Annotated in this window: 94 protein-coding genes and 5 pseudogenes (2 of these 99 only partly in view); 37 read left to right on the top strand and 62 right to left on the bottom strand. The window is 64.0% G+C overall.

The genetic code is table 11. The features are described from left to right. From LGQ10_RS17045 to LGQ10_RS17000, 10 genes are all read left to right on the top strand, one after another. On the top strand, positions 1-187 hold the final stretch of the coding sequence (locus LGQ10_RS17045; protein ID WP_226522648.1) for an amino acid permease. The gene continues 1226 nt to the left of window position 1, outside the view; 187 of the gene's 1413 nt are visible here — the last part of the coding sequence; its start codon lies off the left edge, out of view; the stop codon is at positions 185-187. A gap of 12 nt (positions 188-199) precedes the next feature. Then, a complete protein-coding gene (hutI, locus tag LGQ10_RS17040; RefSeq protein ID WP_226522647.1) occupies positions 200-1405 on the top strand; it encodes an imidazolonepropionase in 1206 nt (401 codons plus the stop codon). Between the two features lie 10 nt (positions 1406-1415). Then, positions 1416-2219: an N-formylglutamate deformylase gene (hutG, locus tag LGQ10_RS17035; protein ID WP_058435656.1), complete on the top strand. Its 804-nt coding sequence runs from the start codon at positions 1416-1418 to the stop codon at positions 2217-2219. A 400-nt stretch (positions 2220-2619) separates the two neighbouring features. Further along, positions 2620-3591, top strand: coding sequence for a prolyl aminopeptidase (gene pip, locus LGQ10_RS17030; RefSeq protein WP_058435655.1), 972 nt, complete (start codon positions 2620-2622; stop codon positions 3589-3591). Then, positions 3588-4025 carry a D-aminoacyl-tRNA deacylase gene (gene dtd, locus LGQ10_RS17025; protein ID WP_226522646.1) on the top strand — a complete coding sequence of 146 codons (438 nt, stop codon included), beginning with the start codon at positions 3588-3590 and terminating at the stop codon, positions 4023-4025. The genes pip and dtd overlap by 4 nt, the downstream gene beginning before the upstream one ends. Before the next feature lie 276 nt (positions 4026-4301). Beyond that, positions 4302-6137, top strand: coding sequence for a glucan biosynthesis protein G (locus tag LGQ10_RS17020; protein ID WP_413247559.1), 1836 nt, complete (start codon positions 4302-4304; stop codon positions 6135-6137). Then, entirely contained in the window at positions 6130-8700 is a 2571-nt protein-coding gene (gene mdoH, locus LGQ10_RS17015; protein ID WP_226522644.1) for a glucans biosynthesis glucosyltransferase MdoH, read from the top strand. The genes LGQ10_RS17020 and mdoH overlap by 8 nt, the downstream gene beginning before the upstream one ends. Positions 8701-8926: 226 nt before the next feature. Then, positions 8927-9724, top strand: a complete 798-nt coding sequence (locus LGQ10_RS17010) for a transporter substrate-binding domain-containing protein (RefSeq protein ID WP_058436488.1) — start codon at positions 8927-8929, stop codon at positions 9722-9724. Between the two features lie 137 nt (positions 9725-9861). Continuing rightward, positions 9862-10821 (top strand): amino acid ABC transporter permease, encoded by a 960-nt coding sequence (locus LGQ10_RS17005; RefSeq protein WP_058436489.1) that lies wholly within the window; start codon positions 9862-9864, stop codon positions 10819-10821. Further along, on the top strand, positions 10814-11548 hold the full coding sequence (locus LGQ10_RS17000) for an amino acid ABC transporter ATP-binding protein (RefSeq protein WP_058436490.1): 735 nt from the start codon (positions 10814-10816) through the stop codon (positions 11546-11548). Before LGQ10_RS17005 ends, LGQ10_RS17000 begins: the two co-directional genes overlap by 8 nt. A gap of 130 nt (positions 11549-11678) precedes the next feature. Here LGQ10_RS17000 and LGQ10_RS31605 read toward each other — a convergent pair whose 3' ends face one another. The 11 genes and pseudogenes from LGQ10_RS31605 to ubiE form a co-directional block, all read right to left on the bottom strand. After that, complete coding sequence (locus LGQ10_RS31605) at positions 11679-12392, bottom strand: methyl-accepting chemotaxis protein (protein ID WP_413247630.1); 714 nt, start codon at positions 12390-12392, stop codon at positions 11679-11681. A gap of 144 nt (positions 12393-12536) precedes the next feature. Continuing rightward, positions 12537-13595: pseudogene (locus LGQ10_RS31600) on the bottom strand (methyl-accepting chemotaxis protein); the annotation flags it as partial. Between the two features lie 137 nt (positions 13596-13732). Then, on the bottom strand, positions 13733-14440 hold the full coding sequence (locus LGQ10_RS16990; RefSeq protein ID WP_226522642.1) for a 16S rRNA (uracil(1498)-N(3))-methyltransferase: 708 nt from the start codon (positions 14438-14440) through the stop codon (positions 13733-13735). Beyond that, positions 14437-15231 carry a twin-arginine translocase subunit TatC gene (gene tatC / locus LGQ10_RS16985; protein WP_058435587.1) on the bottom strand — a complete coding sequence of 265 codons (795 nt, stop codon included), beginning with the start codon at positions 15229-15231 and terminating at the stop codon, positions 14437-14439. The genes LGQ10_RS16990 and tatC overlap by 4 nt, the downstream gene beginning before the upstream one ends. Continuing rightward, complete coding sequence (gene tatB / locus LGQ10_RS16980) at positions 15228-15686, bottom strand: Sec-independent protein translocase protein TatB (protein ID WP_226522641.1); 459 nt, start codon at positions 15684-15686, stop codon at positions 15228-15230. The genes tatC and tatB overlap by 4 nt, the downstream gene beginning before the upstream one ends. Before the next feature lie 10 nt (positions 15687-15696). After that, complete coding sequence (locus LGQ10_RS16975) at positions 15697-15978, bottom strand: twin-arginine translocase TatA/TatE family subunit (RefSeq protein WP_011058797.1); 282 nt, start codon at positions 15976-15978, stop codon at positions 15697-15699. A gap of 25 nt (positions 15979-16003) precedes the next feature. Next, the gene (locus LGQ10_RS16970) at positions 16004-16336 is read right to left on the bottom strand and encodes a phosphoribosyl-ATP diphosphatase (RefSeq protein ID WP_058435589.1); all 333 of its coding nucleotides are present in this window, start codon (positions 16334-16336) and stop codon (positions 16004-16006) included. Position 16337: 1 nt separating this feature from the next. After that, positions 16338-16730 (bottom strand): phosphoribosyl-AMP cyclohydrolase, encoded by a 393-nt coding sequence (gene hisI / locus LGQ10_RS16965; RefSeq protein ID WP_058435590.1) that lies wholly within the window; start codon positions 16728-16730, stop codon positions 16338-16340. An 80-nt stretch (positions 16731-16810) separates the two neighbouring features. Next, a complete protein-coding gene (gene ubiB / locus LGQ10_RS16960) occupies positions 16811-18415 on the bottom strand; it encodes a ubiquinone biosynthesis regulatory protein kinase UbiB (protein WP_226522640.1) in 1605 nt (534 codons plus the stop codon). Then, positions 18412-19035: an SCP2 domain-containing protein gene (locus LGQ10_RS16955; RefSeq protein WP_226522639.1), complete on the bottom strand. Its 624-nt coding sequence runs from the start codon at positions 19033-19035 to the stop codon at positions 18412-18414. Before LGQ10_RS16955 ends, ubiB begins: the two co-directional genes overlap by 4 nt. Then, positions 19035-19805: a bifunctional demethylmenaquinone methyltransferase/2-methoxy-6-polyprenyl-1,4-benzoquinol methylase UbiE gene (ubiE, locus tag LGQ10_RS16950; protein ID WP_226522638.1), complete on the bottom strand. Its 771-nt coding sequence runs from the start codon at positions 19803-19805 to the stop codon at positions 19035-19037. The genes LGQ10_RS16955 and ubiE overlap by 1 nt, the downstream gene beginning before the upstream one ends. Positions 19806-19960: 155 nt before the next feature. Here ubiE and LGQ10_RS16945 point away from each other — a divergent pair, with 155 nt between their 5' ends. The 3 genes from LGQ10_RS16945 to LGQ10_RS16935 all read left to right on the top strand — a co-directional run bounded on the left by LGQ10_RS16945 (position 19961) and on the right by LGQ10_RS16935 (position 21735). Then, on the top strand, positions 19961-20236 hold the full coding sequence (locus LGQ10_RS16945) for a polyhydroxyalkanoic acid system family protein (RefSeq protein WP_226522637.1): 276 nt from the start codon (positions 19961-19963) through the stop codon (positions 20234-20236). Between the two features lie 190 nt (positions 20237-20426). Continuing rightward, positions 20427-20849, top strand: coding sequence for a phasin family protein (locus tag LGQ10_RS16940; protein WP_058435017.1), 423 nt, complete (start codon positions 20427-20429; stop codon positions 20847-20849). A gap of 10 nt (positions 20850-20859) precedes the next feature. Then, positions 20860-21735 (top strand): phasin family protein, encoded by an 876-nt coding sequence (locus LGQ10_RS16935; RefSeq protein ID WP_226522636.1) that lies wholly within the window; start codon positions 20860-20862, stop codon positions 21733-21735. 69 nt (positions 21736-21804) lie between these two features. Here the strand turns inward: LGQ10_RS16935 and LGQ10_RS16930 are convergent, their stop codons facing one another. The 10 genes from LGQ10_RS16930 to LGQ10_RS16885 form a co-directional block, all read right to left on the bottom strand. Then, positions 21805-22425 (bottom strand): TetR/AcrR family transcriptional regulator, encoded by a 621-nt coding sequence (locus LGQ10_RS16930; protein WP_058435015.1) that lies wholly within the window; start codon positions 22423-22425, stop codon positions 21805-21807. Between the two features lie 60 nt (positions 22426-22485). After that, positions 22486-24168, bottom strand: coding sequence for a class II poly(R)-hydroxyalkanoic acid synthase (phaC, locus tag LGQ10_RS16925; RefSeq protein ID WP_058435014.1), 1683 nt, complete (start codon positions 24166-24168; stop codon positions 22486-22488). A 108-nt stretch (positions 24169-24276) separates the two neighbouring features. Further along, positions 24277-25137, bottom strand: coding sequence for a poly(3-hydroxyalkanoate) depolymerase (phaZ, locus tag LGQ10_RS16920; protein ID WP_058435013.1), 861 nt, complete (start codon positions 25135-25137; stop codon positions 24277-24279). Positions 25138-25263: 126 nt separating this feature from the next. Beyond that, positions 25264-26943 (bottom strand): class II poly(R)-hydroxyalkanoic acid synthase, encoded by a 1680-nt coding sequence (phaC, locus tag LGQ10_RS16915; RefSeq protein ID WP_226522635.1) that lies wholly within the window; start codon positions 26941-26943, stop codon positions 25264-25266. 256 nt (positions 26944-27199) lie between these two features. Further along, positions 27200-27577: a gamma-butyrobetaine hydroxylase-like domain-containing protein gene (locus LGQ10_RS16910; protein ID WP_058437260.1), complete on the bottom strand. Its 378-nt coding sequence runs from the start codon at positions 27575-27577 to the stop codon at positions 27200-27202. Positions 27578-27709: 132 nt separating this feature from the next. Beyond that, entirely contained in the window at positions 27710-29053 is a 1344-nt protein-coding gene (gene hslU / locus LGQ10_RS16905) for an ATP-dependent protease ATPase subunit HslU (protein ID WP_226522634.1), read from the bottom strand. An 82-nt stretch (positions 29054-29135) separates the two neighbouring features. Then, positions 29136-29666 carry an ATP-dependent protease subunit HslV gene (gene hslV / locus LGQ10_RS16900; RefSeq protein ID WP_007968352.1) on the bottom strand — a complete coding sequence of 177 codons (531 nt, stop codon included), beginning with the start codon at positions 29664-29666 and terminating at the stop codon, positions 29136-29138. Between the two features lie 210 nt (positions 29667-29876). After that, the gene (locus LGQ10_RS16895; protein WP_022639727.1) at positions 29877-30584 is read right to left on the bottom strand and encodes an SPOR domain-containing protein; all 708 of its coding nucleotides are present in this window, start codon (positions 30582-30584) and stop codon (positions 29877-29879) included. A 1-nt stretch (position 30585) separates the two neighbouring features. Then, a complete protein-coding gene (gene argS, locus LGQ10_RS16890) occupies positions 30586-32322 on the bottom strand; it encodes an arginine--tRNA ligase (protein ID WP_226522633.1) in 1737 nt (578 codons plus the stop codon). 150 nt (positions 32323-32472) lie between these two features. After that, positions 32473-34692 (bottom strand): primosomal protein N', encoded by a 2220-nt coding sequence (locus tag LGQ10_RS16885; protein WP_226522632.1) that lies wholly within the window; start codon positions 34690-34692, stop codon positions 32473-32475. Positions 34693-34956: 264 nt separating this feature from the next. On the opposite strand from LGQ10_RS16885, the gene rpmE reads away from it, so the two are divergent. The 3 genes from rpmE (at position 34957) to LGQ10_RS16870 (ending at position 37460) form a co-directional block, all read left to right on the top strand. Further along, positions 34957-35178 carry a 50S ribosomal protein L31 gene (rpmE, locus tag LGQ10_RS16880; RefSeq protein ID WP_011058815.1) on the top strand — a complete coding sequence of 74 codons (222 nt, stop codon included), beginning with the start codon at positions 34957-34959 and terminating at the stop codon, positions 35176-35178. A gap of 41 nt (positions 35179-35219) precedes the next feature. After that, complete coding sequence (locus LGQ10_RS16875; protein ID WP_226522631.1) at positions 35220-36005, top strand: thermonuclease family protein; 786 nt, start codon at positions 35220-35222, stop codon at positions 36003-36005. Between the two features lie 186 nt (positions 36006-36191). Then, on the top strand, positions 36192-37460 hold the full coding sequence (locus LGQ10_RS16870) for a malic enzyme-like NAD(P)-binding protein (RefSeq protein ID WP_226522630.1): 1269 nt from the start codon (positions 36192-36194) through the stop codon (positions 37458-37460). A 126-nt stretch (positions 37461-37586) separates the two neighbouring features. Here the strand turns inward: LGQ10_RS16870 and LGQ10_RS16865 are convergent, their stop codons facing one another. Beyond that, positions 37587-40019, bottom strand: a complete 2433-nt coding sequence (locus LGQ10_RS16865; protein ID WP_413247629.1) for a penicillin-binding protein 1A — start codon at positions 40017-40019, stop codon at positions 37587-37589. A gap of 217 nt (positions 40020-40236) precedes the next feature. Between LGQ10_RS16865 and pilM the strand changes: the two genes are divergently transcribed. From pilM to LGQ10_RS16805, 12 genes and pseudogenes are all read left to right on the top strand, one after another. Next, entirely contained in the window at positions 40237-41280 is a 1044-nt protein-coding gene (pilM, locus tag LGQ10_RS16860) for a type IV pilus assembly protein PilM (protein WP_226522628.1), read from the top strand. Continuing rightward, positions 41280-41846, top strand: a complete 567-nt coding sequence (locus LGQ10_RS16855; protein ID WP_226522627.1) for a PilN domain-containing protein — start codon at positions 41280-41282, stop codon at positions 41844-41846. The genes pilM and LGQ10_RS16855 overlap by 1 nt, the downstream gene beginning before the upstream one ends. Continuing rightward, on the top strand, positions 41843-42466 hold the full coding sequence (locus LGQ10_RS16850; protein ID WP_226522626.1) for a type 4a pilus biogenesis protein PilO: 624 nt from the start codon (positions 41843-41845) through the stop codon (positions 42464-42466). The genes LGQ10_RS16855 and LGQ10_RS16850 overlap by 4 nt, the downstream gene beginning before the upstream one ends. Beyond that, positions 42463-42990 carry a pilus assembly protein PilP gene (locus LGQ10_RS16845; protein WP_226522625.1) on the top strand — a complete coding sequence of 176 codons (528 nt, stop codon included), beginning with the start codon at positions 42463-42465 and terminating at the stop codon, positions 42988-42990. Before LGQ10_RS16850 ends, LGQ10_RS16845 begins: the two co-directional genes overlap by 4 nt. 119 nt (positions 42991-43109) lie before the next feature. Further along, positions 43110-44354: pseudogene (locus LGQ10_RS16840) on the top strand (type IV pilus secretin PilQ); the annotation flags it as partial. A 4-nt stretch (positions 44355-44358) separates the two neighbouring features. Further along, the gene (gene aroK, locus LGQ10_RS16835; protein ID WP_058435791.1) at positions 44359-44877 is read left to right on the top strand and encodes a shikimate kinase AroK; all 519 of its coding nucleotides are present in this window, start codon (positions 44359-44361) and stop codon (positions 44875-44877) included. A 145-nt stretch (positions 44878-45022) separates the two neighbouring features. After that, entirely contained in the window at positions 45023-46123 is a 1101-nt protein-coding gene (gene aroB, locus LGQ10_RS16830) for a 3-dehydroquinate synthase (protein ID WP_058435790.1), read from the top strand. A 9-nt stretch (positions 46124-46132) separates the two neighbouring features. Beyond that, a complete protein-coding gene (locus LGQ10_RS16825) occupies positions 46133-47719 on the top strand; it encodes an AAA family ATPase (protein WP_058435789.1) in 1587 nt (528 codons plus the stop codon). 348 nt (positions 47720-48067) lie between these two features. Next, the gene (gene gltB, locus LGQ10_RS16820; RefSeq protein ID WP_226522624.1) at positions 48068-52516 is read left to right on the top strand and encodes a glutamate synthase large subunit; all 4449 of its coding nucleotides are present in this window, start codon (positions 48068-48070) and stop codon (positions 52514-52516) included. A 120-nt stretch (positions 52517-52636) separates the two neighbouring features. Next, a complete protein-coding gene (locus LGQ10_RS16815; protein WP_058435788.1) occupies positions 52637-54055 on the top strand; it encodes an FAD-dependent oxidoreductase in 1419 nt (472 codons plus the stop codon). 226 nt (positions 54056-54281) lie between these two features. Beyond that, entirely contained in the window at positions 54282-55349 is a 1068-nt protein-coding gene (gene hemE, locus LGQ10_RS16810) for a uroporphyrinogen decarboxylase (protein ID WP_226522623.1), read from the top strand. Positions 55350-55483: 134 nt separating this feature from the next. Continuing rightward, positions 55484-55831: a YgiW/YdeI family stress tolerance OB fold protein gene (locus tag LGQ10_RS16805; protein WP_226522622.1), complete on the top strand. Its 348-nt coding sequence runs from the start codon at positions 55484-55486 to the stop codon at positions 55829-55831. A 90-nt stretch (positions 55832-55921) separates the two neighbouring features. On the opposite strand, the gene LGQ10_RS16800 is transcribed toward LGQ10_RS16805, so the two are convergent. Beyond that, positions 55922-57196 (bottom strand): MFS transporter, encoded by a 1275-nt coding sequence (locus LGQ10_RS16800; RefSeq protein ID WP_226522621.1) that lies wholly within the window; start codon positions 57194-57196, stop codon positions 55922-55924. Positions 57197-57314: 118 nt separating this feature from the next. Here LGQ10_RS16800 and LGQ10_RS16795 point away from each other — a divergent pair, with 118 nt between their 5' ends. After that, positions 57315-58214: a LysR family transcriptional regulator gene (locus LGQ10_RS16795; protein WP_226522620.1), complete on the top strand. Its 900-nt coding sequence runs from the start codon at positions 57315-57317 to the stop codon at positions 58212-58214. Here LGQ10_RS16795 and LGQ10_RS16790 read toward each other — a convergent pair. From LGQ10_RS16790 to LGQ10_RS16695, 20 genes are all read right to left on the bottom strand, one after another. After that, entirely contained in the window at positions 58182-58673 is a 492-nt protein-coding gene (locus LGQ10_RS16790) for an excinuclease (protein WP_226522619.1), read from the bottom strand. The two genes, LGQ10_RS16795 and LGQ10_RS16790, sit on opposite strands and share 33 nt — an antisense overlap. Before the next feature lie 201 nt (positions 58674-58874). Next, entirely contained in the window at positions 58875-59321 is a 447-nt protein-coding gene (locus LGQ10_RS16785; protein WP_226522618.1) for a hypothetical protein, read from the bottom strand. A 17-nt stretch (positions 59322-59338) separates the two neighbouring features. Further along, complete coding sequence (locus LGQ10_RS16780) at positions 59339-60565, bottom strand: beta-ketoacyl-ACP synthase (protein ID WP_226522617.1); 1227 nt, start codon at positions 60563-60565, stop codon at positions 59339-59341. Further along, positions 60565-61293 (bottom strand): 3-oxoacyl-ACP reductase FabG, encoded by a 729-nt coding sequence (gene fabG, locus LGQ10_RS16775; RefSeq protein WP_058436868.1) that lies wholly within the window; start codon positions 61291-61293, stop codon positions 60565-60567. The genes LGQ10_RS16780 and fabG overlap by 1 nt, the downstream gene beginning before the upstream one ends. Further along, positions 61290-61763 (bottom strand): hotdog family protein, encoded by a 474-nt coding sequence (locus tag LGQ10_RS16770; RefSeq protein ID WP_058436869.1) that lies wholly within the window; start codon positions 61761-61763, stop codon positions 61290-61292. The genes fabG and LGQ10_RS16770 overlap by 4 nt, the downstream gene beginning before the upstream one ends. Continuing rightward, positions 61760-62953: a beta-ketoacyl-[acyl-carrier-protein] synthase family protein gene (locus LGQ10_RS16765; RefSeq protein ID WP_058436870.1), complete on the bottom strand. Its 1194-nt coding sequence runs from the start codon at positions 62951-62953 to the stop codon at positions 61760-61762. Before LGQ10_RS16765 ends, LGQ10_RS16770 begins: the two co-directional genes overlap by 4 nt. Then, a complete protein-coding gene (locus tag LGQ10_RS16760; RefSeq protein WP_226522616.1) occupies positions 62950-63435 on the bottom strand; it encodes a DUF3261 domain-containing protein in 486 nt (161 codons plus the stop codon). The genes LGQ10_RS16765 and LGQ10_RS16760 overlap by 4 nt, the downstream gene beginning before the upstream one ends. Continuing rightward, complete coding sequence (locus LGQ10_RS16755; RefSeq protein WP_226522615.1) at positions 63432-64193, bottom strand: class I SAM-dependent methyltransferase; 762 nt, start codon at positions 64191-64193, stop codon at positions 63432-63434. Before LGQ10_RS16755 ends, LGQ10_RS16760 begins: the two co-directional genes overlap by 4 nt. A 149-nt stretch (positions 64194-64342) precedes the next feature. Continuing rightward, complete coding sequence (locus tag LGQ10_RS16750) at positions 64343-66685, bottom strand: MMPL family transporter (RefSeq protein WP_226522614.1); 2343 nt, start codon at positions 66683-66685, stop codon at positions 64343-64345. Further along, positions 66669-67274, bottom strand: coding sequence for an outer membrane lipoprotein carrier protein LolA (locus LGQ10_RS16745; protein WP_226522613.1), 606 nt, complete (start codon positions 67272-67274; stop codon positions 66669-66671). Before LGQ10_RS16745 ends, LGQ10_RS16750 begins: the two co-directional genes overlap by 17 nt. Continuing rightward, entirely contained in the window at positions 67271-67696 is a 426-nt protein-coding gene (locus tag LGQ10_RS16740) for an acyl-CoA thioesterase (protein ID WP_226522612.1), read from the bottom strand. Before LGQ10_RS16740 ends, LGQ10_RS16745 begins: the two co-directional genes overlap by 4 nt. Further along, on the bottom strand, positions 67689-69233 hold the full coding sequence (locus LGQ10_RS16735; protein WP_226522611.1) for an HAL/PAL/TAL family ammonia-lyase: 1545 nt from the start codon (positions 69231-69233) through the stop codon (positions 67689-67691). Before LGQ10_RS16735 ends, LGQ10_RS16740 begins: the two co-directional genes overlap by 8 nt. Then, a complete protein-coding gene (locus LGQ10_RS16730; RefSeq protein WP_058434840.1) occupies positions 69214-70158 on the bottom strand; it encodes a glycosyl transferase in 945 nt (314 codons plus the stop codon). Before LGQ10_RS16730 ends, LGQ10_RS16735 begins: the two co-directional genes overlap by 20 nt. Beyond that, positions 70155-70889 carry a glycosyltransferase family 2 protein gene (locus LGQ10_RS16725; protein WP_226526149.1) on the bottom strand — a complete coding sequence of 245 codons (735 nt, stop codon included), beginning with the start codon at positions 70887-70889 and terminating at the stop codon, positions 70155-70157. Before LGQ10_RS16725 ends, LGQ10_RS16730 begins: the two co-directional genes overlap by 4 nt. Before the next feature lie 19 nt (positions 70890-70908). After that, the gene (locus LGQ10_RS16720) at positions 70909-72582 is read right to left on the bottom strand and encodes an AMP-binding protein (protein ID WP_226522610.1); all 1674 of its coding nucleotides are present in this window, start codon (positions 72580-72582) and stop codon (positions 70909-70911) included. Next, on the bottom strand, positions 72579-73124 hold the full coding sequence (locus tag LGQ10_RS16715; protein ID WP_058434838.1) for a hypothetical protein: 546 nt from the start codon (positions 73122-73124) through the stop codon (positions 72579-72581). The genes LGQ10_RS16720 and LGQ10_RS16715 overlap by 4 nt, the downstream gene beginning before the upstream one ends. Further along, positions 73121-73375: an acyl carrier protein gene (locus LGQ10_RS16710; protein WP_058434837.1), complete on the bottom strand. Its 255-nt coding sequence runs from the start codon at positions 73373-73375 to the stop codon at positions 73121-73123. The genes LGQ10_RS16715 and LGQ10_RS16710 overlap by 4 nt, the downstream gene beginning before the upstream one ends. 9 nt (positions 73376-73384) lie before the next feature. Next, positions 73385-73657 (bottom strand): phosphopantetheine-binding protein, encoded by a 273-nt coding sequence (locus LGQ10_RS16705; RefSeq protein ID WP_058434836.1) that lies wholly within the window; start codon positions 73655-73657, stop codon positions 73385-73387. Beyond that, positions 73626-74447, bottom strand: coding sequence for a lysophospholipid acyltransferase family protein (locus LGQ10_RS16700; RefSeq protein WP_058434835.1), 822 nt, complete (start codon positions 74445-74447; stop codon positions 73626-73628). The genes LGQ10_RS16705 and LGQ10_RS16700 overlap by 32 nt, the downstream gene beginning before the upstream one ends. Beyond that, positions 74423-75139 (bottom strand): beta-ketoacyl synthase chain length factor, encoded by a 717-nt coding sequence (locus LGQ10_RS16695; protein WP_058434834.1) that lies wholly within the window; start codon positions 75137-75139, stop codon positions 74423-74425. The genes LGQ10_RS16700 and LGQ10_RS16695 overlap by 25 nt, the downstream gene beginning before the upstream one ends. Before the next feature lie 346 nt (positions 75140-75485). On the opposite strand from LGQ10_RS16695, the gene LGQ10_RS16690 reads away from it, so the two are divergent. Continuing rightward, entirely contained in the window at positions 75486-76256 is a 771-nt protein-coding gene (locus LGQ10_RS16690; RefSeq protein WP_226522609.1) for a ParA family protein, read from the top strand. Between the two features lie 51 nt (positions 76257-76307). On the opposite strand, the gene trxC is transcribed toward LGQ10_RS16690, so the two are convergent. From trxC to LGQ10_RS31580, 11 genes and pseudogenes are all read right to left on the bottom strand, one after another. Further along, complete coding sequence (trxC, locus tag LGQ10_RS16685; RefSeq protein WP_226522608.1) at positions 76308-76742, bottom strand: thioredoxin TrxC; 435 nt, start codon at positions 76740-76742, stop codon at positions 76308-76310. Between the two features lie 87 nt (positions 76743-76829). After that, the gene (locus tag LGQ10_RS16680) at positions 76830-77777 is read right to left on the bottom strand and encodes a hypothetical protein (protein ID WP_226522607.1); all 948 of its coding nucleotides are present in this window, start codon (positions 77775-77777) and stop codon (positions 76830-76832) included. Between the two features lie 25 nt (positions 77778-77802). Next, positions 77803-78747 carry a hypothetical protein gene (locus LGQ10_RS16675; protein ID WP_226522606.1) on the bottom strand — a complete coding sequence of 315 codons (945 nt, stop codon included), beginning with the start codon at positions 78745-78747 and terminating at the stop codon, positions 77803-77805. A gap of 81 nt (positions 78748-78828) precedes the next feature. Further along, positions 78829-79269 carry an IgaA/UmoB family intracellular growth attenuator gene (locus LGQ10_RS16670; protein WP_058437193.1) on the bottom strand — a complete coding sequence of 147 codons (441 nt, stop codon included), beginning with the start codon at positions 79267-79269 and terminating at the stop codon, positions 78829-78831. Between the two features lie 175 nt (positions 79270-79444). Next, positions 79445-80908: a protein adenylyltransferase SelO gene (gene selO, locus LGQ10_RS16665; protein WP_226522605.1), complete on the bottom strand. Its 1464-nt coding sequence runs from the start codon at positions 80906-80908 to the stop codon at positions 79445-79447. A 70-nt stretch (positions 80909-80978) separates the two neighbouring features. Then, positions 80979-84305, bottom strand: coding sequence for a mechanosensitive channel MscK (gene mscK / locus LGQ10_RS16660; protein WP_058435744.1), 3327 nt, complete (start codon positions 84303-84305; stop codon positions 80979-80981). Between the two features lie 64 nt (positions 84306-84369). After that, positions 84370-86112, bottom strand: coding sequence for a potassium/proton antiporter (locus LGQ10_RS16655; protein ID WP_226522604.1), 1743 nt, complete (start codon positions 86110-86112; stop codon positions 84370-84372). Positions 86113-86278: 166 nt separating this feature from the next. After that, positions 86279-87142 (bottom strand): methyl-accepting chemotaxis protein, encoded by an 864-nt coding sequence (locus LGQ10_RS31595; protein WP_413247628.1) that lies wholly within the window; start codon positions 87140-87142, stop codon positions 86279-86281. Further along, positions 87134-87889 (bottom strand): annotated as a pseudogene (locus tag LGQ10_RS31590) (MCP four helix bundle domain-containing protein); the annotation flags it as partial. The pseudogene LGQ10_RS31590 and the gene LGQ10_RS31595, both read right to left, overlap by 9 nt. 203 nt (positions 87890-88092) lie before the next feature. Further along, on the bottom strand, positions 88093-88956 hold the full coding sequence (locus LGQ10_RS31585) for a methyl-accepting chemotaxis protein (protein WP_413247627.1): 864 nt from the start codon (positions 88954-88956) through the stop codon (positions 88093-88095). Then, positions 88948-89703: pseudogene (locus tag LGQ10_RS31580) on the bottom strand (MCP four helix bundle domain-containing protein); the annotation flags it as partial. The gene LGQ10_RS31585 and the pseudogene LGQ10_RS31580, both read right to left, overlap by 9 nt. A gap of 325 nt (positions 89704-90028) precedes the next feature. Between LGQ10_RS31580 and LGQ10_RS16640 the strand changes: the two are divergent. The 4 genes and pseudogenes from LGQ10_RS16640 to LGQ10_RS31570 all read left to right on the top strand — a co-directional run bounded on the left by LGQ10_RS16640 (position 90029) and on the right by LGQ10_RS31570 (position 92614). Next, a complete protein-coding gene (locus LGQ10_RS16640; RefSeq protein WP_058437158.1) occupies positions 90029-90259 on the top strand; it encodes a hypothetical protein in 231 nt (76 codons plus the stop codon). Beyond that, positions 90256-90558 (top strand): cell division protein ZapA, encoded by a 303-nt coding sequence (locus LGQ10_RS16635; protein ID WP_226522601.1) that lies wholly within the window; start codon positions 90256-90258, stop codon positions 90556-90558. The genes LGQ10_RS16640 and LGQ10_RS16635 overlap by 4 nt, the downstream gene beginning before the upstream one ends. A 118-nt stretch (positions 90559-90676) precedes the next feature. Beyond that, positions 90677-91747: pseudogene (locus LGQ10_RS31575) on the top strand (cache domain-containing protein); the annotation flags it as partial. 21 nt (positions 91748-91768) lie between these two features. Further along, on the top strand, positions 91769-92614 hold the full coding sequence (locus LGQ10_RS31570; protein WP_413247626.1) for a methyl-accepting chemotaxis protein: 846 nt from the start codon (positions 91769-91771) through the stop codon (positions 92612-92614). A gap of 24 nt (positions 92615-92638) precedes the next feature. On the opposite strand, the gene LGQ10_RS16625 is transcribed toward LGQ10_RS31570, so the two are convergent. Together LGQ10_RS16625 and putA are read right to left on the bottom strand one after the other, a co-directional pair. Then, positions 92639-94441 carry an acyl-CoA dehydrogenase gene (locus LGQ10_RS16625; RefSeq protein WP_226522599.1) on the bottom strand — a complete coding sequence of 601 codons (1803 nt, stop codon included), beginning with the start codon at positions 94439-94441 and terminating at the stop codon, positions 92639-92641. A 190-nt stretch (positions 94442-94631) separates the two neighbouring features. Continuing rightward, positions 94632-98585 (bottom strand): trifunctional transcriptional regulator/proline dehydrogenase/L-glutamate gamma-semialdehyde dehydrogenase, encoded by a 3954-nt coding sequence (gene putA / locus LGQ10_RS16620; RefSeq protein ID WP_226522598.1) that lies wholly within the window; start codon positions 98583-98585, stop codon positions 94632-94634. 461 nt (positions 98586-99046) lie between these two features. Here putA and putP point away from each other — a divergent pair, with 461 nt between their 5' ends. After that, positions 99047-100531 (top strand): sodium/proline symporter PutP, encoded by a 1485-nt coding sequence (gene putP / locus LGQ10_RS16615; protein ID WP_226522597.1) that lies wholly within the window; start codon positions 99047-99049, stop codon positions 100529-100531. 236 nt (positions 100532-100767) lie between these two features. Here putP and LGQ10_RS16610 read toward each other — a convergent pair whose 3' ends face one another. Both LGQ10_RS16610 and LGQ10_RS16605 read right to left on the bottom strand, forming a co-directional pair. Next, entirely contained in the window at positions 100768-101262 is a 495-nt protein-coding gene (locus LGQ10_RS16610; RefSeq protein ID WP_058437866.1) for a DUF2165 family protein, read from the bottom strand. Between the two features lie 131 nt (positions 101263-101393). Beyond that, positions 101394-102665, bottom strand: coding sequence for an O-acetylhomoserine aminocarboxypropyltransferase/cysteine synthase family protein (locus LGQ10_RS16605; protein WP_058437869.1), 1272 nt, complete (start codon positions 102663-102665; stop codon positions 101394-101396). 255 nt (positions 102666-102920) lie between these two features. On the opposite strand from LGQ10_RS16605, the gene LGQ10_RS16600 reads away from it, so the two are divergent. Next, positions 102921-103757 (top strand): 23S rRNA (adenine(2030)-N(6))-methyltransferase RlmJ, encoded by an 837-nt coding sequence (locus tag LGQ10_RS16600; protein WP_226522596.1) that lies wholly within the window; start codon positions 102921-102923, stop codon positions 103755-103757. Between the two features lie 90 nt (positions 103758-103847). Here the strand turns inward: LGQ10_RS16600 and msrA are convergent, their stop codons facing one another. From msrA to aceE, 4 genes are all read right to left on the bottom strand, one after another. Next, positions 103848-104495 carry a peptide-methionine (S)-S-oxide reductase MsrA gene (gene msrA, locus LGQ10_RS16595; RefSeq protein ID WP_058437773.1) on the bottom strand — a complete coding sequence of 216 codons (648 nt, stop codon included), beginning with the start codon at positions 104493-104495 and terminating at the stop codon, positions 103848-103850. 69 nt (positions 104496-104564) lie between these two features. Next, positions 104565-107258 (bottom strand): EAL domain-containing protein, encoded by a 2694-nt coding sequence (locus LGQ10_RS16590; protein WP_226522595.1) that lies wholly within the window; start codon positions 107256-107258, stop codon positions 104565-104567. A gap of 310 nt (positions 107259-107568) precedes the next feature. After that, positions 107569-109527, bottom strand: a complete 1959-nt coding sequence (aceF, locus tag LGQ10_RS16585; RefSeq protein WP_226522594.1) for a dihydrolipoyllysine-residue acetyltransferase — start codon at positions 109525-109527, stop codon at positions 107569-107571. 11 nt (positions 109528-109538) lie between these two features. Continuing rightward, positions 109539-112184 (bottom strand): pyruvate dehydrogenase (acetyl-transferring), homodimeric type, encoded by a 2646-nt coding sequence (gene aceE / locus LGQ10_RS16580; protein WP_226522593.1) that lies wholly within the window; start codon positions 112182-112184, stop codon positions 109539-109541. Between the two features lie 380 nt (positions 112185-112564). Between aceE and glnE the strand changes: the two genes are divergently transcribed. Further along, a protein-coding gene (gene glnE, locus LGQ10_RS16575) for a bifunctional [glutamate--ammonia ligase]-adenylyl-L-tyrosine phosphorylase/[glutamate--ammonia-ligase] adenylyltransferase (protein ID WP_226522592.1) crosses the window boundary here: on the top strand, positions 112565-115343 show its 5' portion. It continues 161 nt past the right edge of the window; only the first 2779 of its 2940 coding nucleotides appear in the window; the start codon lies at positions 112565-112567; its stop codon lies off the right edge, out of view.

Here is a 115343-nt window from a genome sequence, read left to right as displayed (position 1 = left end):
AGCGGCGATTGCCTTCATGCTGTTCATCTTCGGGGTCCTGGGCTACTTCCCGAAAACCCAGGGTGCGCTGCTGGTGGGGGTGGTGTGGATCGTCCTGCTGGTGGTGGCCTACAAGCTCTGGGTCAAACCGGTGGCCATACAGGCGCGGCCACTCGGTGGCGCTTCTTCTTTACCTATTGATCATTAATGGAGGCATTGGATGAAAACTCTTTGGCAACACTGCAACGTCGCCAGCATGGCCCAGGGTAGCTACTCGATCATCGAGGATGCGGCCATCGTGACGTCAGGGGCGCACATCGAGTGGATCGGCCGGCGTGAGCAACTGCCGGCCACCGACTTCCACCAGGTCCACGACCTGGCGGGCGCCTGGGTGACCCCGGGGCTGATCGACTGCCACACCCACACGGTGTTCGGTGGCAATCGCAGTGGCGAGTTCGAGCAGCGCCTGCAAGGGGTGAGCTACGCCGAGATCGCCGCGGCCGGTGGGGGGATCGCCAGTACCGTGCGGGCAACTCGGGCGGCCAGTGAGGACGAACTGTTCGCCAGCGCCCGCAAGCGCCTGCTGAGCCTGTTGCGCGACGGCGTCACCAGCGTCGAGATCAAGTCCGGCTATGGCCTGGACCTGGCCAGTGAACGCAAGATCCTGCGGGTGATCCGTCGGCTCGGCGAGGAGCTGCCGGTCAGCGTGCGCAGCACCTGCCTGGCGGCCCATGGCCTGCCACCGGAATACGCCGAGCGTGCCGACGACTACATCGAGCATATCTGCAGCGAGATGCTCCCGGCCCTGGCGGCCGAGGGGCTGGTGGACGCGGTGGACGCCTTCTGTGAATACCTGGCGTTCTCCCCGGCCCAGGTCGAGCGAGTGTTCATTGCCGCGCAGGCGCTTGGCCTGCCGGTCAAGCTGCACGCCGAGCAACTGTCGTCGTTGCACGGCTCGAGCCTGGCGGCCCGCTACCAGGCATTGTCCGCCGATCACCTGGAATTCATGACCGAGGGCGACGCCATCGCCATGGCTGCCTCCGGCACTGTGGCGGTCCTGTTGCCGGGCGCCTTCTACTTTCTGCGCGAGACCCAGCTGCCACCCATGGATGCCCTGCGCAAGCACGGGGTGAAGATTGCCGTGGCCAGCGACCTCAATCCCGGGACCTCGCCGGCCCTGTCGGTGCGCCTGATGCTGAACATGGCCTGCACCTGTTTTCGCATGACTCCCGAGGAGGCGCTGGCCGGGGTCACCCTGCACGCCGCCAAGGCCCTGGGGATGGACAAGACCCATGGCTCGCTGGAGGTGGGCAAGGTGGCGGACTTCGTCGCCTGGCAGATCGATCGTCCCGCCGACCTGGCCTACTGGCTGGGCGGCGACCTGGAAAAACGCGTCGTGCGCCACGGCGTCGAAGTGACTGTGTAGGAGAAGGCTTGTGGAAAAGGTTCTGAGTTTCAAACAAGGCCGGGTGCCGCTCTTGATCAGCATGCCCCATGCGGGCACCCGCCTGGCCCCGGCGGTGGCTGCCGGCCTGGTGCCCCAGGCGCAGAGCCTGCCGGACACCGACTGGCATATCCCGAGGTTGTACGAGTTTGCCCGGGAGCTGGGAGCCAGCGTGCTGGCGGCCGAATATTCGCGTTTCGTCATCGACCTGAATCGGCCCTCCGACGACAAGCCGCTGTACGTCGGTGCCACTACCGGCCTGTACCCGGCGACGCTGTTCGATGGCGAGCCGCTGTTTCTCGAGGGCCTGGCGCCGTCGAAGGAAGAACGTGACCAGTACCTGGAGCAGGTGTGGGGGCCCTACCACCGCACCCTGAACGAGGAGCTGGCGCGGCTCAAGGCCGAGTTCGGTTATGCGTTGCTGTTCGATGCCCACTCCATTCGTTCGCTGATCCCGCACCTGTTCGAGGGCAAGTTGCCGGACTTCAACCTGGGTACCTTCAACGGCGCCAGCTGCGATCCGCAACTGGCCGGGCGCCTGGAAGCCATCTGTGCCGGCCACGGCGACTACACCCACGTGCTCAACGGACGCTTCAAGGGCGGGCACATCACCCGCCATTACGGCAACCCGGCCGAGCATGTGCATGCGGTGCAGCTGGAGTTGGCGCAAAGCACCTACATGGAGGAGTTCGAACCCTTCCGTTACCGCGAAGACCTGGCGACGCCAACCCAGGTGGTGCTCAAGGCGCTGCTGCAGGGCCTGCTGACCTGGGGCCGGGAGCGCTACGGCCGCTGACCGGCGGGGTGCCCGATCGTCGCTCTTGCAGGCTCTCCACGGTCTGCCAAGGGCTTGGATCGGGCGTGGCCCAGGATGAAAAATGGGGCCATCAATCCCAATGCCGATCAGCTAAGCGCTAGAGCGAACGAAAAATAACCTGTAGCGAGGGAGCTTGCCCCCGCTGGCGCGCGCAGCATCCCCAAAAATGCGACCGCTACCCCCCCCCGGAGCCGCGGCCGGTCACACGGGAGCAAGCTCCCTCGCCACCAGTACAGTGCTTGCTCTTAAGGGACCGGCATTGGCCAACAACCCCATTTTTCTCAAGGACATGCTCATTGCGTAATTCGGGTTTATGATGCCGGACGGCAGCATGAATGAAGTCCCTTCAGGGATGACCCCGACCTCCACGGAGCGCGTAATGAAGACTTTGTACCCGCAGATCAAACCCTATGCCCGGCACGATCTGGCCGTCGACGAACCCCATGTGCTGTATGTCGACGAAAGCGGTTCACCGGAAGGATTGCCGGTGGTGTTCCTTCATGGCGGCCCGGGAGCTGGCTGCGACGGTGCGAGCCGTTGCTACTTCGACCCGACCCTGTATCGCATCGTCACCTTCGACCAGCGCGGTTGCGGACGTTCCAGCCCGCACGCCAGCCTGGACAACAACACCACCTGGGACCTGGTGGCTGACCTGGAGCGGATTCGCGAGCACCTGGGCATCGACAAATGGGTGCTGTTCGGCGGTTCCTGGGGCTCGACCCTGGCCCTGGCCTATGCACAGACCCACCCCGACCGCGTGCTTGGCCTGATCGTGCGCGGGATCTTCCTGGCCCGTCCCCAGGAGATCCAGTGGTACTACCAGTGCGGTGCCAGCCGCCTGTTCCCCGACTACTGGCAGGACTATGTGGCACCGATTCCCCTGGAGGAGCGCCATGACCTGGTCAGCGCCTTCCACAAGCGCCTGACCGGCAGCGACCAGATCGCCCAGATGCACGCGGCCAAGGCCTGGTCCGGCTGGGAAGGGCGCACCGCGACCCTGCGGCCCAACCCGCTGGTAGTGGACCGTTTCTCCGAGCCGCAACGGGCCTTGTCGATCGCCCGGATCGAGTGCCACTACTTCACCAACAATGCCTTCCTCGAACCCGACCAGCTGATTCGCGACATGGGCAAGATCGCCCATCTGCCGGGGGTCATCATCCATGGTCGCTACGATGTGATCTGTCCGCTGGACAACGCCTGGGAGCTGCATCAGGCCTGGCCCAACAGCGAGTTGCAGGTGATTCGCGATGCTGGCCATGCGGCGTCCGAGCCGGGCATTACCGACGCGCTGGTGCGAGCCACCGACCAGATGGCCCGGCGCCTGCTCGACCTGCCGCCCGAAGAAGCATGAAGGGGCTGTTGCAGCGCGTGGCCGGCGCGCGGGTGGAAGTGGCCGGCGAGATTGTCGGCGCGGTGGACCAGGGGTTGCTGGTGCTGGTGGCGGTGGAGCCGGGGGATACTCGGGCCAGCGCCGACAAACTCCTGCATAAGCTGCTTAACTATCGAGTGTTCAGTGACGCCGAAGGCAAGATGAACCTGTCCCTGGCCGATGTGCAGGGCGGTTTGCTGCTGGTCTCGCAGTTCACCCTGGCGGCAGACACCAAGAGCGGCCTGCGCCCGAGCTTTTCCACGGCGGCGCCACCGGCCCTCGGCGAGGAGCTTTTCAACTACTTGTTAGTGAAGGCGCAACAGTTGCATGGCAAAGTGGCATCAGGGCGCTTCGGTGCGGACATGCAGGTGCATCTGGTCAACGACGGGCCAGTCACCTTCCTGTTACAGACCTGAAAGTGCCTGAAACATCTTTTTCCGCCGATTTCGGCCGGAAACTGCTGTTTTTCACGATAAATACTTTGTTGCCCCTGATGCGTTGTAACGCGGCCTACTAGATAATCGCGCGCTACGGGGATCAGCGTTCGTTGGTCCATTTTGACTTAAGTAGAGACTTGTCCACGGCCGTTTGGGGAATCATTTAGCCCCTTCGGAGTCGGAACAATGCTCGCCAACCTGGCATGTAGATAGCTGGCCGTTGGTTTTTTGATCTGTTTTCGGCGAGGGTTGCTCGTGATTGTTAGTCCCTGTAATGCACCAAACTTGTTTGCCAAAAGGTTGCGAAACGCACTGGTGACGGGCTCTGCGCTGGTCTGCCTGTTTGGCGTTGGCCAACTCATGGCATTCAGCCTGGATGACGTATCGGCGAAGGCCAAGGACTTGGCCGGGCAGAAGTACGAGGCTCCGCGCAGTAACCTGCCAACCGAGTTCCGCGACATGAAGTTCGCGGATTACCAGAAAATCCGCTTCCTCACCGAAAAAGCCGAATGGGCCGATCAGAAGACCCCGTTCAAGCTGTCGTTCTATCACCAGGGCATGCACTTCGACACGCCGGTGAAGATCAACGAGATCAGCGCCAATACCGTTTCCGAGATCAAGTACGATCCCAACCGTTTCGATTTCGGTGACCTCAAGTTCGATCCAAAAGCCACCGAGAAGCTGGGTTATGCCGGTTTCCGCGTGCTGTACCCGATCAACAAGGCCGACAAGCAGGACGAGATCATGACCATGCTGGGCGCGAGCTACTTCCGCGTCGTCGGCAAGGGCCACGTCTATGGCCTGTCCGCCCGTGGCCTGGCAATCGACACCGCGTTGCCGTCCGGGGAAGAGTTCCCGCGTTTCAGCGAGTTCTGGATCCAGCAACCCAAGCCTACCGACAAGCACCTGGTGATCTATGCCCTGCTGGACTCCTCGCGAGCCACGGGCGCCTATCGCCTGACCTTGCGCCCGGGCGCCGACACCATCGTCGACGTCAAGGCCCGGGTGTTCCTGCGTGACAAGGTCGGCAAGCTGGGCCTGGCCCCGCTGACCAGCATGTACCTGTTCGGCGCCAACCAGCCGTCGAAAGTCCTCAACTATCGCCGCGAGCTGCACGACTCCAGCGGCCTGTCGATCCATGCCGGCAACGGCGAGTGGATCTGGCGTCCGCTGAACAACCCGAAACACCTGGCCGTGAGCAACTTCTCGGTGGAGAACCCGCGTGGTTTCGGCCTGCTGCAGCGCGGTCGTGACTTCAGTCACTACGAAGACCTCGACGACCGCTACGACAAGCGCCCAAGCGCCTGGATCGAGCCGAAGGGCGACTGGGGCAAGGGCACCGTCGACCTGGTGGAGATCCCTACCGCGGATGAAACCAACGACAACATCGTGGCGTTCTGGAACCCCGAGAAGCAGCCTGAGCCGGGCCAGCCACTGGACTTCGCCTACCGCCTGCACTGGACCATGGACGAAGCGGCCCTGCATTCCCCCGACAGCGCCTGGGTCCAGCAGACCCTGCGCTCTACCGGTGATGTCAAGCAATCGAACCTGATTCGCCAGCCCGATGGCAGCGTTGCCTACCTGGTGGACTTCGAAGGCCCGTCCCTGGCAGCCCTGCCCGAGAGCGCCGAGGTTCGCAGCCAGGTCAGCGTCGGTGACAACGCCGAGCTGGTGGAAAACAACGTTCGCTACAACCCGGAAACCAAAGGCTGGCGCCTGACCCTGCGCTTGAAGGTCAAGGACCCGAGCAAGGCCACCGAGCTGCGTGCGGCGCTGGTGCGCGACATTCCGGCAGCCGAGCCGGCCAAGGCTTCTACCGCAAACTCCAGCTCCTCCGTGGCCAAGGCCGACAAGATCGCCGCCAAGCAACAGGAGAAGAAGGAGAAGGAAGCCGCTGCTGCGGCGGCCAAGCAGGCTGAAGCCAAGCCAGCCAAGGACGCCAAGCCTGCCAAGGACAAGGACGCCAAGGACAAGGATCACAAAGACGCCAAGCAGCCTGCTGCCGACGCGGCCCCAGCCACACCGGAACCGGCCAAGACGGAACAAGTCCTGACCGAGACCTGGAGCTACCAGTTGCCTGCCGATGAGTAACTCTCAACTACAGCCAGAGTCTCTGGCCGAGTACCTGGCCCACTTGCCCCTGTCGGACCAGCAGCGCGCGGAACTCGCGAACTGCCAGTCCTTCAGCGAACTGCACCAGCGCCTGTCGTCCAAGGCTTTCGATGAGTCCGCCGATGCCGCCCAGGCGTCGGTGGGCGAACGCCTGGCCCTGAGCACCGCAGACGAGCTGAGTGATGCCCAGATGCTGGCCGTCGACGCCGAGGGCCGCATCTGCCTCAAGGCTGCACCGCCGATCCGGCGCACCCGGGTCGTGCCGGAGCCGTGGCGTACCAATATCCTGGTGCGTGGCTGGCGGCGCCTGACCGGGCGCACCAACCCGCCCGTACCACCGCAGGACGAGCGTGTGCTGCCGGCTGCCCGCTGGCGTACCGTCGGTTCGATCCGCCGCTACATCCTGCTGGTGCTGATGCTCGGCCAGACCATCGTCGCCGGCTGGTACATGAAAGGCATCATGCCGTACCAGGGCTGGTCCTTCGTCGACCTGGAAGAGGTGGCGCACCAGCCGCTGATGCAGACCGCGCAACAGGTACTGCCCTACGCCTTGCAGACCAGCATCCTGATTCTGTTCGGCATCCTGTTCTGCTGGGTTTCGGCAGGTTTCTGGACCGCCCTGATGGGCTTCCTGGAGCTGCTGACCGGCCGCGACAAGTACCGCATCTCCGGCGCCAGCGCCGGCAACGAGCCGATCGCCGAGAATGCGCGGACCGCGCTGGTGATGCCGATCTGCAACGAAGACGTGCCCCGGGTATTCGCCGGCTTGCGCGCGACCTTCGAGTCGGTGGCGGCCACCGGTGACCTGGACCGCTTCGATTTCTTCGTCCTCAGCGACAGTAACGACAGCGACATCTGCGTTGCCGAGCAGCAGGCCTGGCTGGATGTCTGCCGCGAGACCAAGGGTTTCGGCAAGATCTTCTACCGCCGCCGTCGCCGCCGCGTGAAGCGCAAGAGCGGCAACCTCGACGACTTCTGCCGTCGCTGGGGCGGCGACTACAAGTACATGGTGGTACTGGACGCCGACAGCGTGATGAGCGGCGAATGCCTGACCAGCCTGGTACGCCTGATGGAGGCCACGCCGGACGCGGGGATCATCCAGACCGCGCCCAGGGCTTCGGGCATGGACACCTTGTATGCGCGCATGCAGCAGTTCGCCACCCGTGTGTATGGCCCGCTGTTCACTGCCGGCCTGCATTTCTGGCAACTGGGTGAGTCCCACTACTGGGGCCACAACGCGATCATCCGCATGAAGCCGTTCATCGAGCACTGCGCCCTGGCGCCGTTGCCGGGCAAGGGGGCATTCGCCGGTGCGATCCTGTCCCACGACTTCGTCGAAGCCGCGTTGATGCGCCGCGCCGGCTGGGGCGTGTGGATCGCCTACGACCTGCCGGGCAGTTACGAAGAGCTGCCACCGAACCTGCTGGACGAGCTCAAGCGCGACCGTCGCTGGTGCCACGGCAACCTGATGAACTTCCGCCTGTTCCTGGTCAAGGGCATGCACCCGGTGCACCGCGCGGTGTTCCTCACCGGGGTGATGTCCTACTTGTCGGCGCCGTTGTGGTTCTTCTTCCTGGTCTTGTCCACGGCACTGCTGGCGGTCAATACGCTGATGGAGCCGCAGTATTTCCTCGAGCCCCGGCAGCTGTATCCGCTGTGGCCGCAGTGGCACCCGGACAAGGCCATCGCGCTGTTCTCCACCACGATCGTGCTGCTGTTCCTGCCCAAGCTGCTCAGCATCATCCTGATCTGGGCCAAGGGTGCCAAGGAGTTCGGCGGCAAGTTCAAGGTTACCGTGTCGATGCTTTTGGAGATGCTGTTCTCCATGCTGCTGGCGCCGGTGCGGATGATTTTCCACACCCGTTTCGTGCTGGCCGCGTTCCTCGGCTGGGCCGCGACCTGGAACTCGCCGCAGCGTGACGACGACTCCACCCCGTGGAGCGAAGCGGTGCGCCGCCACGGTCCACAGACCCTGCTGGGTTTCTGCTGGGCCCTGCTGGTGATCTGGCTGAACCCCAGCTTCCTGTGGTGGCTGGTGCCGATCGTCGGGTCGCTGATGCTGTCGATCCCGGTGTCGGTGATCTCCAGCCGGGTTGGCCTGGGCCTGAAGTCCCGTGATGAGAAGCTGTTCCTGATTCCCGAGGAATACTCTCCGCCCCAGGCGCTGCTGGCCACCGACCAGTACACCCACGAGAACCGCTGGCATGCGCTCAACGACGGCTTTATCCGGGCCGTGGTGGATCCGCAGCAGAATGCCCTGGCCTGTGCCCTGGCCACTTCCCGCCATGCCCAGGCCGAGCCGATCGAATGGCTGCGCCAGGAGCGGGTGCGTCATGCGCTCAAGGGCGGTCCAGGTGCATTGAACAACAGCGAGCGCCTGGCGCTGTTGAGCGATCCGGTGGCCCTGGGTCGCCTGCACCAGCTGGTCTGGAGCGAGGGCCATGCCGAGTGGCTGGGTGCCTGGCGCCAGTCGGTGACCGCCGATCCCCATGCCCCGCTGCTGCCGTTGCAGCCGTTGATCGCGGCACCGCAACCGGCCTGAAGCCAACGCCCTTGAGTCCATGCTCAAGGGCGTTTTGCTTTGTGCTCCGCGCTCATCCCCGCCGCCCTTGTCCTACAACAAAAACCTTGTGCAAATACCCGAGTGCGTTAGCATCGCACCCGCAAATTTCTGTGCGTGATCGACCACGACCTGGTATCCGAAGGTTTGCCAACAAGGGACTGCGACGCGCAGACACCACAATAAAATGGCTTTCAGGGGACTTGAGATGAAGAAGTATCTTTCGCTGTTGCTGGCTGGCGCCGCAGCCATGTTGGCGGTCAGCACGGCACAGGCCGGCGCCATCGACGACGCGGTCAAGCGTGGATCGTTGAAGGTGGGCATGGACCCGACCTACATGCCGTTCCAGATGACCAACAAGCGCGGCGAGATCATCGGTTTCGAAGTCGACCTGCTCAAGGCCATGGCCAAGTCCATGGGGGTCAAGCTGGAGATGGTTTCCACCGGCTATGACGGCATCATCCCGGCCCTGCTCACCAACAAGTTCGACATGATCGGCAGCGGCATGACCCTGACCCAGGAGCGCAACCTGCGCCTGAACTTCAGCGAGCCCTTCATCGTGGTCGGCCAGACCCTGCTGATTCGCAAGGAGCTGGAAGGCACCATCAAGTCCTACAAGGACTTGAACAGCGCCGACTATCGCATCACCTCCAAGCTGGGTACCACCGGGGAAATGGTCGCCAAGAAGCTGATTGCCAAGGCCAAGTACCACGGTTATGACAACGAGCAGGAAGCGGTGCTGGACGTGGTCAACGGCAAGGCCGATGCGTTCATCTACGACGCTCCGTACAACGTGGTGGCGGTGGGCAAGGTCGGCAACGGCAAGCTTACGTTCCTCGACAAGCCGTTCACCTATGAGCCGCTGGCCTTCGGCCTGAAGAAGGGTGACTACGACAGCATCAACTTCATCAACAACTTCCTGCACCAGATCCACGAAGACGGGACCTACGACCGGATCCACGACAAGTGGTTCAAGAGCACCGAGTGGCTCAAGGACATGGAATAACCCCCGTTCAGACAGACCGGGTTGCCCCATTCACGGGCACGCCTCGCTCCTACAGACTTGTGCAATCCATGTAGGAGCGACGCTTGCCCGCTGAGGCGGCGTCCCTGGCGACCCAGCATTCGGAATCCGCAAACCCAATGAAACAGAACAAAGCCCAATGGCCCTGGCACATGTTGACCGTGCTGGTGCTGGTCGGCCTGGCTGGCGCGCTGTATTACGCCACCTCGCTGATGTCCTACGAATGGCGCTGGAATCGCGTCCCGCAATACTTTGCCTATCAGGCCGAGGAGTCCCAGCGCGCGGCGGAGATTTCCACCGTCGCCGAGGTGGTGCGCAAGGGCGGCAAGGCTGAAGTCACCCTCAAGGGCGACTCTGGCGCCGAACAGCACCTGAGCGTCGATGAAAGCAGCCTGCAGGTGGCCAGCGGCGATGACGTGGCCGAGGGCGACGTCATCGGTGTGACTCGGCATTGGGCGGCAGGGCCGTTGCTGTGGGGGTTGTGGACCACCCTGTGGCTGTCGGTGGTATCTGGCGTGCTGGGCCTGTTGATCGGCCTGGGTACCGGTCTGTGCCGGCTGTCCAGCAACCCGACCCTGCGTGACCTGTCGACTCTGTATGTCGAGCTGGTGCGGGGTACACCACTGTTGGTGCAGATATTCATCTTCTACTTCTTCATTGGCACGGTGCTCAACCTGTCCCGGGAGTTCGCCGGGATCGCCGCGTTGTCGCTGTTCACCGGTGCCTACGTGGCGGAAATCGTGCGTGCCGGGGTGCAGTCCATCGCCCGCGGCCAGAACGAAGCCGCCCGCTCCCTGGGCTTGAGTGCCGGCCAGTCGATGCGCCATGTGGTGCTGCCACAGGCGTTCAAGCGGGTGTTGCCGCCCCTGGCCGGGCAGTTCATCAGCCTGGTCAAGGACACTTCGCTGGTGTCGGTGATCGCCATCACCGAGCTGCTCAAGAGCGGTCGGGAAGTCATCACCACGTCGTTTTCGCCATTCGAGATCCTGTTCTGCGTGGCGGCCCTGTATCTGTTGATCAACCTGCCGCTGTCGAAGATGGCCAGCCGGCTTGAGCGGAGGCTCGCGCAAAGTGATTGAAGTCCGCGATCTGGTAAAAGTATTCGATACCCGTGGCCAGGTGGTGCGCGCGGTGGACAACGTCACCACCCAGGTGGCCAAGGGCGAGGTGCTGGTGGTCATCGGCCCGTCCGGCTCCGGCAAGTCGACCTTCCTGCGCTGCCTCAATGGCCTGGAGGCCTTCGATTCCGGCTCGGTGAGCATCGATGGCTTGCAACTGGCCGATCCCAGGACCGATGTGAACGCCTATCGCCGTGAGGTGGGCATGGTGTTCCAGCACTTCAACCTGTTCCCCCATATGACTGTGCTGGAAAACCTTTGCCTGGCGCAGAAGGTAGTGCGCAAGCGCGGCAAGCAGGAACGTGAGGCCAAGGCCCTGGCATTGCTGGAAAAGGTCGGTATTGCGCAGAAGGCCAACGAGTTTCCCTCGCGGCTCTCCGGTGGCCAGCAGCAGCGGGTGGCGATTGCCCGGGCCCTGGCCATGGAACCCAAGGTGATGCTGTTCGATGAGCCGACTTCAGCCCTGGATCCGGAAATGGTCGGCGAGGTGCTGGACGTGATGAAGACCCTGGCCCTTGAAGGCATGACCATGGTCTGCGTGACCCACGAGATGGGTTTTGCCCGGGAAGTGGCGGATCGGGTGCTGTTCTTCGATCACGGCAAGTTGCTGGAGGATGCCGCGCCCGACGTGTTCTTCAGTGCGCCCCAGGACCCGCGAGCCCAGGCGTTCCTGCGCCAGGTGCTGTAAGACCCTGTGGCCGCTGCCGAGCTGGCGAGGCCGCGACAAGGCCCGCAGGGCCTTCCAGCGATTGCCCCGGCACTGCGTATGGGCGGCCGCTGCGCGCCCATACGAAGTGCCGGGGCAGCGGCTACACGACTCAGACCTTGAAGCGTCCCACCAGGCTTTGCAGGTGAACCCCCAGGCGTGCCAGCTCGGCGCTCGATGAGGCGGTTTCCTCGCTGGCCGACGAGGTTTGCTCGGACACGTCGCGTACATTCAATACGCTGCGGTTGATCTCTTCGGCCACCGCGCTCTGCTGCTCCGCTGCCGCGGCGATCTGCTGGTTCATCGCCTGGATCGCCGAGACGGTGCGGGTGATATTGTCCAGCGAACCCCCCGCCCGGCGCGTCAACTCGACACTGCTTTCGGTGAGGTTGCGGCTGGTATCCAGGGTGCTGGCCACTTGCTGGGTGCCGTTTTGCAGGCCGACGATCAGCTCGGCGATCTCTTCGGTCGACTGCTGGGTGCGCTGGGCGAGGCTGCGAACTTCATCGGCCACCACGGCAAAGCCGCGGCCGGCCTCACCGGCCCGGGCCGCCTCGATAGCGGCGTTGAGGGCCAGCAGGTTGGTCTGCTGGGCCACCGACTTGATCACATCGAGAACGCTGCCGATCTTGTCGCTCTCCTGCTTGAGATGACCCATCGCCTCGGTGGAATGGCTCACTTCGCTGGCCAGGCGCTCGATCTGGGCGATGGCCTCGTTCACCACCCGGTCGCCTTCGCGGGCCTGCTGGTCGGCCGCTACGGCCGCCTCGGAGGCTTCCTCGGCGTTGCGGGCCACTTCCTGCACCGTAGCGGCCATTTCGTTCATGGCCGTGGCGACCTGGTCGGTCTCGACTTTCTGGCTGTTGACCCCGGCGCTGGTCTGCTCGGTGACCGCCGACAGTTGCTCGGCGGCGCTGGCGATCTGGGTCACCCCGTCGCTGATGCCGCCGATCAGTTCCCGCAGGCCCAGGGTCATGCGTTGCATGGCTTTTTGCAGCTGGCCCAGTTCGTCGCGGCGGTCCACGGCGAGGTTCTGGCTCAGGTCCCCGGAAGCCACGCGTTCGGCGGCTTTCAGGGTCTGCTGCAGCGGCTGGGTGATCTGCCGGGTGATGGCCCAGGCAGCGATCAGGCCGAACATCAGTGCCAGCAGCGTGGCGATCAGCAGGGTGCTCCTGGCTTGAGCTGCATCGCTGTCGCGCTTGGTGGTCTGGGCCGTGGTCAGTTGCTGGCTCAGGTCCATCAGCCGGTCGCCCTGGGCGGCCATGCGCTTGAGCGCAGCGGCGCTGGCTTCTTCGGCATCGCTGTAGGCGCTGACGGCCATCCGGTAGGCTTTCAGCGAATCGCTGGCCTGCTGCAGGTTGGCAACGTGCTGTTCGGGCAGGCGCGAAGGCAGGCTGGTGAGGTTGTTCAGGGCGTTGTCGATGGCATCCAGGGCTGGCTGCTTGGCCTCGGGCTTGGCGCTGTAGGTGTAGCCGCGGACCTGGAAGCGCGCTTGCTGGATCAGCTTGGAAAGGTCGATGACGTTATTGAACTGCGCCACGCTGTCGCCTTGCAGCAACGACTTCTCGACCTCGGCGACCCGGAGCACGGCATTGTCCGCGGTAGCCCCGAGCTGGGACCTCGCGGCTTCCCGGCTGGTGGTGGCACGTGTCATGTCGGCAAAGGCTTTCTGGTATTCGGCCACGGCACCCAGTTGCTGGTCGATCATGGCGATGCTTTCCGGCTGCTGCAGTTGTGTGCGAGCGGTCCGCAGGCCGTCATCGAGTTGCTTGAGGTAGTCGTTGACCGCTGTCGGACCGTGTTCGCCACGGCTCATCTCGTAGGTGAGACGGGCGATGCGCAGGTCCTTGGTCAGGGCGTAGATAACGGAGATATTGCCCAGTTTGTCGCCCCGGTCGATCACGCGGCTCAGGCCGGTCCAGCCAGTGGCAGTGATCAGCAGGGTCAGGAGCAGTACCAGGCCAAAGCCGATACCCAGCTTGAGGCTGACGCTTACGTTTCCCAGGTTTCTGGCTAGCCAACGGTACATTCTGCGAACTCCCTTTTAGCAATGTGCGCTTAACCATAGGCTATCGGCGGGAGTGGCGGATTCTGTAGCTTGAATGGCTAGTTGCCATTACGACCGTGAGGTCCGGCTGACCGCGGGGCCAGCACGCACCCCAGGGCTCAGAACAGTCGCGAGAGCAGGGCGGTGACCGCGGTTTCGACCCGCAGGATGCGTTCGCCCAGTTGCACCGGTTGCAGGCCGGCCTTGCCCAGCAGGTCGATCTCGTAGGGGATCCAGCCGCCTTCGGGGCCGATGGCCAGGGTCACCGCCTGGTCCAGGCCGCGAGGGCAGGGCGGATACTGGCCGGGATGGCCTACCAGCCCCAGGGTGCCGATGCTGAGGGCCGGCAGCCGGTCCTCGACGAAGGGCTTGAAGCGTTTCTCGATCAGGACATCGGGCAGCACGGTGTCGCGGGCCTGTTCCAGGCCGAGGACCAATTGCTCGCGGATCGCCTCGGGTTCAAGGAACGGGGTTTGCCAGAAGCTTTTTTCCACCCGGTAGCTGTTCACCAGGATCAGGCGGGGCACGCCCATGGTGGCCACGGTCTGGAATACCCGGCGAAGCATTTTCGGGCGGGGCAGGGCCAGCACCAGGGTCAGTGGCAGCTTGGCCGGCGGCGGCTGGTCGAGGGTCACTTGCAGTTCGGCCTCGCAGGCTTCCAGGCGCAGTACCTGGGCGCTGCCCATCAAGCCACCTATGCGCCCGACCCGCAGGCTGTCGCCCACCGCCACCCGATGCACGTCCTGCATGTGGACCAGGCGCCGGTCGCGCAGCACCACCCGGTCGGCCGCGATGAAGTCGGCCTCTTCCAGAAGCAGCAGGTTCACGCTTGGGTCGCTGGCGGCTGGTCGTTGTGGTCGTCGGCCGGTTTATCGTCCGGGTGCTCGCCGCGCTTGCTGATCAGCCCGCCAAACAGCACGCCGATCTCGAACAGCAGCCACATGGGCACGGCCAGCAGGGTCTGGGAGAAGATATCCGGCGGGGTGAGGATCATGCCCACCACGAAGCAGCCGATGATCACGTAGGGGCGGATCTTGCGCAGGTACGCCACGTTGACCACGCCGATCCACACCAGCAGGACCACGGCCACCGGGATCTCGAAGGCCACGCCGAAGGCGAAGAACAGCGTCATGACGAAATCGAGGTAGCTGGTGATGTCGGTCATCATCTCCACGCCGGCGGGAGTGGCCGCGGCGAAGAACTTGAAGATCAGCGGGAACACCAGGAAGTAGGCGAACGCCATGCCGACGTAGAACAGCAGGATGCTCGACACCAGCAGCGGCACCGCGATGCGCTTCTCATGCTTGTACAGGCCCGGGGCGATGAAACCCCAGATCTGGTGCAGGATCACCGGGATCGCCAGGAACAGCGAGACCATCATGGTCAGCTTCAATGGCGTGAGGAACGGCGAGGCGACGTCGGTGGCGATCATCGTCGCGCCGGCCGGCAGGTACTGGCGCAGCGGTGTGGAGACGATGGTGTAGATCTGCTGGGTGAAGGCAAACAAGCCGGCGAAGATGATGAAGATCGCCGCTACGCAGCGCAGCAGGCGGGTGCGCAGCTCGGTGAGGTGCGACACCAGCGGCATGTGTTGGTCGTTCTCTGGGATATCGCTCATGGTGCTCGCGGCGGCAAGGTGGAGTCGTTGGGGGCCGTGGTGGCGGGTGTTGCCACTGGGGCTGCGGGCTCTGCGGTCGGTGCCGGGGTCGGTGCGGACGGTACGGGAACGGGCATTTCGCCGGCTGGCGTCGCGTCAGCTACCGGAGCGGCGCCTGGCGCGTGAATCGTCTGCTCGGCTACAGGTTCCACTGGAGCCGGTTGCTGCTGGGTCGGCGCGAGGATCTTCCGCGCTTCCTGCTCCAGGGACAGGATGTGTTCGTTGTGCAGCTGCCGGCGGATTTCGTCGGCACCGATTTCCCGTTCAACTTCCTGTTTTATCGCATTGAAGCTGCGCTTGAGGCGCCCGACCCACAGGCCGGCGGTGCGCGCGGCGCCGGGCAGGCGCTCGGGGCCGAGCACCAGCAGGGCCACCAGGCCCACCAGCAGCAGTTCAGAGAAGCTGATACCAAACATTAGTCAGTGCTCACGAGTCTTTGCGGGTCGGCTCTTCGACTTTCTGCGCCTGCACATCGATGGTATGCGGCTGGTTCAGCGGTGCGCTCTGTTGCGGCTGGACCGGTGGCACAGGCTGCGCCGCTGGTGGCACCACGGGTTCGGCAGGCTTTTCGTCGTCGTTCATGGCCTTGCGAAAGCCCTTGATCGACTCGCCGACGTCGGTGCCCAGGTTCTTGAGCTTCTTGGTGCCGAATACCAGTACCACGACCACCAGGATGACGATCCAGTGTTTCCAGTCAAAAATGCCCATGCTGCGTTTCCTCTTAGAAAGTTGTTCAGGCGGACGGACGCGAGGCTTTCTCTGCGTGTCCGGACAGGCCGAAACGGCGGTCCAGTTCATCGAGCACGGCCTGGGGATGCTGCCCCAGCTGAGCCAGCATGATCAGGGTGTGGAACCACAGGTCCGCGGTTTCGTAGATCACATCGCTGCAATCGCCGCTGGCGGCGGCGTCCTTGGCGGCGATGATGGTTTCCACCGATTCTTCGCCGACCTTTTCCAGAATCTTGTTCAGGCCCTTGTGGTACAAGCTGGCCACGTAGGAACTGTCGGCAGCGGCGTTCTTGCGCTCCTCCAGTACCTGGGCCAGACGGGTGAGGGTATCGCTCATGTCAGTGTCCTGCAGAATAAATCGCGTGCGGGTCCTTGAGGACCGGTTCGACGGTTTTCCACTCGCCATCTTCGTAGACGCGGTAGAAGCAGCTGTGACGGCCGGTGTGACAGGCAATGTCGCCGATCTGCTCGACCATCAGGATGATCACGTCAGCGTCGCAGTCCAGGCGCATTTCATGGAGCTTCTGCACATGCCCGGACTCTTCGCCCTTGCGCCACAGCTTGCCACGGGAACGTGACCAGTAGATGGCGCGATTCTCGGTTGCGGTCAGGCCCAGGGCTTCGCGGTTCATCCAGGCCATCATCAGCACGCGCCCGGTCTTGTGATCCTGGGCGATGGCCGGCACCAGGCCGTCCGCATCCCATTTGATCTGGTCCAGCCAATCTTTCATTTTCGACTCCGACTACCGGGCTCGACCCGCTGGTGACGCCTCGGCGATTTCGACAGTTTGCCAGCAGGTCGCGCCACTGGCTATCGGCGAACGATCAGATACAAACCCACGGCAATCATGATGCCAGCGGGCCAGTGTCCCAGCTCGTGCAGTGGGCCGCCGGCAGCCAGGATCGCGCCACCGCCCAGGTGGGCAGTGCCCAGCAGGCGTAGGAACCAGTCGTCCTTGCGTCGGTGCCAGGGCGCGGGAGGGTCGGCGGCGTGGGGCTGCGACATGCGTTCCAGCAGGTCGCGGGTCATGTTGGCCAGGTGCGGCAGCTGTTCGATCTGGCTGTGGATATTGCCGAGCACGGTCTTGGGGCTGACTCGCTCGCGCATCCAGCGTTCCAGGAAGGGTTGCGCGGTGTTCCACAGGTCCAGGTCCGGGTACAGCTGGCGGCCCAGGCCCTCGATGTTGAGCAGGGTCTTCTGCAGCAGCACCAGCTGTGGCTGGACTTCCATGTTGAAGCGCCGCGCCGTCTGGAACAGGCGCATTAGCACCTGGCCGAAGGAAATGTCCTTCAGCGGTTTTTCGAAGATCGGCTCGCACACGGTGCGGATCGCCGCCTCGAATTCGTTGAGCTTGGTTTCCGCCGGAACCCAGCCGGAATCGATGTGCAACTGGGCCACGCGGCGGTAGTCACGCTTGAAGAAGGCGAACAGGTTGCGCGCCAGGTAGTCCTGGTCTTGCGGGGTGAGGCTGCCGACGATACCGCAGTCGATGGCAATGTACTGCGGGCTCCAGGGCTGCACGGTGCTGACGAAGATGTTGCCCGGGTGCATGTCGGCGTGGAAGAAACTGTCGCGAAATACCTGGGTGAAGAAGATCTCCACGCCCCGTTCGGCGAGCATCTTCATGTCGGTGCGCTGGTCGGCCAGGGTTGCCAGGTCGGTGACCTGGATGCCGTAGATGCGCTCCATCACCAGCACTTTCGGCCGGCACCAGTCCCAGTAGACCTGGGGTACGTAAAGCAGTGGCGAGCCTTCGAAGTTGCGCTTGAGCTGGCTGGCGTTGGCCGCCTCGCGCAGCAGGTCGAGCTCGTCGTAGATGGTTTTCTCGTAGTCGCTGACCACGTCGACCGGGTGCAGCAGGCGCGCGTCGGCAGAGACCCGTTCTGCGGCCCGGGCGAGGATGAACAGCCACGCCAGGTCCTGGGCAATGATCGGCTTGAGCCCGGGACGGATCACCTTGACCACCACTTCTTCGCCGGTCTTGAGCTTGGCGGCATGCACCTGGGCCACCGAGGCCGAGGCCAGGGGTTCGATGTCGAAGCGGCTGAACACGTCGCTGATCTTCTTGCCCAGCTGTTCTTCGATCAGGGCCACGGACTTCTGCGAGTCGAACGGCGGTACCCGGTCCTGCAGCAGCATCAGCTCGTCGGCGATGTCTTCCGGCAACAGGTCGCGGCGAGTGGATAGAATCTGTCCGAACTTGATGAAGATCGGCCCCAGGTCCTGCAACGCCAGGCGCAGGCGTGCCCCGCGGCTCAGTTCCAGCTGTTTGCGCGGGAACCAGCGCCAGGGCAGGACGAAGCGCAGGGCCAGGAGAAACCAGGGCAGGGGGAGATCGAACAGCAGGTCATCGAGGCGGTAGCGGATCACGACACGCTGGATGCGCAATAGACGACGGACGGCAAGCAGCTTCATGCGTTATCGCTTGGGTCAAGGGATCGGGAAAGGCGCTCGATACGCGCCTCCAGTCGTTCCAGGTCGAGCTTGGCCTGGTCCAGTTCACGAAAGCGTGCCTCGGCTTCGCGCTGGCCCACCAGGCTGCGCGATTCTTCGGCGAGGAATTCGGCGAGGTTCTGGTTGAGGCTGGCGAAGCCTTGCTGGTACCAGCGCGCGCGGCTGCGCACATGGCCGCTGAACAGCTGGGTGGCCACCGGGCCGAGCCAGCGCGAGAGCTCGTACTCCCAGTCCAGCTCCAGGTCCTGGAGGACTGCCGCCAGGTCCAGCAGCACGCCGCTGTCGCCCTCCAGCTCCACCTGAGGACTGTGCAGCACCCCGGTCTTGTCCTTGCTCAGCGCCAGGCGCACCAGGCTCGAGGCCGGTGCGCGCAGGGTGCAGTCAGGGTCGCTGGCCCATTGGGAGGCCAGCATCAGGCCTTCATCGCTGGGCAAGATGAACAACTGCAATGCCGGGCTCTGGCAGTCGACGGCGATCACCTTGCCGGTCAGGTGCTTGAGACGCGGCAAGGCCGTGCTGTCCAGGCGCAGCACCCGATTGATGCCGGTCTCGACGCTGGCGAGCAGGCCGCTGAGCAGCATCAGGGCTTGATGCCGCGGTGCAGGGCGACGATGCCTGCGGTCATGTTGTGGTAGGTCACGCGGTCGAAACCGACCTCGACCATCATCGACTTCAGGGTTTCCTGGTTGGGGTGCATGCGGATCGATTCGGCCAGATAACGATAGCTTTCCGAGTCATTGGTGATCAGCTTGCCGGCCAGGGGCATGAAGGCGAACGAATAGGCGTCGTAGACCTTGGACATCAGGGTGTTGGTAGGCTTGGAGAACTCCAGCACCAACAGCCGGCCGCCGGGCTTGAGCACCCGCAGCATCGAGCGCAGGGCGTCTTCTTTATGGGTCACGTTGCGCAGGCCGAAGGCGATGGTCACGCAATCGAAATGGTTGTCCGGGAAGGGCAGCTTTTCAGCATCCGCCTGGACGAATTCGACGTTGCCGGCCACGCCCAGGTCCAGCAGGCGGTCGCGACCGACCCTGAGCATGGACTCGTTGATGTCCGCCAGCACGACCTGGCCGGTCGGGCCCACCAGGTGGGAGAAACGCTTGGTCAGGTCGCCAGTACCGCCGGCAATGTCCAGTACGCGGTTGCCCGGGCGCACGCCCGACAGCTCGATCGTGAAGCGTTTCCACAGGCGGTGCATGCCGCCGGACAGCACGTCGTTCATCAGGTCGTACTTGGCGGCCACCGAGTGGAACACCTCGGCGACTTTTTCCGCTTTCTGGCTCTCGGGAACGTTCTTGAAGCCGAAGTGAGTGGTGGGTTCGGCATCGCTGCCTTTGCGCTGATCAGTCATATCGCTGTCACCAAAAGAGAATGCGGGACATTCTAATGCCGGTGACTGTCTTTGTCTTGGCAAGCCTGAATGTAAGATAGCGATCCGCCGGGACGTTTTGACGCACTCAGGGTCGAGATGCTCCAGGCGAGTCCCGAAACAGCAGGAGTCCTTAGATGGCCCGTATTAGTGTTGAACGTGCCCATGGCCTGGGCAAGCAGGCGGCCCGTGAAAAAGCCGACAAACTGGCGCAGAAACTCGCCGATCAATATGGCCTGGAGCCAAAGTGGGCGGGCGATACGCTCAACCTCAAGCGCTCTGGAGTCAAAGGCGCGGTGCATGTAGGCGATGACTCCATCAGGGTCGATGTGGAGCTGGGCCTGTTGATGTCGGCCATGAGCGGCACCATCAAGTCGGAAATCGAAAAGGCCCTGGACAAGGCACTGGCCTGATCCTGTGCCGGTGGGTTGCGGGGCACTGCAAGGGTGCTCGAGTGTGCTCGCCGGCAAGCCGTTCCCCCAGGGGACGAACACTGTTTTATTGCATTCGTTAGGGTGCCGATTCTAATTTTTCTCTCTAGGTTGTGCCTCAGGTTCTCTTTCCGAGGACAGTTCCTCAATCCTTCTGCGCGTGAGGTGCACCATGGCCAAAGTAATCCTGAAGAAAAAAGTTGATGTTCAATCGACTGCTCTGAGCGAAGTCAAATCCTATGCTCGCAAGATCTGGTTAGCTGGTCTGGGCGCCTATGCCAAAGTCGGCCAGGAAGGCAGCGATTACTTCCAGGAGTTGATCAAGGCTGGTCAATCCGTTGAAAAGAAAGGCAAAAAAGTTGTGACTGAACAACTTGAGGCGGCCAACAGTCAGATCGATAGCGTCAAAGGGGATGTCAGCACTCTAAAAGGCCGGGTCGAAGTGCAGCTCGATAAAGTCGAGAAGGCTTTTGATACGCGCGTCGCCAGTGCCTTGAATCGTATCGGCATTCCGTCTAAACATGACGTTGAGACACTCTCTGCTAAGCTCGATGAGCTGACTGCATTGCTCGAACGTGTCGCGCGTAAACATTAAGGAGAACGGGATGGCTGGTAAAAAGAATACTGAAAAAGAAGGCAGCTCGTGGATCGGGAAAGTCGAAGAGTACTCCCGTAAAATTTGGCTTGCTGGTTTAGGCGTGTACTCGAAAATCGACTCTGACGGCAGCAAGCTTTTCGAATCCTTGGTCAAGGATGGCGAGAAAGCCGAGAAGCTGACCAAGACCGTAGTAGGCAAGAAAGTCGATGCCGCCAAAGACTCCGCGAACTCGGCCAAGTCGCGCATCAGTGACGTCAAGGATCGTGCCCTGGGCAAGTGGGATGAACTGGAAGGGGCTTTCGACAAGCGCCTGAACAGTGCCATTTCGCGTCTGGGTGTACCGAGCCGCAATGAAGTGAAGGTCCTGCATGACAAGGTCGATACCCTGACCCGGCAGATTGAAAAACTCACAGGTGCCAAGGTTGCGCCGGTCGCGGCCAAGACCGCTGCCGCCAAACCAGCAGCCAAACCCCTGGCCAAGCCTGCTGCCAAGCCGGTAGCCAAGCCGGTAGCCAAGCCGGTAGCCAAGGCTGCTGCGAAACCAGCAGCCAAGCCAGCAGCCAAGACCGCCGCTGCAAAGCCTGCGGCCAAACCGGCAGCCAAGCCTGTCGCAGCCAAGCCTGCAGCGAAGCCAGCGGCCAAACCTGCGGCGAAACCCGCAGCAGCCAAACCGGCCGCCAAGCCAGCTGCGAAGCCTGCCGCCGCGAAAAAACCGGTAGCCAAGAAACCCGCAGCCAAGCCCGTAGCCAAACCTGCAGCGGCGGCCAAGCCTGCAACTGCAGCCCCGGCAGCCTCGGCCAGTTCTGCGAATTCCGTCGCAGCGCCAGCCCCGACGGCCACCCCGGTTGCCGCGCCGAGCCCGGCGCCAAGCAGCCAGTCCTGATCCATCAGGACAACACGAACGCCCGGCCTGCGAAGACCGGGCGTTTTTCATGGGCCGGCGATAATCGTTCTACGGATGTTCGTCCAGGTAGCGCAGCGCCATCTGCTCGGTGGCCAGCTTGGCCGGCGGTAGCAGATGCGGCGCCACCAGCATCATGATCTGGTAGACCACCAGGCGTACCTCTCCCTCGCGATCGAGAATCCGCTGGTAATCCAGGGAGAACAGCAGGGTCATGGTGATCTGTTCCACCAGTTGCCCCAGGGCCTGGGTGCCACTGACCAATTGTCCCATCGTCTTGAGTCGTGCCAGCAGCGCCGCGAGCGTGCGCTTGAGGGCATTGAGCAGGCTGCGGATGCCCTTGGCCAGCTTCGGCAAGCGCCCGGCCAGGTTGGACAGGTCCTGGAACAGGAAGCGGTAGTGGGCCAGGCGCTCGACGATCAAGTGCAGGAACAGCCAGTAGTCTTCCGGTGCCAGCCGGGCGTCGGCGGGCGGGTCCAGCAGGGGCGTGAGTTCGTTCTGGAAGCGCTCGAACAAGCCGAGTACCAGTGGCTCCTTGCCATGAAAGTGGTAATAGAGGTTGCCGGGGCTGATCCCCATTTCATTGGCCACCTCCATGGTCGAGACGTTGGGCTCGCCCTTCTGGTTGAACAGCAGCAGGGCACATTCGAGTATCCGGTCGCGGGTTTTCATCCTGACTTCTTGTCGGTCCATTGAAAGGGGCGGCTCTGCCAGCCGCGGGGCAAGGTGTCTTCAGCGCACCCGCACGTAGGTGCCCGGCGCGGCTTCCATCGGCGGATAGGTCGGGTTGCCGAGGACGCTCAGGCTGTCCCGCTGCGTTCCGGAACGTTCCTGGGCCCAGGCCAGCCACTGGCTCCACCAACTGCCATCGACATGCTTGGCATCGTAGTACCAGGCCCGGGGGTCGCTGCTGAGCTTGGGATTTTCCACGTAGTTGGCCTTGGGGTTGCCAGGTGGGTTGAGAATGCTCTGGACATGCCCGCTGTTGGACAGCACGAAGCGCCGGTTGCCGCCCAGCAGCAGGGTCGAGCGATACACCGCGTCCCAGGGGGTGATGTGGTCGTTGATCCCGGCCACGCTGAAGCTGTCCACCGTGACCTTCTGCAGGTCGATCGGTGTGCCGCAGACTTCCAGGCCACCGACATGGCTCATCGGGTTGTGCTTGAAAAAGTCCAGCAGGTCGCCGTGCAGGGCAGCCGGTAGCCGAGTGCTGTCGTTGTTCCAGTAGAGAATGTCGAAGACCGGTGGCTCCTTGCCCAGCAGGTAGTTGTTGACCCAGTAGTTCCAGATCAGGTCGTTGGGGCGCATCCAGGCGAAGACCTTGGCCATGTCGCGACCATCCAGCACACCTTGCTGGTAGGAGCGGCGCTTGGCAGCCTCCAGGGTCTTCTCGTCGGCGAACAGCGTGGCCGGGCTGTCCAGCTGGCTGTCCAGCATGCTCACCAGGTAGGTGGCGCTGGCCACCCTACGCAGCTGCCTCTTGGCTTGCAGGTGACCCTGCAGTGCGGCGATGGTCATGCCGCCGGCGCAGGCGCCCATCAGGTTGACGTCACGACTGCCGGTAATGGCGCGAGTGACGTTCATTGCCTCCTCGACGGCCTCGACGTAACTGGACAGGCCCCATTCACGATGCCGTACATCGGGATTGCGCCAGCTGACCATGAACACCTGCAAGCCGTTCTTCAGGCAGTACTGGACGAAGCTGTTGGCCGGGCTGAGGTCGAAGATGTAGTACTTGTTGACCTGCGGCGGCACGATCAGCAGGGGCTTGGCGTACTGCTTCTCGCTCATGGGGCTGTACTGGATCAGCTCCAGCTGTTCGTTGCGAAACACCACCGAGCCCGGGGTGACGGCCAGGTTCCTGCCGATCTCGAAGGCGTGCTTGGTGACCTGGCTGGGCAGTCCGTTGTTGTGCAGCAGGTCGTCCACCAGGTTGCCGATGCCGCGTACCACGCTGTTGCCGCCGGTGTTGAAAATCTCCTTGAGCGCCAGGGGATTGAGCAGTGTGTTGGAAGGCGAAACCGCGTCATTGAGCAGGGAAAAGGCGAAATGCGCCCGTGCCCGGTCATCCTCTTCCATGCCGCTGTCGTCGATCCACTCCCGGACCTGCTTCTGCCAGCTCAGATAGGCCTGCAAGCCGCGCTTGTAGAAGGGGTTGAGGCTCCAGGCCGGGTCGACGAAGCGATTGTCCTTGGGGTTGGGCTTGTGCAGGGTCTCGCCGAGCAGCACGCGTCCCAGCTGGTTGCCCAGGGCCAGGGTATGGCGAACGCTGTGCAGCGGGTTGCGCAAGCTGTGGGCCGCGAGGCTGCGCAGGGTGGAGAACAGGTCTCGCCCCCGCAGGCCGGTGATCGCGCTTTGCGCGGTGATGTACATCGCAGGGGAGGGCAGCGTGCCCTGCGCAGGCTTGTCTTGCATGAGTCAACACTCCTTCGTCAAACCACTAACAAGCAGACCAATTCAAGACAAATACCTTAGTCGGTCCTGGCCTTTCCTGCGCGCGACGGTCCTGTCGAGGGAGCTGTTTTACTTCATGGGCTGGGCGGGCAGCGGATGCGGGTGCATCACGGCGCGTTGCCGTTCCTCCTGGAGGAACTTCATGATGATCGGGGCGACGGCTTCGGCCCGGGTGATGAGAAATAGATGGCCGTCATCGATGATATGCAACTGGGCATTGGGGATCCGCCAGGCCAGCATGCGCATGTTGATCAATGGGATCAGCGGGTCGTCGTCACCCGCCAGCACCAGGGTCGGCTGGTGGATCTTGTGCAGCCAGTGGATGCTGGTCCAGCCCACTCCGGCGAACAACTGCCAGTAGTAGCCCAGTTTTCCCGCCGAACGGACCTTGGCCGCGTGTTCCGCCGCCAGGTTCGGGTCGCGGCGAAAGGCACCGCCATAGATCAGCGGTGCGATACGCATGACGTGGGAGGGCTGCACGTAGCGCCGTGGGCTGGCCATCATCCACAGCACCTTGGGCTTGCCCGGGACCATGAAGGCGCCAGCCGCCGTGGCGGCCAGCACCAGCTTCTTGCAGCGTTCGGGATAGTCATAGGCGAACTGCTGGGCCAGTGCCCCGCCCCAGGACACACCCACGGCGTTGACCTGCCCATAGTCGAGGTAGTCGAGCATGCGGGCGGTCAGCTTGGCCAGGCCCGGAAAGCGATAGGGCCGCGAAGGCGTGGAAGATCCCCCCACACCCGGGACGTCGAAGGCAATGACCTCAAGATCCGGGTCCAGGGCCTGGACGAAAGGGAACACCAGCTCCAGGTTGGCGCCGATGCCATTGAAGATCAGCAGCGGCGTCAAGTGAGGCTTGCCGGGACGTACCGCAGTGCGGATGGTCTGGCCATCCAGATCGACGGTACGAAAGATGAACGAGTGTGGCATGCCGTAGCCCTGTGTATTTAACCGGTGGAGGTGCCTCCCGGCGCCCTCCGGATTTCCTGAGGCCAGGCCTCTCATGAAGAATAGGGCTTGGCGGCTCGTTGGCTAGCCGCCTTGCTGGGTACCTGCTCAGCGCTCGTGAACGTAGGTGCCCGGCGATGCCTCGCCGGCCACGTGTTTCTTGCTGCCCAGCACGCTCGGCGCCGGTTTCAGCTCGCCCGAGCGCTCCGCTTGCCAGGCCTGCCAGTACAGCCACCAGGAGTCGGTGTGCTTGACCGAGTTTTCCTGCCATTGGTCAGGGCATTCCGGAATCTCGGCGCTGGTCATGTAGCGCGCCTTGGGGTTGCCCGGTGGGTTGAGGATGCTCTGGATATGGCCGCTGCTGGACAGGACGAATTCCACCTGGCCGCCGAACAGCTGCGCCGACTTGTAGCAGGACTTCCAGGGGGTGATGTGGTCGTTGGTGCCGGCCAGGGAGAAGATATCGGCGGTCACCTGCTTCAGGTCGATCGGCGTGCCGCACACTTCCAGGGCATCGGCCCGGGTCAGTGGGTTGTTCTTGAACATCTCGATCAGGTCGCCGTGGAAGGCGGCAGGCAGGCGAGTGGTGTCGTTGTTCCAGAACAGGATGTCGAACACCGGCGGCTCGTTGCCCAGCAGGTAGTTGTTGACCCAGTAGTTCCAGATCAGGTCGTTGGGGCGCATCCACGCGAAGACCTTGGCCATGTCCTTGCCTTCGAGAACCCCGGCCTGGTAGGAGTGACGCTTGGCCGCCTCCAGGGTCTGCTCGTCGACGAACAGCGCCACCTGGGTATCCAGGGTGGTGTCGAGCACGCTGACCAGCAGGGTCAGGGCATTGACCTTCTTCTGCCCGAGGGCCGCATAGTGGCCCAGCAGGGCGGTGCAGGTGATGCCGCCGGAGCAGGCGCCGAGCATGTTCACATCCTTGCTGCCGGTGATCGCGGTAACCACATCAACCGCTTCCTTGAGGGCCTCGATATAGGTGGACAGGCCCCATTCGCGCTGGGCCTTGGTGGGGTTGCGCCAGCTGACGATGAACGTCTGCATGTTATTGCGCAGGCAGAAGCGCGCCAGGCTCTTGTCCGGACTGAGGTCGAAAACGTAGAACTTGTTGATTTGCGGCGGCACTACCAGCAATGGGCGTTCATGCACCTGCTCGGTAATTGGCCGGTACTGGATCAGCTCCAGGACGTCGTTGCGAAACACCACCGCGCCTTCGCTGGTACCCAGGTTCTTGCCCACTTCGAAGGCGTCCATGTTGACCTGGCTGGGCATGCCGCCGTTGTGCACCAGGTCCTTGGCCAGGTGGGACAGGCCGTCCAGCAGGCTCTTGCCGCCGGTTTCGAAGAAGCGCTTGACCGCTGCGGGGTTGGCCGCACTGTTGGTCGGGGCCATGGCTTCGGTCAGCAGGTTGATCACGAAGTGCCCGCGGCTGATGTCCTGTTCGGACAGGCTGCTGTCGCCAATCCAGTCGTGGAGTTCCTTGCGCCACGCCAGGTAGGTTTGCAGGTAGCGCCGGTACAGCGGGTTCTGGCTCCATGCCGGGTCGATGAAGCGGCGATCGTCGCTTTCGGGCTGCAGGGATGACTTGCCGAACATCACGTTCTTCAGTTCGAGGCCGAAGTGCGCGACATGCTTGACGCTGTGGATGGGTTGTTTGATGGCCTGGGTGAGCACCATTCGAGCAGAGGTAAGCAGGTCCTTTCTACGCAAGCCGATGACCGGATTGAGCCCCAGGGTATTCTCCGAGGCTTGGCGTTTCAGGTCATCGTTGTTCTTGTTACTCATCTACGACGCTCCATTGTCCTGAGACGAGTACCGGACCTGCTGTGTAGTCACACAGCACGAGGCCAGGCACTACTGCTCGGGTGACCGTTGATTGCATACCGCTGCCGTTACTTCGCAGAACTCTGCAGGGAACTTGCCAGGTCCATTGGTTACCCGAGTTTAATTTTTTTCGCAAGCAGGCCATTCATTGGCCATGCAGCCCTGCATTCAAACAGATGGAATTAGAAAATGCCCTCTAAACAGCCAGAGGCTTGAGCTAGAGCATCAGCTTGACGACGGACTCGTCCGGATCGCGGGATTTTCCTGCGGCCTGGAGTTGCTGCAGGTAGTCGCGCCACAGATCGTCCTGGCGCAGCGCGAGCTGGTACAGGTAGTCCCAGGTGAACAGACCGCTGTCATGGCCGTCGTCGAAGGTCAATTTCAGTGCGTACTGGCCGGCGGGTTCGATCTTGCTCAGGCCGACGCCAAGCTTGCCGAATTGCAGGATGGGTTTGCCGTGGCCCTGGACCTCGGCGGAGGGCGAGTGCACCCGCAGGAATTCCGCAGGCAGGTGGTAGACCTCGTCCGGACCGTAGGTCAGGGTCAGGGTCTTGGAGGCTTTGTGCAGGTTGATGCCGGTGGGCAGGCGGGCCATGGGCGTTCTCTCTTGAGCTTCAAGCCATAAGCTTCAAGCCACAAGAAGTGAGATTCAAGCCATCACCGATAAAACACTGGAGAAGCGTTGCTGCAAGCGACACGAATCAGCATGTCGCTTGCAGCTTGGCGCTTACAGGATATAGCGGGACAGGTCTTCGTTCTGCGCCAGTTCACCCAGGTGGCTGTTGACGTACGCAGCGTCGATGCGGATCGGCTCTTCGCTGTGGGCGCTGGCCAGGTCGCCGGCGCTGAACGACACCTCTTCGAGCAGGCGCTCGAGCAGGGTGTGCAGGCGACGGGCACCGATGTTCTCGGTCTTCTCATTGACCTGGTAGGCGATCTCGGCCAGGCGCTTGATGCCCTCGTCGGCGAACTCGATACCCAGGCCTTCGGTCTTGAGCAACGCGCAATATTGTTCGGTCAGCGACGCATGAGGCTCCTTGAGGATGCGCTCGAAGTCTTCCGGGGTCAGGGCCTTGAGTTCGACACGGATCGGCAGGCGGCCTTGCAGCTCGGGTACCAGGTCGCTCGGCTTGCTCAGGTGGAACGCGCCGGAGGCGATGAACAGGATGTGGTCGGTCTTGACCATGCCCAGCTTGGTGTTGACGGTGCAGCCCTCGATCAGCGGCAGCAGGTCGCGCTGCACGCCTTCGCGGGAGACATCGGCACCGCCGACATTACCGCGCTTGGCCACCTTGTCGATCTCGTCGATGAACACGATACCGTGCTGCTCGACGGCTTCCAGGGCCTTGGCCTTGAGTTCTTCCTCGTTGACCAGGCGGCTCGCTTCTTCATCGCGAACCATCTTCAGCGCTTCCTTGACCTTGAGCTTGCGGCTCTTGCGCTTGCCCTTGCCCATGTTGGCGAACAGGCTCTGCAGCTGGTTGGTCATCTCTTCCATGCCGGGAGGCGCGGCGATCTCGACGCCCATGTTCTCGGCGACTTCGATCTCGATTTCCTTGTCGTCCAGCTGGCCTTCACGCAGGCGCTTGCGGAACAGCTGGCGGGTGTTGGAATCGGTGCTGGTCTGTGCGGCTTCCTCGGCGAAGCTGCTGGCCCGGGCCTGGGGCAGCAGGGCGTCGAGGATACGGTCCTCGGCGGCATCTTCGGCGCGATGGCGCACGCGGACGATCTCCTGCTCGCGCAGCATCTTCAGCGCGGCGTCGGCCAGGTCGCGGATGATCGACTCGACATCGCGACCGACATAACCGACCTCGGTGAACTTGGTCGCTTCAACCTTGATGAACGGTGCGTTGGCCAGCTTGGCCAGGCGCCGGGCGATTTCCGTCTTGCCCACGCCGGTAGGGCCGATCATCAGGATGTTCTTGGGGGTGACCTCGGCGCGCAGTTCCGCAGGCAGTTGCATGCGCCGCCAGCGGTTGCGCAGGGCGATGGCCACGGCGCGCTTGGCGTCGTCCTGGCCGATGATATGGCGATTGAGTTCGTGGACGATTTCGCGGGGGGTCATGGACATGATAATTGACGGTCCTCAAGCAGGAATGAATGCCGTGGCGTGAGGGCCTGCCGCGTGACGGCAGGTCCGGGCCGAAACAGGCTTATTCCGCGAGATCCTGCTCCTCGATGGTTTGAGTGTGGTTGGTGAATACACAGATATCGCCGGCGATGCCCAGGGCGGTCTCGACGATCTCGCGAGCCGACAGGTCGGTTTTCTTCAGCAATGCGCTGGCGGCGGCCTGGGCGTAGGCGCCACCGGAACCCATGGCGATCAGGCCGTCCTCGGGTTCGACCACGTCACCGTTGCCGGTGATGATCAGCGAGGCGTCCTTGTTGGCCACGGCCAGCATGGCTTCCAGGCGGCTGAGGGAACGGTCGGTACGCCATTCCTTGGCCAGCTCGACGGCGGCACGAATCAGGTGGCCCTGGTGCTTCTCCAGCTGGCCTTCAAACCGTTCGAACAGGGTGAAGGCGTCGGCAGTGGCCCCGGCGAAGCCGGCAATGACCTGGCCGTGATACAGGCGGCGAACCTTTTTCGCATTGCCTTTCATCACGGTGTTGCCAAGGGAAACCTGGCCGTCGCCGCCCATGACGACTTTGCCGTGGCGGCGGACTGAAACGATGGTGGTCAAGGGAAAGTCTCCACGCAGCGGGGCGAAAGTGCCCAGATGGAAACTCATATGGGGGTGGCGAGAGGTTTTTCAACTGCCGGGCGAGGCGAGAGACGAGCGGCTTGGCATCGGGGGGAGGGACAGCGTGTCCTCTTTTGGCGCGACAGGCTGCCAAAAGAGGGCGCGATTGCCCGGGTGCGACGAGAGAGCGGGCCCTCGCCGCAGGGGGGGTCAGCGGTTCTGGCGCTGTTGTAACAGCAGGTTGCTGAAGCCGGCGCCAGCCAGTTGCTTCTGGGCTACGGTCAGCTGTTCGCGGTTGCTGAACGGGCCCACCAATACCCGGTACCAGGTTTCATCCTTCACCGTGCCGGATTCGACCGAGACCGACTGGCCCAGCAGGATGATCTGCGCGCGGACCTTGTCGGCATCGGCTTCCTTGCGGAATGACCCGGCCTGGAGGAAGAACTTGGTCACCGGCGCGGCCTTGGCCACCGGTGGCGCAGGTGGTGGCGTGATGCCGGCCAGGGCCGCCTGGGCCCGGGCGGTGTCGATCTTCGCCGCTTCTGCCGGAGTTACCGGAGTGGTTGGCACTGGCGGCACCTGTGGCGTCGGCAGGGTCTTTTCCGGTACCGCTTCGGGCGGCACGATGACCTCCGATTCCGGCAGCAGGGTGTAGAAATCGTACTTGGGCTTCACCGGTTGCTGCGGGCTGGGCGGTGTCTTGTTGGCCTCCGCGATCTTGCTGGCCTTCTGTTGCTCGATCTTCTCGCGCTTGACGCTGTCGCCGCCCTTGCCTGGCTCGAGCTTCATCAGGAACACGATGAATGCACCGATGGTCAGGCCGATGGCCAGCCACAGCCAGCCCGGGATCGGCTTCTTGGCCGGGGGCTGGTAACGACTGGCGCCACGCTTGGGTGCAGGTTTTTTCTTGGCAGCCAACTTACATTTGCTCCAGGACTTCAAGGCCCAGCAGTTCCAGACCTTGCTTGAGGGTACGCCGGGTCAGCTCGGTCAGGCGCAGGCGGCTATTCATCTGCTCGGGAGTCTCGGCTGCCAGGATCGGGCAGTTCTCGTAGAAGCTGGAGAACAGCCCGGCCACATCGTACAGGTAGCTGCACAGCACGTGTGGGGTGCCTTTTTCGGCGACGTTGTTGAGGATCTCGCCAAACTGCGCCAGGCGCGCTGCCAGCTCCAGCTCCTGGGCGGCGTGCAGTTCGATCTTGCCCTGTACCTGGCTGAAGTCCTTGCCCAGCTTGCGGAACACGCCGGCAGCACGGGTGTAGGCGTACAGCAGGTAGGGCGCGGTGTTGCCTTCGAAGTTGAGCATCAGGTCGAAGTTGAAGCTGTAGTCGCTGGTGCGGTGCTTGGACAGGTCGGCGTATTTCACCGAGTCGATGCCCACCACTTTGGCGATGCGGCGCAGGTCGGCTTCCGGCAGCTGCGGGTTCTTTTCCTTCACCAGGGCGTAGGCCCGCTCCTCGGCTTCGGTCAACAGGTCGATCAGCTTCACGGTGCCGCCGTCACGGGTCTTGAACGGACGGCCGTCGGCGCCGTTCATGGTGCCGAAGCCCATGTGCTCCATTGCCATCGGATGGGTGACGAAGCCGGCCTTGTGGGCCACCGCGAACACTTGCTGGAAGTGCAGGGCCTGGCGCTGGTCGACGAAGTACAGGGCACGGTCGGCCTTGAGCTTGCCGCTGCGGTAGCGCACGGCCGCCAGGTCGGTGGTGGCGTACAGGTAGCCGCCGCCGGCCTTGACGATGATCACTGGCAGCGGCTCGCCCTCGGCGTTCTTGAACTCGTCGAGGAACACGCACTGGGCGCCATTGCTCTCCACCAGCATGCCCTGGGCCTTGAGGTCGTTGACCACGTTGATCAGGTCATCGTTGTAGGCGCTCTCGCCCATCACGTCGGCCATGGTCAGCTTGACGTTGAGCAGCTCGTAGATTTTCTGGCAGTGGGACAGGGAGATGTCCTTGAACCGGCTCCACAGCGCCAGGCAGTCCGGGTCGCCAGCTTGCAGCTTGACCACCAGGGCGCGGGCGCGGTCGGCGAAGGCTTCGGACTCGTCGAAGCGCTGCTTGGCCGCGCGGTAGAAGTTCTCCAGGTCCGACAGCTCGTCGCTGGTGATGGGGTTCTCTTCCAGGTAGGCCATCAGCATGCCGAACTGGGTGCCCCAGTCGCCCACGTGGTTCTGGCGGATGACCGTATCGCCAAGGAACTCCAGGACCCGCGCCACGCCGTCGCCGATGATGGTGGAGCGCAGGTGGCCCACGTGCATCTCCTTGGCCAGGTTGGGCGCCGACAAGTCGATCACGGTGCGTTGTACCGGGCCGGCCTTGCGTACGTTCAGGCGAGCGTCGTCGAGTGCCGCGTCCAGGCGTGCAGCCAGGGCCTGGGTGTTCTGGAAGAAGTTGATGAAGCCCGGCCCGGCAATTTCCGCCTTGCTCAGGTTCTCGTCAGCCGGCAATGCGGCGATGATTTTCTCCGCCAGGTCGCGAGGTTTCATGCCGGCAGGCTTGGCCAGCATCATGGCGATGTTGCTGGCGAAGTCGCCATGGGTCTTGTCGCGGGTATTTTCGACCTGGATCGCCGGCGTCAGGCCTTCTGGCAACACACCTTCGGCGACGAGTTGGGCGATGGCTTGCTGGATGAGCTGGCGAATGGTGTCTTTCATGGTCTTCTCTTTCGACCGCTGGCGCGGCGGCGCTTCGGTGCGCAGGTGGAAAAACTGGGCATTATCCGTTGCCGGGGGCAGGTTGCCAACCTTTGGGGGGTGAGCGGCAAGACACCGGCTACTTATAGCCTTGGGCTGGCCGCCTGCGGCTCAGTACAGGTCGACCGGGTCCACATCCAGTGACCAGCGTACCTGTCGGCCGCTGGGCATCTGCTCCAGGACCAGCAGCCAGCTGCTGAGCAGTCGGTGCAGCGGTGCTCGGGCATTGGCCTGCAGCAGCAGTTGTGCCCTGTAGCGCCCGGCTCGACGCTCCATGGGCGCGGGCACTGGCCCCAGCAACTCGATGCCGCCCAGTTGCTGTTCCGCCAGCAGGCGCTCGGCCTCGCTGCAGGCCTCATCCAGGAACGCCTCGGCCTGGCCCGGCTTGTGGGCTTCGGCTCGAAGCAGGGCCAGGTGGGCGAACGGGGGCAGGCCAGCGGCGCGGCGTTCGCTCAGGGCCTGCTCGGCGAAGGCGAAATAGCCTTGCTCGGTCAATTGCACCAGCAGCGGATGGTCGGCCAGGTGCGTCTGGATGATGACCTTGCCGGGCTCTTCGGCCCGGCCAGCGCGACCGGCCACCTGGACGATCAATTGCGCCATGCGCTCACTGGCGCGAAAGTCCCCGGAAAACAGGCCGCCGTCGGCATCGAGGATCGCGACCAGGGTCACCCTGGGGAAGTGATGCCCCTTGGCTAGCATCTGCGTGCCCACCAGGATGCACGGATGGCCCTTCTGGATGGTGGCGAACAGCTGGTTCATCGCATCCTTGCGCGAGGTGCTGTCGCGGTCCACCCGCAGCACCGGGTAGTCGGGGAACAGGATCGCCAGGCGCTCTTCCGCCCGTTCGGTGCCGGCGCCCACTGGCCGAAGGTCGACCTTGGCGCACTGCGGGCAGTGCCGTGGCACACGCTCCACATGGCCACAATGGTGGCAACGCAGTTCACCAGAGCGCTGGTGCACGGTCATGCGGGCATCGCAGCGCTGGCACTCGGACATCCAGCCGCAGTCGTGGCAGAGCAGGGTCGGAGCGAAGCCGCGGCGATTGAGGAACACCAGGACCTGTTGCCCGGCCGCGAGGGTCTGGCCGATGGCCTGCTGCATGGGGCCGGAAATGCCGCTATCCAGCGGGCGGCTCTTCACGTCCAGGCGCAGGAAGCGTGGTTGTTTGGCGCCGCCGGCCCGTTCGTTCATGCGTAGCAGGCCATAGCGGCCGGTGTAGGCGTTGTGCAGGCTTTCCAGGGACGGCGTGGCCGAGCCCAGGACAATCGGGATGTTCTCCTGCCGGGCGCGTACCAGGGCCAGGTCGCGAGCGTGGTAACGCAGGCCTTCCTGTTGTTTGTAGGAGCCGTCGTGCTCCTCGTCGATGATGATCAGCCCGGGGTTCTTCATCGGCGTGAACAGCGCTGAACGGGTGCCGATGATGATGTCGGCCTCGCCGTCCCGGGCCGCCAGCCAGGCATCCAGGCGTTCGCGATCGTTGACCGCCGAGTGCAGCAGGGCGATGCGTGCATTGAAGCGCTGTTCGAAGCGCGCCAGGGTCTGGGGGCCGAGGTTGATTTCCGGGATCAGCACCAGGGCCTGCTTGCCGGCTTCCAGGGTTTCGCGAATCAGCTGCAGGTAGACCTCGGTCTTGCCGCTGCCGGTGACACCCGCCAGCAGGAAGGCGTGGTAGCTGTCGAACCCGGCGCGGATCGCCTCATAGGCAGCGCGTTGCTCGCTGTTGAGCGGCAGCTCCGGCTGGGCCAGCCAGTGTTCGTGGCGGGCTCCGGGGGCGTGCCGGCGCACGTCTATGCGGACCAGGTCCTTGGCCAGCAGCAGGTCGAGGCTGTCCTTGCTCAGCATCAGCTTGCTCAGGAGCGCGTGGGGCACGCCGTGGGGATGCTGGGCCAAGGTTGCCAGGGCTTCTCGCTGGCGTGGCGCGCGGGCGATTCGCGGGTCGTCGAGGCGGGCCCCGGGGGCGATCGACCAGAAACGCTCCTGGCGAGCCTCGGCCGGTTCGCCCTGGCGCAACAGCACCGGCAAAGCCCAGCTCAGGGTGTCCCCCAGGCTGTGCTGGTAGTACTGGGCGGTCCACAGACACAACTTGAACAGGGCCGCTGGCAGCGGTGGCGTGGGGTCCAGCAGGGCCAGGGCCGGCTTGAGCTTGTCCGCCGGGACCTCGCTGTGATCGGCCACCTGTACCAGGATGCCGATCATCTCCCGGCGCCCGAACGGCACGCGCAGACGCATGCCCGGGTGTAGCTGGGTAGGCAGTACGCCGGCGGGAGCACGGTAGTCGAACAGGCGGCGCAGGGGCGAAGGCAGGGCGAGGCGCAGGATGGCGTCGGGCACGCGGGGTTGTCTCACAGGGCGGGCAATCGATAGGGTTTGGAGCCTAACAGACGGACGGTGGAGTGTCCTGCACAAGCGCGCGCGTCCAGGTTGAATGCCCAGCCAGTGCAAGGATGGGCCTGTCAAGGAGATAGCGGTTTTTTCAGATGGAGGGTTGTTCGGCTCTCTTGCGCGATTGCCGGGGTCTGGTAGAATCCGCGCCCTAATTCGTGCGGTATTCAACAATAGTGTTGGGTGGCGGCACGCTAGCCTGAGGAATACATCATGAAAGCCGATATCCATCCAGTATACGAAGCCATTACCGCTACTTGCAGCTGCGGTAACGTCATCGAAACTCGCTCCACCCTGGCCAAGCCTCTGAGCCTGGACGTGTGCAACGAGTGCCACCCGTTCTACACCGGTAAGCAGAAGACTCTGGACGTTGGCGGTCGTGTCGACAAGTTCAAGTCGCGCTTCGGTGCTTTCGGCGCAACGAAGAAGGCCTGAGGCTGATCGTTCTGGAAAGCCGATACCGACTTTCCTCGCTGATGAAAAAGGCGTCCCTGGTGGGCGCCTTTTTTGTGCCTGCGATTTGGCTGACAGCTGTCCAGGCGTTCTGCCCGGTTCCAGCGCCGGGAAGTGTGATGCCCGCCACCGTGCTGCGTGTGGTGGATGGCGACACCCTGCGTCTCAAGGACGGTCGTAGCGTACGCATGATCGGCCTCAATGCGCCGGAACTGGCCAGGGCAGGGCGCAAGGCCGAGCCCCTGGCCCTGGCAGCGCGCCAGCGCCTGGAACAGTTGGTGGCGCAGAGCGGTGGACGGGTCGGCCTGGTCCTTGGGCGTGAGCGGCATGATCGCTACGGCCGGACCCTGGCCCATGTATATGGTGCCAATGGCCTCAACTTCGAAGCGCGGCTGATCGCCGAAGGGCTTGCCTACCGGATTGCCCTGGCGCCGAATGTCGCACTGGTCGCCTGCCAGCAGGCCGCCGAAGACCACGCGCGCCGTGCTCGGCTGGGGCTGTGGCGGCAGTCGCCTGTACTGAAAGCGGAGCAGATCCGTGCCCCGGGCTTTGCCTTGCTCACGGGGCGGGTAAGCAAGGTGCTGCGCAATCGCAGTGGGGTTTGGATCACATTGCACGGCTCGGTTGTATTGCGCATTGCACCCAATATCCGGGACGGGTTCCCCCCAGGCCGGCTCAAGCACCTTGTTGGGCGACGCGTCGAGGCTCGTGGCTGGGTGGTCGAGCGCCGGCGCCAAGGGCGTTCCCGTCGTGGCGAAGTGCGCTGGATGGTCTCGCTGAGGGATCCGTCGATGCTCAGGATTCCCTGAAATCGCAAAATTGTAGACATTTTCAGTAAAAATTGTGAACAGGTGAAAGCCTTGCGGGCTGCGGCTCTTGGCCCAAAGTCGTAGGCTACAGGCCTTGACAGCGGTGACTGGCCAGTCTTGTGGGGACTATGCGACACGCGTATCCTCGGCGGTCCGTCTGTCCAACAGTAAAAGCGGAATGCCCACATGTCTGATTTGAAAACTGCCGCTCTCGAATATCATGCCAATCCTCGTCCAGGAAAGCTGAGTGTCGAGCTCACCAAGGCCACTGCTACCGCCCGCGACCTCGCGCTGGCCTACAGCCCTGGCGTAGCCGAACCGGTGCGTGAAATCGCGCGCGATCCGGAACTGGCCTACAAGTACACCGGCAAAGGCAACCTGGTTGCCGTCATTTCCGATGGCACCGCTATTCTCGGCCTGGGCAACCTTGGCCCGCTGGCCTCCAAGCCGGTGATGGAAGGCAAGGGCGTGCTGTTCAAGCGCTTCGCCGGCATCGATGTGTTCGACATCGAAGTCGATTCCGAAAGCCCGCAGGCCTTCATCGACACCGTCAAGCGCATTTCCATCACTTTCGGTGGCATCAACCTGGAAGACATCAAGGCGCCAGAGTGCTTCGAGATCGAGCGTGCGCTGATCGAGCAGTGCGACATTCCGGTATTCCACGATGACCAGCACGGCACCGCGATCGTGACCGCGGCCGGCATGATCAACGCCCTGGAAATCGCCGGCAAGACCCTGGCCGACGCCAAGATCGTCTGCCTGGGCGCCGGCGCTGCCGCCATCTCCTGCATGAAGTTGCTGGTGAGCATGGGCGCACAGATCGAGAACATCTTCATGGTCGACCGTACCGGCGTGATCCATTCCGGCCGTGACGATCTGAACCAGTACAAGGCCGTGTTCGCCCACGCGACCGACAAGCGTACCCTGGCCGATGCCCTGCAAGGCGCCGATGTGTTCGTGGGCCTGTCCGGTCCGAACCTGCTGAGCGCGGAAGGTCTGAAGTCGATGGCGGCCAACCCGATCGTGTTCGCCTGCTCCAACCCTGATCCGGAAATTGCCCCGGAACTGGCCCACGCCACCCGCGACGACGTGATCATGGCAACCGGTCGTTCGGACTATCCGAACCAGGTCAACAACGTGCTGGGCTTCCCCTTCATCTTCCGTGGTGCCCTGGACGTTCGCGCCAAGCGCATCAACGAAGAGATGAAGATCGCGGCGGCCATCGCCCTGAAGGACCTGGCCAAGCTGCCAGTGCCTCAGGAAGTCTGCGACGCCTACGGCGGCCAGGCGCTGGAGTTCGGTCGTGAGTACATCATTCCCAAGCCAATGGATGCCCGCCTGATCACCGTGATCTCCGATGCCGTGGCCAAGGCCGCCATCGAGACCGGCGTGGCCACCCTGCCGTATCCGAAGAACTATCCGCTGAAAAGCGTGGATGACGTGTTCAACGGCTAACAGCAGCCCATAAAAAACCCGGCCATCGAGCCGGGTTTTTTATGGGAGCGTTTCAAGCTTCAAGCTGCAAGAGAAGGCGCTGTCGCTTCTTCTTGCGGCTTGGGGCTGGCAGCTTGAGCTGCTCTCTTAGAACAGATCGATCGGTGCCGCCTCGTCGGCAGGCAGCGGGCTGCCGGGCGCGACGCCATTGCCCAGCTCGTTGACCGACGGTGGAGTGTCTTCGCTCTTGAACAGTTCGAAGTAGGCATTCGGCGTGCCTGGGGCGGCTGCACGACCGCTGACCGGATCGACCCGCAGGCTGAGGATGCCTTCCGGCTCGGGCTGGGTGTGCGGTGGCTTGTCCTTGAGCGCGGCGCCCATGAAGTTCATCCAGATCGGCAGTGCGACGGTGCCGCCGTATTCGCGGCGTCCCAGGCTTTCGGGTTGGTCGAAGCCGGTCCACACGGTGGTCACGTAGTCGGCGTTGTAGCCTGAGAACCAAGCGTCCTTGGACTCGTTGGTGGTACCGGTCTTGCCGGCCAGGTCCGGACGGCCCAGCGCCAGGGCACGGCGGCCGGTTCCCAGCTTGATCACGTCCTCGAGCATGCTGTTGAGGATGTAGGCGGTGCGTCCGTCGATGATTCGTTCGGCCACCGCTGGGGCCTGTGCAGTCGGCTGCACCGGGTTATCGCCGGCCACGGTATTGACCGTGAAGCCTTGCTCGGGTGCGGCGATTCCGCTGCTGGCGGTGTTGCCATTGGGCACGCTGGGCGGGTTGGCGCTGAACAGCTGTTCGCCGTTGCGGCTTTCGATCTTGTCGATGATATAGGGGGTGACCTTGTAGCCGCCGTTGGCGAAGGTGCTCCAGCCGGTGGCGATCTCCATGGGGGTCAGGGTCGCGGTGCCGAGGGCCAGGGACAGGTTGCGCGGCAGATCCTGCTTGTTGAAGCCGAACTTGCTGATGTAGTCGATGGTGCGATCCACGCCCATGCTTTGCAGCAGGCGGATCGACACCAGGTTGCGCGACTTGTACAGCGCCTCGCGCATGCGGATCGGGCCGAGGAAGGTGTTGGTGTCATTCTTCGGGCGCCAGACCTTGTCCAGGTACTCGTCGACGAACACGATTGGCGCGTCGTTCACCAGGCTGGCCGGGGTATAGCCGTTGTCCAGGGCGGCGCTGTAGATGAACGGCTTGAAGCTGGAGCCGGGCTGGCGCTTGGCCTGCATCGCGCGGTTGTAGTTGCTCTGCTCGAAGGCGAAGCCGCCGACCAGTGCGCGGATTGCCCCGTTTTGCGGGTCCAGGGTCACCAGGGCGCCCTGGGCGACCGGGATCTGGCTGAACTTCAGCGAGTTGTCCGCCTGGCGCTGTACGCGCACCAGGTCACCGACCTGCGCCACGTCCGATGGCTGGCGCGGTACGGCGCCCATGCTGTTGGTGTTGAGGAATGGGCGGGCCCATTTCATGGTCTCCCAGGCCACATGTTCCTGGCCGTTGCGAGTCAGCACCTGGACGCCGTTCTTCTCGATCAGGGTCACGATCGCCGGCTCCAGCCCGCTGATGGTCCGCTGCTTGGTCAGTTCGGTGCTCCAGGCTGCCTGGGTCTTGCCGGGCAGGCGCGATTCCGGGCCACGGTAGCCGTGGCGCTGGTCGTAGGTCATCAAGCCTTCATGAACGGCGGTGTTGGCCATTTCCTGCAGGTCGCTGGGCACCGTGGTGGTCACCCGGAAACCTTCGGTGTAGGCATCGCTGCCATAGCGCCCGACCATCTCGGCCCGGGCCATCTCGGCGACGTAGGGGGCGTTCACCTCCGGGGTCGGGACGTGGTAACTGGCGTTGAGCGGCTCGTTGACCGCTTCGGTGTAGGCCGCCTCGGTGATCTTGCCGAGCTTGTACATGCGCCCCAGGATCCAGTCGCGCCGTTCCTTGCTGCGCGCCGGGTTGGCCAGGGGGTTGAAGCGCGAGGGCGCCTTGGGCAATCCGGCGATCATCGCCATCTGCGCCAGGCTGACATCACGAATGGACTTGCCGTAGTACACCTGCGCCGCTGCCTCGATCCCGTAGGCTCGGTTGCCCAGGTAGATCTTGTTGACGTACAGCTCGAGGATCTCGTCCTTGGTCAATTGGCGCTCGATCTGCAGGGCCAGGAGGATCTCGGTGGTCTTGCGCGAAAAGCTGCGCTCGCTGGAGAGGAAGAAGTTCTTCGCCACCTGCATGGTGATTGTGCTGCCGCCGGACTGGATGTGCCCGCTCTTGACCAGCTGGGTCGCGGCCCGCATCAGGCTGCTGGGGTCAACTCCGTAATGGTTGGCGAAGTTGTCGTCTTCAGCACTTAGTAACGCATTGATGAAGTTGGGGGGAATGTCGGCGAAACGGATAGGAGTACGGCGCATCTCGCCGAATTCGGCGATCAACTTGCCGTCGCTGCTGTACACCCGCAGAGGAATCTGCAACTGGATACTTCTCAGGGCCTCTACCGATGGCAAGCCAGGACTAAGATAGAGAAACGCACCGGAGAGGGCGAGGAGCAGCCCGCAGAACACCGCTACGATGGACCACCCGAAAAACTTCAGCAGACGAATCAAGGCTTTTGGATTTCCAGAGAAAGGAATGAATTAGGCGTCGGGGCATTCACGGTCATCAGGACCGACCCACGCTGCGGGTAAACGCGGAAAAAAACGCGGGCATTATAAGCATTTTCCGCCCAGAGCGTCATTTGACCGTCTGTCAAGACGCGACGATCGAGCGCACTGCGGCTCAAGGAATCCGTAACCTACGGATAGTCATAAGGAATTGGTCGTGCTTGGACTATTCAGCAAAAAGTCGAGTTCCCTGCTGGGGATCGATATCGAGGCGACGGCGGTCACGCTTCTGGCCTTGAGCCGCCAGGGCAACGGTTACCGGGTCGAAACCTATGCCAGGCAACCCCTGGCTCCCGGCGTGGTGCAGGATCGGTCGATCGTCGACCCCGAAGCATTGGCCAGGTCCTTGTCCAGCGTCCTGCTCAAGGCCGGTACCGGCCTGGGCAACGTGGCGGTGGCGGTGTCCGATGAGGCTGTGATCAGCAAGGTGATCGAAGTGCCGGCGGGGTTGTCGGAACTGGAGCTGGAAGATCAGGTTTTGCTGGAGGCGGAACAGTACATCCCCTATCCCCTGGAGGACGCAGCCATCGATTTCGACAGGCAAGGGGCGGTGCCTGGCCGCTCCGAACGGGACCAGGTATTGCTGGTGGCTTGTCGCCGCGAACAGGTTGCGTCCCTGGAATCAGTACTGGCCCTGGCCAACCTGAATGTGCAGGTGGTGGAGACCCAGTCACTTGCCCGGGAGCGCTGCCTGTCGTTGCTGGGGGCGGGAAAGGCGACCCAGGCGGTCCTGGACATCGGCCTGGAGCGCAGCTTGTTCAACGTGATGCATGATCAGCGGGTCATTCATGTCCGCGAACAGCTGTTCGGCAGCCGTCAGTTGCAGGATGCCCTGCAGCGTCATGGGCTGACGCTGGAGGAGGTATTGCTGGCCCAGCGCCATGGCCTCCCGCTCCAGGATCATGACGGGGAGGTGCTGCACCTGTTCGAGGACAGTCTTGTGCTACAGGCGACCCATGCATTGCAGCAGTTCGCCGAATCGCCCCGGCAGCGACCCGTTGACCTGTTGCTGCTGGCGGGCGCTGCCAGCCGTCTGGAGGGCCTGGCCCATCGTGTGGAGGAGCGCCTGGGCATGACCACCCGTGTCGCCAACCCTTTTCGTGACATGTCCTGCAGCCCGGGGGTGGATGCCCTGGCGCTCGCTGACCAGGCCCCGACCCTGTTGTCCGCCTGTGGCCTGGCCTTGAGAGGAGTGCACTGATGTCCCGGATCAACCTACTGCCCTGGCGCGAGGCTTCACGGGAGCTGCGTCGACGACGGTACTTCCGGGTGCTGGTGGTGATGGTGCTGTTGGGTGCCGGGGTGATCCTGCTGGCAGACGTCTACATCTCGCGGATCATTGAGCGGCTGCACCTGCGCAATCAGTACCTGGAACAGGCCTCGGTACGCCTGGACGACCGGCTCGCCAGTCTTCATGAGCTCAAGTCCCAGCGCCAGCAACTGATTGAGCGCATGAAGATCGTCGAGGAACTGCAAGAACACCGGTCGTCCAGCGTGCAGTTTTTCGAACAACTGGCCCGCAGCCTGCCGGACGGCGTCTATTTCACCGAGCTTGAACAGCAGGGGCGCAGTCTGGACATCAAGGGGGCCGCAGAGTCCAACGAGCGAGTTTCCGAATTGCTGCGCAACCTGCAGTTCGCCGAAGGTTTTGCCGCTCCTGAGCTGGGTGAGGTCAGGCAGGCTGCAGAGGGTGGCCAGGGATTGCACAACCGGTTTCGGCTAAGGGTGCAGCAGGTGCCTCTCTCCTCCCGGGATTCGATGCCGTGAGTCGCAAGCCATGGTGGGACCCCTTGCAGGGCGCCGATGTGCGAACGCTGGCATTGGACAATCCTGGTGCCTGGCCGGCCCCGCTCAGGGTGCTGCTGGCGATTCTGGTCCTGCTGGGGGTTCTGGTGGCGGGTCGCGGGTTTTATCTGGAGGGAGGCCTGGCGCATCTGGGGCAATTGCGCCAGAAAGAAGCCCGGTTCAAGGAGCAGGTCGCCGGCAAGGTGCGTGAGGGAGCCGAACTCGAAGCCTACCAGCAGCAGTTGGCGCTGATGCAGGCTCAGCTTCGACTATGGCTGGGTCAGTTTCCCAGCGATGCCGAAGTGCCTGGCCTGTTGGAGGACATCAGTCGTGCAGGCCTGGACGTCGGGCTGGATTTCGAGGAGATCCGGTTGCAGGCCGAGTTGCCCCGGCAGCATTTCGTGCAACTGCCGATCCAGCTCACGGTTACGGGTGCCTACCATGACCTGGCGACTTTCGTCAGTGGCCTTGCCGGCCTGACCCGAATCCTCACGGTGCACGATATTCGGATCAGGCCGGTGGCTGCAGGCAACTCCATGCGCTTGCGAATGCAACTGGAAGCGCGGACCTATAGATATGACAGCCAGAAGGCACGCTCATGAACGGTGTCCGCGGTTTGCTGGGGGTTGCAGTCTGCATCGGCCTCGCGGGATGTGCGGCCGAGACGGGGCACGCCGACCTGGAGGCATACCTGGACGCGGCGCGGACACAGGCCACCGTCCAGCTCGAGCCTGCCCCGACCCTTCGTCCGGTTCCGACGCCCAGTTACGGCGCCAGCGCATTGCGCAGCCCGTTCCAGATCCCTCTGGGCGCCTCTGTCGCCGACCGGCAAGGCGCAGCAGTACCTGGCATGAATGACCCGGCTCGGGTCCGCGAGCCTCTCGAGGGTTTCGATATCGAGCAGTTGCAGATGGTCGGAACCCTGTCCGGCGCTGCCGGGAGTTTCGTCCTGCTGCGTGGGGGCGGCGTGGTGTATCGCTTGCGGATCGGCGACTACCTGGGGCGCGATCAGGGCCGGATCGTGGCCATCGGCGATTCCCGGGTAGACGTCGTGGAGGTGGTTCCCGATGGAGCGGGAGCCTGGCTGGAGCGATCGCGGACGCTGGCGCTGAAAACACACTCTTGAATGGAATCAGGATAATGAGCAGGACTGTTTCAGCCAGTAGCCTGGCGCTATGGGCCGTGTTGCTGGTGTCTGCCAGCGCCTCCGGGGTCGGCGCCGTGGGCGACGCAGGAAGCCCGGTCTACAGTGGCGACAAGCTTTCCCTGAACTTCCAGGACATCGAAGTACGTGCGGTGCTGCAACTGATCGCCGACTTCACGGGGCTCAACCTGGTGGCCAGTGACACGGTCCAGGGCAGCATTACCCTGCGCCTGCGGGGCGTACCCTGGGACCAGGCCCTGGACCTCGTGCTCAAGACCAAGGGCCTGGACCAGCGCCGGATCGGCAATGTGTTGCTGGTGGCCCCGGCTGAAGAAATCGCTGCCCGGGAACTCCAGGAGCTGGAATCGCAAAAGCAGTTGGAGGACCTGGCGCCCCTGCGTCGAGAGCTGGTGCAGGTCAATTACGCAAAGGCTGCGGACATCGCCCGGTTGTTCCAGTCGGTGACCGGCAGCGACGACCGGGTCGGCGAGCGTGGCTCCATCAGCGTCGACGAGCGCACCAACAACATCATTGCCTACCAGAACCAGGAACGCCTCGACGAGTTGCGGCGCATCGTTGCCCAGCTGGACGTTCCGGTACGCCAGGTGATGATCGAGGCGCGGATCGTCGAGGTCAACGTCGACTACGACAAGGGGCTGGGTGCACGTTGGGGCGGGTCATTGCAGAATCGGGGCAACTGGAGCCTGTCCGGGCCTGCCGGCTCGGCGTCCAGCGGTGTCGGGGGTGGTCACTTGCCTTTCGTCGACCTGGGCGTCGTCGCCAAGACCTCGGGCATGGGCATCGCCTACATCACCGATAACCTCCTGCTGGACCTGGAGCTGACCGCCATGGAAAAGAGCGGTAATGGCGAGATCGTCTCCCAGCCCAAGGTGGTCACCTCCGACAAGGAAACCGCCAGGATTCTCAAGGGCACCGAGATTCCCTATCAGGAGGCCAGCTCCAGTGGTGCGACCTCGGTATCGTTCAAGGAGGCTTCGCTGTCTCTTGAAGTGACGCCGCAGATCACCCCGGACCACCAGGTGGTCATGGACGTCAAGGTCACCAAGGATGAGCCGGATTACCTGAACAAGGTTCAGGAGGTGCCGCCCATCCGCAAAAACGAAGTCAATGCCAAGGTGCTGGTGCGTGACGGGCAAACCATTGTCATCGGCGGTGTTTTTTCCAATACGAAAAGCACGGTAGTAGATAAAGTGCCATTTCTGGGCGATGTGCCGTATCTTGGCCGCCTTTTCCGGCGAGACGCGGTGTCGGAGAAAAAATCCGAGCTGTTGGTGTTTCTCACTCCGCGTATCATGAACAACCAGGCGATTGCTGCGAGTCATTGATTCTGTGCGAAATTTGATTCTTGTTGGGCCAATGGGGGCTGGAAAAAGCACCATCGGCCGCTTGCTGGCCAAAGAGTTGCGCCTGCCATTCAAAGATTCCGATAAGGAAATTGAACTGCGCACAGGTGCGAATATCCCGTGGATCTTCGATAAGGAAGGCGAGCCGGGTTTTCGTGATCGTGAGCAGGCAATGATCGCCGAGTTGTGCGGTACTGACGGCATGGTCCTGGCTACCGGCGGCGGCGCAGTGATGCGCGAGGCCAATCGTCGGGCGTTGTACGCCGGCGGACGAGTGGTCTACCTGCACGCTTCGGTGGAACAACAGGTGGGGCGCACGGCGCGGGACCGCAATCGTCCCCTGCTGCGTACCGCCGACCCGGCCAAGACACTGCGGGATCTGCTGGAGATCCGTGACCCGCTTTATCGGGAAATTGCCGACCTGGTGGTGGAAACCGATGAGCGGCCACCGCGATTGGTGGTGCTGGACATCCTAGAGCGCCTGCTGCAACTGCCCCCCCGTTAATACGCCGGGCGAAATGCGCTATTCTCGGCGTCGCGCCAGATCGCCAAGGTGTGGCGCAGAGCTATCGGGCTGCGTCAGATGACCAGGCGAGGCCCATCGTCAATGCAAGGCACATCGCCTGCTTCCATCTTCACTGTGGGGACACATGCAGACACTTAAGGTCGATCTAGGCGAGCGCAGCTACCCGATTCACATTGGTGAAGGATTGTTGGACCGGCCCGAGCTGCTGGTGCCGCATATCGCCGGTCGGCAAGTGGCGATCATCTCCAATGAAACCGTCGCGCCGCTGTACCTTGAGCGTCTGACCAATGCCCTGGGGCAATTCTCGGTGATCTCGGTGGTCCTGCCCGATGGCGAGGCCTACAAGAATTGGGAAACCCTGCAACTGATCTTCGACGGCCTGCTGACTGCCCGTCACGATCGCCGTACCACGATCATCGCCCTCGGCGGCGGGGTGATCGGTGACATGGCCGGGTTTGCGGCGGCCTGCTATCAGCGTGGTGTCGATTTCATCCAGATTCCCACCACCCTGCTGTCCCAGGTCGACTCCTCGGTAGGCGGCAAGACCGGTATCAACCACCCGCTGGGCAAGAACATGGTGGGTGCCTTCTACCAGCCGAACGTGGTGCTGATCGATACCACCAGCCTCAAGACCCTGCCGAGCCGCGAACTGTCGGCGGGCCTGGCGGAGGTCATCAAGTACGGCCTGATCTGCGACGAGCCCTTCCTCACCTGGCTGGAAGAGAATGTCGATCGCCTGCGGGCACTGGATCCGCAGGCACTGACCTATGCCATCGAACGCTCCTGCGCGGCCAAGGCTGCCGTGGTGGGCGCCGATGAACGCGAGTCGGGGGTGCGCGCCACCCTCAATCTCGGCCATACCTTCGGCCACGCCATCGAGACCCACATGGGTTACGGTGTCTGGCTGCACGGTGAGGCGGTGGCTGCCGGTACCGTGATGGCCCTGGAAATGTCCGCACGCCTGGGCTGGATCAGCAACCAGGAGCGCGATCGTGGTATCGCCCTGTTCCTGCGCGCGGGCCTGCCGGTCATCCCTCCCGAGGAGATGAGCGAGGCAGATTTTCTCGAACACATGGCAATTGACAAGAAAGTGATCGATGGTCGTTTGCGCCTGGTGCTGCTACGTCGCATGGGCGAAGCCACAGTGACCGACGACTATCCGAAAGAGGTTCTACAGGCCACGCTGGGAGCGGATTACCGCGCCCTGGCTCAGCTTAAAGGTTGATAAGATCCAATGACTAGTTTGCACGCGGACGAGGCATTCCTCGGCCATTACCAGTTGAGCCACGACCCTTTCGCCCCTCGGGTCCCCGGCTTCAAGTTCTTCCCTGCCCAGCGCAAGCCTGTGCTGGGGCAGCTGCATCACCTGGCCCGCTACAGCCAGCTGCTGCTGGTGGTCACCGGCCCCCAGGGCAGTGGCAAGACCCTGTTGCGCCAGGCGCTGGTCGCCAGTACCAACAAGCAATCGGTGCAGAGCGTGGTGGTTTCCGCGCGCGGTGCCGGTGATGCCGCCGGGGTGCTGCGCCAAGTGGCCCAGGCCTTGAATGTGGCCCAGGCCGAGATCGGTGCGATCCTGGCCCAGGTGGTGCAACTGGCCCTGACCGGCCAGGAGGTCTACCTGCTGGTGGACGACGCCGAACAGCTCGACGAGTCCGCGCTCGAGGCCCTGCTGGCGCTGGCCGCTGGTGCACCGGAGGGGCGTCCCCATGTGTTCCTGTTCGGTGAGTCGTCGCTGATTGCCGCGCTGGACCCGTTCAGCTCCGAGCAGGAGCTGTTCCACATCATCGAATTGCAGCCCTACACCGAGGAGGAAACCCGCGAATACCTGTCCCAGCGCCTCGAGGGCGCCGGCCAGGGCATCGAACTTTTTTCCGCGGATCAGATCAGTGATATTCACGAAAGCTCCGATGGCTGGCCGGGCAATATCAACCAGGTCGCCAGGGATGCGATGATCGAAGCAATGATCGCCAGCCGCTCTGCGGTAAAGCGTCCAAGTATGGGGTTCAACATGCCTAAGAAACACGTATTGGCCATTTCCGCCGTAGTGGTCGTGGCTGTTGCCGCGGCCTGGCTGATGCCGGGTCGCGGCAAGGCGCCCGCCACCGGGACGCCGGCCAATGAGCAGGCGCAATTGCCGCTGGGCCAGGCACCGAACGCCAATGGCAGCCCGGCAGTGGAGTTCGCCGGTTCGTCGCAACCGATGCCGCTGCCGCTGGTCGGCCAGTCGCAGCCCGTGATGCGGGGGCCGCTGGCCGAAGCAGCGGGCGGTATCACCGAGGGTGACGACGGTGTGCCGGTAGCAGGCTCCAGCGCCGTTCCGCCAACCGTGACCACCACCGCACCTCCTGTCGGCGTTCCAGCGGGCCCGGCCGCAACTGCGACGCCACGTCCGACTCCAGCACCGGCACCTGCCCCGGTTGCCACTGCCAAGCCTGCTCCGACGCCCAAGCCGGTAGAGAAGGCTGTGGCCGCCAAGCCAGCCCCTGCCGCCAAACCGGCAGACAAACCCCTCACCGTGGCCAAGGCTGCGACCGGTGGCAGCTGGTATGCCGGCCAGGCGCCTGGCAACTACGTGGTACAGATCCTGGGCACCAGCTCCGAGGCCACTGCGCAGGGTTTCGTCAAGGAACAGGGCGGCGAGTACCGCTACTTCAAGAAAGTCCTCAACGGCAAACCGCTGTATGTGATCACCTACGGCAACTTCTCCAGCCGCGATGCAGCGGTCAGCGCCATCAAATCCTTGCCAGCGAAGGTTCAGGCTGGTAAACCTTGGCCTCGCACTGTCGCCAGCGTTCAACAAGAACTGGCAACGGCCCGCTGAAGATTCGGCGGCCTTACCCAGGCCGCCTCTCCCGGCAACCTCAAATTTCCGCATCGGCATGCTGCCTTACAGGCCGCGTGCCTTGTGGTGTCTGCGTCACAGTAGTTTTTGAGTCGCTGCAGTCAAAGACAAAACTTTTTGACTAGCACAGCATATCGATTTAAAACGTTCATAAATGCGACACGAATTTGCGATTGATCGTCGCTAAATTTGTGGGGCTTTGTGTCGGTGTGTACAATGACCTCCCTTTTGCCCCCGCAAAGCCGGCGTACGTTCGGTGTGGAAGGTAAGCGGTTGAATTGAAAAGAAATTTGTCTCGAAAAGAGGCAGCCTGGTGAGAAAGTGTCTATGAAAGCAGGTCTGTACCAACCCGATGAATTTAAGGATAACTGTGGTTTCGGCCTGATCGCCCACATGCAGGGCGAACCCAGTCATACCCTGTTGAAAACGGCCATCGAGGCCCTGACCTGTATGACCCACCGCGGTGGGATCAACGCGGACGGCAAGACCGGTGACGGTTGCGGTCTGCTGATACAAAAACCCGACCTGTTCCTGCGCGCCGTCGCCAAGGAGCACTTCGCTACCGATCTGCCCAGGCAATATGCCGTGGGCATGGTGTTCTTCAACCAGGACCCGGTGAAAGCCGAAGCCGCTCGCGACAACATGAACCGCGAGATCCTGGCCGCCGGCCTGCAACTGGTGGGCTGGCGCAAGGTGCCGATCGATACCAGCGTGCTCGGGCGTCTGGCCCTGGAGCGCCTGCCGCAGATCGAGCAAGTGTTCATCGGTGGCGAAGGCCTGAGCGACCAGGATTTCGCCATCAAGCTGTTCAGTTCCCGTCGTCGCTCCTCGGTGGCCAACGCCGCCGACACCGACCACTACATCTGCAGCTTTTCCCACAAGACCATCATCTACAAGGGCCTGATGATGCCGGCGGACCTCGCCGCGTTCTATCCGGACCTGGGTGACGAGCGTCTGCAGACCGCGATCTGCGTGTTCCACCAGCGCTTCTCCACCAATACCCTGCCGAAGTGGCCGCTGGCCCAGCCCTTCCGCTTCCTCGCCCACAACGGCGAGATCAACACCATCACCGGCAACCGCAACTGGGCGGTGGCCCGGCGCACCAAGTTCGCCAACGACCTGATCCCTGACCTGGAAGAACTGGGTCCGCTGGTCAACCGCGTAGGTTCCGACTCCTCGAGCATGGACAACATGCTCGAGCTGATGGTCACCGGTGGCATCGACCTGTTCCGCGGCGTGCGCATGATCATTCCGCCGGCCTGGCAGAACGTCGAGACCATGGACGCCGACCTGCGTGCGTTCTACGAATACAACTCCATGCACATGGAACCGTGGGATGGTCCTGCGGGCGTGGTCATGACCGACGGCCGCTACGCCGTCTGCCTTCTGGACCGCAATGGCCTGCGCCCGGCGCGCTGGGTCACCACCACCAACGGCTTCATCACCCTGGCCTCGGAAATCGGCGTCTGGAACTACCAGCCCGAGGACGTGATCGCCAAGGGCCGTGTCGGCCCGGGGCAGATCTTTGCCGTGGACACCGAGACGGGGCAGATCCTCGACACCGACGCCATCGACAACCGCCTCAAGTCCCGTCATCCCTACAAGCAATGGCTGCGCAAGAACGCCCTGCGCATCCAGGCCACCATGGAAGACAACGACCACGGTTCGGCCTTCTACGATGTCGACCAGCTCAAGCAGTACATGAAGATGTACCAGGTCACCTTCGAGGAGCGTGACCAGGTGCTGCGTCCACTGGGCGAGCAGGGCTACGAGGCCGTGGGCTCCATGGGCGACGACACGCCGATGGCCGTGCTGTCCCAGCGCGTGCGCACGCCCTACGACTACTTCCGCCAGCAGTTCGCCCAGGTCACCAACCCGCCGATCGACCCGCTGCGCGAAGCCATCGTCATGTCCCTGGAAATCTGCCTCGGTGCCGAGCGCAACATTTTCCAGGAATCGCCCGAGCATGCCTCGCGGGTGATCCTCAGCTCGCCGGTGATCTCCCCGGCCAAGTGGCGTTCGCTGATGAACCTCGAGCGCCCGGGCTTCGAGCGCCAGATCATCGACCTGAACTACGACGAAAGCGTCGGTCTGGAAGCGGCGATCCGCAATGTCGCCGACCAGGCTGAAGAAGCTGCCCGTGCCGGCCGCACCCAGATCGTCCTGAGCGACCGTCATATCGCTCCGGGCAAGCTGCCGATCCACGCGTCCCTGGCCACCGGCGCGGTGCACCACCGCCTGACTGAAAAGGGCCTGCGCTGTGATTCCAACATTCTTGTGGAAACCGCCACCGCCCGTGACCCGCATCACTTCGCGGTGCTCATCGGTTTCGGCGCCTCGGCGGTCTATCCGTTCCTGGCCTACGAAGTGCTGGGCGACCTGATCCGCACTGGCGAAGTGCTGGGCGACCTCTACGAGGTGTTCAAGAACTATCGCAAGGGCATCACCAAGGGCTTGCTGAAGATCCTGTCGAAGATGGGCATCTCCACCATTACCTCTTATCGCGGCGCCCAGTTGTTCGAGGCCATCGGCCTGTCCGAGGAAGTCTGCAACCTGAGCTTCCGGGGCGTGCCGAGCCGGATCAAGGGTGCGCGCTTCGTCGACATCGAAGCTGAACAGAAAGCCCTGGCCTTCGAGGCCTGGAGTCCGCGCAAGCCGATCCAGCAGGGTGGCCTGCTGAAGTTCGTCCACGGTGGCGAGTACCACGCCTACAACCCGGACGTGGTCAACACCCTGCAGGCCGCCGTGCAGCAGGGCGACTACGCCAAGTTCAAGGAATACACCGCGCTGGTGGACAACCGCCCGGTCTCGATGATTCGCGACCTGTTCCAGGTCAAGACTCTCGAGCAGCCACTGGATCTGGACGAGGTCGAGCCCCTGGAGGCGATCCTCAAGCGCTTCGACTCCGCCGGTATCTCCCTGGGCGCCTTGTCGCCCGAGGCCCACGAGGCGCTGGCCGAGGCAATGAACCGCCTGGGCGCGCGCTCCAACTCCGGCGAGGGCGGCGAAGACCCGGCCCGCTACGGCACCGTCAAGAGCTCGAAGATCAAGCAAGTGGCTACCGGCCGTTTCGGTGTAACCCCCGAATACCTGGTCAACGCCGAGGTACTGCAGATCAAGGTGGCCCAGGGCGCCAAGCCCGGTGAGGGCGGCCAACTGCCCGGCGGCAAGGTCAATGGCCTGATCGCCAAGCTGCGTTATGCCGTGCCGGGCGTGACCCTGATCTCGCCGCCACCGCACCACGACATCTACTCCATCGAAGACCTCTCGCAATTGATCTTCGACCTCAAGCAGGTCAACCCGCAGGCCCTGGTCTCGGTGAAGCTGGTGGCCGAGGCCGGGGTGGGCACCATCGCCGCCGGCGTGGCCAAGGCCTATGCCGACCTGATCACCATCTCCGGCTACGACGGTGGTACTGGTGCGTCGCCGCTGACCTCGATCAAGTACGCCGGTGCGCCCTGGGAGCTGGGCCTGGCGGAAACCCACCAGACCCTGCGCGGCAACGATCTGCGCGGCAAGGTCCGGGTGCAGACCGACGGTGGCCTGAAGACCGGCCTGGACGTGATCAAGGCGGCGATCCTCGGTGCCGAGAGCTTCGGTTTCGGCACCGCGCCGATGATCGCCCTGGGCTGCAAGTACCTGCGCATCTGCCACCTGAACAACTGCGCCACCGGCGTTGCCACCCAGAACGACAAGCTGCGCAAGGACCACTACATCGGCACCGTGGACATGGTGGTGAACTTCTTCACCTACGTGGCCGAGGAAACCCGCGAGTGGCTGGCCAGGCTGGGCGTGCGCTCGCTGCAGGATCTGATCGGTCGTACCGACCTGCTGCAAGTGCTCGAAGGCCAGACAGAGAAGCAGCGCCACTTGGACCTGACCCCCTTGCTGGGCAGCGACCACATTCCGGCGGACAAGCCGCAGTTCTGCCAGGTGGAGCGCAATCCGCCGTTCGACCAGGGCCTGCTGGCCGAGAAGATGGTGGAAATGGCGCGTGCGGCTATCAACGACAAGAGCGGTGCCGACTTCGCCCTGGATATCTGCAACTGCGACCGTTCCATCGGCGCGCGGATTTCCGGCGAGATCGCCAAGGTCCACGGCAACCAGGGCATGGCCCAGGCGCCGATCACCTTCCGCTTCAAGGGCACGGCTGGGCAGAGCTTCGGCGTATGGAACGCCGGTGGCCTGAACCTCTACCTGGAAGGCGACGCCAACGACTACGTGGGCAAGGGCATGACCGGCGGCAAGCTGGTCATCGTCCCGCCCAAGGGCAGCGCCTACAAGACCCAGGACAGTGCGATCGTCGGCAACACCTGCCTGTACGGTGCCACCGGCGGCAAGCTGTTCGCCGCCGGCACCGCAGGCGAGCGTTTCGCCGTGCGCAACTCCGGTGCCCACACGGTGGTGGAAGGCACTGGCGATCACTGCTGCGAATACATGACGGGTGGTTTTGTCTGCATCCTGGGCAAGACCGGTTACAACTTCGGCTCAGGCATGACGGGCGGTTTCGCCTACGTGCTGGACATGGACAACAGCTTCGTCGACAAGCTGAACCATGAACTGGTGGAAATCCAGCGGATCACTGGCGAGGCGATGGAGGCTTACCGCAGCCATCTGCATCGCGTGCTGACCGAGTACGTGGAAGAAACCGGCAGTGAATGGGGCCATGAGCTCTGGGAAAACCTGGACGACTATGTGCGGCGCTTCTGGCTGGTCAAGCCGAAGGCGGCGAACCTGAAGAACCTGCTCTCCAGCACCCGGGCCAACCCGCAATAAAGCAGCTGCAAGTGGCAAGCCTCAGGCTGCAAGAGACGCAGTACGAGGTTTGCCGGGCATTAGTGATCGACTTGCGGCTTGCAGCTCATAGCTTGCAGCTGCTGTATAGAGGTTTTGATAATGGCTGAACGTCTGAATAACGACTTCCAGTTCATCGATGTCGGGCGCAAGGATCCGAAGAAGAAACTGTTGCGTCAGCGCAAGAAAGAGTTCGTGGAGATCTACGAACCCTTCAAACCCCAGCAGTCGGCCGACCAGGCCCACCGCTGCCTGGGTTGCGGCAACCCGTATTGCGAATGGAAGTGCCCGGTGCACAACTTCATTCCCAACTGGCTCAAGCTGGTGGCCGAGGGCAACATCCTCGCCGCCGCCGAACTGTCACACCAGACCAACACCCTGCCGGAAGTCTGCGGCCGGGTGTGCCCGCAGGACCGGTTGTGCGAGGGGGCCTGCACCCTGAACGACGGTTTTGGCGCGGTGACCATCGGCTCGGTGGAGAAGTACATCACCGACACCGCCTTCGCCATGGGCTGGCGCCCGGACATGTCCAAGGTCAAGCCGACCGGCAAGCGCGTGGCGATCATCGGCGCGGGCCCTGCGGGCCTGGGCTGCGCCGACGTGCTGGTGCGTGGCGGCGTGACCCCGGTGGTGTTCGACCGGAATCCGGAAATCGGCGGCCTGCTGACCTTCGGCATCCCCGAGTTCAAGCTGGAAAAGACCGTGTTGAGCAATCGCCGTGAAGTCTTCAGCGGCATGGGCATCGAGTTCCGCCTCAACACCGAGGTCGGCAAGGACGTGACCATGGAGCAACTGCTCGCCGAGTACGACGCGGTGTTCATGGGCATGGGCACCTACACCTACATGAAGGGCGGCTTTGCCGGCGAGGACCTGCCTGGGGTGTACGACGCGCTGGATTTCCTGGTGGCCAACGTCAATCGCAACCTGGGCTTTGAAAAGTCGCCGGAAGACTTTATCGGCATGAACGGCAAGAAGGTGGTGGTGCTCGGCGGCGGCGACACCGCGATGGATTGCAACCGCACCTCCATTCGCCAGGGTGCCAAGTCGGTGACCTGCGCCTATCGGCGCGACGAAGCCAACATGCCCGGCTCGCGCAAAGAGGTGAAGAACGCCAAGGAAGAAGGCGTGAAGTTCCTCTACAACCGCCAGCCCATCGCCATCGTCGGCGAAGACAAGGTCGAGGGCGTGAAGGTGGTCGAGACCCGTCTCGGCGAGCCGGATGCCCGTGGCCGTCGCAGCCCCGAGCCGATCCCGGGCTCCGAGGAGATCATCCCGGCCGACGCCGTGGTCATCGCCTTCGGTTTCCGCCCGAGCCCGGCACCCTGGTTCGAGCAGTTCCAGATCCGGACCGACAGCCAGGGCCGGGTCGTGGCGCCGGAACAGGGCACGTTCAAGCACCAGACCAGCAACCCGAAGATCTTCGCCGGTGGCGACATGGTGCGTGGTTCCGACCTGGTGGTGACGGCGATCTTCGAAGGGCGCAACGCCGCCGAAGGCATCCTCGACTACCTGGGCGTCTGATCGTCGTCGCCTTTGTAGGAGCGAAGCTTGCTAGCGATCAAGGTGTGTCAGGCAACACGAATGCTGGCTGATCCACCGCTATCGCGAGCAAGCTTCGCTCCTACAGGTTGGTTGTACGGGGGCTTCTGTGTGACAAATTGCCCCTATAGATAAAAGGCACGGCTCTTGCCGTGCCTTTTATGTCGCGCTCTGAGAAAATGCCCCCACTTTTTTTCCGGATGCCGACATGACTGCCCTGAAGAACGACCGTTTCCTTCGTGCCCTGCTCAAGCAACCCGTAGACGTCACCCCGGTGTGGATGATGCGTCAGGCCGGGCGCTACCTGCCTGAGTACCGCGCCAGCCGTGCCAATGCCGGCGACTTCATGAGCCTGTGCATGAACCCGGAGTTCGCCTGCGAAGTCACTCTGCAGCCGCTGGATCGTTATCCACAGCTGGATGCGGCAATCCTCTTCTCCGACATCCTGACCATTCCCGATGCCATGGGGCAGGGCCTGTACTTCGAGACCGGCGAAGGCCCGCGCTTCAAGAAAGTGGTCAGTACCCTGGCTGATATCGAAGCCTTGCCGATCCCCGATCCGCACAAGGACCTGGGGTACGTGATGGATGCGGTCAGCACCATCCGTCGTGAGCTCAACGGCCGCGTGCCGCTGATCGGTTTCTCCGGCAGCCCCTGGACCCTGGCCACGTACATGGTCGAAGGCGGTTCGTCCAAGGACTTCCGCAAGTCCAAGGCCATGCTCTACGACAACCCTCAGGCCATGCACCTGCTCCTGGACAAGCTGGCCCAGTCGGTCACCAGCTACCTCAACGGCCAGATCAAGGCCGGCGCCCAGGCGGTGCAGATCTTCGACAGCTGGGGTGGCAGCCTCTCGGCAGCGGCCTATCAGGAGTTCTCCCTGGCCTACATGCGCAAGATCGTCAGCGGCCTGATCCGCGAACATGATGGACGCAAGGTTCCGGTGATCCTCTTCACCAAGGGCGGCGGCCTGTGGCTGGAAAGCATTGCCGACGCCGGCGCAGACAGCCTGGGCCTGGACTGGACCTGTGACATCGGCGAAGCCCGGCGCCGGGTCGGCAGCAAGGTGTCGCTGCAAGGCAACATGGACCCCACCGTGCTCTACGCCAACCCGCAGGCGATCCGTAGCGAAGTTGCGCGCATCCTCGCCAGCTACGGCAAGGGCAGCGGCCACGTGTTCAACCTGGGCCATGGCATCACCCCGGAAGTGAACCCGGAACATGCGGGCGCCTTCCTGCAGGCGGTGCATGAGTTGTCGGCGCAATACCACGAGTAATCGCACTTGCTGCGATCGAGCCCGGCCTTGGCCGGGCTTTTTCTTGCGGGTGAAAAGGCAAGGGCGCCGATTAAGTTTCAATTCAGCCTGGGTGGTTAACCTGGCTGCATCGAAACCCACACTGGATCACTGCCATGAAAACCCGTTACCTCGTGCTCTTGCTCGCTCCGTTGTTCAGCACCGCTGCCCTGGCCGCCGGCTACACCGGCCCTGGTGCCCAGGCGGTCACCACCGTCGTGGCCGCCAAGGATGCCTCGGACGACACCCCGGTGGTACTCCAGGGTTATGTCACCAAGAAGCTGGATAACGACGACAAATACGAATTCAAGGACTCCAGTGGCACCATCACTGTGGAGATCGACGACGAGAACCTGCCCCCCGTGCCGTTCAACGACAAGACCCTGGTCAAGTTGACCGGCGAGGTGGAGAACGGATTGATGAAGCGCGAGATCGACGTCGACCTGGTGGAAATCATCAAGTAAGCCGCTCGTTCGTTTCGCACGATACTGAGGCCGGCGCCCGACCTTGCAGATGCTCTGCGGGAGTCGGGCGCCGGCATGCTTGCCTTGGGTTCAGGGCGCCGCCAGCGGTTGCAGCTTGGCCAGCTTCAAGGCCGCCAGCAAGGCCACCAGCAACAGGGCGCCGATGAACAGGCCGATACCATTCCAGCCCGCCATGTGCCAGAACACCCCGCCTGCGGTGCCGGCGATGCTCGAGCCGGCGTAGTAGCTGAACAGGTACAGTGACGAGGCCTGGCCCTTGGCCTTGGTGGCGCGGCGGCCGATCCAGCTGCTGGCCACCGAATGCGCCCCGAAGAAGCCGAAGGTGAACACCAGCATGCCGATGATCACCACCGGCAGCGACTCCAGCAGGGTCAGGGCAAGACCGGCAAGCATCAGCACGATGGTGGCCCAGAGCATCTTGCGGCGCCCCAGGCGGTCGGCCAGGGCACCGACTTTCGCCGAGCTGTAGATCCCCGACAGATATACCACCGACAGCAGGCCGACGAAGGCCTGGTCCATGTGGTACGGCGCGGCCAGCAGGCGGTAGCCGATGTAGTTGAACAGGGTGACGAATGCGCCCATCAGCACGAAGGCCTCGAGGAACAGCAGCGGCAGGCCGGCATCGCGAAAGTGCAGGGTGAAGCCCTCCAGCAGGCTGCGCGGATGCAGCGAGCGGGGGTGGAAGTTGCGCGACTCGGGCAGGATGCGCCAGAACACCGCCGCGGCGATCAGCGCCAGGGCGCCAATGACGAGCATTGCCGTATGCCAGCTGACGAAATCGATCAGTACGCCGGTGATCAGCCTGCCGGTCATGCCCCCGATGGCGTTGCCGCCGATGTACAGGCCCATGGCCAGGCCGATGTGCTGTGGATGGATCTCCTCGCTCAGGTAGGTCATGGCCACCGCCGCCAGGCCACTCAGGGACAGCCCCACCAGCGCACGCATCATCAGCACCCCCTGCCAGCTGGGCATCAGCGCGCTGGCGATGGTGCACAATGCGGCGGCCAGCAGGGCCGCCACCATCACCGGCTTGCGCCCGATGCGATCGGAAATCGGCCCGGTGACCAGCAGGCCGACGGCCAGCAGCGCAGTGGACACCGACAGCACCAGGCTGCTCTGGGCCGCGTTGATGGAGAAACCCCGGGACAGCAGCGGCATCATCGGTTGCACGCAGTACAGCAGGGCAAAGGTGGCGAAACCGCCGGAGAACAGCGCCAGTACCGTGCGCATGAACATCGGCGTGCCTTTCTCGATGTAGACGTCGTTGAGTTGGGCGACCACCTCGTCCAGGGGTGAAGGAGTGGAAGGGATTTCGTGGGCAAGGGGGGCGACAGCGGTTTTCACGGGGGCCTCGGGGGAGCGCAGCCAATCAGGCAATGGAAAAAGCATATAGCTGGCTAATGATTCCTTCCAATATATTGTTCGACCTGTTTGATAGGTTTAACGACTCAATGGAGCCCCCATGGAATTGCGTCACCTGCGCTACTTCATCGCTGTTGCCGAAGAGCTGCACTTCGGTCGCGCTGCCCAGGCCCTGGGCATCTCCCAGCCGCCCCTGAGCCAGCAGATCCAGGCCCTGGAGCAGGAGCTGGGCGCGCGCCTGTTCGAGCGTACCAATCGTCGGGTCGAGCTCAGCGAGGCCGGCCGGCTGTTCCTCGAAGAGGCACGCCTGGCATTGGCCCAGGTGGACAAGGCGGCCGATGTGGCGCGGCGCGCGCAACTGGGCGAGCTGGGTGAGCTGAAGATCGGCTTCACCTCGTCGGCGCCCTTCAACTCGACGATTCCCCAGGCGATCTTCGCCTTTCGCCAGCGCTTTGCCGCCGTGTACCTCAAGCTCAAGGAAATGAGCAGCACCCAGGTGGCCCAGGCGCTGGTGGACCAGGACATCCAGGTCGGCATCATGCGGCCCTTGCCCCTGCCGGATGCGCTGTCGGTGGTGGAACTGCTGCGCGAGCCGCTGGTGGCGGTGCTCAGTTCCAAGCATCCGCTGGCCACCGGCCGCGAAGAAGGGCTGCACCTGTCCGAGCTGGCCCAGGAGCCCTTCGTGTTCTTTCCCCGCAGTTATGGCAGCGGCTTGTATGCCCAGTTGTTGAACCTGTCCCGGGAGGCCGGTTTCACTCCGCATTTTGCCCAGGAGGCTTCGGAAGCCATGACCATCATCGGCCTGGTGGCCGCAGGCCTGGGGGTTTCGGTGCTGCCGGCGTCCTACCAGCGCATGCGTATCGACGGCGTGGTCTATCGCCGGCTGCTGGACCCGGACGCCATGACCGCGGTGTGGCTGGTACAACGCAAGGACCAGTGCTCGCCCATGGCCAGGGGGTTCGTCGAGCTATTGACGCGCAAGACCGGGGCCACGTCCTGAGGGTGCGTTGGGGCGGAGCGGGGTCTGCAGGAACACCAGGTCGCCGCGCAGCGCCACGCCAGCCATCAGCACCCCGGCATGGCACTCGTAGGTGTTGAGGTCCTTGCGTACATGGTGCTTGTAGTAGCTGACGATGTTGGTCACGGCATTGGCGCCCACCCGCTTGGCCGCGGCCTGCAGGGTGATCAGGGCCGATTGCAGAGCCCATTCGCAGGCGGCGATATCGCTCTTGTTGAAGGCATTGGTCTTCTTGTTGGTGGCCAGCTCGGTGACCTTGACCCGGAGCACCGGGGGATGCGGGTTGCCCGCCAGGTGGAACGTCACGCTGCCATCCAGGCGCCCGGCCCGCAGGGCATCGGATACCACGCTCTCGAAAGGCATGTACATCAGGTTGGTGGCCTGGCTGACGGGGCTGAAGACGGACAACAGGGCCAGGGCAATCAGCGCTTTCACTTGCATGGTCGGCTCCTTGACGGATGTGAAAGGCAAGCCGTCATGGCGCGTCGGCCCGCTGTTGCGAGTGTAGACGCTGATCGATCTTGTAGCCGCTGTCGAGCTGTCGAGCTGGCGAGGCTGCGCCTGGGCCGTCAGGCCTTCAGGATCTGCGCCCGCTTTGCGCGCGTGCGCAGCCTCGCTGGCGCTCGACAGCGGCTACCCAGGTCATTGGGCCGCGGGAAAGGCCTTGGCGGAGTTGGACAGTTGCTGCGCGGTGCGCTGGTTCTGGCCGTCGCGCAGGTCCCGCAGGATGCCCTTGTCCAGCAGGCGTACCCAGCGGATGTAGTTCTTGTGGATCTTGCCGTCCTTGTAGTCCAGGGCGCGGCTGTCGCGGTAGACGATCTTGTAGTTGTTGGCGGAGTACTGGATGTCGATCTCTGCGTGGAACTGCTCGCGCACGGTGATCTCGGCCTGGATCAGCTCCGGGCTGATGCGTTGCACCGTCCACTGGCGGGCCACCAGGTTCTTCAGGATTGCCTGTTTGACCTGCTCGTGGTCGGCCTGGATGGTGGCCGGAATGATGCGATTGGGGGTGTACATCGGCTTGCTGGTACAGGCCGAGGTGCCCAGCAGGGCAAGGACAATCAAGGTGGCGCGAAACAGGGAAGACATTCCATTTTCTCCAGGGGTCAGGACCAGCGACGGAAGATCAACGACGTGTTGACCCCGCCGAAGGCAAAGTTGTTGTTCATTACGTATTCGTGGCTCATGGCACGCAAGCCGCCTTGCAGGTAGTCCAGCTCGCCGCAGCGAGGGTCGACCCGGTCCAGGTTGCAGGTGTGCACGTAGAGGTCGCGCTTGAGCATCTCGATGCTGAACCAGGATTCCAGGGCCCCGCAGGCACCGAGGGTGTGGCCGAGGAAACTCTTTTGCGAACTGATGGGCATGCGGCTGCCGAACAGGCTGCTGGTGGCCTGGGTCTCGGCAATGTCGCCCTGTTCGGTGGCCGTGCCATGGCCGTTGACGTAGCCAATGGCCGCTGGCGCCAGGGCCGCATCCTCGAGGGCCAGTTCCATGGCCCGGCGCATGGTGCTCTGCTCCGGGCGGGTGGTGTGCTGGCCGTCGGCGTTGCTGCCGAAACCGACGATTTCCGCGTGGATCCGCGCGCCCCTGGCCAGGGCGTGCTCAAGCTCCTCGAGCACCAGCATGCCGCCCCCTTCACCGATCACCAGGCCGTCGCGATCGCAGTCGTAGGGCCGCGGACTGGTGTGGGGCGCGTCGTTCTTCAAGCTGGTGGCATAGAGCGCATCGAACACCATGGCCTCGGTGGGGCACAGTTCCTCGGCACCTCCGGCGAGCATCATCGGCAAACGGCCGTACTTGATCGCCTCATAGGCATAACCGACGCCCTGGCTGCCGCTGGTACAGGCGCTGGAGGTGGGGATCAAGCGTCCGGTGAGGCCGAAGAAGATGCTGATATTGGCCGCCGTGGTGTGGGGCATCATGCGCACGTAGGAGTTGGCATTGAGCCCTTCGGCCACCGAGTTCAGCAGCATGTTGCCGAAGGCCTTGATCTCCTCGGTGCTGCCGGTGGACGAGCCGCAGGCCACGCCCATGCGCCCATCCTTGATCGAGGGATCGTCCAGCAGGCCGGCATCGGCCAGCGCCTGTTCGGCGGCGCCGACTGCGAGCCGCGAGACCCGGCCCATGCTGCGCAACTGCTTGCGGGTCCAGTGCCCGGGGACCTGGAAATCGTCGATGGGACCAGCCAGGCGGGTGTTGAGCTCGCTGAACCGATCCCACTCGTCCATGCGCCGGATACCGCTGCGGTTGGCGGCAAAGTGTTCGGCAATGCTGTCCCAGTCGCGGCCCAGGGAGGTGATGCCGGCCATTCCGGTGACGACCACGCGTTTCATCAGCACAGGCCCCCGTTGACCGCCAGCACCTGGCGAGTGATGTAGGCGGCCTCGGCGGACACCAGGAAGTTCACCGCGCTGGCGACCTCCTCGGGGGTGCCCATGCGCTGCGCAGGAATCATTTTCAGCAGTTCTTCCACTGGCACGTTCTCATCCAGCATGGCGGTATCGATCAGCCCCGGGGCGACGCAGTTGACGGTGATCTTGCGCTTGCCCAGCTCGATGGCCAGGGCCTTGGCGGCGCCGATCACGCCGGCCTTGGAGGCACTGTAGTTGACCTGGCCACGGTTGCCGATCAGCCCCGAGACCGAGGTGATGCAGACGATTCGCCCCGGTGCGCGGCGCCGGATCATCGGCATCATCACCGGGTGCAGGACGTTGTAGAAGCCATCGAGGTTGGTGCGCAGCACCTGGTCCCAATCGTCCTCGCCGAGGGCCGGGAACGCACCGTCGCGAGTCAGGCCGGCGTTCAGCACCACGCCGTAATAGGCACCATGGGCCTCGACGTCGGCCTCCAGGACGGCCTTGCAGGCGGCGCGGTCGGCCACATCGAATTGCAGGACGCGGGCGCTGCGGCCCAGGGCCTGGACCTCGCCCTGGACGGCATCGGCTTCGGCACGGCCAGTGCGGCAGTGCAGCACCAGGTCGTAACCAGCCTGGGCCAGGCGCAGGGCGATGGCGCGACCGATGCCACGGCTGGAGCCGGTGACCAGTACGGAGTCAGTCATGACGGGGTTCCTGTAGAAGAGGCAGGTGTTTCATGCAGGTAATCGCCGGCCTGGGGCGGGCGATAGACGTTCAGGCGCGCGCTGGCGGCAATGCCCGGGCCACTGAGATGGCACTCGAACACGCCCATGCCATTGTCGTCTTCCAGAGAGCGCAGGGCATGGATTTCCAGGGTGCTGCCAACGGCAAAGTGCTCGACATTGCATTCGAATCGGCGAGTGCCCAGCAGGAAACCCAACTCCACCGGCAGGCCTTGCTGGCGGGCGCGACAACCGGCGTAGGCGGCGACGCTCTGGGCCATCAGCTCGATGCCGAGCCAGGCCGGCAGGCTGCCGTCGGGGCGGTTGAACAAGCCCCCCGGGCGAACCTGGAGGCGGGTGCGGATCTGTTCTTCATCAAAGGCCAGCACCTGGTCGATGAGGATCATGTCTGCGGCGTGGGGCAGCAGTTCGGCGAGCGGCCAGTCAATCATGGGGCGTCTCCGATAATCAGGCTGACATTGTTGCCGCCGAAGGCGAAGGAATTGCTCATCAGGCGGCGTGGTGCGTGTAGGGCCAGGCGGTCGGCCGGTGTGACCCAGTGCAATGCCGGCAACGCCGGATCGGCCTGGGCGTCCCAGACATGGGGCGGCAGGGCGTGACCGGGGTTGTCGCTGCCCAGGGCCAGCCAGCAGAACGCCGCTTCCAGGGCCCCGGCGGCGCCCAGGGTATGCCCGGTCATGGGTTTGGTCGAGGAGCAGGGCACGCCGTCGGGGAACAGCTGCGCCACGGCCAGGCTTTCCATGGCGTCATTGTGCTGGGTGGCGGTGCCGTGCAGGTTCAGGTAAGCGATCTGCTGCGGTTGCAGGCCGGCGCTGCTCAGTGCCAGGTTCATGGCCTGCAGGGCGCCGCGACCGTCCGGCGCCGGAGCGGAAATATGGTAGGCATCCGAGCTGGCGCCTGCGCCAAGCAAAGCGATCGAATCCGGGCCAGGTTCCCTGGTCATCAGGAACAGCACCGCCGCCTCACCGATGTTGATGCCATTGCGGTTGCGCGAAAACGGATTGCAGCGCTCCCCGGAGACCGCCTCCAGGGCCGTGAAGCCGTTGAGGGTGAGCTTGCACAGGCTGTCGACCCCACCACACAGCACGGCATCGCACAGGTCCAGGTCGAGCAGGCGCCGGGCACTGATCAGGGCCCGGGCGCTGGAGGTACAGGCGGTGGAGATCACATAGGCCGGGCCGCTCAGTTGCAGCCACTCGGCGAGGAAGTTCGCCGGGGCGCTGAGCTCCTGCTGGCGGTAGTCGTAGTCGGCCGGGAATTGCCGGTCCTGCAGGTAGTGGCCGATGCCGCGGCTGGCTTCGTCGATCCCCGAGGTGCTGGTGCCCAGGACGATGCCGATGCGGCCACGGCCGTAGCGTGCGACGGCCTGGTGGATATCGTCCTCGATCTGCCGGGTGGCCTGCAGCAGCAATTGGTTGTTGCGGCTGTTCTGTGTTTCGAGACCGGCCGGCATGTTGGGCAGCGGGCTGCGCACTGCCGCCACCGGCAAGGTGCGCTCGGGCACCCAGTGGCTTTCTTCGCGCATGCCCGAGCAATCGCCGGCAAACAGGTGGCGGGCGACGTCCTGGCGAGTGTCGCCCAGGGCGCAGATCACCCCGAGGGCGTTGAGGTAGGCCGTCATGGCGTGGCCTCGTTGCTCAATGCAGTGATGTGGTAATACAGGCCTTGGGGCAGGTTCAATGTGAAGTCCAGAGCGTGTTGATAGTCGACTCGCCAGCGTGGGCCGAGGGTCCGTTGGGCGTCCTGCTGGCGGGCGTCCGGGTAGTTGGCCGGTAGCTCGGCCGCAGGCGTCAGGGCGAACAGCAGGGCCGCGAACAACTCCCGGGCCTCGGGGTTGGGTGGCAGCAGGCCGTCGGCCTGCCAGTGGCCTTCCACTAGACGCTGGCGGGCCTGGGGGATGCCCAGGGGGTCCATCAGCGACCAGCGCAGGCTGGAGCCTTCGGCCTGGATCACCAACAGCCAGTCCTGGCGTTGGCCCTGGGCCTGGCGCTGCACGTGGAGCTGCAATGGCAGCACCAGCGAGGGCGTGCGCTCGGGCAGCGGCGCCTGGCTGACGCAAGCGCTCAGCAACAGGACACAACCGAGCAGCAGGGCACGGATCATTCGGCCAGGTCCTGCCTGGCGGCAGGCGGGACGAGCGGCTTGCGGGCCACGACGTTGACCAGGGTTTCTTCCCGCTGGCCCACCGGTGGGGGCTGGCGCAGGCCAAGGCGTTCCAGCAGGCCGAAGTCCTTGGCACGGCTCCACCACAGGTAGGGATAGGACACGTTGTCCTGGGTGAACTCGAAGCCTTGCTGGCGAATCATCTGCAAATACTCGTCGGCGCTTTTCTGCACGTGCATCGGGTGGCGGAACAGCCAGCGGATTACCCAGGTGTCGATGTAGGCCTCGGTGGACTCGGCGAACAGCAGGTAGCCGCCGGGCTTGAGTACACGATAGAACTCGGCCAGGGCTTTTTCCTGTTCCACCAGGTGATGGAAGGTCTGGTGGCAGAACAGCAGGTCGACGCTGTCGTCGGCCAGTTTCAGGGTCGCGCAGTCGCTGCCGATCAGCTCCACCTCCCCTTGCTGGCGCCGGGCTTCCTCGGCACTGAGCTTGAGGCTGTGCGGGTCGGCATCGATGCCGATCAGGCGTTGCGGGGCGAATACCTGGCGCAGGTGCTGGAAGGACTTGCCCTGGCCACAGCCAGCATCCAGCAGCACCGGGTTGCGGGGGGGCTCGCTGTCGAACAGCGAGCGCAGGTCGTTGATCGCCACCCGCAGCACATGGTGCTGCCAGGTGTGGCTACGCAGGAACCAGAAGCCGAAGCGGGTCTCTTCGACGTAGCTGTCGCTCAGGTAAGGCGAGGCCTGGCCGTTCATGGGCAAGTCCTCGTGCCGGTTGCCGAGGGGGCGAAAGCGCGGGTCACGACCTGGCGCAGGTCCATTTCAACTGTTGGCACGAGGGCTCCTTGCCGGTTGGGCGGGGTTCTGGTTCAGGGAGGCCGCGCCTGTCGCGGCCGATGGCAGGCTCAGCATGACGCTTGCCTCGTTTTCTCGTCCGGGGGCGGCGAGTGGCCGGCCCAGGGCGCGAGGATGAAACTGAAGGCCAGGCCGAGGCTGACGGCCAGGCCGAAGTTGCTCACCGCCGGGGTGCTGGAAATGGCCAGCAGGCCGAACGACAGCCAGGTGGTCAGCGCGGCCAGCAGGGTACCCAGCAGGCTCACGGCGGCTCCGCCGATCTGCTCGCGCATGAGGATCGCGTAATCGACGCTGATGGCGGTGACCAGCAGCAGGCCGAACAGACTGAACAATGTCAGGGGTTGTCCCAGCCAGCCAAGGCTAGCCAGGCTGCACAGGGCCGCCAGCAGCGGCAGGGCGACCAGGCGCAGGGCGCCACCGACACCGAAAGGCAGGATCAGCAACAGCACGATCAACACGCAGGAGGCCAGCTTGAGCTCGGCGGCGCTGAGCTGGGTGGCGGCGAATACCTGGTTCAACTCGCCCAGGCGGTCCACCAGTTGTACTCCCGGCAGGTCGTCGGCCTGGACCCGCAATAGGGGGGCGTCGTTCAGGCCCTGCAAGCTGACCAGGGCGGCCACGCCCTCGGCGTTGGCCCCCAGCCAGAGTGGACGCAGAGGTTCGGCCAGCGGTCCTTGCAGGGCGCTGTCGATGTCGAGCAGGGGCAGCGCCTGCAACTGCTCGAGCTCGGCTTGCAGTGCCTGTTCGGGCACACCCAGCTCCAGCAAGGGTTGCCAGGCTCCTGGCAGCTGACCGAGGGCTGCTCGCACCTGCTGCTGTTGCGTCGGCTGGCTGAGCAATTGATTGAGCGACAGGTAACCCTTGAGCTTGCCCAGGTTCACCAGGGGTTGCAGGCGTTCATCCAGGGCGTCGAGCCGTTCCAGCAGTTGCTGCTGGTCGGCTGCGCGCACCAGGAAGAACTGGCTGGTGGGCTGGTAGCCGGTGATCCGGGCGATGGCCTGGGCCTCTTGCAGCAGTTGCGGCGGGGCACCGACCCACTGGCGTATATCGTTCTTGCTCTGGAGTTGCCACAGGCCGGCCGCGCAGAACAGCGCCAGCAAGACCAGCAGAGCCGGGCTCGGTACTTTCGCCAACAGCTTCGCCCGCAGTTCGAGCAGGGCTTCGGCGACCTGCAGCGGCCATTGCGTCGGGCGCAGTTCGACGTGCTTGAGCAGCGCGGGCAGCAGGCACACCGCGGCCAGGTAGGCGCCCAGCAGGCCGGCGGCGGAGAAGGTGGCGATCTGGGTCAGGGCCGGGAACGGGGTCCAGGCCAGAGCCAGATAGCCGATGCAGCTGGTGGCCAGGCTCAGGCTCAGCCCCGGCAGGGTCAGGCGCAGGGCTGGCCAACTGCGCCAGGGTTTCAGGCTCCAGCTCTTGGAGAGGTAGTGCAGGGGATAATCGATGGCGACGCCGATCAGGCTCGACCCCAGTACCAGGGTCATGACGTGCATGTGCCCGAACAGGGCGACGCAGGCCACGGCACCGAACAGCATGCCCACCAGCACCGGGAAGAAGGCCAGCAAGGCGCGCCAGCGGCGGAACGCCAGCAGCAGCAGCGCTAGGATGCCCAGGGTCGCGCCGCCGCCGACCCAGGAGATTTCCCGGGTGGCCTGCTGCTGGCCGTTGGCGGCGTACAGCAAGCCGCTGGCCGCCAGCAGTTGGGCCTGTTGCCGGGCCGCGTGTTCACGGCTGTGCTGCAATAGCTCGGCCACTTGCAGGGGCAACTGCAGGTCGAAGGCATTGCCGGCGGTGTGGGCCCGCAGCAGCACCCAGTGCTTGCCATCGGCCTCGGCCACCAGGGCACCGCTGCCGATGTCCAGCTGCACGCTGGCGTGCTGCGGCAGGCTGTTCTGGATGCGCCCGGTCAGGCCCAGCCAGTCCTCCTGGCTGGGCACCAGGGTGAAGCTGGCGAAAGGGTCGAACAGGCCCTGTACCCGTTGCTGGATGAACGCCTGGGGGTGGCCGATCAACTGCTCGCGGTCCTTGGCCGACAGCATGGCCAGGCGACCTTGCAGCAGTTGCTTGCGCAACGCTGGCAGGTCGGCCTGCAGGTTCCACTGGACCTTGTCGAACAGCCCGCTGGCTTGCCACTGCTCGCCCAGCTCGCGGGCCATTTCCAGGGCTCGCTGGCGCTCGGCATGGCCCACTAGCACCAGGATCTCCCGATTCAACGGCTCCTGCATGCGTTGTTCAGCCTGCAGTTCCAGGGCGTCGGGGGCTGTGCCGGGCACCAGTTCCATGAGGTTGGCCGACAGCGGTGCGCCATGGCGCCATTGCCACGCGCCGAAGGCCAGCACCAGGGCCAGCAGGGTCAGGAACAATCGGGGCAACCAGCGTTCACTCGGCAAAGTCATGCTGCTCCGCGTCGCTCAAGGGCTGGGCGCTGGTGCCGTCCTGCAGGATCAGCACGGTCCGGTCGCCCTGGGCTTCCAGCAACTGGATGCGTTGCACCAGGTTGCCGCCGTCGATGTCGATCCGGGTGAAAATCTGCTGCAGCAGCAACGAACGCGGGATCAGTTGCAGGTGCCAGTCCTGTGCGCTGCCTTGCAGCTTGAGTTCGAAATCCCGCTGCAGGCCGCTACTGTCGCCTTGCAACACGGCCAGGAACAGGCGGTTCTGCTCGGCACCGGCGCTCTTGCCTGGCAGCATCTGCCAGCCTTCGGCATCGCGCCGGGCAATGCCCTTGGGCGTGATGCGGTAGTCCTGGCGCAGCGGCGCCTGCAGCAACCACAGCAGGCCGTGCTGCTTGGCCAGGACGAACTGGCCCTTGCTGGTCAGCGGTTGGGGCAGGGCTCGCAGGTGCTTTTCCTGGATGAAGCGGCCGTGGATGACCTCCGGCCGCGACAGCTGGTCGCTCAGTTGTTGCAGGTCGAAGGCCTGGGCCAGGGCAGGCAGGCACAGCCCCCACAAGCAGGTCAGCAGCAAGCGTTTGCAGAAGGTCATGGCAGCAGGCGCTCCACGGCATCGGTGAACACACTGGGCGAGGCCAGCTGCATTTCGCGGCTGGCGATGTCCACGGCCACCTGCACCGAACTGGCGCGGGTCAGGCGTTCGCCGGTGGCCAGGTCGGTGATCAGGTAGTTGATCTTCAGGCGGTTCTCCCACTCCACCAGGCTGGCGCGCACGTTCAGGGTCTGGCCGAACACCGCGCCACGCACGTAGCGCAGCTGCAGGTCGATCACCGGCCAGGCGTAGCCGGAGTCGCGCATCTGCAGGTAGTTGTGCCCGAGCTTGTCGAGCAGGGCGCAGCGGGCGATTTCCAGGTACTTGACGTAGTGCCCGTGCCAGACGACGTGCAAGGTATCGACATCGAAGAATGGCACCTGGATCTGGCTGTCGGCATGTATCACTCCCCGGCTACGCATGCAGCCTCCAGTGTTGCTGGGCGATGCGTTGCAGGCACAGGCGCAGTTCGCCTTCCAGGGCGCGGTCCTCGATCACCGGCGCAAAATCCTCGGCCAGTTGCCGGTGCATGGCATCCAGGGCTGCTGGCAATGGCCGGGCATCAGCTTCGCGGCTGCGCAGCCAGACACCCTGGTTGGCGGCCAGGAGGGCGGCGGCTGCCACTTGCTCGGTGAGTTCCAGTACGCGGATGGCGTCGCGGGCGGCGATGGTGCCCATGCTCACCTTGTCCTGGTTGTGGCACTCGGTGGAGCGTGAGAACACGCTGGCCGGCAGGGTGTTTTTCAAGGCTTCGGCGGTCCAGGCGCTGGCGCCGATCTGCACGGCCTTGAAGCCGTGGTTGAGCATGGCGCGTTCGGCGCTGGCGCCGGACAGGTTGCTCGGCAGGCCGTGGTTGTAGCGCACGTCCACCAGCAAGGCCAGTTGCCGGTCCAGCAGGTCGGCGACATTGGCCACCAGGTTCTTCAGGCTGTCCATGGCGAACGCGATATGCCCGCCATAGAAGTGCCCGCCGTGGAGCACACGCTCGTCCTCGGCATCGATGATCGGGTTGTCGTTGGCACTGTTGAGTTCGGTCTCGATGAACGAGCGCAGCCAGCCCAGGCTGTCGCCCAGCACGCCCAGTACATGGGGTGCACAGCGCAGGGAGTAGCGGTCCTGCAGGCGATGCAGGGGCGCGGCTGGCGCATCGATCGCCAGGTCCTGGCGCAGCCAGGCGGCCACCTGCATTTGCCCGGGATGGGGTTTGGCGGCGAACAGGCGTTCATCGAAGTGTTCCGGATTGCCTTGCAGGGCCACCACGTTCAAGGCGGTGATGCGGGTTGCCAGGCGCAGCAGGTAGTCGGCGCGGGCGAACGCCAGGCAGGCCAGGCCGGTCATCACGGCGGTGCCGTTCATCAGTGCCAGGGCTTCCTTGGGCCGCAGCACCAGGGGTTGCCAGCCCAGCTCACGGTGCACCTCGGCGGCTTCGCGATGCTCGCCGCGAAACAGCACCTGGCGCTCGCCGGACAGGGTGGCGGCCACGTAGGACAGGGGCGTCAGGTCACCGCTGGCACCCACCGAGCCTTCCTGCGGGATCAGCGGCAGGATGTCCAGGTCGAGAAAGGCTTGCAGGCGCTCGAGCAGTTCCACGCGCACCCCGGAGACCCCATGGCACAGCGACTGCAAGCGGGCGGCCAGCACCGCGCGGGTGGCCTGGGCATCGAGTAGCTGGCCCAGGCCGCAACCGTGGAAGGTGTACAGGTGACGGGGCAGGGCCTCGACATGCTCCAGCGGCACGGCCACCACGCATGAGTCGCCATAGCCGGTGGTTACGCCGTAGATCACCCCCTCCTTGTCCAGCAGGGAGTCGAGGAACTGCGCGCCCTTGGCAATCCGCTGGCGCCAGGCGGCGTCGCCTTGCAGCTGCGCGGGCCGCTGGCGGTTGGCCAGGGCCAGCACGTCTTCGATGCGCAAGGGGTGTTCGCCGAAGGTTACCGGCTCAGGAGTCGAGGTCGTCATCGGTTTTCCAGAATGGGTAGAAGTTGAACCACTGGTGCGGGGCCTGCTGGCAATACTGGCCCAGGCGCTCGGCGTAGCGGGCGGCCCACTGCGCGATCACCTGCTGGCGATCGCTGCGCGTCCAGCGCACGGCATCGGCGAAGGGTTCGAGGATCACCTGGTAGCGTCCCTGCTGCTTGAGGCACAGCAACAGGTTGACCGGGCACTTGAGCAGTCCGGCCAGGAGCCATGGCCCCTGGGGAAACGCCGCTGGGTGACCGAGGAAATCCACCTGCACGTTGCGTCCACCGTGCAGCGGCACCCGGTCACCGGCGATCGCCAGCCATTCGCCGCGCTCCAGGCGCTGGCTCAGCTGCAACATGATCGCCGGGTCCAGCTCGCTGACCTGGATCAGCCGCAGGTTGCTGGCCCCGGCCTCGCCCAGCAGGCGGTTGAAGCGTTCGGCATGCCGGGTATGCACCAGCACGTTCATGGTCACTTGTTCGCCGAGTTCGGCCAGGGCCCGGCAGACCTCCAGGTTGCCCAGGTGCGCGCCCACCAGCAGTTGCCCGCGTTCGCCGCGCAGTTGCTGGCGCAGGCCCGCCGGGTCGACGATCTCGATCTGTTCCAGGCGCAGCTTGCCGTTCCAGACGTCGAGCTTGTCCAGCAGGGCATCGGCGAAGGCCATGAACTGGCCGAATACCCGGCGTTGGCTGGGCAGCAGGTCGTCGCGTCCGGCAAAGCGTGCCAGGCGCTCCTGGTACTGCCAGATACTGCGGCGGGCGCTGCGACCGAACACAAAGAAGTAGAAGACGATGGCGTACAGCAGCGGGCCCAGCGCCCGGCGACCCAATACCCGCACGCCGAAGGCTGTGAGCTTCATCAGCCAGAAGCTGCCGCGTTCACTGTGCTCGGCCCAGTGCCGGCTCGAAGGCGGCCGGTTCATGCTCGCCACCGACGCCAGAGAATCAGTGGCAGGCGCGCCAGCATGCCGAAGAACAGCTTGGCGTGCATCGTGGAAATCAGGGCGTTGTCGTGCCACAGGCGAAAGTGCGACAGGCCATCCTGTGGATAGTGGACCCGGGTTGGCAGCCAGAGCATGGCCTGGTTGCGCCAGGACAGGCGCACCAGGATTTCCGGATCGAAATCCATGCGCCGGCCCAGGGCCACCGAATCGATCAGGGCCAGGGTGGGCGCCAATGGGTAGACCCGGAAGCCGCACATGGAGTCGGGGATCTGCAACGACAGGCTGTTGATCCATACCCAGACATGGGTCAGGTAGCGGGCGTACAGCCGTCCCTTGGGCACGCTGGCGTCGTACTGTGGATAACCGCAGACCAGGGCCTGGGGCGCCAGGCGTGAGCGCTGGATGAAGTTATCCACATCCGCCAGGTCATGCTGGCCATCGGCGTCCACTTGCAGGGCATGGCTGAAACCCAGGCGAGCGGCTTCGCGCAGCCCGGCCATGACCGCGCCCCCCTTGCCCTGGTTGACCGCCAGACGGACCAGGAACACCTGCTCGCGACCGGCCAGTTGTTGCAGCACGCTGGCGCACTGCGGGCTGCTTGCGTCGTCTACCAGGACACAAGGCAGGCCCTGTTGCAGGAGTGCCTCAAGGACTGCCGGCACGGCGGTTTCATGGTTGTAGACCGGAATCACCGCACAAGGGTTATGCACAGGCGCGCCGCTGGATAACTTATCCACAGCTCGCCTCCAGGACGATACGCCCGCTGGAACAGGGGGCGCCGTCGTTGAGGTAGGCGAAGTACAGCTTCTGGCGCTGGGCGTCGAACCGCAGGTTCAACTGAATGCGGTCGCCGGGGCGCACCAGCTGCTGGAATTTCAGCACTTCCATGCCGGCGAAACGCCCCGGTAGTTCAAGCAGCTGCTGGCCCAGGGCCAGGGCCCAGTCCACTTGCACCACGCCCGGCAGGACCGGGGTCTGGGGAAAGTGGCCGCTGAAGTAGGCCAGGTCCGGGGGAATCGCCAGTTGCAGGCGCCATTCGCCCTCGTGCTGCACTCGCTCCAGCACTTCGGGGTGCTGTGGACGTGCTGCCAGAAGCAGGGCCTGGACCTCGGCCTGGGGCAGCTTGCCCTGGGCGTTGAGAGGCAGTTGGCGCAGCAGGCGCCAGCGTCGTGGCAGGGCCAGGGCTTCGCAGTGTTGTGCCAGGTGCTGACGCAGGGCCTGGGTCAGGTTGCGCCGGCCCTGGTTGCGCAAGGCATGCAGGCCGCAATCGCTGAGCACCAGCAGCGCCCCCAGGTACGCGCGGTTTTCCTCGATCACCCCGAGGCGAGCTTCCGCGACCCAGGCGTGGCTCTCCAGGGCATGCTCCAGCATGGGCAGGGAGATGCGTTTCTCTTCCAGCTTGACGATGCGATCCAGGCGCCCGAGCAGCTCGAAACGGCCATCGGCGGCGATCCGCGCGGCATCGGCGCTGTGCTCGATGTGCCCGGCCGGCAGATAGGGCGAGGCGATCAACAGCGCGCCGTCGGCGTCCTGGCTCAACTGCACCTCGGTGAACGGCTGCCACAGGGTTGCGCCCTGGCGCCAGCCGATGCCGCCGGTTTCCGAGCTGCCGAGGATCTCCGTGGGCCACTGCCCCAGGCGCTGGTGCAGGCTGACGGCAGCTTCCTTCGGCAAGGCGCCGCCGGAGGAAAATACCCGCCGGACCAGGCTCAGGGCCGGCCAGTCGAGGTTGTCGCCCATGCGCTTGAGCAGCGCGGGGCTGGCGACCCAGGCGAATGTCGGGCACTCGCGGCTGGCCCGTTGCAGGTCTTCGGGGAAGGCCAGTTGGCGCCGCAGGAAAGGGCGCCCGGCGCACAAGGGCCAGAGCACCCGGAACAGCAGGCCGTAGATGTGCTGGGTGGCAACACTGCCGATGATCCAGGCCTGGCCCAGGTCATCGCCCCAGAGCTGTTCCAGGGCCAGGACCTCGTTGGCCAACTGGCGCAGCTGCTTGTCGATGCGCTTGGGTTCGCCGCTGGAGCCGGAGGTGCACAGGCTCAGCCGGCAGGTGTCCAGGTCCAGTGCGGCGGCTGCCAGGGGGCTGGCGGTGGGCGCAGGCAAAGGAGGGTCCTGGTCGGTCAGCCAGAGGTCCACTTCGGCTGTCCAGCGTTGGCGAGTCTTGGCTTGCAGGTCGGCGGGCAGCAGCACGCTGGCCCCGGCCCGCCAGGCCCCGAGCAGGGCCACCGCCAGTTCCACCGCATCGTCCAGGTGGATCGCCACGCGCTCCACGCCCCGCTCCCGGAGCGCTGCGGCCAGGCTCAGCGCCCGTGCCTGCAGGGATTCAAGATCGATGGCGGGATGGGCACTGACCCACCGTGGCCGTTGTGTCCCGAGCAAGAGCTGCTCAAGGGGAATCCAGTTCATCTGCGGCCTCGTACCCGTTGTCGTAAAAGCCATTCGATGGCAAACAACAGGCCCATCAGCCCATAGGCGATCAGGCCGTTGTACAGCATCCACCAGTCCAGCGGCGCCCAGAGCGTCAGCGCCGCCGCCATCAGGCCGTTGCAGAGGAAGAACAGGCTCCAGGCGATGGTCACCTGGCGGGTGTAGCGTATGGCCTTTTCCGGCAGGTCCGGCTCGCTCAAGCGGGCCAGGCGCTCTGCCACCGGCGGGCCGTACCTGAGGCTCAGGCCGAACAGCACGAGCATGCAGGCGCTGATCAGCACCGGATACCAGCGCAACAGCCCGGGGTGGTCGAACCAGGCCAGCAACAGGCAGAAGACGATCGCCGCGCCAGCCATCCACAGGCTGCCGGGACGACGTTCACCGGTCAGGGCCCGGGCCAGCCACAGGCCGCCCAGCAGCAGGCCGAATTGCCATGCCGCGAAGTGCTCCATGCCGAAGTACACGGCGAAGGGATAAAGCAGGCCGGCCAGCAACAGGCCCAGGCCGATCAGCCGACTCATGCGCTCGGCTGGACCAGACGGTAGACCGCCTCGACCACGTCGTTGACGGTACGCACCGACTTGAATTCCTCGGCAGCGATTTTCTTGCCGGTCTGGCGCTTGATGTGGTCGATCAGGTCGACGGCGTCAATGCTGTCGATTTCCAGGTCCTGGTACAGGTTGGAATCCAGGCTGATGCTGGCAGGTTCCAGCTCGAAGAGCTCGACCAGGGCATCGCGCAGGGTGTTGAAGATGTCGTCACGGGTTTGCATGGTCGGTTCTCAAGCTGCCTGTTTCGCAGTGACGAAGGCCGCAAGGCTCGCCACGTTGCTGAAGTGATTGCGGGTGTCCTTGGCGTCGGCGTCGATCTTGATGCCGTACTTCTTCTGGATCGCCAGGCCCAGTTCCAGGGCGTCCACCGAGTCCAGGCCGAGGCCCTCGCCGAACAGTGTCTGCTGGTCGCCGATGTCCTGGACGCTGATGTCTTCCAGGCCCAGGGCATCGATGATCAGCCGTTTGATTTCAAGCATCAGGTCCGGGTGTGTATCGCTCATCTCTGGCGAGCTCCTTGATGAAATAGTGGTGCAAGTGCTCATTGAGCTTGCGCGACGCCTGGGGTGCGGGGCCCTGGGCGGCAAAGGTCTGTGGGTCTATATCGGCACCGACGTGAAAACTGAAGTGCACACGGCGTTGCGGGATCCGGTACCAGGGCTCGGCCTTGGTCAGGGTGCTGGGGCTGACCCGGATCACTACCGGAGTGATGATCTTGGCACCGCGCAGGGCGATCGCCGCGGCCCCCCGATGAAAGGTGGGCGCGGTGCCAGGGTGGGTGCGGGTGCCCTCGGGAAAGACGATCAGGGTCTGTCCTTCCTGCAAGGCCTGGGAGGCGCTGTCGAGCATCTCCAGGCTGCCGTCGTTGCTGATGTACCGGGCCGTGCGCACCGGGCCGCGGGTGAACGGGTTGTTCCACAGGCTGTCCTTGACCACGCAGTTGGCGTCGCGCACCAGGCCGATCAGGAACACCACGTCGATCAGCGAGGGATGGTTGGCGATGATCATCTGGCCCGGGCGCCCCAGTTGCCCGTTGCCCTGGACCTCGTAGGTGAGCACGCCGCTCCTGGCCATGAAACGGATGAACAGCCAGAACAGCCGGCTGATGGTTGCGCGCGCCCGCTGGCGCCGACGGCTGGCATCCCCGGGCAGGCACGCAAGCAGGGGAAAGATCACCAGGCGCAGGCACAAACCACCTGTTCCGAACACTGCAAAGCTCAGCGCCGTGGCCACCAGGCGCCAGTAGTAGGCGTCACGCCCCTTGGCGTTCACAGGTTGCGTTGCCAGGTCCATACACGATTCATCCAGGCATGTTGGCAATGGGATTGCGGGCCAAGCAGGGTGCGCAACAGGTTCAGGGCATGGGGCCAGGGAGCCCGGGACTGGTCGGCATGGCTGCCCAGCGACAGTTGCCAGTCCTCGCCAGGGGTCAACAGCAGGGCCACGGCATAAGGGAAGGGTACGTCGTCGATCCAGCGGGCATAGGCCTCTGGCGGCTGCTCTTCAGTGATCACCAGCAGCACATGGGGGGCGCCGTCGGCCAGCAGCGCGGCGGCTTCCAGCATGCCGTGCTCCAGGCCGTCGCCGGCTGCGGCCAGTGCGGTCATCTCGCTGGTTTCGCCGCGCATGATGGACCACAGGCCAATGATCGCGTTGTGCACCGAAAGGCTGAACTGGGTGGGCGACAAGGGTTGCTCGGCGGCCAGGTCGCTGAGGATCTCGAAGGTTCGCGGGGTTTCGCCGTGGCGGGAAATGAACACCAGGGGCAGGTGCTCCAGGCCCTCGGCCAGGGGCCAGCCCACGCTGAATGCCATGCGAGCCAGGCGGCTGAGGCGGCGGCGCTGCATGGCGGGCAGGAAGGACACGTCAGGTGCGCTATCGCTGCTCTGCGCCAGGGCCGGTTGCTGGCTCCAGGCCTGCCAGGCGTCCACGCTTTCGAGCCCAGGGGCCCACGCACGCCATTGAGCGATATTGAACTTGATCACTTGGTTTCATCCCGCCCCTGCGGGCTTCCTTGACGTGGCGACGGTGCTGGGGGTGGCGCCGGGCCTGGGGAACGCGAAAGCGTTGGTGGCGCGCATTATCCCGGTGCAACACCCTTGTAGCAAATGCCGGATGGGTTGCCGGTCGCAAATGAGATGAATCTGCCGCAACTTGAAGTGTCTTTTTGCTGTCACCGGTTGCACTGGCCGTCTTCAGGCGCCTGCCACCGGGCGTTGCCGGGGTTTTTCGCCGGTCCCGGGATAGCCGGCCGATCTTGTGTTGCCGAGGTAGCTAAGGGACGGCGTGGACTACTACACTCGGGGATCTTTGATACACGGAGGTTTAGACATGCGGCGCGTGGTATTCAATCAGAAAGGTGGCGTCGGCAAATCCAGCATTGCCTGCAACCTGGCGGCGGTCAGCGCCAGCGAGGGCTATCGCACCTTGCTGGTGGACTTGGATGCCCAGGCCAACTCGACCCAGTACCTCACCGGCCTCACCGGCGAGGACATCCCCATGGGCATTGCCGATTTCTTCAAGCAGACCCTGTCGTCCGGGCCGTTCGCGAAGAAAAACCAGGTGGATATCTACGAGACGCCGTTCGACAACCTGCACGTGGTCACGGCCACGGCGGAACTGGCGGACCTGCAGCCCAAGCTCGAGGCCAAGCACAAGATCAACAAGCTGCGTAAGTTGCTGGACGAACTGGCCGAGGATTACGACCGGATCTACCTGGATACCCCGCCGGCCCTGAATTTTTACGCGGTATCGGCGTTGATCGCGGCCGATCGCGTATTGATTCCCTTCGATTGCGACAGTTTTTCCCGCCAGGCCCTGTACGGCCTGCTGGCCGAGATCGAAGAGTTGAAGGAAGACCACAACGAGGGGCTGGAGGTCGAGGGCATCGTGGTCAATCAGTTCCAGGCCCGCGCCAGCCTGCCGCAACAGATGCTCGACGAGCTGATCAGCGAGGGCCTGCCGGTGCTGCCGGTGTACCTGGGCAGCTCGGTGCGCATGCGTGAATCCCACCAGGCCAGCATGCCGCTGATCCATCTCGACCCACGGCACAAGCTGACCCAGCAATTCGTCGATCTGCATAACCTGCTGGAAAGCGCCTGATCACGGTGTTGCCATGAGCCCAGGGCGAGGCCTGGGGCTCACGGCGTCGGCTCAAACCCCCTGGCTGCGCAACCAGCTCAACAGTTGCGGCAACGGCAACGCGCCGCTTTGCCGGGCCACTTCCCGACCGTTCCTGAACAGGATCAGGCTCGGAATCGAGCGGATGCCCAACTGGGCCGAGAGCTGCGGGTTGGCCTCGCTGTCGAGCTTGGCCAGTCGGCATTTGCCACTCAGTTGCGCGGCGGCCTGGGTAAAGATCGGCGCAAAGGATTTGCACGGTCCGCACCAGTCTGCCCACACATCCACCAGCAACGGCAGGTCGCCCTTGATCTGGCTGGCGTAGTCGCCCTGTTGCAGTTCGAAGGGTTTGCTCAGCAGTACTTCGGCCTTGCAGCGCCCGCACTTGGGCTGGTCGCCCAGGCGCTCGCCGGGAATGCGGTTGAGGCCGTTGCAGTGCGGGCAGGGGATCAGCAGTGGCTCGGACATGGATGGGCTCCGCAAGCAGGGTAGAGCACCCTAGATGGCGCCACCGAGAGTGAATATCAAGTCGGCGCGGCAGGTCTCGTCATGGCTTCATGTGCTGGGCGGTGCCAGATCGACGCTGACCAGACGGTCCATGGAGCGACCGATGTAAAAGGTGAAGGGCCGCCCCAGTTCCATGGCCATGCCCTCGCACCTGCCCATGAAGCCTATGTGCTGCAACGGGGAAATCTCCCCGTCCTCGTGGTACTGCAGGCCCAGGGAGCCGACGCTGAAACCGACGCGATCGGCCCGGCGATCCGCTCGCGTACCCCAGGAGGTCTTGATCGCGGACAGTTGGATGCGGTTGTCGAACAGCATCTGGTTGAGCGTGGGGTTGGCGAAAGTGATGTTGCCGAACAAGTACTGCGCCGGTTCGCGCTTGTTGTCTTTCCACTCCAGGTACACGTTGTAATCCCCTGTTCCGCTCCCAGCCTTGCTGCCCATCTGGCTGAACAGCATGCCCGGCGGCCGGAGCGTGGCCTGGTATTGGCAGAACGCCTCGTTGGGCGTGCCGGTGGCCGAGAGCTTGCCGCTGATCAACTCCTCCATCGAGTAGTGAAACAGCACATCGGCGTATTTCACCGGCTCCAGCGCCAGCGAGAAGCGCCGCGGCAAGGCCATGGCCCTTTTGCGGTACTCCGGATCGGTGTATTTCCCGGTTTGCGGGGCGATCTCCAGGACGGCTTCGAAGGTGCTGGCTGCGCGGGCCTCGACAATCTCGCTGAACAGCTCTCGCAGGCGTTGGCGCCGGGCTTCGGGCACGCCGCTGTCCAGGCTGATATGCAGTGTCTTGTCGTCCTTGCGGTCCATCTCCAGGCCGATGTCGTCGGCTTCGATACCGATTCCCGCGGCCATCCGGGTGATGGTCTCGGCGAAGTACGGCACGATCCGGGCCTGCTGGGGGTTACCCACTTCTTCCTGGAAATGCAGGGTGAGGTAGGTCTGCTTGCAGCCGGTCAGCATCAGCAGCAGGGCGGCAGCGTAGAGGCGTCGGTTCACTTGGGGTCCTTGTTGCGCATGGGGTTCAGCGGTAGTCGACGCGGGTCAAGCGATCCAGGGTCCGGCCCATTTGAAAGGTGAACGGCCGCCCCAGGGTCTGCATCTTCTGGTCGCACAGCGCTTGCAGCTGGTCTTTACGGGTGTCGAAAGGCAAGGCTGCGGTCAGGGTCTGGACGCCGATGGAGCCAATGACGATGGCGAATTCATCTAGGGGCACCGGGGCGGGTCGGGTGATTTTCGAGCTCGAAGGCCAGGCCTGGACGGTTTTGTCTTGCAGGTGCCGGTTCAGGTCCGGGTCAGCGAAATGCACCTTGAGCGCCACCTTGGCAATGCTCCCGCTGCGGGTCAGCAACGAAATCAGGCCGCGCTCGCTGTTGTCTTGTTCAAGGGCTTCGTAGCTGATCAGTTTCAAGGGCGTGGGCATCGCCAGGTGCGCGGTGATCTTGCAACTGACCGGGCCCTGGATTTCGCTTTCGTTGACAATCGCTTGCATGCTGTCCTCGTAGCTGCGGTCCAGCAGCATGTCGAACTGCGGGTCGAATTCCAGGGTGGCGTCGATGCGGTCCGGCAGGTCGCTGGTGCCGGACGGGGTGACCTTGGCGTGGGCGTTGTCCAGCTCCAGGCGCAGGTTCATCGAACTGGCCTGGCGTGCAGCGATGACCTGATCGAGGAGGGCCTTGAGGCTGCCCCGTTGTTCCGGGCTCAGGGAGTAGTCCACCAGGCGCAGGTGAATCACCTTGTCATCCTCCTTGTCGCGCTCCAGGGCGATGGCATCCGGGTCCAGGCCCTGGGTGCCGAGCGCCGTGTAGATGCTCTGCTTGTAGGCCTCGTGCACCAACTGGTCGGAGTACTGCGGGCCGGCCTTGGGGTCCGAGCGCACCGAATCCTGAAAGTGCAGGGTGGCGAAATCTTCCTTGCACCCGGTCAGGCCGATCAGCAGGGATAACAGCAGCAGGTAGCGACGTTTCATGGCGGACTCTTGCAGGGCATCGACGGGGAAGGGCTCGTGGCATGGGCGAGCGATGAAGGTGGCGGCCAGGCCGCCGACGGGTCACTGGGCCAGGCGATGCCCGTTGAGGCCGATGACCACGGCGAACTTCTTGGCGATCACCACTTCGGCCTGGTTGCTGTTGGCCAGGAAGCTCTCCATCGGGAAGGGGAATTCCACGGGAATCCCGGCGATCGACATGTGCTTTATCGACTGGACCTGCAGTTCCAGCCCGTCGCTTGCGGTGCCGCCACTGATCAGATAGACGCTGTCGCTGATCGGCTCGTAGGACATGCCGCCGCTGCCCTGGATACGTTGCAGGCTGGCAGTCTGCTTGGCCAGTTCGTCCTGTTCGGCCTGGGTCAGGGTGCGATGCGGTTTGCCGTGCAGGCGCAGGTCCTGCAGGTTCATGCGGTACTTGGCGCGGCGGCTTAAATAGGTGACGACCGATATCAGGGTGATGACGCCCAAAACCAGGGTGACCAGGGTGAGGAACAGGTTCATGCGCATCCTTGCAGGTACTGGAAATCAGGGGCGCGCATTATCCCTGTCCGTGAGTGGCGGGTCCATGCGCAATCGCTGGTTGAGCCAGTGGCGAGCAGCAAGCGCCCGTTCACCCTGTGGCAGGTTCGCAGGGTGACCGAGCACTCGGGGGTATCGATGGAAAGCGTCGTCCGATTCAGGACGAACAGCTGATTTCCAGGTGCTTGCCCCACTCCGGCGGACGTTCGGCGTAGCGCTCCATGCCGGCTTGTTCTTCGAAAGGCCGGCTCAGCACCTGGTGCAGGTGGCGTACTTCGCTGTAGTCCCCCGCCTCTGCGGCATCGATGGCTTGTTGCGCCAGGTAGTTGCGCAGGATGTACAGCGGGTTGACCGCATGCATGCGCTCCCGACGCAGGTCCTGGCCCTGGATCGGATCGCGGGCGACCCGTTCGCGGTACAGCCCGGCCCAGGCATCGAAGCCGCCGCGGTCGACGAAATCGTCCCGCAGCCGCGCCAGCGATTGTTCCGGGGCATCCTCCCCCAGGCGGCGGAAAAACAGGCTGTAGTCGACGCCGCTGTTCTGCATCAGTTGCAACAGGCGTTCCACCAGCTTCTGGTCGTCGTCCTCGGCCTGGGTGAAGCCCAGGCGTCGGCGCATCAGGTCCAGGTAATGGGCCTGGTACAGGGGCAGGAACAGGCCGAGGCTTTCCCGCAGCGCTTCGACGCTGATGAACGGCGTCAGGGCCTGGGCCAGGGCGCTGAGGTTCCACTGGCCGATGGGCACCTGGTTGCTGAAGGAGTAGCGCCCCTGGTCGTCGGAGTGGTTGCAGATGAAGTGGGCGTCGAAATCGTCGAGGAAGGCGAAGGGGCCGAAGTCGAAGGTGATGCCCAGGATCGACATGTTGTCGGTGTTCATCACTCCGTGGCAAAAACCGTAGGCCTGCCATCTGGCAATCAGCTCGGCATTGCGCTCGACGATCTCGCGAAACATCGCCAGGTAGGGCTCAGGCTGTTCCAGGCACTCGGGGAAATGCAGGGCCAGCACATGCTCCCCCAGCTGCTTCTGCTGCTCGGGTTTCTTGGTGTAGTAGAAATACTCGAAATGGCCGAAGCGGATATGGCTGGGCGCCAAGCGCAGCACCATGGCCCCACGCTCCTGCTTCTCGCGCCATACCGGGGTGTCCGAACCGATCACGCACAGGGCGCGGCTGCTGGGAATGCCCAGGGCATGCAGGGCCTCGGAGGCGAGGAATTCGCGGATCGACGAACGCAGCACCGCGCGGCCATCGCCCATGCGCGAGTAAGGCGTCTGGCCAGCGCCCTTCAGGTGCAGGTCCCAGTGTTCTCCCGCCTGGTTGTAGACCTCGCCCAGCAACAGCCCGCGGCCGTCCCCCAGCTGCGGGTTGTAGGCGCCGAACTGGTGCCCGGAGTAGATCATTGCCCGGGGCTCGGCCTCGGCCCACAGCTTGTGCCCGCCGAACAGCTCGGCGAATACCGGGCTTTGGGCCTCGGCGGGGTCCAGGTCCAGCAGGGCCATGGCGGCCGGGCTGGCCACCACCAGGCGAGGGTTGTCCAGGGGGTCGGGCAGCACGTGGGTCGAGAAGGCATCGCCCAGGCGGGCAAAACGATTGTCGAAGGTCAGTTCGTCGAGGGCTTTCAACGGCCATCTCCCAGCAGAATGTCCGAGTATTCTGCTGGGCAAAGCCGCGTGAGTCGAGTTCGTCCGGCGGCTACTGCGCCGGTGTGTCGGGCGCCGGTGGCTGCTGGGGCTTTTCCGGGCCGATGGGCACCATCTTGTATTCCTGGCCCTGGAGGTTCTTGAGGTAGACCTCCATCTGCCGGAACGAGATGTTGATGTGATGCTTCTTGAACTCGCGGCTGATGAAGCGGTTGACCTCGTCAATCACCGGGTTGCGATCGCCCAGCTCGCGTACGTGCATGCGCAGCTCGTGGTCCAGGGTGCTTTCGCCGAAGTTGAGGAAGTACACCTGGGGCTCCGGTTCCTTGAGCACCCGTGGGTTCTCCCGGGCGGCCTTGAGCAGCAGTTCCTTGACCAGGTCCAGGTCCGAGCCGTAGTCGACACCGAGCTTGAGGGTCACGCGGGTGATGGTGTCGGTCAGCGACCAGTTGATCAGTTGCCCGGTGATGAACGTCTGGTTGGGGACAATGATGTCCTTGCGGTCGAAGTCGGTGATGGTGGTGGCGCGGATACGGATTCGGCTCACCGTGCCCGAGAGGTTGCCGATGGTGATGGTGTCGCCGATCCGTACCGGGCGCTCGAACAGGATGATGATGCCGGAGATGAAGTTGGCGAAGATCGCCTGCATGCCGAAACCCAGGCCCACGGACAAGGCGGCCACCAGCCACTGCAACTTGTCCCAGCTGACCCCGAGCGTCGACAGGGTGGTGACGAAACCAATCCCGGCAATGGCATAGGACAGCAGGGTGGTGGTGGCGTAGGCGCTGCCCTGGGCCAGGTTCAGCTTGGACAGTACCAGCACCTCCAGCAGGCCCGGCAGGTTGCGCGCCAGGGCGAAGGTGATGCCGACGATGATCAGAGCCCCGAGCAAGTCGCCGATGCTGATGGGCACCATGCTCATGTTGGCGCCGGTGCCGCTGGTGTATTCGTACAGGGTCACCCGGTCCAGGTAGGAGAACACCGAGATCAGGTCGGACCAGACCCAGTACAGGGCGAGCATGAAGGCGCCCAGCAGGGCCAGGCGGATCAGGCGCAGGGACTGTTCGTTGACCTTCTCGATGTCCATGGTCGGTTCTTCGACCACGACTTCGCCGCTTTCCCCGGCCTCCTTGGCCGCCTGGCGCTTGCTCAGGGCGCGCTGGTAGGCCAGGCGCCGCGCAGCCACGGCCAGGCCGCGCACGAAGGTGGCCTCGACCACCAGCCACAGCATCAGCAGGTACAGGGTATTGATCAGGCGGTCGCTGAGTTTCAGCGCGGTGTAGTAGAAGCCGAAGCACACGGCGATGAACAAGGCGATCGGCAGCAGGGTGAACAGCAGTCCCACGGCCTTGCGAAACAGCGACGCGTTCTCGTGGGTCGGGCTGCTGAGCAGTAGGCGGCCGAGCAGCCAGGCCATCAGGGCGTAGCAGGTGAGTACCACGGCAATGCCCAGCACATCTTCGGCCAGGGCCGCCGGTTGCAGCTCGGCCACGGTGACCACCGCCACCAGGGCCAGGACCACCAGCCCCAGGCGGCGGATCCAGCCCCGCAGGAACTCCACCTGGGGTTTCTCCCAGCGAAAGTGCAGTTCGGCCACGCCGCCGGGGGCCAGGATCCGATAAGCGGTGTAGAACACCAGCCAGGCCTGGGCGATCTGCAGCAGCGCCGCGCCCAAGGTGGCGTTCTGCCCTCGGGCATCGATTTGCAGCGCATAACCGCACAAGGCCAGGGCCAGGGCCAGGGGCATCGCCAGCAGGATGTTGACCAGGATCGCCAGCGGCGTATGCCACTGGCTGTCACGCTTGAAGTGGCCGATGTCCTTGTGCACCTTGCTCAGGCGCGCATAGAGGCTCTTGCGGCGCCACAGCAGGGCGCCGATCAACAGCAGCAGGGGCAGGAACAGCAAGGGCTGCTGGACCAGCGCGTCGATCAGCTCGCTGAAGCTCGAGGCCCAGGGCAGCGTCGTGACCTGGATCTGCAGGCGCTCTGGCACCTCGCGCAGCCATGTGGTGTCCAGTGGCTTGTTGCTGGGGATCCAGAACATCTGCTCGTCGAGGGTGGCCCGCAAGGTCTGGGTCGTGCTGAGCAACTGCTTCTGGTTCAGTTGCAGGGTGATGGACTCGTTGAGCAGCGCGCTCAGTTCGCGGTTCAGGCGCTCCAGCAGGTCGACCCGGGTATTGGCCAGTTCGAGCAGGGTCTTGCGCAACTGCGGGGTGACCTGCTCGGCCGGCTGGCTCTTGAGCAGGTTGTCGACATAGGTACTGGGGCTGCTGAGCAGCTCTCGCTGCTGGCTGAGTTCGAGCTGGTAAAGACGGATATCGGCGATGTTGTTGGCCAGGTCGCGGTCGACCTTCAGGCGTGGCAGGGCCTGTTTCTGTTTGTAGAGAATCTTGGACAGCAGCAGGCTGCCCTTGAGCACGCTGATCTGTTCGTCGAGGGCGGCGGCGACCTGGGTCACGTTGTCCAGTTGCTGCTTGGTCTGCAGGTTGCGCTGGGTCTGCTCGTTGAGACGGTCGGTGCACTCGAGCAGGTAATCGGAAAACTTGAGGTTGTTGGCGCTTTCGGTGGCCAACAGACTGCTGCCGCCGGCCTTCTGGGCTTCGATGGACTGCTGGGTGACAGTTTCCTGGGACTGGGCCAGGCGCTTCTGGTTGATCAGGGTCTGCAGGTCCTGGGTTTCCTGTTCCAGGCGTGCAATTTTTTCCACCAGCAGGTCGTGCTGGCTACTGCCCAGGTCCTGTAGCTGGCTGTTGCCTGCCAGCTCCTGGCGGCGCAACGGAATCAGCGCATTGATCGCCGCCAGCTCGGCATTGAGCAGGTTGCGCTGATCGCTGCTCAACAGCTTGCCGTTGTCCTTGCCGGCCTTGAGGATGGCGTTGATCTGCAGGATTCGCATCTGGCCGTTGCTGATGTCCGCCTGGGCCCGTTCGGGGCGGGTCTGGGCGCTGATGGTCAGGCTGTTGGCCTGGGCCAGGGCCTTTTGCAGCTCGCCCTGGGTTCCGGTGCGTTCGGCCAGCAGCTGCTCCAGCTGAGCCACGCTCAGCGAGGCATAGCGCTGGGTGACCGGTACGACCTTGCTGGCCTTGAGGCGTGCCAGTTCACGCTGGTTTTCCAGGGTCTGGCGCGGGGCGTTGCTCAGCTGCTGCTTGAGCTCCGGTAGCCGCTGCTCGTAGTCCTGCAGGTTGGCCAGCTGGTTCAGGGTGTTCTGCAGCAGGGTCTGCAGGGCCTTCTGATCGACCTCCGACAGTTTGCGCTCGGCGATCTTGTCCAGGCTTTGCTGGACCGCCTCGGCGCTGGGCGGATCGCCGGCTTGTGCCGTGCCGATGGAAAGACTCAGGGCCAGCAGGGCAATCGCGAAAAGTTTATGCAGGGTCGGCATAGAGATCGGTCGAACAAGTAGGAATAGGGGGGCGGGCTGGCCGGAGCCCGCCGCGCTTGCGAGTTTAGAGGAAGAGTCCGGGGCCGGGGCGACTTCCTTCGGGGAATCTGACGCCGACTTTGCCGATCTTGTTCCCGTCCATCACCGCGACGGTCCAGGTGGTGTTGTTCCACTCCACCTGATCGCCCACCACGGGAGCGCCTCCCACCTTCTGGGCGATGAACGCCGCCAGCGGCATGTCCGCGTCCTGGCCGTCGAGCTTGAGCCCGTAGAGCGCCGAGACCGCGCCCAGCTGGGCGTCGCCTTCGAGCACGAAGTCGCCGAAGAAGCGCAGGTCCAGGCCGCGTTCCGGTGCCTGGCTGAAGAGCTTGCCCAGGGCCGGGAGGTTGTGTTCATGGCCTATCACGCACAGCAGGTCGTCGGCCTCCAGCACCGTACTACCCGACGGATGGAGCAGTTGCTGGCCGCGAAACAGGGCGGCGATGCGTGTGCCCTCGGGCATCTTTAATTCGCGCAGAGCGGCGCCGATGCACCATTTTTCCGCGCCCAGGCGGTAGACGAACAGCTCCCACTCGCTGGTGACATGGACTTCCAGGGCGGCCCGGGAAACCGGCGCCGGCTCCGGCGGAACCGTGACCTTCAGCCACTTGGCCACCCACGGCAGGCTGGTGCCCTGCAGCAGCAGCGAGATCAGCACGATGAAGAACGCCAGGTTGAAATACAGCTGGGCGTTGGGCAGTCCGGCCATCAACGGGAACACGGCCAGAATGATCGGCACCGCGCCCCGCAGCCCGACCCAGGAAATGAAGGCCTTCTCCCGGCCGTGGAAGGCCTTGAACGGCAGCAGCCCCACCAGCACCGACAGAGGGCGGGCGAACAGGATCATCCACAGCGCCAGGCCCAGGGCCGGCAAGGCGATGGGCAGCAGGTCATGGGGAGTGACCAGCAGCCCCAGCACCAGGAACATGCCGATCTGGGCCAGCCAGGCCATGCCATCGAGCATGTGCAGGATGCCGTGGCGGCTGCGTACCGGCCGGTTGCCGATCACCAGCCCGCACAGGTACACCGCGAGGAAACCGCTGCCGTGCAGGGCGTTGGTCAGGGCGAAGACCACCAGCCCGCCGGCGATCACCAGGATCGGGTACAGGCCGTTGGCCAGATGGATGCGGTTGACCAGCTGCAGCATCAGCCAGCCGCCGCCAAGGCCGATCACCGCGCCGATGCCGAACTCGCGGATCAGCTCCACCAGCAAGCTGAAGTGCAGGCCGGTATGGCCATTGGCGAGCATGTCGATCAGGGTCACGGTGAGGAACACCGCCATCGGATCGTTGCTGCCGGACTCGATTTCCAGGCTCGCGGTCACCCTTTCGTTGAGCCCCTTGCCTCCCAGCAGCGAAAACACCGCCGCCGCGTCGGTGGAGCCAACGATGGCGCCGATCAGCAGGCCCTGGATCAGGTTCAGGTCGAACAGCCAGGCGGCCGCCATGCCGGTCAGCCCGGTGGTGATCAGCACCCCGACCGTGGCCAGGGACAACGCCGGCCACAGGGCCACGCGAAAGCTCGCGACCCGGGTGCGCAGGCCGCCGTCCAGGAGGATCACGGCCAGGGCCAGGTTGCCCACCAGGTAGGCGGTCGGGTAGTTGTCGAAGATGATGCCGCCGCCGTCGACGCCGGCACTCATGCCCACGGCGAGGATGATCACCAGGATCGGGATGCCCAGGCGCGAAGACAGTGAACTGACCAGGATGCTCGCACCCACCAGCAACGCGCCGATCAAGAACAGGCTGTTGATGGTCGTCGCATTCAAAGGCAGTACTCCAGAGCGGAAAAGGCGGGCGCGAACTGACCATGCAGTCTGCGTGCCAGCGATTCTAACCTGCTGAAATGTGCCGCTGTCAAAAGCTTTTCATGACAGCGGCGCAGACCCCGGCGGACGGTATCCGTCGGGGTTTTTACCAGGTCCGGGCGGGCCTTCAGAGGTTGAAGCGGGCGACCATGTTGTTGAGGTCCACGGCCAGGCGCGACAGCTCGTTGCTGGCTGCACTGGTCTGGTTGGCGCCGGTGGCCGACTGCACCGACAAGTCGCGGATGTTCACCAGGTTGCGATCCACCTCGCGGGCCACCTGGGCCTGTTCTTCGGCGGCGCTGGCGATCACCAGGTTGCGCTCGTTGATCTCGATGATGGCGGTGTTGATGGTGTCCAGGGACAGGCCGGCGCCCCGGGCGATGTTCAAGGTCGACTCGGCGCGCTCGGTGCTGTTGCGCATGGAGTCCACGGCCTGTTCGGTGCCGTTCTGGATACTGCCGATCATGCGTTCGATTTCGCTGGTGGACTGCTGGGTGCGGTGGGCCAGGGCGCGGACTTCGTCGGCAACCACGGCGAAGCCACGTCCGGCTTCGCCTGCACGGGCAGCCTCGATGGCGGCGTTGAGGGCCAGCAGGTTGGTCTGGTCGGCCAGGCCGCGGATCACGTCCAGGACCTTGCCGATGTCCCGGGATTCATTGGCCAGGTCGCCGATCAGGCTGGCGGTGCCCTGCACGTCGGCGCTCATGCGCTCGATGGCGGACACGGTTTCCTGCACCAGGTCACGGCCGTCGCCGGCAGAGGAGGTGGCGTTCTTCGAGGCTTCGGAGGTGCTGACGGCGTTGCGGGCCACCTCTTCCACGGCGCTGGTCATTTCGTTGACGGCGGTGGCGGCCTGTTCGATCTCGTTGTTCTGCTGGGTCAGGCCACGAGCACTTTCCTCGGTGACACTGTTGAGTTCCTCGGCGGCCGAGGCCAGTTGGGTGGCGGAACCTGAGATGTGCTGCAGGGTGTCGCGCAGTTTTTCCTGCATCTTGGCCATGGCCCGCAGCAGGCGCCCGGCTTCATCGCTGCCGTCGGCCTGGACCGGTCGAGTCAGGTTGCCTTCGGCGATTTCTTCGGCGGCCTCCAGGGCCTTGGCGATCGGCTGGGTGATGCTGCGGGTCAGCAGCCAGGCGAACAGCAGGGTCAGGCCGGTGGCCAGGAGCAGCAGTACCACCACCAGCTTGACGGCGGCCGAATACTGCTCGGCAGCCTGGCGGTTGGTGTCCAGGGTCTGCTGGGTGTTGATCTCCATCAGCCGATTGAGCACGGCGTTGACCGCCTCGGAGTTGTTCAGCAGATCGGTGTTGAGCAGGTTGCGCAGCTCATCCACCTGGTTGTTGCGCGACAGGCTCTTCATCCGTTCTTCGATCTGCCGGTACTGGCCCAGCAACTGGATGTACTGGTCGTAGGCGGCTTTTTCCTCCGGGCTGGTGATGAGCTTCTCGTAGGTGGTCTGGGCGCTGCGGATCTGCTGGTTGCGCATGTCCAGCAGGTCCATGGTCTTTTGCTGGACATCCGGCTCACGGTTCACCAGCAGGCGATAGGACAGCACCCGCAGGCGCAGGGTCAGCTGGGTGAACTCGTCGAGGCTCTGGATGCTCGGCACGCTGCTCAGGGTGATGTCTTCGGCAGCACCTCGGATCTTGCCCATCTGGTTCAGGGCGAAAACCCCGAGGATCAGCATCAAGCCGCCGATCATGGCAAAACCGAGGAAGGCCCGCGGAGCGATATTCATATTACGAAGGGACATGATAGGTACCAGGAAGAGCGCATCCATGCGGGGCTTGAGACTGATCTACCGTGACTTATCGGTCGTACGACTAAAGTCTTGAGTCCTGATTGGATTCAGCCGGTTGAATCTGCCGCGCATTGGCCTTTCGCTGGTGGATCGCTGCAGCCCCGGCCGGGAAACCGGGCGCAGGGCTGGAGGTGCCGGAGTCAGAGGCGGAATTGGCTGACGATGACGTTCAGGTCCACGGCCAGGCGCGCCAGCTCGTTGCTGGCGGCGCTGGTCTGGTGAGCGCCGGTGGCCGACTGCGCCGACAAACCGCGAATGTTCACCAGGTTGCGATCCACCTCGCGGGCCACCTGGGCCTGTTCTTCGGCGGCGCTGGCGATCACCAGGTTGCGCTCGTTGATCTCGATGATGGCGGTGTTGATGGTGTCCAGGGACAGGCCGGCGCCCCGGGCGATGTTCAAGGTCGACTCGGCGCGCTCGGTGCTGTTGCGCATGGAGTCCACGGCCTGTTCGGTGCCGTTCTGGATGCTGCCGATCATGCGTTCGATTTCGCTGGTGGACTGCTGGGTGCGGTGGGCCAGGGCGCGGACTTCGTCGGCAACCACGGCGAAGCCACGTCCGGCTTCGCCTGCACGGGCAGCCTCGATGGCGGCGTTGAGGGCCAGCAGGTTGGTCTGGTCGGCCAGGCCGCGGATCACGTCCAGGACCTTGCCGATGTCCCGGGATTCATTGGCCAGGTCGCCGATCAGGCTGGCGGTGCCCTGCACGTCGGCGCTCATGCGCTCGATGGCGGACACGGTTTCCTGCACCAGGTCACGGCCGTCGCCGGCAGAGGAGGTGGCGTTCTTCGAGGCTTCGGAGGTGCTGACGGCGTTGCGGGCCACCTCTTCCACGGCGCTGGTCATTTCGTTGACGGCGGTGGCGGCCTGTTCGATCTCGTTGTTCTGTTGGGTCAGGCCACGAGCACTTTCCTCGGTGACACTGTTGAGTTCCTCGGCGGCCGAGGCCAGTTGGGTGGCGGAACCTGAGATGTGCTGCAGGGTGTCGCGCAGTTTTTCCTGCATCTTGGCCATGGCCCGCAGCAGGCGCCCGGCTTCATCGCTGCCGTCGGCCTGGACCGGTCGAGTCAGGTTGCCTTCGGCGATTTCTTCGGCAGCCTCCAGGGCCTTGGCAATCGGCTGGGTGATGCTGCGGGTCAGCAGCCAGGCGAACAGCAGGGTCAGGCCGCTGGCCAGTAGCAGCAACGCGACGACCCGCTCGAAGGCGCTGCGGTACTGCTCGGCGGCCTCCCGGGCAGCGGCGGTCGAATAACGAGTGTTGATTTCCAGCAGCCGGTTGAGGGTGGCGTTGATCTGTTCGGCGTTGTCCATCAACTGGTCATTGAGCAGCGCTTGCATGGGCTCCAGTTGGCCCTGGCGGGACAGTTCGATCAACTGGCTTTCCAGCTGGCGATGGCGGGTCAGGCTCTTGATGTAGTCGGCGTAGGCCGCACGCTCCTCGGGGAGACTGATCAAGGCCTCGTAGACCGGGCGGATCTGGTCGATCTTCTGGTTGCGTTCGAGGATGGCCTCCTGGGTCCTTTGTTGCGCCTCGGGGTCGCGATTGACCAGCAGGCGGTAGGCATGGACTCGCAAGCGCAGGCTCAGCTGGGTGAAGTCATCGACACTCTTGATGCTGGGGATGGTGTCCTGGGTGATTCGTTCGGTAGCCGCGTGGATCTTGCCCATCTGATTCAGGGCAAAGACGCCGAGGAACAGCATCAGGCAGCCGATCAGGGCAAACCCGAGGAAAGCTCGCGGGGCGATGTTCATGGTGCGCAGGGACATTGTTCTCACCTGTGTGAAGCGCGCGTGGCGCCGTGGGGATGGGCATGCACCCGGGCTATCGCATTGGAAAAAGGCTTCTTGAATCGCCAGGAGTGGTTTCAGAAATTTCCACTGGCTTGTGCGACTTTTCGGGAAAAGTCCGAGCGTCCGACGGGGCGTCAGGAACCCCAGGGGAGAATGGCAGTCTCTAGCTGCTCTTGTGGAAGGGTCATCGCCAGTAAAATCAAGGCTTTGCGCCTGGATAACCCTGGCATCCAGGGTGACTTTTCTTTATCGTACGCGCCCTTTGCAAACAGCCCGGAAGATCAACATGTTGGAAGCATCCCTCAGCCAATTGGAACAGCTGGTCAGCGACCTGGTGGTACAGAACCAGGAACTGCTCGACACGAACGAAACCCTCAAGACTCAACTGGCCCAGGCCAAGGATGAGAACGAAAGCCTGCAACTGAACCTGATGGAGCAGGAAGAAAAGCACGGCGCCACGGCCGCCCGCATCCAGGCCCTGGTTGAGCGCGTTACTGCGAGCCCGGCCAACCCATGAAACATCACATCGATGGGGTGAGGGTGGTCTCGATCCTCGGTGAGGACTATTCGCTCAAGGCTCCGACCGGTCAGGAACAGGTCCTGATGGACGCGGTGCAGATGCTCCAGGCCGCCCTGGCCGATACCAAGAAGAAGTTCCCCACCCTGATTGGCGAGCGCCTGCTGGTGCTGGCGGCGATGAACCTGTGCTCGCAACAGATCGAGATGAAAAAGCAGCACGAGCAGGAGCTCGAGCGCTATCAGGAACAAGTGAGTGCCACGGTCGAAGTGATCGCCAAGACCATCCAACAGAATTGATGGATTTGCGTACAGTCTCGCGGTAATAGGTTGGACAATCATTTGTAATGTTTGTATACAACCTTCCGCGGCTGGCGCGGTATCTCAGCCTCTTATACCAATAAGAAAGAGGTGATCCATGCAATTCTGGCGACGCAGCATTCAATGGCAGCTGATTCTCGGCATGGGCTCGGCCCTGCTGGCCAGCCTGCTGGTGGTGGTAGCCCTCTACTCCGCGCTGATCAATCACCTGACCCACAGCTACCTGCTGGACAAGGCGCTGCCCGCGAGTATCGAGGCCATGCGCAACGACATCGAACGCATCCTCGCCCAACCCCTGACGGTAGCCCACGACCTTGCCGGCAATGGCCTGCTGCGCGATTGGCTGGCGGCCGGAGAAGACCCGGCCCAGGCGCCGGCCTTCATCGATTACCTGGAAGGCGTCCGCGCGCAAAACCAGGCATTCACCACCCTGATGGTGAGCACGGCCAGTGGCCGCTATTACAGTGAAAAAGGCCTGGACCGCACCCTTAGCCGCTCCAACCCGAAAGATGCCTGGTTCTACCACTTCATCGACAGCGACCAGCCGCGACTGATCAACATCGACACCGACGTAGCCTCGGGCGAATTGGCCATGTTCATCGATATGCAGGTCAAGAAAGACGGCAAGCTGGTGGGCGTGGCGGGGCTCGGGCTGAGCATGCAGGCGCTGTCACGGCTGATCCACGATTTCAGCTTCGGTGAGCACGGCAAGGTCTACCTGGTGCGTACCGATGGCCTGATTCAGGTTCATCCCGAGGCGCAGTTGAGCGGCAAGCGCCAACTGGCCGAGCAGGTCGGCCCGGCGGCGGCCCAGGCCCTGATGGGGCGCGAGGGCTTGACCAGCCGCCCGTTTGAACGCGACGGCGAGGCATACCTGGCCCTGAGCCTGCCGCTGCGCGCAATGGACTGGTCGCTGGTGGCGGAGGTGCCCGAGGCGCAGATCTACGCCGATGCCCGACGGACGCTGTGGCTGACCACTGGCATCGGCCTGGCAATCGCCGTGCTGTGCCTGCTGCTGATCGTGCTGCTGGCGCGCGGCCTGGTGCGTCCGATTCGGCAGGTCACGGCGGGCCTGGTGGCGATTGGCAGTGGCGGCGGCGACCTGACCCAGCGCCTGGATGCCGATCGTGCCGACGAGCTGGGCGACCTGGCCCGGGGGTTCAACCGGTTTCTGGACAGCCAGCGCGGGATGCTGGGCGAGGTGCTGGCCACGACGGAGCGCTTGCGGGTGTCGGTAGGCCAGGTGGCCGCTGTGGTGCAGAACACTGCCGAGCGCTCTGGCCGGCAACAGGAGATGACCGACATGGTAGCGACCGCCGTGCATGAGATGGGCCTGACGGTCCAGGACATTGCCCGCAATGCCGGGCAGGCGGCCCAGGCTTCCCAGGCGGCTCGGGACGAAGCCCTGCAAGCTCGGGAAGTGGTGGGCGGCTCGATTCGCCACATCGAGGGCATGTCCGGGGAAATTGCCCAGGCCGCCGGGGCGGTGGGTGAGCTGGCACAGCAGGTGGCTTCCATCGACCAGGTGCTGGCGGTGATTCGCGGGGTGTCCGAACAGACCAACCTGCTGGCCCTCAATGCCGCCATCGAGGCCGCGCGTGCCGGGGAGCTGGGCCGCGGTTTTGCCGTGGTGGCCGACGAGGTGCGCACCCTGGCCCAGCGCACCCAGGCATCCACCGATGAAATCCGGCAGATGATCCTGAGCCTCAAGCAAGGGGCCGAGAATGCCGTGTCCTCGATGCAGGCCGGGCAGGCGGCGACCGGTACCGGGGTCGAATCCAGCCAGCGTACCGGGGCCTCGCTGGCCGCGATCACCGGGCAGGTGGAACACATCAGCGACATGAACCAGCAAGTGGCCGCTGCCACTGAAGAGCAGTCGGCGGTCACCGAGGAGATCAACCGCAATGTCCAGGGTATTTCCGACCTGGCCCGGGCCACGGCGGCGGAGGTGCAGGCCTGCCGCAAAGACTGCCTGACCCTGCAGCACCTGGCCGAGGACCTGGCGCGACAGGTCGGGGGATTCAAGTTGGAGTGAGGTGTGGTCGGGGACGTGGGCGGCTCAGAACCACTCGTCGCGCATCGCCAAACAGGTGTCGTCCCGGGCTTCCAGCAGGGTCAGTTCATGCTGGCATCCCGGCACTTCCCAGGTGAGGAAGTAGCGTGCAGCCTGCAGCTTGCCCCGGTAGAAGTCCCGATCCGCCGCTTCGTCCCGGGCCAGCCCTTCTTCGGCGCGGATCGCCTGCTCCAGCCAGCGCCAGCCGATCACCGCATGGCCGAAGGCCTTGAGGTACAGCGCCGAGTTGGCCAGGGTCGCGCTGACCTTGCCGGCGGCCAGGTCGCCCAACAGGCCCAGGGTTACCGCTTGCAGGCGCGCCACCAACTGCTCCAGGGGCTGGCGCAGGGCATCGAGCGAGGGATGGGCCCGGGAGCGTTCGCCGGTCTCGGCGATCAGGCGGATCAGGCGCTTGAGCCCGGCGCCGCCATTCTGTGCCAGTTTGCGCCCCAGCAAGTCCAGGGACTGGATGCCGTGGGTGCCCTCATGGATCGGGTTCAGGCGATTGTCGCGGTAGTACTGCTCCACGGGGTACTCGCGGGTGTACCCGTGGCCGCCGAGGATCTGGATCGCCAGTTCGTTGGCCTTGAGGCAGAACTCCGAAGGCCAGGACTTGACGATCGGAGTCAGCAAATCCAGCAGCTCGTGGGCCTGCTGGCGCCCGGCCTCGTCCTCCAGGGTGGTGGTGTCGTCGAATAGCCGGGCCGCATACAGACCCAGGTCGAAGGCACCTTCGACGTAGGATTTCTGGGTCAGCAGCATGCGCCGGACATCGGCGTGCTGGATGATCGAGACCTGTGGCGAGCTCGGGTCCTTGCCATCTGGCAGGCGTCCCTGGGGACGCTCGCGGGCGTACTCCAGGGAGTACAGGTAGCCGGCGTAGCCGAGCATTACCGCACCCATGCCGACGCCGATGCGCGCCTCGTTCATCATCTGGAACATGTAGGACAGGCCCGCATGGGGTTTGCCCACCAGATAGCCGACACATTCCCCGTTATCGCCGAAGTTGAGCGCAGTGGAGGTAGTGCCGCGATAACCCATCTTGTGGAACAGGCCGGCCAGCAGTACGTCGTTGCGCGAGCCCAGGGTGCCGTCGGTGTTGACCAGGAACTTGGGCACGATGAACAGCGAGATGCCCTTCACCCCGGGTGGTGCATCCGGCAGCTTGGCCAGCACCATGTGCACGATGTTCTGGGCCAGCGGGTGGTCGCCACCGGAAATGAAGATCTTGTTGCCCTTGATTCGATAGCTGCCGTCGCCGGCCGGTTCGGCGCGGGTGCGGATGTCCGACAGCGAGGAGCCGGCATGGGGTTCGGTCAGGGCCATGGTGCCGAAGAAACGGCCGTCGATCATCGGTTGCAGGAAGCGCTGTTTCTGTTCTTCGCTGCCGAAACTCTCGATCAGGTTGGCCGCGCCCATGGTCAGGAACGGGTAGGCGGAACTGCCGACGTTGGCTGCCTGGAAGTGGGCGAAGCAGGCTTGGGACAACAGGGTTGGCAGTTGCATGCCCCCGGCTTCGAAGCTGCGAGCGGCATTGAGGAAGCCGGCTTCGAGGAAGGCATCCACCGCGGGTTTGACCTCGGGGATCAGCACGGCCTGGCCGTTTTCATAACGTGGTTCGTGTTCGTCGCCCTTGCGGTTGTGCGGGGCGAAGTACTTCTCGGCGATGTTGCGGGCGGTGCCCAGGGCCGCGTCGAAGGTCTCGCGGTTGTGCTCGGCAAACCGTTCGCGTTGGGTCAGGCCCTCGGCATCGAGCACCTCGTACAGTTCAAAAGCCAGATTGCGGGAACTGAGCAAGGTCTCGGACATGGCGGCTTACCTGTTGATTTGGGGTGGGCCGAGTCTAGATGCGTGAATGAAGGCTGGATAGCAAGATTGATGGGCGTGATGAAGCAGGAGAAATGCAAGCTCAAGCAGCAAGCCAGAGCCAGAAGCAAAAACGGCAAGCAAAGGCTGTTGCCCCTGCTTGCCGCTTGTAGCTTGCCGCTTGAGGCTGCTCTTAACCGATGGTCATCAGGCTGGCGTTGCCGCCGGCCGCCGCGGTGTTGACGCTCAAGGCGCGTTCGATCACCAGGCGCTCCAGGGCGATCGTCGTTTCGCCCTGGGACAGGCCCTGGACGCCGATGATCGCGCCGGCACGCTGGGCGATCTGCTGGCAGACGCTGCGCAGCTGGTCGGAGTCGCCGTGGTGCAGGACCGCGTCGAATACCGCTTCATCCTTGGTCCAGTCGGCCACCCGCTTGATACGAGCCTGGACTTCCTTGGGCAGGCGGCTGAACAGTGCCTTGGACACGGCATTTTCCGGCCATACCGCCGAACCGCCGACGGCCAGTACCGCTGCCAGCTGCGTCAACAGGTCGGCTTCGATGTCCGCCAGGCACAGGACGTGCTCGCGCGGCAGGATGGCGTAGCTGTTGCGCTCGCCGGTCGGGCCAGCCAGTTGTCGGGTGATGCCGCTCTGCGACTGCCCGGCGAACTGTTTGCACAGGGCCGAGAGCTCCGCCAGCTTGGCGCTGTCGGCCCAGGCTTGCAGGGCGCCCAGGGGCTTGAGCAGCGTTTCGCGCAGGCGCAGGTCCGGGGCGCTGATGGCGTCGGCACGGCCGAAGGACTGTTCGATGGCATCCACCGGCCGGGTCGACAGCAGGCGGTACAGGTACAGCGGGCCACCGGCTTTCGGGCCGGTGCCCGACAGGCCTTCGCCACCGAATGGCTGCACGCCGACCACGGCGCCGACGATGTTGCGGTTCACGTACATGTTGCCGGCGTTGACGTTGTCCACCACCTTGGCGATGGTCTCGTCGATCCGGGTGTGCACGCCCAGGGTCAGGCCGTAGCCGGAGGCGTTGATCTGGGCGATCAGCTGGTCGATGTCCTTGCGCTTGTAGCGCACCACGTGCAGGACCGGGCCAAAGATCTCGCGCTGCAGTTCATCGAAGCTTTCCAGTTCGATCAGGGTCGGCATGACGAAGGTGCCACGCTTGATTTCCTCGCCTTCGGCGATGGCCACCTGGTAGACGCTGCGACCTTTGTCGCGCATGCCCTGGATGTGCTTCTCGATGCCGGCCTTGGCTTCGGCGTCGATCACCGGGCCAATGTCCACGGCCAGGCGCTCGGGGTTGCCCAGGCGGTTTTCGGCCATGGCGCCCTTGAGCATCTCGATCACGCGGTCGGCGGAGTCTTCCTGCAGGCACAGCACGCGCAGGGCCGAGCAACGCTGGCCGGCGCTATCGAAGGCCGAGGAGACGACGTCGATCACCACCTGCTCGGTCAGGGCCGAGGAGTCGACGATCATCGCGTTCTGGCCACCGGTCTCGGCGATCAGCGGGATTGGCCGGCCCTGGTTGTCCAGGCGGCCGGCGATGTTGCGTTGCAGCAAGCGCGCCACTTCGGTGGAACCGGTGAACATCACGCCCTTGACCCGCTCGTCACCGACCAGGCCGGCGCCGACGGTTTCACCGCGGCCTGGCAGCAGTTGCAGCACGCCTTCGGGGATACCGGCTTCGAGCATCAGGCGCACGGCCTGGGCGGCCACCAGCGGAGTCTGCTCGGCCGGCTTGGCCAGCACCGGGTTGCCGGCAGCCAGGGCTGCGGCAACCTGGCCACTGAAGATCGCCAGCGGGAAGTTCCACGGGCTGATGCACACCACCGGGCCCAGTGGGCGGTGGGCGTCGTTGGTGAAGTCATTGCGGGCCTGCACCGCGTAGTAGCGCAGGAAGTCCACGGCCTCGCGCACTTCGGCGATGGCATTGGCGAACGTCTTGCCAGCTTCGCGGACCAGCAGGCCCATCAGCGGTTGGATCTCGCCTTCCATCAGGTCGGCTGCGCGTTCCAGGATCGCGGCGCGCTCGGCGGGCGGGGTGGCCTGCCAGATCGGCGCGGCGTTCAGAGCGCACTGGATGGCGTTGTCGACGTCAACGACGGTGGCTTCCTGGACATGACCGACCACATCGCGGTGGTCGGATGGGTTGAGCACTGGTGCCGGGGTTTCGTCGCTGGACGGGCAGCCGAGCAGCGGGGCGGCCTTCCAGTTGTTATGGGCAGTGGCCAGCAGCGCGCAGGACAGCGAGGCCAGGCGATGTTCGTTGGCCATGTCGATGCCGGCCGAGTTGGCGCGGTCGGCGCCGTACAGGTCACGCGGCAGCGCGATGCGAGGGTGCGGCAAGCCGAGGCCGCCTTCCAGGGTGGCCATCTGCTCGATCTGGCTCACCGGGTCGGCCACCAGTTCCTGGATCGAGATCGACTGGTCGGCGATGCGGTTGACGAAGGACGTGTTGGCGCCGTTTTCCAGCAACCGGCGGACCAGGTAGGCCAGCAGGGTTTCGTGGGTGCCAACCGGCGCGTACACGCGGCATGGGCGGTTCAGCTTGCCATCGGCGACCTTGCCCACCACTTGTTCGTACAGCGGCTCGCCCATGCCGTGCAGGCACTGGAACTCGTACTGGCCGGGGTAATAGTTCTGACCGGCGATATGGTAGATGGCCGACAGAGTGTGGGCGTTGTGGGTGGCGAACTGCGGGTAGATGACTTCCGGCACCGACAGCAGCTTGCGCGCGCAGGCGATGTAGGAAACGTCGGTGTACACCTTGCGGGTGTAGACCGGATAGCCTTCCAGGCCCTCGACCTGGGCGCGCTTGATCTCGCTGTCCCAGTACGCGCCCTTCACCAGGCGGATCATCAGGCGATGGCGGCTGCGGCGAGCCAGGTCGATGACGTAGTCGATCACGTACGGGCAGCGCTTCTGGTAGGCCTGGATCACGAAGCCGATACCGTTCCAGCCGGTCAGCTGCGGTTCGAAGCACAGGCGCTCGAGCAGGTCCAGCGACAGCTCCAGGCGGTCGGCCTCCTCGGCGTCGATGTTCAGGCCGATATCGTACTGCTTGGCCAGCAGGGTCAGGGACAGCAGGCGCGGGTACAGCTCTTCCATCACGCGCTCGTACTGGGCGCGGCTGTAGCGCGGGTGCAGGGCCGACAGCTTGATCGAGATGCCCGGGCCTTCATAGATGCCACGGCCGTGGGAGGCCTTGCCGATGGAGTGGATGGCCTGCTCGTAGGACGCGAGGTATTTCTGCGCGTCGTGCTCGGTCAGTGCCGCTTCGCCGAGCATGTCGTAGGAGTAGCGGAAGCCCTTGGCTTCGAACTTGCTCGCATTGGCCAGGGCTTCGGCGATGGTCTCGCCGGTGACGAACTGCTCGCCCATCAGGCGCATGGCCATGTCCACGCCCTTGCGGATCATCGGCTCGCCGCTCTTGCCGATGATGCGGCTCAGGGAGGAGGTCAGGCCGGCCTCGTTGTGGGTCGACACCAGCTTGCCGGTGAGCAGCAGGCCCCAGGTGGCGGCGTTGACGAACAGCGACGGGCTGTTGCCCAGGTGCGGCTGCCAGTTGCCGGTGCTGATCTTGTCGCGGATCAGCGCGTCGCGGGTGCCCTTGTCCGGGATGCGCAGCAGCGCTTCGGCCAGGCACATCAGGGCCACGCCTTCCTGGGACGACAGGGAGAACTCCTGCAGCAGGCCCTGGACGATACCGGCGCGGCCACCGGCGCTCTTCTGGTTGCGCAGTTTCTCGGCGATGGAGGCGGCCAGCTTGTTGGCGGCTTCGGCGGTGCCGGCGGGCAGGCGGGCCTGCTCCAGCAGCATCGGCACCACTTCCGGTTCCGGGCGACGGTAGGCGGCGGTGATGGAGGCACGCAGTACCGATTGCGGCAGGATGCTCTCGGCAAATTCGAGGAAGCATTGGTGAGCATGGTCGGTGATCACGTCACCGGCGTCATCGCCGTCTCTGGCAATGGCGTTGCTCAGCTCGGTCAGGGTTGCACCACCCTCGAGTTTTTCCAGGTAATTGAAAATTGCCTGCTTGATCAGCCAGTGCGGGGTCCGATCAATCGAGGCCGCGGCCGCCTTGAGACGTTCGCGGGTAGGGTCGTCGAGTTTGACCCCTAGGGTGGTGGTAGCCATATTTTTATCCTCATGTTTGCCACGCGGGTGTGGCATCAGCTGGCGGCAAGATTATCCGCGAGCTGAAATAGGTGCAACCGGGTGCAACCCATTTTTACCTGGAAAAAACTGCAGCTTGTCAGGAATAAAATTCCGCCACACAAAGAAGGGGATTGATCTGGTGCATTCGCTTCTGAAAAAGGTTTTTCTTGCTCCAAAAAGGAGCAAAAACGTCAACAAACTCTGATTTATCGACAAGGTGCAACTGATTCGCGTCAAACTGGTTGCACCTTGTTCATTTTGTTGCATAGGATTCGCGCCCAAGGTGCAACCGTCTTTGCGACTGGGGCATCGGCTGATGGCTTTCCTGGGGAAACATCAGTCATAAATGCGCGGCTCGCCCGACCGTCTTCCAAGCGTTATCGTTTGGCGGCGTGGGGCAGTGACCGCCGCACCATAAAAACAAAGCCAGGGCGTTACTCATGAGTGCAAGCAATCCAACCCTGATCACGTTCGTGATCTACATCGCGGCAATGGTGCTGATCGGCTTCATGGCCTATCGCGCCACCAACAACCTTTCCGACTATATTCTTGGCGGCCGCAGCCTGGGCAGCGTGGTGACCGCGCTTTCCGCCGGTGCTTCCGACATGAGTGGCTGGTTGCTGATGGGCCTGCCGGGCGCCATCTACATGTCCGGCCTGTCCGAGAGCTGGATCGCCATCGGCCTGATCGCCGGTGCCTACCTGAACTGGCTGTTCGTGGCCGGTCGCCTGCGGGTCCAGACCGAGCACAACGGTGACGCGCTGACCCTGCCGGACTACTTCTCCAGCCGTTTCGAAGACAAGAGCGGCCTGCTGCGGATCATCTCCGCGGTCGTGATCTTGGTGTTCTTCACCATCTACTGCGCCTCCGGCATCGTCGCCGGTGCCCGCCTGTTCGAAAGCACCTTCGGCATGTCCTACGAGACCGCCCTGTGGGCCGGCGCGGCAGCGACCATTGCCTACACCTTCGTCGGTGGCTTCCTGGCGGTGAGCTGGACCGACACCGTGCAAGCCACGCTGATGATCTTCGCCCTGATCCTCACGCCAATCATCGTGCTGCTGGCCACCGGAGGCGTGGACACCACCTTCCTGGCCATCGAGGCCAAGGACCCGACCAGCTTCGACATGCTCAAGAACACCACCTTCATCGGCGTTATCTCGCTGATGGGCTGGGGCCTGGGCTACTTCGGCCAGCCGCATATCCTGGCGCGCTTCATGGCCGCCGATTCGGTCAAGTCGATCGCCAAGGCCCGCCGCATCTCCATGACCTGGATGATCCTGTGCCTGGGCGGCACCGTGGCCGTGGGCTTCTTCGGGATCGCCTACTTCTCGGCGCACCCTGAAGTGGCCGGCCCCGTGACCGAGAACCCCGAGCGGGTGTTCATCGAGCTGGCCAAGCTGCTGTTCAACCCGTGGGTGGCCGGTGTGCTGCTGTCGGCCATCCTGGCGGCGGTCATGAGTACCCTCAGCTGCCAGTTGCTGGTGTGCTCCAGCGCCCTGACCGAAGACTTCTACAAGGCCTTCCTGCGCAAGCACGCTTCCCAGCGGGAGCTGGTATGGGTCGGCCGGGCCATGGTGCTGGTGGTGGCCCTGGTTGCCATCGCGATGGCTGCCAATCCGGAAAACCGCGTACTGGGCCTGGTGAGCTACGCCTGGGCCGGTTTCGGCGCCGCCTTCGGCCCTGTGGTGCTGATCTCGGTGTTGTGGAAAGGCATGACCCGTGACGGTGCGCTGGCCGGTATCGTGGTTGGTGCCCTGACCGTGATCCTGTGGAAGCACTTTGCCCTGCTGGGTCTGTACGAAATCATCCCGGGCTTCCTCTTCGCCAGCCTGGCAATCGTTCTGGTGAGCAAGTTGGGTGCACCGAGCGCCGGCATGGTCCAGCGCTTTGAGGCAGCCGAGAAGGACTTCAAGCTCAATCAGTGAGTGCGAAGGTCTGGCCCTGATTCCCCAGGGCGTTGAAGAACGGCCCGCTGCGTTAGCGCAGCGGGCCGTTTTTTTGGCCTGCTGTAGCCGCTGGCGCAGGCGGCGAGCGAACGTGGCGCTCTTGGGGGAGCAGGAGTGCGTCTGGAGATCGCCAGGCAAGGCCCTGCGGCCCTTTGCGCAGCCTCGCCAAGGCTCGACAGCGGCTACAGCTGGTATCGAGCCGTGGCGGGCGCGGCTCAGTGCAGTTCAGCGTCGGGCTGGTTGAGGAAGATCAGCACGCCGAGGATCGCCATGTAGAACTTGAACGCCGCTTCCTGGCCGTTCCAGGTGGCGGACTGCCACATCATGAACCACTCGCCGCCTACCACCATGAAGCCGAAGAACCAGACGCAGAAGCCCAGGCAGAAGCCGGCGATGGCCCAGTGCTTGGCGCGATTGAAGTCGCTGGCGGTGCTGTATCGGGAGCGCCACAGGCGAGCCGCGCCGAGCAGCAGCAGGATGCCGGTCGCGGCCTCGCCGGCGATGATCAGCCAGTAGCCGGCATTCCACAGCAGCGGTTGGGTGAGGGCCCGGCCGGTGGCGCTGTTGCCGGGGAATACGCTGTCCATGCTCAGCACGTGCTGGACGAAGGCGAAGTTGGAACCGTAGTCGCTGATGTTGTTGTAGGCCACCAGCAGGGCGAAGGCGGCGACCGCGAGGGTCATGGTGATTTTTGCGTAGCGCACGAGCATGTCAGGGTCCTTTGATAGGGGAGCGATCCTTGGGGGGGAGGGGGATCCTGGGAGGATGTAGCGAGGTGCAGCTTAGTGGCCGGGGCCAGCAGCGACAAGGGCCCGCCCCGGGCAGGCGGGCCAGTCGGGAATCAGGCTTGCTGCAGGGCCTGGTCCAGGTCCTCGAGCAGGTCCTCGATGGCTTCGATACCCACCGAGAGGCGGATCATTTCCGGCTTGACCCCGGCCTTGGCCTGTTCCTGTTCGTTCATCTGCCGGTGGGTGGTGGAGGCTGGATGGCAGGCCAGGGACTTGGCGTCGCCGATGTTCACCAGGCGCTTGAAGATCTGCAGCGCGTCATAGAACCGCACGCCGGCTTCGTAGCCACCCTTGAGGCCGAAGGAGAGGATGGCCGACGGCTTGCCCTGCATGTATTTGCGCGCCAGTTCGTGGTGCGGGTGGTCTGTCAGGCCGGCGTAGCTGACCCAGGCCACCAGTGGGTGAGCCTTGAGGAACTGCGCCACCTTCAGCGCGTTGTCGGTGTGGCGCTCCATGCGCAGGGCCAGGGTCTCCAGGCCTTGCAGCAGCAGGAAGGCATTCATCGGTGCCAGGGCCGCGCCGGTGTTGCGCAGGGGGACGGTACGGGCCCGGGCGACAAAGGCTGCGGGCCCGAACTTCTCGGTGTAGACCACGCCGTGGTAGGCCGGCTCTGGGGTGTTGAGGCTGGCGAACTTCTGCGGATGTTCGGTCCAGGGGAAGTTGCCACTGTCGACGATCACTCCGCCCAGGGCGTTGCCGTGGCCGCCCACATACTTGGTCACCGAATGCACGACGATGTCGGCGCCGAACTGGATCGGCTTGCACAGGATCGGCGTGGCCACGGTGTTATCCACCATCAGCGGCACGCCCCGGGCGTGGGCGACTTCGGCCAGCCCCTCGATATCGACGATGTTGCCTGCCGGGTTGCCGATGCTCTCGCAGTACACCGCCTTGGTGTTGTCGTCGATCAGTTCGGCGATGGCCTCGGGCGAGTCGTCGCGGGCAAAACGCACCTCGACGCCGAAGCTCGGCAGCAGGTGGGCGAACAGGGTGTAGGTGCCGCCATACAACTGTGGAGTGGAGACGATGTTGTCGCCGGCCTGGGTCAGGGTCTGGATCGCATAGTGGATGGCGGCGCTACCGGCCGATACCGCCAGTGCCGCGACCCCGCCTTCCAGGGCGGCGATGCGCTGCTCCAGCACATCGTTGGTGGGGTTCATGATCCGGGTGTAGATATTGCCGGGCACATCGAGGTTGAACAGGTCGGCACCATGCTGGGCATTGTCGAACTCGAAGGCGACGTTCTGGTAGATCGGCACGGCCACGGCCTTGGTGGTGGGGTCAGACTTGAATCCATGGTGCAGCGCAATCGTTGCGTCTTTCATAAATTCTCAACTCAGTAGCAGTCCATTAATGAGCACAGCCAGGCAGGGTCGTGCCCGTACAGCAGTCAGTGGTCCCTTGTGTCTGAGTCGCCAGCAACCGCTTGGTATGCCTGCTGCTGGCCGCAGCAGGCGCGTCAGTGTCCAACAGGCGTGGCGGATGGGCAAGACGCCAGCCATGTCGGGGCCAAATGCGATGGCCTGTCCTGACGCGGTCCCTGGCACAGGGTAAACTTGCACGCCTGCGCAGGAGCAACCATGAACTATCGTCACGCCTTCCATGCCGGCAATCATGCCGACGTCTTCAAACACCTGACCCTGACCCGCCTCATCGCCCTGATGTCGCGCAAGGAACAGCCGTTCGCCTACATCGACAGCCATGCCGGCATCGGCCTGTACGACCTCAAGGGCGACCAGGCGACACGCACCGGCGAGTACCTGGAAGGCATCGCCCGGTTGTGGGGCGCCGATGACCTGCCCGAGCTGACCGCCGACTACATGCGTGTGCTGCGCCGGCTGAACCCGGATGGCGAACTGCGTTATTACCCCGGTTCGCCGGAGCTGGCGCGGCGCCTGATGCGCAACCAGGACCGGGCGCTGCTCAACGAGAAACACCCCGAGGACGGTTTGCTGCTCAAGGACAACATGAAGGGTGATCGCCGGGTGGCGGTGCACCTGGGCGAGGGGTGGCATGTGGCCCGGGCGTTGCTGCCGGTGGCGGAGAAGCGTGCGGTGATGCTGATCGACCCGCCGTTCGAGCAACTCGATGAGATGCAGCGTTGCGCCGCCTCGATGAAGGAAGCCATCGGTCGCATGCGCCAGACCGTGGCGGCCATCTGGTACCCGGTCAAGGACCAGCGCGCCTTGCGCCGTTTCTACCAGGACCTGGCCGGCACCGGTGCGCCTAAGCTGTTGCGAGTGGAGTTGCTGGTGCATCCGCTGGATACGCCCAACAGCCTCAACGGCTCGGGCCTGGCCATCGCCAACCCGCCGTGGGGCCTGGAAGAAGAACTGCGCGAGCTACTGCCCTGGCTGGCGCAAAAGCTCGGCCAGACCCAGGGCGGCTGGCAGATGGACTGGCTGATCGCGGAATAACAGCGGCAAGTTGTAGCCGCTGCCGAGGCACGAGGTTGCGATGGGCTGCGAAGCGGCCCCGAAGGGCACGCCTCGCAGCATCGTCATGGGTCAGATCGGGCAGGTCACCCCAGTGCCACCGATACCGCAATAACCTTCGGGGTTCTTGGCCAGGTACTGCTGATGATAGGCCTCGGCGAAGTAGACGGTCGGCGCCTCCTCGATCTCGGTGGTGATACTGCCCAGGCCGGCCTTGTTCAGTTCGGCCTGGAACACGTCCTTGCTGTGCAGGGCCTGTTCCAGCTGAGTCGGGTTGGTGGCGTAGATCACCGAGCGGTACTGGGTGCCGATATCGTTGCCCTGGCGCATGCCCTGGGTCGGGTTGTGCAGTTCCCAGAACATCGCCAGCAGTTGCTGGTAGCTGACCTTCTCTGGCTCGTACACCACCAGAACCACTTCGGTATGCCCGGTCATGCCCGAGCAGACTTCTTCGTAGGTCGGGTTCGGGGTGAAGCCCCCGGCATACCCCACGCAGGTGCTGAACACCCCTTCGCGCTGCCAGAAGCGTCGCTCTGCGCCCCAGAAGCAGCCCAGGCCAAAGATTGCGAAATCCACATTGCCCGGGAATGGGCCCAGCAGGGGGTTGCCGTTGACGAAGTGCTCCTCCGGGACAGTCATGGGGGTTTCACGGCCGGGCAGAGCTTGTTCTTTGGTTGGAAGCACGTTTTTGTTCACCAGAATTTCCGAGCGCAAGACCATGTCGCAGTCCTCCAGTCAGTGGGGTAGTGGTTATTCAGACCAGCAGTTTGCCCGAGTGTTGCCGCGCTGTCAGGCAATTGGGCCGCGAGGATAACGCTTGAGCTTGGCAATCAGTTCGGTACCGGGAATTGGCCGGTCGAACAGGTAGCCCTGACCGACGTCGCAGCGATGGCGGCGCAGGAATGCCAGTTGCTCGGCGGTCTCGATGCCTTCGGCGACCACCTTGATCTTCAGGTTGTGGGCCATGGCGATGACCGCGGAGGTGATCTCCATGTCGTCCTGGTTGTCAGGGATGTCGTGGATGAAGCTGCGATCGATCTTGATGATATCGATGGGGAATTTCTTCAGGTAGCTCAGGGACGAATAGCCGGTGCCGAAGTCGTCCATGGCCAGGGTCAGGCCGAGCTTCTTCAGTTGTTCGAGCTGCTGGTGGGTGTCATCGGTGGCTTCCAGCAGCAGGCCTTCGGTCAGCTCCAGTTCCAGCAGCGAGGAGGGCAGTTGTTCTTCCTTGAGGATGCTGGCGATGGAGGCGACCAGGTCGGGATCGGAGAACTGCTTGGGCGACAGGTTGATGGCCACGTGCAAGTTGCCCATGCCGGCGGCCGTCAGTTGCTTGCTCATGCGGCAGGCCTGGCGGGCGATCCATTTGCCGATGGGAATGATCAGCCCGGTCTCTTCCGCCACGCTGATGAACTGGTCCGGGCGGATCATGCCCTTCTCCGGGTGGTTCCAGCGCAGCAAGGCCTCCATGCCCAGCAGGCGGCCGCTGCGCAGGCACAGCTTGGGCTGGTAGAACACATCCAGTTCGTTCTGGGTCAGGGCCCGGCGCAGGTTGTTCTCGACGAACAGCTTGTAGCTGGCTTCGGCATTGAGTGCCTCGGTGAACACCTGCACCTGGTGCTTGCCGTTCGCCTTGGCCTTGTGCAGGGCCAGGCCGGCGTTGCGCATCAGGGTCTGGGGGTCGCGACCATGCAGTGGTGCACTGGCCAGGCCGACGGAACCGGTGACGCTGATCAGCTGGTTGTCGACGAACATCGGCTTGTCCAGGGTCATCAGCAGCTGGCTGGCGATCTGCTGGCCGGTTTCCAGGTCGGTGTTGTCCAGCAGCACGGCGAACTCGTTGCTGGCAAAACGCGCCAGGCTGCCGCTGGGGCTCAGGCTGTTGCGCAGGCGTCGGGCCAGGCTGATCAGCAGCTTGTCGCCGGTCTGGTGACCGAGGCTGTCGTTGATGCGCTTGAAGTTGTCGATGTCCACCAGCAGCAGGCTGATCGGGGTATCGCTGTCTCGGGCGAAGCGCTCGTCCAGGTTGCGGATGAACGCAGGGCGATTGCCCAGGTTGGTCAAGTTGTCGGTGTAGGCCAGGCGCTCGATGCGTTGCTGGGCGAGCTTGGTCTGGGTGATGTCTTCGTAGATGCCGATGTAGTGGGTCAGCTCGCGGTTGTCGCCATAGACCTTGGAAATCGACAGCTGGCCCCAGTAGGGCTCGAGGTTCTTGCGCCGGCTCTTGAACTCGCCCTGCCAGCTGTTGCTCTTGGCCAGGCTGGAAGGGGCATCGAACAGCAGTTCGCTGAGGTTTTCCAGGGCCGGTAATTCCGACAGGCGGTGACCATGGACTTCCTCGGTGCTGTACTGGGTGATCGCCGTGAAACTGGGGTTGACGTACTCCACCACGCCATCGCAGTTGACCAGCAGGAAGGCGTTGGCGCTCTGCTCCACGGCCCGCTGGAACAGGTGCAGGGCACTGGTGGCCGCGCGTCGGTTGTGGTTGTTGATCACCTGGGCGAACTGGTCCGCCAGCTCGCCGGCAAAGGCGATCTCGTCCGACTGCCAGGCCCGGGTCGTACCGGTCTGTTCCAGGCACAGCACGCCGACTACCTGCCCGTCGATGCGAATGCTGGCGTCGAGCATGGCGTTCACGTCCCGTGGGCGCAGGCTCTCGGCCATCTCCCGGGTGCGCGGGTCGCGCATGGCGTTCTGGGCGTCGATGGCACGGCAGCTGTGCAGGGCTTCCAGGTAATCGGGGAACTGGCTGGCGTCGATGGTCGCGGGCAGTTGGTATTCCTGGGTGGCGTGATGATAGGCGGCGATCGGCACCAGTTGCTGGTCTTCCAGGTTCCAGATGCTGGCGCAGTCGATCTGGTAGATGTCGCAGGCGCTGCGGGTGATCAGCTCGGCGGCTTCTTTCAGGGAGTTGCCAGTGCTGTAGCGCTGGCGGGTCAGCAGCAGGATCAGGTCCTGTTGAGCCCTGACCCGTTCCAGGTGCTGCAACTGTTCCTGCTGCGCCCGCTGGTTGAGTTCCAGGGCGATCTGCAGGCGGCTGTTCTGGGTTTCCAGGTCCAGGGTCGGTGCTGGCGAGGTGTTGCTGAACAGCCCTTCGACGACCAGCAGGTAGCCACGCAACAGGTGCCGGTTGTGCTGTTTGTAGGCTTCGCCCAGCTCCAGGATGCTCAGGGGGCCCTGGCTGGTGTGCAAGGTATAGCGGATCAGGTAATGGGGGCTGCCGGTCAGTTGCTGTTGGATGTTGTCGTGCAACTGATAGCGCGCCTCGGGCTCCATCAGGCTGGCATAGGGTGAGCCGACCAGGGCGCAGAGTTCGACGGCAGGCAGGCCGAACTGGCGTTCGCAGTTTGGATCGAGAAACAGCAGGGCCCAGCTTGCTTCATTCAGCCGTTCGAAACGCAACATGCCGAGCCGCGAGGGCACAGGCAACTGCGTCACTACCTCGGCCACCATACGGCTGGCGGCATCGGGTTGGCTTTTCATGGGGAAACTCGCTTCGAAATTGCTGATCGCGCCGGGCTCACGCCCTCTTTACTGTTGCCTGCGGCAAGGTTGCATCATGACGCATCGACTGACAAGTAAGATGAAGGCTAAGTGCTATAAACCTGTATCGGCAGGCAGAGGGATTTCTGCAGGTTACTTTGTGCCGGCTGCACCGCGGGTGGCGATGGTGGGTCGACGGCGTTCTACCGGCAAAAAAAGCCCCGCCAAATTGACGGGGTTGAGGTACGAGCGTGGCGCTCGAAAAGGCTGCGTTACCGGCCCTCCTGCGACAGGAGGGCCGGCTCGCGAGTTACAGCAGGATGGTGCGGATGTCCGCCAGCAGGTCGCTCAGGCGCTTGGTGAAGCGCGCGGCGGCTGCGCCGTTGATCACCCGGTGATCGTAGGACAGCGACAGCGGCAGCATCAGCTTCGGCTGGAAGGCCTTGCCGTCCCAGACCGGCTGGATGGTGGCCTTGGAAACACCGAGGATCGCCACTTCCGGCGCGTTGACGATCGGCGTGAAGCCGGTGCCGCCAATGTGGCCGAGGCTGGAGATGGTGAAGCAGGCGCCCTGCATCTCGTCCGCGGAGAGCTTCTTGGTCCGGGCCTTTTCCGCCAGGGAAGCGGCCTCGGCAGCCAGTTGCAGCAGGCTCTTCTGGTCGACGTTCTTGATCACTGGTACCAGCAGGCCATCCGGGGTGTCCACGGCGAAGCCGATGTTCACGTACTTCTTGCGGATGATCGCCTTGCCACTCGGGGCCAGGGAACTGTTGAAGTCCGGCAGTTCCTTGAGCAGGTGTGCGCAGGACTTGAGCAGCAGCGGCAGGACGGTCAGCTTGACGCCGGCTTTCTCGGCCACGGCCTTCTGGGCAACGCGGAAGGCCTCCAGCTCGGTGATGTCGGCGGAATCGAACTGGGTCACGTGAGGCACGTTCAGCCAGCTGCGGTGCAGGTTGGAAGCGCCGACCTGCATCAGGCGGGTCATGGCCACTTCTTCGATTTCACCGAACTTGCTGAAGTCCACGGCAGGGATCGGCGGGATGCCGGCACCACCGGTCGCGCCGGCGGCTGGAGCTTCCTTGGCCTTCTGCATCATGGCCTTGACGTAGGCCTGCACGTCTTCCTTGAGGATGCGACCGTGGGGGCCGCTGGCGCTCACGGCGTTCAGCTCGACGCCGAACTCGCGGGCCAGTTGGCGCACGGCCGGGCCGGCGTGGACCTTGGCACCTGGCTTGGCAGGCGCTGCAGCTGCAGCGGCGACCGGTGCTGGTGCGGCCGGAGCGGCTTCGGCCTTGGCTGGCGCAGGGGCAGCAGCCGGAGCTGGAGCAGCAGGCGCCGGAGCGGCAGCCGGGGCAGCGCCCTTGACCTTGAGCTTGAGGATCAGGTCGCCGGTGCCGACTTCGTCGTCCAGCTTGATCAGTACGCTTTCCACGATGCCGGCGGCAGGCGATGGGATTTCCATGCTGGCCTTGTCGGATTCGAGGGTGATCAGCGACTGGTCGGCTTCGACGCTGTCGCCGGCCTTGACCATGACTTCGATGATCTTGGCCTTGCCGGCCGAGCCGATATCCGGAACGTGGATATCCTGCACGCTGTCGGCCGCCGCTGCCGCAGGAGCGGCAGCCGGGGCAGGCGCAGCGGCGGCAGCTGGAGTAGCGGCCTGGGCTGGAGCGGCGGCAGGCGCCGCGCCACCGGCCACTTCCAGGTCCAGGATCAGGTCGCCGGTACCGACTTCATCGTTGAGCTTGACGCTGATGGCCTTGACCACGCCGGCGGCAGGCGATGGGATTTCCATGCTGGCCTTGTCGGACTCGAGGGTGATCAGCGACTGGTCGGCCTCGACGCTGTCGCCGACCTTGACCTGAAGTTCGATGATCTGGGCCTTGCCCGAGGAGCCGATGTCCGGCACGTGTACTTGCTGCACCGACGCGGTCGCTGGGGCGGCGCTTGGTGCGGCGGCAGCCGGTGCTGGTGCCGGGGCAGGCGCTGCCTCGGCCTTGGGCGCGGCGGCAGGCGCAGGGGCCGCAGCAGCGGCGCCCTCGACTTCCAGTTCCAGCAGTTCGTCGCCTTCTTTCAGGCGGTCGCCCAGCTTCACTTTAACGCTCTTGACCACACCGGCACTTGGCGCAGGGATTTCCATGCTCGCCTTGTCCGATTCCAGGGTCAGGATGCTCTGGTCGGCTTCGATGCGATCGCCGACTTTTACCATCAGTTCGATTACTTCACCTTCACCGCTGCCGATGTCAGGTACGCGAATGAGTTCGCTCACAAAAAGTCTCCTCAGCAGTCCAGTGGGTTGCGTTTTTCCGGGTCGATGCCGAACTTGGCGATGGCCTCGGCCACCACTTTGGGTTCGATGTCGCCACGGTCAGCCAGGGCTTCCAGGGCTGCCAGCACCACGAAGTGACGGTCGACTTCGAAGAAGTGACGCAGTTTCTTGCGGCTGTCGCTGCGGCCGAAACCGTCGGTGCCCAGTACCTTGAATTCCTTGGATGGGACCCACTGGCGGATCTGTTCGGCGAACAGCTTCATATAGTCGGTGGAGGCGATGACCGGACCCTTGCGGCCGTTCAGGCACTCTTCGACGTAGCTCAGCTTGGGTTTCTGGCCCGGGTGCAGGCGGTTGCTGCGTTCCACGGCCAGTCCGTCACGGCGCAGCTCGTTGAAGCTGGTCACGCTCCAGACGTCGGCGGCGACGTTGAATTCGTCACGCAGGATCTTCGCCGCTTCGCGGACTTCGCGCAGGATGGTGCCGGAGCCCATCAGTTGCACGTGGTGCGCGGCTTCGCGGGTGTCTTCCTCCAGCAGGTACATGCCCTTGATGATGCCTTCCTCGACACCTTCCGGCATGGCCGGCTGCTGGTACGACTCGTTCATCACGGTGATGTAGTAGAAGACGTCCTGTTGCTCTTCGGTCATCTTCTTCATGCCGTCCTGGATGATCACCGCCAGCTCGTAGCCGTAGGTTGGATCGAAGGTGCGGCAGTTCGGGATGGTCCCGGCAAGCATGTGGCTGTGACCGTCTTCGTGCTGCAGGCCTTCACCGTTGAGGGTGGTGCGGCCGGCGGTACCGCCGATCAGGAAGCCGCGGGTACGGCTGTCGCCAGCGGCCCAGGCCAGGTCGCCAATACGCTGGAAGCCGAACATCGAGTAGAAGATGTAGAACGGCAGCATCGGCTGGTTGTGGCTGGAGTAGGAAGTACCGGCAGCGATGAAGGAGCTCATGGCGCCCGCTTCGTTGATGCCTTCCTCGAGGATCTGGCCCTTCTTGTCCTCCTTGTAGAACATCACCTGGTCCTTATCGACTGGCTCGTAGAGCTGGCCGACGGAGGAGTAGATGCCCAGTTGGCGGAACATGCCTTCCATGCCGAAGGTACGGGCTTCGTCCGGGATGATCGGCACGATGCGCGGGCCGATTTCCTTGTCCTTGACCAGTTGCGCCAGGATGCGCACGAAGGCCATGGTGGTGGAGATTTCGCGATCGCCGGAACCGTCGAGGATGGCCTTGAGGGTATCGAGCGACGGGGTCGGGACACTGAAGCTCATGGCGCGGCGTTGCGGTACGAAACCGCCCAGCGCGGTGCGGCGCTCGCTCAGGTAGCGGGCTTCGGCGCTGCCGGCTTCCGGCTTGAAGAACGGCAGGTGTTCCAGGTCTTCGTCCTTGACCGGGATGTCGAAGCGGTCGCGGAACAGCTTCAGGCTCTCGACATCGACCTTCTTGGTGTTGTGCGCGGTGTTCTTCGCTTCGCCGGCACCGGTGCCATAACCCTTGATGGTCTTGGCCAGGATGACAGTCGGCTGCTCTTTGTGGTTGACCGCCTGGTGGTAGGCCGCATAGACCTTGTACGGGTCGTGGCCGCCGCGGTTGAGTTTCCAGATCTCGTCGTCGGACAGATCGGCAACCATCGCCTTGAGCTCAGGGGTGTTGAAGAAGTGCTCGCGGACGAACGCACCGTCCTTGGCCTTGTAGTTCTGGTACTCGCCGTCGATGACTTCGTCCATGCGACGCTGCAGGATGCCGTCGACGTCCTTGGCCAGCAGTGGGTCCCAGAAACGGCCCCAGATGACCTTGGTGACATTCCACTGGGCGCCGCGGAACACGCCTTCGAGTTCCTGGATGATCTTGGCGTTGCCACGAACCGGGCCGTCCAGGCGCTGCAGGTTGCAGTTGATGACGAAGATCAGGTTGTCCAGCTTCTCGCGGCCGGCCAGGGAAATGGCGCCCAGGGCTTCCGGCTCGTCGCACTCGCCGTCGCCCAGGAAGCACCAGACCTTCTGCTTGCCGGCCGGGATGAAGCCACGGGCTTCCAGGTACTTCATGAAGCGTGCCTGGTAGATCGCCTGGATCGGGCCCAGGCCCATGGATACGGTGGGGAACTGCCAGAAGTCGGGCATCAGCCATGGGTGTGGATAGGACGACAGGCCGTTGCCATCCACTTCCTGGCGGAAGTTGTTCATCTGTTCTTCGCTGATGCGGCCTTCCATGAAGGCGCGGGCGTAGACGCCAGGGGAGGTGTGGCCCTGGAAGTAGATCAGGTCGCCGCCGTGCTCGTCGGTCGGGGCCTGGAAGAAGTAGTTGAAGCCGATGTCATACAGGGTGGCGCTGGAGGCGAAGCTGGAGATGTGACCGCCCAGGTCGGAATCCCTCAGGTTCGTGCGCATCACCATGGCCATCGCGTTCCAGCGCACCAGCGAGCGAATGCGGCGTTCCATGAACAGGTCGCCAGGCATGCGTGCTTCGTGGGTGACGGGAATCGTGTTGCGATACGGAGTGGTGATGGCGTAGGGCAGTTGCGAGCCGCTGCGGGTCGCGAGTTCGCCCATGCGGGTCATCAGGTAGTGGGCGCGGTCTTCGCCTTCTTTGTCGAGAACCGATTCCAGGGCGTCCAGCCATTCCTGGGTTTCGACGGGATCGAGGTCTTGCATGGCTTGCTCCAGGGCGGAAAGGCTTCCAGAATCGGTTGCCTGAGTTTGCGACTGGCCTTGTGGGCAGACGATTATGAATTCTTGGATTGCTGGCGGTTGCTCCAGCGATGTGTAGTTTTACTACAAATCATCGGCCGTTTCAGCCTTTCGAATGTATAGACGAGTAGTAAAACTACAGAAGAATGGCTCGTGGCCTCCTGCTGTGTTGTGAGAATAATCGTTACTCTTGGTCAATGAATGACGCAGATAGATGGTGGGTTGATGCTCGCTGCTAAAATTTCTCCATTTACAGCTATTTCTAACTTTTGTTCGACAGTCCGTTGCTGCTTGTCCTCCACCTCTCCCTCAGCTCGCATTTCCACGCCCATCAAGGATAGCCCATGAGCCTGCCCTCGCTTGCCCAAGTCCCCGCGATTCTCCTGCCGCTGGTCAGCCGTGCGGAGCAGTCCTTTCGCAGTGCGGCAGCAGCCCTGGAGGGGGACATCGGGGTGACGGACTGGAGTGCCGAGCGCTGGGCCGAATTCGCCCGGGTCGGTGCCGCCAGCGACTTCGTCGTTGAGCAGAGCCTGCGTGACCCTTTGATGTTGCTGGAGCTGGTGCGTTCCGGTGAACTGGATCGCGGCTTCGCTCCGGGTGAGTTGTGCGCGCAGATCGCGGCCGCGGTGCAGGTGGCCGAGACCGAAGACCAGCTGGGACGAGTGCTGCGACGTCAGCGTACGCGGCAGCAGGTGCGGATCATCTGGCGCGACCTGACGCGCCAGGCGGACCTGGTGCAGACCTGCCGGGACCTTTCCGACCTGGCCGACGCCAGCATCGACCAGGCCTACCAATGGTTGTACCTGCGGCATTGCCAGCAGTTCGGCGTGCCCACCGGTCATCGCAGTGGCGAGCCGCAACAGATGGTCATCCTGGGCATGGGCAAGCTGGGGGCGGTGGAGCTCAACCTGTCGTCGGACATCGACTTGATCTTCGCCTACCCCGAGGGGGGCGAGACCGTCGGGGCCAAGCGTCCGCTGGACAACCAGGAATTCTTCATCCGCCTGGGGCAGCGCCTGATCAAGGCCCTGGACCCGATGACCGTCGACGGTTTCGTGTTTCGCGTCGACATGCGCCTGCGACCCTACGGTTCCTCCGGTGCGCTGGTCCTGAGCTTCAATGCCCTGGAACAGTACTACCAGGACCAGGGGCGCGACTGGGAACGCTACGCGATGATCAAGGCCCGGGTGGTGGCCGGGGACCAGGCTGCCGGTGCCCAATTGCTCGATATGCTGCGTCCCTTCGTCTACCGCCGCTACCTGGACTTCTCGGCCATCGAGGCGCTGCGCACCATGAAGCAGCTGATCCAGCAGGAAGTGCGGCGCAAGGGCATGGCCGACAACATCAAGCTGGGGTCGGGCGGTATCCGCGAGGTGGAGTTCATTGCCCAGGCCTTCCAGTTGATCCATGGCGGTCGCGACCTGAGCCTGCAGCAGCGTCCTCTATTAAAGGTGCTGGGCACCCTGGAAGGTCAGGGTTACCTGCCGCCGGCCGTGGTCAGCGAGTTGCGCGAGGGCTACGAGTTCCTGCGTTATACCGAGCACGCGATCCAGGCCATCGCCGATCGCCAGACCCAGATGCTCCCTGACACCCCGCAGGACCAGGCCCGAATCGCCTTCATGCTGGGGTTTGCCGACTGGGCGGCCTTTCACGAGCGGCTGATGCATTGGCGGGCCCGGGTGGAATGGCATTTCCGCCAGGTGATCGCCGACCCCGATGAAGACGAAGGGGCGCAAAGCGAGGTCGTGGTGGGAGGCGAATGGCTGCCGCTGTGGGAGGAGGCCCAGGATGAGGAGGCCGCCTGCCGCCAGTTGCAGGAGGGTGGTTTCGTCGACGCACCCAAGGCGTTGCGAGCCCTGGCCGGCCTGCGTGGCAGCCCGCAGTTGCGGGCCATGCAGCGCCTGGGACGTGAGCGTCTGGACGCCTTCATTCCGCGCCTTTTGGCCCAGGCGGTGGAGCATGCCAGCCCGGACCTGGTGCTGGAGAGGGTGTTGCCCCTGGTCGAAGCCGTGGCTCGACGTTCGGCCTACCTGGTGCTGCTGACCGAGAATCCCGGTGCCTTGCGACGTCTGCTGACCCTGTGCGCGGCCAGCCCCTGGATTGCCGAGCAGATCACTCGTTTCCCGCTGTTGCTGGATGAGTTGCTCAATGAAGGGCGGTTGTTCAAGCCGCCCCTCGCGCCGGAACTGGCGGCCGAGTTGCGCGAGCGCTTGACGCGGATTCCCGAGGATGACCTGGAGCAGCAGATGGAGGCGCTGCGTCACTTCAAGCTGGCTCACCGCTTGCGGGTAGCGGCCTCGGAAATCGCGGGCAGCCTGCCCTTGATGAAGGTCAGTGACTACCTGACCTGGCTGGCCGAGGCGATCCTGGAGCAGGTGCTGGCCCTGGCCTGGCGCCAGACCGTGGCCCGGCACGGTGCGCCACTACGCGCCGATGGCACCCTGTGCGATCCGGGTTTCATCATTGTCGGTTATGGCAAGGTTGGCGGGATCGAGCTGGGCCATGGTTCCGACCTGGACCTGGTGTTCATCCATGACGGTGATCCACAGGCTGAAACCGACGGGCCCAAGCCCATCGATGGTGCGCAGTTCTTCACCCGGCTCGGGCAACGCATCATCCATTTGCTGACCACCCAGACCAACTCCGGCCAACTCTACGAAGTCGACATGCGCCTGCGGCCATCCGGTGCCTCGGGCTTGCTGGTCAGTTCCCTGGGGGCCTTTGCTCGCTACCAGGAGAATGAGGCCTGGACCTGGGAGCACCAGGCGCTGGTGCGGGCTCGGGTGCTGGTGGGCAGCCAGGATGTCGGCCAGGCTTTCGAAAAGGTGCGGGCCGCCGTGCTGGGCAGGGCTCGTGACCTGGCCAAGCTGCGGCAGGAGGTCAGCGAGATGCGGGCCAAGATGCGCGACAACCTGGGTAGCCGGCTGACGGCTGCCGGCACCGCAGCCAATGCCTTCGAGGCCACGGCGCCGTTCGACCTCAAGCAGGACGCCGGAGGTATCGTCGATATCGAATTTATGGTGCAATACGCGGCCTTGGCGTGGTCCGAAGAGCATCCGTCATTGCTGCGCTATACCGATAACATCCGCATCCTGGAAGGCCTGGAGCACGTCGGACTGATGT

The organism is Pseudomonas sp. L5B5 (assembly GCF_020520285.1).
Lineage (GTDB): Bacteria > Pseudomonadota > Gammaproteobacteria > Pseudomonadales > Pseudomonadaceae > Aquipseudomonas.
The sequence above is the reverse complement of the archived record's forward strand: the minus strand, read 5'-3'. Positions and strand labels throughout refer to the sequence as shown.

What these genes read in the sequence shown, in the direction of transcription:
- LGQ10_RS17010 (WP_058436488.1), top strand. Translation starts at nt 8,927, where the DNA reads ATGAAGAAGTATCTTTCGCTGTTGCTGGCTGGCGCCGCAGCCATGTTG.
- LGQ10_RS16605 (WP_058437869.1), bottom strand. Translation starts at nt 102,665, where the DNA reads ATGAAAGACGCAACGATTGCGCTGCACCATGGATTCAAGTCTGACCCC.
- LGQ10_RS16805 (WP_226522622.1), top strand. Translation starts at nt 55,484, where the DNA reads ATGAAAACCCGTTACCTCGTGCTCTTGCTCGCTCCGTTGTTCAGCACC.
- LGQ10_RS16945 (WP_226522637.1), top strand. Translation starts at nt 19,961, where the DNA reads ATGGCCCGTATTAGTGTTGAACGTGCCCATGGCCTGGGCAAGCAGGCG.
- LGQ10_RS16675 (WP_226522606.1), bottom strand. Translation starts at nt 78,747, where the DNA reads ATGAAACGTCGCTACCTGCTGCTGTTATCCCTGCTGATCGGCCTGACC.
- LGQ10_RS16970 (WP_058435589.1), bottom strand. Translation starts at nt 16,336, where the DNA reads ATGAGCGATACCCTCACCCGTCTGGCCCAGGTACTGGAGGAGCGCAAG.
- LGQ10_RS31585 (WP_413247627.1), bottom strand. Translation starts at nt 88,956, where the DNA reads ATGCAGGAAAAACTGCGCGACACCCTGCAGCACATCTCAGGTTCCGCC.
- fabG (WP_058436868.1), bottom strand. Translation starts at nt 61,293, where the DNA reads ATGACTGACTCCGTACTGGTCACCGGCTCCAGCCGTGGCATCGGTCGC.
- LGQ10_RS16635 (WP_226522601.1), top strand. Translation starts at nt 90,256, where the DNA reads ATGAAACATCACATCGATGGGGTGAGGGTGGTCTCGATCCTCGGTGAG.
- LGQ10_RS16940 (WP_058435017.1), top strand. Translation starts at nt 20,427, where the DNA reads ATGGCCAAAGTAATCCTGAAGAAAAAAGTTGATGTTCAATCGACTGCT.
- LGQ10_RS16625 (WP_226522599.1), bottom strand. Translation starts at nt 94,441, where the DNA reads ATGTCCGAGACCTTGCTCAGTTCCCGCAATCTGGCTTTTGAACTGTAC.
- LGQ10_RS16975 (WP_011058797.1), bottom strand. Translation starts at nt 15,978, where the DNA reads ATGGGCATTTTTGACTGGAAACACTGGATCGTCATCCTGGTGGTCGTG.
- mscK (WP_058435744.1), bottom strand. Translation starts at nt 84,305, where the DNA reads ATGCCGACCCTGCATAAACTTTTCGCGATTGCCCTGCTGGCCCTGAGT.
- LGQ10_RS16610 (WP_058437866.1), bottom strand. Translation starts at nt 101,262, where the DNA reads ATGCTCGTGCGCTACGCAAAAATCACCATGACCCTCGCGGTCGCCGCC.
- hemE (WP_226522623.1), top strand. Translation starts at nt 54,282, where the DNA reads ATGACTGCCCTGAAGAACGACCGTTTCCTTCGTGCCCTGCTCAAGCAA.
- argS (WP_226522633.1), bottom strand. Translation starts at nt 32,322, where the DNA reads ATGAAAGACACCATTCGCCAGCTCATCCAGCAAGCCATCGCCCAACTC.
- LGQ10_RS16790 (WP_226522619.1), bottom strand. Translation starts at nt 58,673, where the DNA reads ATGCAAGTGAAAGCGCTGATTGCCCTGGCCCTGTTGTCCGTCTTCAGC.
- hutI (WP_226522647.1), top strand. Translation starts at nt 200, where the DNA reads ATGAAAACTCTTTGGCAACACTGCAACGTCGCCAGCATGGCCCAGGGT.
- gltB (WP_226522624.1), top strand. Translation starts at nt 48,068, where the DNA reads ATGAAAGCAGGTCTGTACCAACCCGATGAATTTAAGGATAACTGTGGT.
- hisI (WP_058435590.1), bottom strand. Translation starts at nt 16,730, where the DNA reads ATGAAAGATTGGCTGGACCAGATCAAATGGGATGCGGACGGCCTGGTG.
- tatB (WP_226522641.1), bottom strand. Translation starts at nt 15,686, where the DNA reads ATGTTTGGTATCAGCTTCTCTGAACTGCTGCTGGTGGGCCTGGTGGCC.
- LGQ10_RS16910 (WP_058437260.1), bottom strand. Translation starts at nt 27,577, where the DNA reads ATGGCCCGCCTGCCCACCGGCATCAACCTGCACAAAGCCTCCAAGACC.
- ubiB (WP_226522640.1), bottom strand. Translation starts at nt 18,415, where the DNA reads ATGAAGCTGCTTGCCGTCCGTCGTCTATTGCGCATCCAGCGTGTCGTG.
- LGQ10_RS16930 (WP_058435015.1), bottom strand. Translation starts at nt 22,425, where the DNA reads ATGAAAACCCGCGACCGGATACTCGAATGTGCCCTGCTGCTGTTCAAC.
- LGQ10_RS16735 (WP_226522611.1), bottom strand. Translation starts at nt 69,233, where the DNA reads ATGACGACCTCGACTCCTGAGCCGGTAACCTTCGGCGAACACCCCTTG.
- LGQ10_RS16815 (WP_058435788.1), top strand. Translation starts at nt 52,637, where the DNA reads ATGGCTGAACGTCTGAATAACGACTTCCAGTTCATCGATGTCGGGCGC.
- LGQ10_RS16740 (WP_226522612.1), bottom strand. Translation starts at nt 67,696, where the DNA reads ATGCGTAGCCGGGGAGTGATACATGCCGACAGCCAGATCCAGGTGCCA.
- trxC (WP_226522608.1), bottom strand. Translation starts at nt 76,742, where the DNA reads ATGTCCGAGCCACTGCTGATCCCCTGCCCGCACTGCAACGGCCTCAAC.
- tatC (WP_058435587.1), bottom strand. Translation starts at nt 15,231, where the DNA reads ATGAGCGATATCCCAGAGAACGACCAACACATGCCGCTGGTGTCGCAC.
- hslU (WP_226522634.1), bottom strand. Translation starts at nt 29,053, where the DNA reads ATGTCCATGACCCCCCGCGAAATCGTCCACGAACTCAATCGCCATATC.
- ubiE (WP_226522638.1), bottom strand. Translation starts at nt 19,805, where the DNA reads ATGACTGATCAGCGCAAAGGCAGCGATGCCGAACCCACCACTCACTTC.
- phaC (WP_058435014.1), bottom strand. Translation starts at nt 24,168, where the DNA reads ATGCAAGACAAGCCTGCGCAGGGCACGCTGCCCTCCCCTGCGATGTAC.
- LGQ10_RS16690 (WP_226522609.1), top strand. Translation starts at nt 75,486, where the DNA reads ATGCGGCGCGTGGTATTCAATCAGAAAGGTGGCGTCGGCAAATCCAGC.
- LGQ10_RS16640 (WP_058437158.1), top strand. Translation starts at nt 90,029, where the DNA reads ATGTTGGAAGCATCCCTCAGCCAATTGGAACAGCTGGTCAGCGACCTG.
- LGQ10_RS16700 (WP_058434835.1), bottom strand. Translation starts at nt 74,447, where the DNA reads ATGGACCTGGCAACGCAACCTGTGAACGCCAAGGGGCGTGACGCCTAC.
- LGQ10_RS16870 (WP_226522630.1), top strand. Translation starts at nt 36,192, where the DNA reads ATGTCTGATTTGAAAACTGCCGCTCTCGAATATCATGCCAATCCTCGT.
- phaZ (WP_058435013.1), bottom strand. Translation starts at nt 25,137, where the DNA reads ATGCCACACTCGTTCATCTTTCGTACCGTCGATCTGGATGGCCAGACC.
- mdoH (WP_226522644.1), top strand. Translation starts at nt 6,130, where the DNA reads ATGAGTAACTCTCAACTACAGCCAGAGTCTCTGGCCGAGTACCTGGCC.
- LGQ10_RS17005 (WP_058436489.1), top strand. Translation starts at nt 9,862, where the DNA reads ATGAAACAGAACAAAGCCCAATGGCCCTGGCACATGTTGACCGTGCTG.
- LGQ10_RS16795 (WP_226522620.1), top strand. Translation starts at nt 57,315, where the DNA reads ATGGAATTGCGTCACCTGCGCTACTTCATCGCTGTTGCCGAAGAGCTG.
- rpmE (WP_011058815.1), top strand. Translation starts at nt 34,957, where the DNA reads ATGAAAGCCGATATCCATCCAGTATACGAAGCCATTACCGCTACTTGC.
- LGQ10_RS16755 (WP_226522615.1), bottom strand. Translation starts at nt 64,193, where the DNA reads ATGAACGGCCAGGCCTCGCCTTACCTGAGCGACAGCTACGTCGAAGAG.
- msrA (WP_058437773.1), bottom strand. Translation starts at nt 104,495, where the DNA reads ATGGTCTTGCGCTCGGAAATTCTGGTGAACAAAAACGTGCTTCCAACC.
- LGQ10_RS16955 (WP_226522639.1), bottom strand. Translation starts at nt 19,035, where the DNA reads ATGCTGCTCAGCGGCCTGCTCGCCAGCGTCGAGACCGGCATCAATCGG.
- LGQ10_RS16875 (WP_226522631.1), top strand. Translation starts at nt 35,220, where the DNA reads ATGAAAAAGGCGTCCCTGGTGGGCGCCTTTTTTGTGCCTGCGATTTGG.
- pip (WP_058435655.1), top strand. Translation starts at nt 2,620, where the DNA reads ATGAAGACTTTGTACCCGCAGATCAAACCCTATGCCCGGCACGATCTG.
- aroB (WP_058435790.1), top strand. Translation starts at nt 45,023, where the DNA reads ATGCAGACACTTAAGGTCGATCTAGGCGAGCGCAGCTACCCGATTCAC.
- LGQ10_RS31570 (WP_413247626.1), top strand. Translation starts at nt 91,769, where the DNA reads ATGCTGGGCGAGGTGCTGGCCACGACGGAGCGCTTGCGGGTGTCGGTA.
- LGQ10_RS31605 (WP_413247630.1), bottom strand. Translation starts at nt 12,392, where the DNA reads ATGAACGAAATGGCCGCTACGGTGCAGGAAGTGGCCCGCAACGCCGAG.
- dtd (WP_226522646.1), top strand. Translation starts at nt 3,588, where the DNA reads ATGAAGGGGCTGTTGCAGCGCGTGGCCGGCGCGCGGGTGGAAGTGGCC.
- putA (WP_226522598.1), bottom strand. Translation starts at nt 98,585, where the DNA reads ATGGCTACCACCACCCTAGGGGTCAAACTCGACGACCCTACCCGCGAA.
- LGQ10_RS16770 (WP_058436869.1), bottom strand. Translation starts at nt 61,763, where the DNA reads ATGATTGACTGGCCGCTCGCCGAACTGCTGCCCCACGCCGCAGACATG.
- LGQ10_RS16710 (WP_058434837.1), bottom strand. Translation starts at nt 73,375, where the DNA reads ATGCAAACCCGTGACGACATCTTCAACACCCTGCGCGATGCCCTGGTC.
- LGQ10_RS16590 (WP_226522595.1), bottom strand. Translation starts at nt 107,258, where the DNA reads ATGAAAAGCCAACCCGATGCCGCCAGCCGTATGGTGGCCGAGGTAGTG.
- LGQ10_RS16935 (WP_226522636.1), top strand. Translation starts at nt 20,860, where the DNA reads ATGGCTGGTAAAAAGAATACTGAAAAAGAAGGCAGCTCGTGGATCGGG.
- LGQ10_RS31595 (WP_413247628.1), bottom strand. Translation starts at nt 87,142, where the DNA reads ATGCAGGAAAAACTGCGCGACACCCTGCAGCACATCTCAGGTTCCGCC.
- LGQ10_RS16730 (WP_058434840.1), bottom strand. Translation starts at nt 70,158, where the DNA reads ATGAACCGGCCGCCTTCGAGCCGGCACTGGGCCGAGCACAGTGAACGC.
- LGQ10_RS16750 (WP_226522614.1), bottom strand. Translation starts at nt 66,685, where the DNA reads ATGACTTTGCCGAGTGAACGCTGGTTGCCCCGATTGTTCCTGACCCTG.
- LGQ10_RS16715 (WP_058434838.1), bottom strand. Translation starts at nt 73,124, where the DNA reads ATGAGTCGGCTGATCGGCCTGGGCCTGTTGCTGGCCGGCCTGCTTTAT.
- phaC (WP_226522635.1), bottom strand. Translation starts at nt 26,943, where the DNA reads ATGAGTAACAAGAACAACGATGACCTGAAACGCCAAGCCTCGGAGAAT.
- LGQ10_RS16705 (WP_058434836.1), bottom strand. Translation starts at nt 73,657, where the DNA reads ATGAGCGATACACACCCGGACCTGATGCTTGAAATCAAACGGCTGATC.
- LGQ10_RS16720 (WP_226522610.1), bottom strand. Translation starts at nt 72,582, where the DNA reads ATGAACTGGATTCCCCTTGAGCAGCTCTTGCTCGGGACACAACGGCCA.
- aceE (WP_226522593.1), bottom strand. Translation starts at nt 112,184, where the DNA reads ATGCAAGACCTCGATCCCGTCGAAACCCAGGAATGGCTGGACGCCCTG.
- LGQ10_RS16825 (WP_058435789.1), top strand. Translation starts at nt 46,133, where the DNA reads ATGACTAGTTTGCACGCGGACGAGGCATTCCTCGGCCATTACCAGTTG.
- LGQ10_RS16765 (WP_058436870.1), bottom strand. Translation starts at nt 62,953, where the DNA reads ATGACGGCCTACCTCAACGCCCTCGGGGTGATCTGCGCCCTGGGCGAC.
- LGQ10_RS16760 (WP_226522616.1), bottom strand. Translation starts at nt 63,435, where the DNA reads ATGATCCGTGCCCTGCTGCTCGGTTGTGTCCTGTTGCTGAGCGCTTGC.
- putP (WP_226522597.1), top strand. Translation starts at nt 99,047, where the DNA reads ATGAGTGCAAGCAATCCAACCCTGATCACGTTCGTGATCTACATCGCG.
- LGQ10_RS16600 (WP_226522596.1), top strand. Translation starts at nt 102,921, where the DNA reads ATGAACTATCGTCACGCCTTCCATGCCGGCAATCATGCCGACGTCTTC.
- LGQ10_RS16785 (WP_226522618.1), bottom strand. Translation starts at nt 59,321, where the DNA reads ATGTCTTCCCTGTTTCGCGCCACCTTGATTGTCCTTGCCCTGCTGGGC.
- LGQ10_RS16780 (WP_226522617.1), bottom strand. Translation starts at nt 60,565, where the DNA reads ATGAAACGCGTGGTCGTCACCGGAATGGCCGGCATCACCTCCCTGGGC.
- LGQ10_RS16855 (WP_226522627.1), top strand. Translation starts at nt 41,280, where the DNA reads ATGTCCCGGATCAACCTACTGCCCTGGCGCGAGGCTTCACGGGAGCTG.
- LGQ10_RS16845 (WP_226522625.1), top strand. Translation starts at nt 42,463, where the DNA reads ATGAACGGTGTCCGCGGTTTGCTGGGGGTTGCAGTCTGCATCGGCCTC.
- LGQ10_RS16745 (WP_226522613.1), bottom strand. Translation starts at nt 67,274, where the DNA reads ATGACCTTCTGCAAACGCTTGCTGCTGACCTGCTTGTGGGGGCTGTGC.
- LGQ10_RS16670 (WP_058437193.1), bottom strand. Translation starts at nt 79,269, where the DNA reads ATGAACCTGTTCCTCACCCTGGTCACCCTGGTTTTGGGCGTCATCACC.